The organism is Bacillus sp. URHA0034 (assembly GCF_056280405.1).
Map to the genome: position 1 here is coordinate 341,693 of NZ_JBWCDK010000002.1, position 115,343 is coordinate 457,035.

The 115,343-nt window shown below is 40.7% G+C and carries 113 protein-coding genes, 4 pseudogenes and 2 riboswitches (1 of these 119 cut by a window edge); of the genes and pseudogenes, 27 read left to right on the forward strand and 90 right to left on the reverse strand.

What is annotated here, in order from left to right; genetic code table 11:
• Positions 1-537: the 5' portion of a TerD family protein gene (locus ACZ9EE_RS03990; protein ID WP_476032846.1), read on the reverse strand. It extends 45 nt beyond the left edge of the window; only the first 537 of its 582 coding nucleotides appear in the window; the start codon lies at positions 535-537; the stop codon falls past the left edge of the window.
• A gap of 256 nt (positions 538-793) precedes the next feature.
• Between ACZ9EE_RS03990 and ACZ9EE_RS03995 the strand changes: the two genes are divergently transcribed.
• Positions 794-1,168, forward strand: coding sequence for a nucleotide excision repair endonuclease (locus ACZ9EE_RS03995; RefSeq protein WP_476025388.1), 375 nt, complete (start codon positions 794-796; stop codon positions 1,166-1,168).
• A 50-nt stretch (positions 1,169-1,218) separates the two neighbouring features.
• Here ACZ9EE_RS03995 and ACZ9EE_RS04000 read toward each other — a convergent pair whose 3' ends face one another.
• Together ACZ9EE_RS04000 and ACZ9EE_RS04005 are read right to left on the reverse strand one after the other, a co-directional pair.
• Complete coding sequence (locus tag ACZ9EE_RS04000; protein WP_476025389.1) at positions 1,219-2,247, reverse strand: ATP-grasp domain-containing protein; 1,029 nt, start codon at positions 2,245-2,247, stop codon at positions 1,219-1,221.
• Positions 2,248-2,382: 135 nt separating this feature from the next.
• Complete coding sequence (locus ACZ9EE_RS04005; protein ID WP_476025390.1) at positions 2,383-2,877, reverse strand: flavodoxin domain-containing protein; 495 nt, start codon at positions 2,875-2,877, stop codon at positions 2,383-2,385.
• A 370-nt stretch (positions 2,878-3,247) separates the two neighbouring features.
• Between ACZ9EE_RS04005 and ACZ9EE_RS04010 the strand changes: the two genes are divergently transcribed.
• The gene (locus tag ACZ9EE_RS04010) at positions 3,248-5,329 is read left to right on the forward strand and encodes a metallophosphoesterase family protein (RefSeq protein ID WP_476025391.1); all 2,082 of its coding nucleotides are present in this window, start codon (positions 3,248-3,250) and stop codon (positions 5,327-5,329) included.
• 23 nt (positions 5,330-5,352) lie between these two features.
• Here ACZ9EE_RS04010 and ACZ9EE_RS04015 read toward each other — a convergent pair whose 3' ends face one another.
• A complete protein-coding gene (locus ACZ9EE_RS04015) occupies positions 5,353-6,267 on the reverse strand; it encodes an alpha/beta hydrolase (RefSeq protein ID WP_476025392.1) in 915 nt (304 codons plus the stop codon).
• Positions 6,268-6,432: 165 nt separating this feature from the next.
• Between ACZ9EE_RS04015 and ACZ9EE_RS04020 the strand changes: the two genes are divergently transcribed.
• The 3 genes from ACZ9EE_RS04020 (at position 6,433) to ACZ9EE_RS04030 (ending at position 9,589) form a co-directional block, all read left to right on the forward strand.
• Positions 6,433-7,755 carry an alkaline phosphatase family protein gene (locus tag ACZ9EE_RS04020; RefSeq protein ID WP_476025393.1) on the forward strand — a complete coding sequence of 441 codons (1,323 nt, stop codon included), beginning with the start codon at positions 6,433-6,435 and terminating at the stop codon, positions 7,753-7,755.
• Complete coding sequence (locus tag ACZ9EE_RS04025; protein ID WP_476025394.1) at positions 7,752-9,026, forward strand: MFS transporter; 1,275 nt, start codon at positions 7,752-7,754, stop codon at positions 9,024-9,026. Before ACZ9EE_RS04020 ends, ACZ9EE_RS04025 begins: the two co-directional genes overlap by 4 nt.
• 158 nt (positions 9,027-9,184) lie before the next feature.
• The gene (locus ACZ9EE_RS04030; protein ID WP_476025395.1) at positions 9,185-9,589 is read left to right on the forward strand and encodes a VOC family protein; all 405 of its coding nucleotides are present in this window, start codon (positions 9,185-9,187) and stop codon (positions 9,587-9,589) included.
• 104 nt (positions 9,590-9,693) lie between these two features.
• Here the strand turns inward: ACZ9EE_RS04030 and copZ are convergent, their stop codons facing one another.
• The 4 genes from copZ to ACZ9EE_RS04050 all read right to left on the reverse strand — a co-directional run bounded on the left by copZ (position 9,694) and on the right by ACZ9EE_RS04050 (position 11,679).
• Positions 9,694-9,900: a copper chaperone CopZ gene (copZ, locus tag ACZ9EE_RS04035; protein ID WP_476032847.1), complete on the reverse strand. Its 207-nt coding sequence runs from the start codon at positions 9,898-9,900 to the stop codon at positions 9,694-9,696.
• A gap of 11 nt (positions 9,901-9,911) precedes the next feature.
• Positions 9,912-10,259: a metal-sensitive transcriptional regulator gene (locus ACZ9EE_RS04040; RefSeq protein WP_476025396.1), complete on the reverse strand. Its 348-nt coding sequence runs from the start codon at positions 10,257-10,259 to the stop codon at positions 9,912-9,914.
• A 155-nt stretch (positions 10,260-10,414) separates the two neighbouring features.
• Positions 10,415-10,882: a CBS domain-containing protein gene (locus ACZ9EE_RS04045; protein WP_476025397.1), complete on the reverse strand. Its 468-nt coding sequence runs from the start codon at positions 10,880-10,882 to the stop codon at positions 10,415-10,417.
• A gap of 146 nt (positions 10,883-11,028) precedes the next feature.
• Positions 11,029-11,679, reverse strand: coding sequence for a TetR/AcrR family transcriptional regulator (locus tag ACZ9EE_RS04050; protein WP_476025398.1), 651 nt, complete (start codon positions 11,677-11,679; stop codon positions 11,029-11,031).
• A gap of 230 nt (positions 11,680-11,909) precedes the next feature.
• On the opposite strand from ACZ9EE_RS04050, the gene ACZ9EE_RS04055 reads away from it, so the two are divergent.
• Complete coding sequence (locus ACZ9EE_RS04055) at positions 11,910-12,071, forward strand: hypothetical protein (protein WP_476025399.1); 162 nt, start codon at positions 11,910-11,912, stop codon at positions 12,069-12,071.
• 45 nt (positions 12,072-12,116) lie between these two features.
• Here ACZ9EE_RS04055 and ACZ9EE_RS04060 read toward each other — a convergent pair whose 3' ends face one another.
• The 7 genes from ACZ9EE_RS04060 to ACZ9EE_RS04090 all read right to left on the reverse strand — a co-directional run bounded on the left by ACZ9EE_RS04060 (position 12,117) and on the right by ACZ9EE_RS04090 (position 17,422).
• Entirely contained in the window at positions 12,117-12,689 is a 573-nt protein-coding gene (locus tag ACZ9EE_RS04060; protein ID WP_476025400.1) for a DNA-3-methyladenine glycosylase I, read from the reverse strand.
• The gene (locus ACZ9EE_RS04065) at positions 12,682-13,074 is read right to left on the reverse strand and encodes an MmcQ/YjbR family DNA-binding protein (RefSeq protein WP_476025401.1); all 393 of its coding nucleotides are present in this window, start codon (positions 13,072-13,074) and stop codon (positions 12,682-12,684) included. Before ACZ9EE_RS04065 ends, ACZ9EE_RS04060 begins: the two co-directional genes overlap by 8 nt.
• A gap of 114 nt (positions 13,075-13,188) precedes the next feature.
• On the reverse strand, positions 13,189-14,037 hold the full coding sequence (locus tag ACZ9EE_RS04070) for a DODA-type extradiol aromatic ring-opening family dioxygenase (protein WP_476025402.1): 849 nt from the start codon (positions 14,035-14,037) through the stop codon (positions 13,189-13,191).
• Between the two features lie 99 nt (positions 14,038-14,136).
• On the reverse strand, positions 14,137-14,322 hold the full coding sequence (locus ACZ9EE_RS04075) for a 4-oxalocrotonate tautomerase (protein WP_215046045.1): 186 nt from the start codon (positions 14,320-14,322) through the stop codon (positions 14,137-14,139).
• Between the two features lie 35 nt (positions 14,323-14,357).
• A complete protein-coding gene (locus ACZ9EE_RS04080; protein WP_476025403.1) occupies positions 14,358-15,140 on the reverse strand; it encodes a 2-keto-4-pentenoate hydratase in 783 nt (260 codons plus the stop codon).
• Positions 15,141-15,164: 24 nt separating this feature from the next.
• Positions 15,165-15,941 (reverse strand): 2-keto-4-pentenoate hydratase, encoded by a 777-nt coding sequence (locus tag ACZ9EE_RS04085; protein WP_476025404.1) that lies wholly within the window; start codon positions 15,939-15,941, stop codon positions 15,165-15,167.
• Positions 15,942-15,958: 17 nt separating this feature from the next.
• Complete coding sequence (locus ACZ9EE_RS04090; RefSeq protein ID WP_476025405.1) at positions 15,959-17,422, reverse strand: aldehyde dehydrogenase; 1,464 nt, start codon at positions 17,420-17,422, stop codon at positions 15,959-15,961.
• 352 nt (positions 17,423-17,774) lie between these two features.
• On the opposite strand from ACZ9EE_RS04090, the gene ACZ9EE_RS04095 reads away from it, so the two are divergent.
• Entirely contained in the window at positions 17,775-18,551 is a 777-nt protein-coding gene (locus tag ACZ9EE_RS04095) for an IclR family transcriptional regulator (RefSeq protein ID WP_476025406.1), read from the forward strand.
• Between the two features lie 35 nt (positions 18,552-18,586).
• On the forward strand, positions 18,587-19,522 hold the full coding sequence (locus ACZ9EE_RS04100; RefSeq protein WP_476025407.1) for an amidohydrolase family protein: 936 nt from the start codon (positions 18,587-18,589) through the stop codon (positions 19,520-19,522).
• 56 nt (positions 19,523-19,578) lie between these two features.
• Here the strand turns inward: ACZ9EE_RS04100 and ACZ9EE_RS04105 are convergent, their stop codons facing one another.
• The 4 genes and pseudogenes from ACZ9EE_RS04105 to rfbA all read right to left on the reverse strand — a co-directional run bounded on the left by ACZ9EE_RS04105 (position 19,579) and on the right by rfbA (position 23,500).
• On the reverse strand, positions 19,579-20,268 hold the full coding sequence (locus ACZ9EE_RS04105; RefSeq protein ID WP_476025408.1) for a Dph6-related ATP pyrophosphatase: 690 nt from the start codon (positions 20,266-20,268) through the stop codon (positions 19,579-19,581).
• Positions 20,269-20,634: 366 nt separating this feature from the next.
• A complete protein-coding gene (gene rfbD / locus ACZ9EE_RS04110) occupies positions 20,635-21,486 on the reverse strand; it encodes a dTDP-4-dehydrorhamnose reductase (RefSeq protein WP_476032848.1) in 852 nt (283 codons plus the stop codon).
• A 44-nt stretch (positions 21,487-21,530) separates the two neighbouring features.
• Positions 21,531-22,502, reverse strand: a pseudogene (gene rfbB, locus ACZ9EE_RS04115) (dTDP-glucose 4,6-dehydratase).
• 125 nt (positions 22,503-22,627) lie between these two features.
• Positions 22,628-23,500 carry a glucose-1-phosphate thymidylyltransferase RfbA gene (rfbA, locus tag ACZ9EE_RS04120; protein WP_476025409.1) on the reverse strand — a complete coding sequence of 291 codons (873 nt, stop codon included), beginning with the start codon at positions 23,498-23,500 and terminating at the stop codon, positions 22,628-22,630.
• Between the two features lie 232 nt (positions 23,501-23,732).
• Between rfbA and ACZ9EE_RS04125 the strand changes: the two genes are divergently transcribed.
• Both ACZ9EE_RS04125 and ACZ9EE_RS04130 read left to right on the forward strand, forming a co-directional pair.
• Positions 23,733-24,512 carry a glycosyltransferase family 2 protein gene (locus ACZ9EE_RS04125; RefSeq protein WP_476025410.1) on the forward strand — a complete coding sequence of 260 codons (780 nt, stop codon included), beginning with the start codon at positions 23,733-23,735 and terminating at the stop codon, positions 24,510-24,512.
• The gene (locus ACZ9EE_RS04130; RefSeq protein ID WP_476025411.1) at positions 24,509-25,912 is read left to right on the forward strand and encodes a CDP-glycerol glycerophosphotransferase family protein; all 1,404 of its coding nucleotides are present in this window, start codon (positions 24,509-24,511) and stop codon (positions 25,910-25,912) included. The genes ACZ9EE_RS04125 and ACZ9EE_RS04130 overlap by 4 nt, the downstream gene beginning before the upstream one ends.
• 90 nt (positions 25,913-26,002) lie before the next feature.
• Here ACZ9EE_RS04130 and pseI read toward each other — a convergent pair whose 3' ends face one another.
• The 8 genes from pseI to ACZ9EE_RS04170 all read right to left on the reverse strand — a co-directional run bounded on the left by pseI (position 26,003) and on the right by ACZ9EE_RS04170 (position 33,769).
• Positions 26,003-27,058 carry a pseudaminic acid synthase gene (gene pseI, locus ACZ9EE_RS04135; RefSeq protein ID WP_476025412.1) on the reverse strand — a complete coding sequence of 352 codons (1,056 nt, stop codon included), beginning with the start codon at positions 27,056-27,058 and terminating at the stop codon, positions 26,003-26,005.
• A 33-nt stretch (positions 27,059-27,091) separates the two neighbouring features.
• Complete coding sequence (pseH, locus tag ACZ9EE_RS04140) at positions 27,092-27,604, reverse strand: UDP-4-amino-4,6-dideoxy-N-acetyl-beta-L-altrosamine N-acetyltransferase (RefSeq protein WP_476025413.1); 513 nt, start codon at positions 27,602-27,604, stop codon at positions 27,092-27,094.
• Between the two features lies 1 nt (position 27,605).
• Positions 27,606-28,697: a UDP-2,4-diacetamido-2,4,6-trideoxy-beta-L-altropyranose hydrolase gene (gene pseG, locus ACZ9EE_RS04145; RefSeq protein ID WP_476025414.1), complete on the reverse strand. Its 1,092-nt coding sequence runs from the start codon at positions 28,695-28,697 to the stop codon at positions 27,606-27,608.
• Positions 28,694-29,440 (reverse strand): cytidylyltransferase domain-containing protein, encoded by a 747-nt coding sequence (locus ACZ9EE_RS04150; protein WP_476025415.1) that lies wholly within the window; start codon positions 29,438-29,440, stop codon positions 28,694-28,696. Before ACZ9EE_RS04150 ends, pseG begins: the two co-directional genes overlap by 4 nt.
• Positions 29,437-30,627, reverse strand: a complete 1,191-nt coding sequence (pseC, locus tag ACZ9EE_RS04155) for a UDP-4-amino-4,6-dideoxy-N-acetyl-beta-L-altrosamine transaminase (RefSeq protein ID WP_476025416.1) — start codon at positions 30,625-30,627, stop codon at positions 29,437-29,439. The genes ACZ9EE_RS04150 and pseC overlap by 4 nt, the downstream gene beginning before the upstream one ends.
• Before the next feature lie 18 nt (positions 30,628-30,645).
• Complete coding sequence (gene pseB / locus ACZ9EE_RS04160) at positions 30,646-31,611, reverse strand: UDP-N-acetylglucosamine 4,6-dehydratase (inverting) (RefSeq protein ID WP_476032849.1); 966 nt, start codon at positions 31,609-31,611, stop codon at positions 30,646-30,648.
• Between the two features lie 2 nt (positions 31,612-31,613).
• On the reverse strand, positions 31,614-32,597 hold the full coding sequence (locus ACZ9EE_RS04165; RefSeq protein ID WP_476025417.1) for a CgeB family protein: 984 nt from the start codon (positions 32,595-32,597) through the stop codon (positions 31,614-31,616).
• Positions 32,598-33,208: 611 nt separating this feature from the next.
• Entirely contained in the window at positions 33,209-33,769 is a 561-nt protein-coding gene (locus ACZ9EE_RS04170; protein ID WP_476025418.1) for a group II intron maturase-specific domain-containing protein, read from the reverse strand.
• Between the two features lie 50 nt (positions 33,770-33,819).
• Here ACZ9EE_RS04170 and ACZ9EE_RS04175 point away from each other — a divergent pair.
• The 3 genes and pseudogenes from ACZ9EE_RS04175 to ACZ9EE_RS04185 form a co-directional block, all read left to right on the forward strand.
• Positions 33,820-34,131, forward strand: a pseudogene (locus ACZ9EE_RS04175) (transposase); the annotation flags it as partial.
• A gap of 396 nt (positions 34,132-34,527) precedes the next feature.
• Positions 34,528-35,349 (forward strand): Cof-type HAD-IIB family hydrolase, encoded by an 822-nt coding sequence (locus ACZ9EE_RS04180; protein ID WP_476025419.1) that lies wholly within the window; start codon positions 34,528-34,530, stop codon positions 35,347-35,349.
• A 136-nt stretch (positions 35,350-35,485) separates the two neighbouring features.
• Positions 35,486-36,244, forward strand: coding sequence for a hypothetical protein (locus ACZ9EE_RS04185; RefSeq protein ID WP_476025420.1), 759 nt, complete (start codon positions 35,486-35,488; stop codon positions 36,242-36,244).
• A 75-nt stretch (positions 36,245-36,319) separates the two neighbouring features.
• On the opposite strand, the gene ACZ9EE_RS04190 is transcribed toward ACZ9EE_RS04185, so the two are convergent.
• The 28 genes from ACZ9EE_RS04190 to ACZ9EE_RS04325 form a co-directional block, all read right to left on the reverse strand.
• Entirely contained in the window at positions 36,320-37,255 is a 936-nt protein-coding gene (locus tag ACZ9EE_RS04190; protein WP_476025421.1) for a manganese-dependent inorganic pyrophosphatase, read from the reverse strand.
• Between the two features lie 157 nt (positions 37,256-37,412).
• Positions 37,413-38,621 carry an iron-containing alcohol dehydrogenase gene (locus ACZ9EE_RS04195; RefSeq protein WP_476025422.1) on the reverse strand — a complete coding sequence of 403 codons (1,209 nt, stop codon included), beginning with the start codon at positions 38,619-38,621 and terminating at the stop codon, positions 37,413-37,415.
• A 19-nt stretch (positions 38,622-38,640) separates the two neighbouring features.
• Positions 38,641-40,164 carry an aldehyde dehydrogenase family protein gene (locus tag ACZ9EE_RS04200; RefSeq protein WP_476025423.1) on the reverse strand — a complete coding sequence of 508 codons (1,524 nt, stop codon included), beginning with the start codon at positions 40,162-40,164 and terminating at the stop codon, positions 38,641-38,643.
• A 245-nt stretch (positions 40,165-40,409) separates the two neighbouring features.
• Positions 40,410-41,303, reverse strand: coding sequence for a R2-like ligand-binding oxidase (locus ACZ9EE_RS04205; RefSeq protein WP_476025424.1), 894 nt, complete (start codon positions 41,301-41,303; stop codon positions 40,410-40,412).
• A 25-nt stretch (positions 41,304-41,328) separates the two neighbouring features.
• The gene (locus ACZ9EE_RS04210; protein WP_476025425.1) at positions 41,329-41,802 is read right to left on the reverse strand and encodes a class I adenylate-forming enzyme family protein; all 474 of its coding nucleotides are present in this window, start codon (positions 41,800-41,802) and stop codon (positions 41,329-41,331) included.
• On the reverse strand, positions 41,795-42,847 hold the full coding sequence (locus ACZ9EE_RS04215; protein ID WP_476025426.1) for an AMP-binding protein: 1,053 nt from the start codon (positions 42,845-42,847) through the stop codon (positions 41,795-41,797). The genes ACZ9EE_RS04210 and ACZ9EE_RS04215 overlap by 8 nt, the downstream gene beginning before the upstream one ends.
• A gap of 34 nt (positions 42,848-42,881) precedes the next feature.
• Positions 42,882-43,826 carry an MBL fold metallo-hydrolase gene (locus ACZ9EE_RS04220; protein ID WP_476025427.1) on the reverse strand — a complete coding sequence of 315 codons (945 nt, stop codon included), beginning with the start codon at positions 43,824-43,826 and terminating at the stop codon, positions 42,882-42,884.
• Positions 43,827-44,000: 174 nt separating this feature from the next.
• Positions 44,001-45,215, reverse strand: coding sequence for an ABC transporter substrate-binding protein (locus tag ACZ9EE_RS04225; RefSeq protein ID WP_476025428.1), 1,215 nt, complete (start codon positions 45,213-45,215; stop codon positions 44,001-44,003).
• Between the two features lie 113 nt (positions 45,216-45,328).
• On the reverse strand, positions 45,329-46,036 hold the full coding sequence (locus tag ACZ9EE_RS04230) for an ABC transporter ATP-binding protein (RefSeq protein ID WP_476025429.1): 708 nt from the start codon (positions 46,034-46,036) through the stop codon (positions 45,329-45,331).
• Entirely contained in the window at positions 46,029-46,796 is a 768-nt protein-coding gene (locus tag ACZ9EE_RS04235; protein WP_476025430.1) for an ABC transporter ATP-binding protein, read from the reverse strand. Before ACZ9EE_RS04235 ends, ACZ9EE_RS04230 begins: the two co-directional genes overlap by 8 nt.
• A gap of 1 nt (position 46,797) precedes the next feature.
• Positions 46,798-47,817: a branched-chain amino acid ABC transporter permease gene (locus ACZ9EE_RS04240; protein WP_476025431.1), complete on the reverse strand. Its 1,020-nt coding sequence runs from the start codon at positions 47,815-47,817 to the stop codon at positions 46,798-46,800.
• Positions 47,814-48,680, reverse strand: a complete 867-nt coding sequence (locus tag ACZ9EE_RS04245; RefSeq protein ID WP_476025432.1) for a branched-chain amino acid ABC transporter permease — start codon at positions 48,678-48,680, stop codon at positions 47,814-47,816. Before ACZ9EE_RS04245 ends, ACZ9EE_RS04240 begins: the two co-directional genes overlap by 4 nt.
• An 85-nt stretch (positions 48,681-48,765) precedes the next feature.
• On the reverse strand, positions 48,766-50,433 hold the full coding sequence (locus ACZ9EE_RS04250; protein ID WP_476025433.1) for a long-chain fatty acid--CoA ligase: 1,668 nt from the start codon (positions 50,431-50,433) through the stop codon (positions 48,766-48,768).
• Positions 50,434-50,453: 20 nt separating this feature from the next.
• Complete coding sequence (locus ACZ9EE_RS04255) at positions 50,454-51,035, reverse strand: TetR/AcrR family transcriptional regulator (RefSeq protein WP_476025434.1); 582 nt, start codon at positions 51,033-51,035, stop codon at positions 50,454-50,456.
• An 87-nt stretch (positions 51,036-51,122) separates the two neighbouring features.
• Positions 51,123-52,292: a thiolase family protein gene (locus ACZ9EE_RS04260; protein ID WP_476025435.1), complete on the reverse strand. Its 1,170-nt coding sequence runs from the start codon at positions 52,290-52,292 to the stop codon at positions 51,123-51,125.
• A 227-nt stretch (positions 52,293-52,519) separates the two neighbouring features.
• On the reverse strand, positions 52,520-53,293 hold the full coding sequence (locus ACZ9EE_RS04265; protein ID WP_476032850.1) for an SDR family oxidoreductase: 774 nt from the start codon (positions 53,291-53,293) through the stop codon (positions 52,520-52,522).
• A 22-nt stretch (positions 53,294-53,315) separates the two neighbouring features.
• Positions 53,316-54,521, reverse strand: a complete 1,206-nt coding sequence (locus tag ACZ9EE_RS04270; RefSeq protein WP_476025436.1) for an acyl-CoA dehydrogenase family protein — start codon at positions 54,519-54,521, stop codon at positions 53,316-53,318.
• 112 nt (positions 54,522-54,633) lie between these two features.
• Positions 54,634-55,815 (reverse strand): thiolase family protein, encoded by a 1,182-nt coding sequence (locus ACZ9EE_RS04275; protein ID WP_476025437.1) that lies wholly within the window; start codon positions 55,813-55,815, stop codon positions 54,634-54,636.
• A 23-nt stretch (positions 55,816-55,838) separates the two neighbouring features.
• Positions 55,839-56,987, reverse strand: coding sequence for an acyl-CoA dehydrogenase family protein (locus tag ACZ9EE_RS04280; protein ID WP_476032851.1), 1,149 nt, complete (start codon positions 56,985-56,987; stop codon positions 55,839-55,841).
• A gap of 82 nt (positions 56,988-57,069) precedes the next feature.
• On the reverse strand, positions 57,070-57,993 hold the full coding sequence (locus ACZ9EE_RS04285; RefSeq protein ID WP_476025438.1) for a ketopantoate reductase family protein: 924 nt from the start codon (positions 57,991-57,993) through the stop codon (positions 57,070-57,072).
• Between the two features lie 65 nt (positions 57,994-58,058).
• Positions 58,059-58,826, reverse strand: coding sequence for a class II aldolase/adducin family protein (locus ACZ9EE_RS04290; RefSeq protein ID WP_476025439.1), 768 nt, complete (start codon positions 58,824-58,826; stop codon positions 58,059-58,061).
• Positions 58,827-58,954: 128 nt separating this feature from the next.
• On the reverse strand, positions 58,955-59,362 hold the full coding sequence (locus tag ACZ9EE_RS04295) for a MaoC/PaaZ C-terminal domain-containing protein (RefSeq protein ID WP_476025440.1): 408 nt from the start codon (positions 59,360-59,362) through the stop codon (positions 58,955-58,957).
• Positions 59,359-59,808 carry a MaoC family dehydratase N-terminal domain-containing protein gene (locus tag ACZ9EE_RS04300; protein WP_476025441.1) on the reverse strand — a complete coding sequence of 150 codons (450 nt, stop codon included), beginning with the start codon at positions 59,806-59,808 and terminating at the stop codon, positions 59,359-59,361. The genes ACZ9EE_RS04295 and ACZ9EE_RS04300 overlap by 4 nt, the downstream gene beginning before the upstream one ends.
• Before the next feature lie 19 nt (positions 59,809-59,827).
• Complete coding sequence (gene fabG, locus ACZ9EE_RS04305) at positions 59,828-60,592, reverse strand: 3-oxoacyl-ACP reductase FabG (protein WP_476025442.1); 765 nt, start codon at positions 60,590-60,592, stop codon at positions 59,828-59,830.
• Positions 60,593-60,642: 50 nt separating this feature from the next.
• Positions 60,643-61,821: an acyl-CoA dehydrogenase family protein gene (locus tag ACZ9EE_RS04310; RefSeq protein WP_476025443.1), complete on the reverse strand. Its 1,179-nt coding sequence runs from the start codon at positions 61,819-61,821 to the stop codon at positions 60,643-60,645.
• A gap of 194 nt (positions 61,822-62,015) precedes the next feature.
• On the reverse strand, positions 62,016-62,387 hold the full coding sequence (locus ACZ9EE_RS04315) for a DUF3147 family protein (protein ID WP_476025444.1): 372 nt from the start codon (positions 62,385-62,387) through the stop codon (positions 62,016-62,018).
• Positions 62,388-62,405: 18 nt separating this feature from the next.
• Positions 62,406-62,765 (reverse strand): DUF3147 family protein, encoded by a 360-nt coding sequence (locus tag ACZ9EE_RS04320; protein ID WP_476025445.1) that lies wholly within the window; start codon positions 62,763-62,765, stop codon positions 62,406-62,408.
• A 174-nt stretch (positions 62,766-62,939) separates the two neighbouring features.
• Positions 62,940-63,707: an SDR family oxidoreductase gene (locus tag ACZ9EE_RS04325; protein ID WP_476025446.1), complete on the reverse strand. Its 768-nt coding sequence runs from the start codon at positions 63,705-63,707 to the stop codon at positions 62,940-62,942.
• Between the two features lie 164 nt (positions 63,708-63,871).
• Between ACZ9EE_RS04325 and ACZ9EE_RS04330 the strand changes: the two genes are divergently transcribed.
• From ACZ9EE_RS04330 to ACZ9EE_RS04345, 4 genes are all read left to right on the forward strand, one after another.
• The gene (locus ACZ9EE_RS04330) at positions 63,872-64,024 is read left to right on the forward strand and encodes a YpzG family protein (RefSeq protein WP_098531610.1); all 153 of its coding nucleotides are present in this window, start codon (positions 63,872-63,874) and stop codon (positions 64,022-64,024) included.
• A 168-nt stretch (positions 64,025-64,192) separates the two neighbouring features.
• Entirely contained in the window at positions 64,193-64,696 is a 504-nt protein-coding gene (locus ACZ9EE_RS04335) for an N-acetyltransferase family protein (RefSeq protein ID WP_476025447.1), read from the forward strand.
• Between the two features lie 28 nt (positions 64,697-64,724).
• On the forward strand, positions 64,725-64,991 hold the full coding sequence (locus ACZ9EE_RS04340; RefSeq protein WP_476025448.1) for a YpbS family protein: 267 nt from the start codon (positions 64,725-64,727) through the stop codon (positions 64,989-64,991).
• Positions 64,992-65,103: 112 nt separating this feature from the next.
• On the forward strand, positions 65,104-66,762 hold the full coding sequence (locus tag ACZ9EE_RS04345; protein ID WP_476025449.1) for a PAS domain-containing sensor histidine kinase: 1,659 nt from the start codon (positions 65,104-65,106) through the stop codon (positions 66,760-66,762).
• A gap of 28 nt (positions 66,763-66,790) precedes the next feature.
• Here ACZ9EE_RS04345 and ACZ9EE_RS04350 read toward each other — a convergent pair whose 3' ends face one another.
• The 3 genes from ACZ9EE_RS04350 to ACZ9EE_RS04360 are packed head-to-tail and all read right to left on the reverse strand — an operon-like array spanning position 66,791 to position 70,747.
• On the reverse strand, positions 66,791-67,915 hold the full coding sequence (locus tag ACZ9EE_RS04350) for a GerAB/ArcD/ProY family transporter (protein WP_476025450.1): 1,125 nt from the start codon (positions 67,913-67,915) through the stop codon (positions 66,791-66,793).
• A gap of 22 nt (positions 67,916-67,937) precedes the next feature.
• A complete protein-coding gene (locus ACZ9EE_RS04355) occupies positions 67,938-69,149 on the reverse strand; it encodes a Ger(x)C family spore germination protein (protein ID WP_476025451.1) in 1,212 nt (403 codons plus the stop codon).
• On the reverse strand, positions 69,146-70,747 hold the full coding sequence (locus ACZ9EE_RS04360) for a spore germination protein (RefSeq protein WP_476032852.1): 1,602 nt from the start codon (positions 70,745-70,747) through the stop codon (positions 69,146-69,148). Before ACZ9EE_RS04360 ends, ACZ9EE_RS04355 begins: the two co-directional genes overlap by 4 nt.
• A 157-nt stretch (positions 70,748-70,904) precedes the next feature.
• Between ACZ9EE_RS04360 and ACZ9EE_RS04365 the strand changes: the two genes are divergently transcribed.
• On the forward strand, positions 70,905-71,144 hold the full coding sequence (locus ACZ9EE_RS04365) for a YczF family membrane protein (RefSeq protein ID WP_476025452.1): 240 nt from the start codon (positions 70,905-70,907) through the stop codon (positions 71,142-71,144).
• A 29-nt stretch (positions 71,145-71,173) separates the two neighbouring features.
• Here the strand turns inward: ACZ9EE_RS04365 and ACZ9EE_RS04370 are convergent, their stop codons facing one another.
• Positions 71,174-71,386, reverse strand: coding sequence for a hypothetical protein (locus ACZ9EE_RS04370; RefSeq protein WP_476025453.1), 213 nt, complete (start codon positions 71,384-71,386; stop codon positions 71,174-71,176).
• A gap of 188 nt (positions 71,387-71,574) precedes the next feature.
• On the opposite strand from ACZ9EE_RS04370, the gene ACZ9EE_RS04375 reads away from it, so the two are divergent.
• Positions 71,575-72,519, forward strand: a complete 945-nt coding sequence (locus ACZ9EE_RS04375) for an aldo/keto reductase family protein (protein ID WP_476025454.1) — start codon at positions 71,575-71,577, stop codon at positions 72,517-72,519.
• A gap of 36 nt (positions 72,520-72,555) precedes the next feature.
• Here ACZ9EE_RS04375 and ACZ9EE_RS04380 read toward each other — a convergent pair whose 3' ends face one another.
• Together ACZ9EE_RS04380 and ACZ9EE_RS04385 are read right to left on the reverse strand one after the other, a co-directional pair.
• Entirely contained in the window at positions 72,556-73,779 is a 1,224-nt protein-coding gene (locus ACZ9EE_RS04380) for an MDR family MFS transporter (RefSeq protein ID WP_476025455.1), read from the reverse strand.
• Between the two features lie 126 nt (positions 73,780-73,905).
• Positions 73,906-74,172, reverse strand: a complete 267-nt coding sequence (locus ACZ9EE_RS04385; RefSeq protein ID WP_476025456.1) for a phage holin — start codon at positions 74,170-74,172, stop codon at positions 73,906-73,908.
• A 168-nt stretch (positions 74,173-74,340) separates the two neighbouring features.
• On the opposite strand from ACZ9EE_RS04385, the gene ACZ9EE_RS04390 reads away from it, so the two are divergent.
• Complete coding sequence (locus ACZ9EE_RS04390; protein ID WP_476025457.1) at positions 74,341-76,443, forward strand: transglycosylase domain-containing protein; 2,103 nt, start codon at positions 74,341-74,343, stop codon at positions 76,441-76,443.
• 337 nt (positions 76,444-76,780) lie between these two features.
• Here ACZ9EE_RS04390 and ACZ9EE_RS04395 read toward each other — a convergent pair whose 3' ends face one another.
• The 15 genes and pseudogenes from ACZ9EE_RS04395 to ACZ9EE_RS04465 form a co-directional block, all read right to left on the reverse strand.
• A complete protein-coding gene (locus ACZ9EE_RS04395; RefSeq protein ID WP_476025458.1) occupies positions 76,781-77,473 on the reverse strand; it encodes an ECF transporter S component in 693 nt (230 codons plus the stop codon).
• A complete protein-coding gene (locus ACZ9EE_RS04400) occupies positions 77,473-79,095 on the reverse strand; it encodes an ABC transporter ATP-binding protein (RefSeq protein ID WP_476025459.1) in 1,623 nt (540 codons plus the stop codon). Before ACZ9EE_RS04400 ends, ACZ9EE_RS04395 begins: the two co-directional genes overlap by 1 nt.
• The gene (locus tag ACZ9EE_RS04405; RefSeq protein WP_476025460.1) at positions 79,077-79,757 is read right to left on the reverse strand and encodes an energy-coupling factor transporter transmembrane component T; all 681 of its coding nucleotides are present in this window, start codon (positions 79,755-79,757) and stop codon (positions 79,077-79,079) included. Before ACZ9EE_RS04405 ends, ACZ9EE_RS04400 begins: the two co-directional genes overlap by 19 nt.
• Positions 79,678-79,956 carry a hypothetical protein gene (locus ACZ9EE_RS04410; RefSeq protein WP_476025461.1) on the reverse strand — a complete coding sequence of 93 codons (279 nt, stop codon included), beginning with the start codon at positions 79,954-79,956 and terminating at the stop codon, positions 79,678-79,680. The genes ACZ9EE_RS04405 and ACZ9EE_RS04410 overlap by 80 nt, the downstream gene beginning before the upstream one ends.
• A 21-nt stretch (positions 79,957-79,977) precedes the next feature.
• A complete protein-coding gene (locus ACZ9EE_RS04415; RefSeq protein ID WP_476025462.1) occupies positions 79,978-80,772 on the reverse strand; it encodes a DUF4430 domain-containing protein in 795 nt (264 codons plus the stop codon).
• Between the two features lie 52 nt (positions 80,773-80,824).
• Positions 80,825-82,696 (reverse strand): DUF4430 domain-containing protein, encoded by a 1,872-nt coding sequence (locus tag ACZ9EE_RS04420; protein ID WP_476025463.1) that lies wholly within the window; start codon positions 82,694-82,696, stop codon positions 80,825-80,827.
• A 129-nt stretch (positions 82,697-82,825) separates the two neighbouring features.
• A riboswitch (cobalamin riboswitch) is annotated at positions 82,826-83,013 on the reverse strand.
• 124 nt (positions 83,014-83,137) lie between these two features.
• Complete coding sequence (gene ribH / locus ACZ9EE_RS04425; protein ID WP_215046153.1) at positions 83,138-83,608, reverse strand: 6,7-dimethyl-8-ribityllumazine synthase; 471 nt, start codon at positions 83,606-83,608, stop codon at positions 83,138-83,140.
• A 41-nt stretch (positions 83,609-83,649) separates the two neighbouring features.
• Positions 83,650-84,264: pseudogene (gene ribB, locus ACZ9EE_RS04430) on the reverse strand (3,4-dihydroxy-2-butanone-4-phosphate synthase); the annotation flags it as partial.
• Between the two features lie 28 nt (positions 84,265-84,292).
• Entirely contained in the window at positions 84,293-84,952 is a 660-nt protein-coding gene (gene ribE / locus ACZ9EE_RS04435) for a riboflavin synthase (RefSeq protein ID WP_476025464.1), read from the reverse strand.
• A 192-nt stretch (positions 84,953-85,144) separates the two neighbouring features.
• A riboswitch (FMN riboswitch) is annotated at positions 85,145-85,292 on the reverse strand.
• A gap of 121 nt (positions 85,293-85,413) precedes the next feature.
• Positions 85,414-85,884 (reverse strand): GyrI-like domain-containing protein, encoded by a 471-nt coding sequence (locus ACZ9EE_RS04440; protein ID WP_476025465.1) that lies wholly within the window; start codon positions 85,882-85,884, stop codon positions 85,414-85,416.
• Between the two features lie 114 nt (positions 85,885-85,998).
• Positions 85,999-87,261, reverse strand: coding sequence for a CapA family protein (locus tag ACZ9EE_RS04445; protein ID WP_476025466.1), 1,263 nt, complete (start codon positions 87,259-87,261; stop codon positions 85,999-86,001).
• Between the two features lie 112 nt (positions 87,262-87,373).
• Complete coding sequence (gene katA, locus ACZ9EE_RS04450) at positions 87,374-88,834, reverse strand: catalase KatA (RefSeq protein WP_476025467.1); 1,461 nt, start codon at positions 88,832-88,834, stop codon at positions 87,374-87,376.
• A 278-nt stretch (positions 88,835-89,112) separates the two neighbouring features.
• Positions 89,113-89,313, reverse strand: coding sequence for a cold-shock protein (locus tag ACZ9EE_RS04455; RefSeq protein WP_215046162.1), 201 nt, complete (start codon positions 89,311-89,313; stop codon positions 89,113-89,115).
• A 106-nt stretch (positions 89,314-89,419) separates the two neighbouring features.
• Positions 89,420-90,172 (reverse strand): Cof-type HAD-IIB family hydrolase, encoded by a 753-nt coding sequence (locus tag ACZ9EE_RS04460; protein ID WP_476032854.1) that lies wholly within the window; start codon positions 90,170-90,172, stop codon positions 89,420-89,422.
• Between the two features lie 143 nt (positions 90,173-90,315).
• Positions 90,316-90,621, reverse strand: a complete 306-nt coding sequence (locus tag ACZ9EE_RS04465; RefSeq protein WP_476025468.1) for an iron-sulfur cluster assembly accessory protein — start codon at positions 90,619-90,621, stop codon at positions 90,316-90,318.
• 378 nt (positions 90,622-90,999) lie between these two features.
• Here ACZ9EE_RS04465 and qoxA point away from each other — a divergent pair, with 378 nt between their 5' ends.
• Genes qoxA through qoxD form a run of 4 tightly spaced genes read left to right on the forward strand, consistent with a single transcriptional unit; the run spans position 91,000 to position 94,840 of the window.
• Positions 91,000-91,971, forward strand: coding sequence for a cytochrome aa3 quinol oxidase subunit II (gene qoxA, locus ACZ9EE_RS04470; RefSeq protein ID WP_476025469.1), 972 nt, complete (start codon positions 91,000-91,002; stop codon positions 91,969-91,971).
• The gene (gene qoxB, locus ACZ9EE_RS04475) at positions 91,968-93,950 is read left to right on the forward strand and encodes a cytochrome aa3 quinol oxidase subunit I (RefSeq protein ID WP_476025470.1); all 1,983 of its coding nucleotides are present in this window, start codon (positions 91,968-91,970) and stop codon (positions 93,948-93,950) included. Before qoxA ends, qoxB begins: the two co-directional genes overlap by 4 nt.
• Positions 93,940-94,545 carry a cytochrome aa3 quinol oxidase subunit III gene (gene qoxC, locus ACZ9EE_RS04480; protein ID WP_476025471.1) on the forward strand — a complete coding sequence of 202 codons (606 nt, stop codon included), beginning with the start codon at positions 93,940-93,942 and terminating at the stop codon, positions 94,543-94,545. The genes qoxB and qoxC overlap by 11 nt, the downstream gene beginning before the upstream one ends.
• Position 94,546: 1 nt before the next feature.
• Positions 94,547-94,840 carry a cytochrome aa3 quinol oxidase subunit IV gene (gene qoxD / locus ACZ9EE_RS04485; RefSeq protein WP_476025472.1) on the forward strand — a complete coding sequence of 98 codons (294 nt, stop codon included), beginning with the start codon at positions 94,547-94,549 and terminating at the stop codon, positions 94,838-94,840.
• 86 nt (positions 94,841-94,926) lie between these two features.
• Here the strand turns inward: qoxD and pssA are convergent, their stop codons facing one another.
• The 4 genes from pssA to ACZ9EE_RS04505 form a co-directional block, all read right to left on the reverse strand.
• Positions 94,927-95,628, reverse strand: coding sequence for a CDP-diacylglycerol--serine O-phosphatidyltransferase (gene pssA / locus ACZ9EE_RS04490; RefSeq protein WP_476025473.1), 702 nt, complete (start codon positions 95,626-95,628; stop codon positions 94,927-94,929).
• An 18-nt stretch (positions 95,629-95,646) separates the two neighbouring features.
• Positions 95,647-96,318 (reverse strand): phosphatase PAP2 family protein, encoded by a 672-nt coding sequence (locus ACZ9EE_RS04495; RefSeq protein ID WP_476025474.1) that lies wholly within the window; start codon positions 96,316-96,318, stop codon positions 95,647-95,649.
• A gap of 128 nt (positions 96,319-96,446) precedes the next feature.
• Positions 96,447-97,220 carry a TerC family protein gene (locus ACZ9EE_RS04500; RefSeq protein WP_476025475.1) on the reverse strand — a complete coding sequence of 258 codons (774 nt, stop codon included), beginning with the start codon at positions 97,218-97,220 and terminating at the stop codon, positions 96,447-96,449.
• Positions 97,221-97,484: 264 nt separating this feature from the next.
• The gene (locus ACZ9EE_RS04505; protein ID WP_476025476.1) at positions 97,485-99,020 is read right to left on the reverse strand and encodes a carboxypeptidase M32; all 1,536 of its coding nucleotides are present in this window, start codon (positions 99,018-99,020) and stop codon (positions 97,485-97,487) included.
• A gap of 221 nt (positions 99,021-99,241) precedes the next feature.
• Between ACZ9EE_RS04505 and ACZ9EE_RS04510 the strand changes: the two are divergent.
• Positions 99,242-101,312 (forward strand): annotated as a pseudogene (locus ACZ9EE_RS04510) (peptidoglycan D,D-transpeptidase FtsI family protein).
• Positions 101,313-101,382: 70 nt separating this feature from the next.
• Here the strand turns inward: ACZ9EE_RS04510 and ACZ9EE_RS04515 are convergent.
• From ACZ9EE_RS04515 to ACZ9EE_RS04535, 5 genes are all read right to left on the reverse strand, one after another.
• Positions 101,383-101,838 (reverse strand): (2Fe-2S)-binding protein, encoded by a 456-nt coding sequence (locus tag ACZ9EE_RS04515; RefSeq protein ID WP_476025477.1) that lies wholly within the window; start codon positions 101,836-101,838, stop codon positions 101,383-101,385.
• Between the two features lie 21 nt (positions 101,839-101,859).
• The gene (locus ACZ9EE_RS04520) at positions 101,860-102,696 is read right to left on the reverse strand and encodes an FAD binding domain-containing protein (protein ID WP_476025478.1); all 837 of its coding nucleotides are present in this window, start codon (positions 102,694-102,696) and stop codon (positions 101,860-101,862) included.
• Positions 102,683-105,013, reverse strand: coding sequence for a xanthine dehydrogenase family protein molybdopterin-binding subunit (locus ACZ9EE_RS04525; RefSeq protein WP_476025479.1), 2,331 nt, complete (start codon positions 105,011-105,013; stop codon positions 102,683-102,685). The genes ACZ9EE_RS04520 and ACZ9EE_RS04525 overlap by 14 nt, the downstream gene beginning before the upstream one ends.
• 25 nt (positions 105,014-105,038) lie before the next feature.
• On the reverse strand, positions 105,039-106,055 hold the full coding sequence (locus tag ACZ9EE_RS04530) for an XdhC family protein (RefSeq protein ID WP_476025480.1): 1,017 nt from the start codon (positions 106,053-106,055) through the stop codon (positions 105,039-105,041).
• 342 nt (positions 106,056-106,397) lie between these two features.
• Entirely contained in the window at positions 106,398-106,760 is a 363-nt protein-coding gene (locus tag ACZ9EE_RS04535) for a hypothetical protein (RefSeq protein WP_476025481.1), read from the reverse strand.
• Positions 106,761-107,093: 333 nt separating this feature from the next.
• On the opposite strand from ACZ9EE_RS04535, the gene ACZ9EE_RS04540 reads away from it, so the two are divergent.
• Positions 107,094-107,444, forward strand: a complete 351-nt coding sequence (locus ACZ9EE_RS04540; protein WP_476025482.1) for a hypothetical protein — start codon at positions 107,094-107,096, stop codon at positions 107,442-107,444.
• Here ACZ9EE_RS04540 and ACZ9EE_RS04545 read toward each other — a convergent pair.
• Positions 107,441-108,868, reverse strand: a complete 1,428-nt coding sequence (locus tag ACZ9EE_RS04545) for a PAS domain S-box protein (protein ID WP_476025483.1) — start codon at positions 108,866-108,868, stop codon at positions 107,441-107,443. The genes ACZ9EE_RS04540 and ACZ9EE_RS04545 overlap by 4 nt on opposite strands.
• A 189-nt stretch (positions 108,869-109,057) precedes the next feature.
• Positions 109,058-109,825, reverse strand: a complete 768-nt coding sequence (locus tag ACZ9EE_RS04550) for a C40 family peptidase (RefSeq protein ID WP_476025484.1) — start codon at positions 109,823-109,825, stop codon at positions 109,058-109,060.
• A gap of 363 nt (positions 109,826-110,188) precedes the next feature.
• Between ACZ9EE_RS04550 and ACZ9EE_RS04555 the strand changes: the two genes are divergently transcribed.
• Complete coding sequence (locus ACZ9EE_RS04555) at positions 110,189-111,370, forward strand: TIGR04053 family radical SAM/SPASM domain-containing protein (protein ID WP_476032855.1); 1,182 nt, start codon at positions 110,189-110,191, stop codon at positions 111,368-111,370.
• A 227-nt stretch (positions 111,371-111,597) separates the two neighbouring features.
• On the opposite strand, the gene ACZ9EE_RS04560 is transcribed toward ACZ9EE_RS04555, so the two are convergent.
• Genes ACZ9EE_RS04560 through ACZ9EE_RS04570 form a run of 3 tightly spaced genes read right to left on the reverse strand, consistent with a single transcriptional unit; the run spans position 111,598 to position 115,168 of the window.
• The gene (locus ACZ9EE_RS04560) at positions 111,598-112,698 is read right to left on the reverse strand and encodes a Ger(x)C family spore germination protein (protein ID WP_476025485.1); all 1,101 of its coding nucleotides are present in this window, start codon (positions 112,696-112,698) and stop codon (positions 111,598-111,600) included.
• Complete coding sequence (locus ACZ9EE_RS04565; RefSeq protein WP_476025486.1) at positions 112,695-113,729, reverse strand: SLC5/6 family protein; 1,035 nt, start codon at positions 113,727-113,729, stop codon at positions 112,695-112,697. The genes ACZ9EE_RS04560 and ACZ9EE_RS04565 overlap by 4 nt, the downstream gene beginning before the upstream one ends.
• A gap of 56 nt (positions 113,730-113,785) precedes the next feature.
• Positions 113,786-115,168: a spore germination protein gene (locus tag ACZ9EE_RS04570; RefSeq protein WP_476025487.1), complete on the reverse strand. Its 1,383-nt coding sequence runs from the start codon at positions 115,166-115,168 to the stop codon at positions 113,786-113,788.
• Between the last annotated feature and the right edge of the window lie 175 nt (positions 115,169-115,343).

Sequence of the window (115,343 nt, forward strand, 5' to 3'; positions counted from 1 at the left end):
GCCCTGGTATCCGGAACCGACGGCTGAGAATTTCCATTCCCCGTTGTGGCGGTATAGTTCGCCAACGATGATCGCCGTTTCGATGGAGAAATCCTCTCCTAAATCATAACGAATAATTTCTTGATTGGTTTCTTCATTAATCACTCGGCAGAACGCATTCGAAACCTGTCCAAAATTTTGACCTCTTGCTTCCGCATCATGAATCGTAATTACAAACGAAATACGTTCCACCTGAGCCGGAACCGCCGCTAAATCTACTTTTACCTGCTCATCGTCGCCGTCTCCTGCACCGGTACGATTATCACCTGTATGTACAACGGAGCCGTTGCCGCCTTCAAGCTGATTATAGAATACAAAATCCTTTTCAGAAGCACACTTACCGTTGGCATTTAGGAGGAAGATACTGCAATCCAAATCGAAATCGTTCCCGCCATCATAACGGTTGGTATCCCAGCCAAGCCCCACAATAACCTTCGATAAACCAGGATTCGTCTTTGTTAAATCGACCTTTTGACCTTTAGATAATGAAATTGCCATACTAACACCCTTTCCACTATTATTCAATAGGATGATCGGAACCATTTAAAAAGTTCCAATACCTTCCTTTATTCTACAAAAATTAAATTCGTTTTACTACTTTTAACACATAAACGATCACAACAAAAACTTCACGTTTTAAATTGAGAAAAATGGTTAAATTAAGAAAGTCCAACCTAAAATGGCAGGATATGCTATAATGGACTCTTGGCTAAACTTTTAGCCGCTTATATTTAAGCAGGGAGCGAATCATTTTATGATAAAAATTGAAATACCAAATCCAGATGTCGTTATTACAAAAAGCAGACAAGTCGGCGAAAAAGTCGAAGCACCTTTAAGCAGTGTTTATGGTTTTACTGATTATAATAAAATCCCGCGGGACAAAGGTGGCATCATCCTATTTTTTGACGCCAATGACGACTTGCTTTTTGTAGGAAAAGCTAGAAAGCTGCGCCCTCGGATTAAACGCCACTTTGAGGATACCGTTTCACCAATTAAAGCGCATCGCGATGATGTATATAAGATTGCCGTATTGGTGGTCGAAGAACCAATGGATCGTGAAATTTACGAAACCTACATCATTAATACCCTACATGCTAAATACAATATCGAAAAAGTTTTCTATAAATGATGAAGAAAGAGCAGGTTATTCATTTCTGATGAAGATACCTGCTCTTTGTTTTAACTTATATCACCATATTTTAAAATCATTTCTTTTTCAATATGACTTGCTCTGATACCAAATCGAGGCTTTATTGGGCCGATTTCCTCCCCTAATAAAACCTTAATGGCCATGTAGGGAATGTTGATTCCGGAAAGGCAGCTGAAATGAAGCCCGCCGCTCATACGCGGATTGATCTCCAGCAGCTTTGGTACACCTTTACTGTATTTCACCTGGATATTAAATACAAATGGTAATCGGTACTCTTGGTGAAACTTGTGAGCTAAATCAATCAGCTCGACACTTTCTACCAGTTCCCGTATACGTCCATCCCCCTTCATCCTTGGGATAGCCGCATACAATTGGTCCTGTGAGGCAAGGCAATCAATACTATATTCCCTGCCTTCTAAATACTCCAACAACATTAAATCAGGAAACGACTCTTGCTGACCAAGGACCTCACAGGCATGATCGTAGGAGATTCGATAGCCGCCGCCACTATGGAAAAGATGATGGATCGACTCCCTTTCTTCCTTGATTACCCTAAAACCCATTGCTCCTTCTCCAATCGCTGGTTTAAAGCAAACCGTGTGCCCCTTCTCTTTAAGCGATATATATGCCTTCTTAAAATCATCAAGGTTATTCACGACCTCATAGTCCGGGATCGAAAAAATCGGCACCCCGTTTGATAAGGTTTGATAAGCAGCAGCCTTATTATCCATGGTTTCCATAAGAGCTGCATCAGGACAAACCAAGACCTTTACCCCTAACTTTGCAAATTCCGGCAAGCGCTTCGAAATGAGCACATTTTCTTTGCGGGGAATAAAAATATCTATTCCATGCGTTTGACAAAAATCAAGACAGAACTCTATATACTCATCCCCGGCAACGTCCGGTTCGACAAAGGCATAATCACAGTTTTGTAAATAAAGGGCATCTTTATTAGGGCTTGTTCCATAAATCGTAAATTTCCGATGATCCTCATTGTCGCGAATCATATCCATATAATGCGAAACAGTGGTGAACCATCGATTAAACCAAATTTTCATTGTGAACCTCTCTTACATTAAAATTGACTTTTCCATTATGGACAAAGAGGTAAGATTTTATAATCACTTTTGCAAAAAAACGCTCCCGCAAATGGCAAGAACGTTTCAACCAAGATTCCCTGGACACCTGATACCCTAAACTTTCATCTTCAAATGATTAAACCTTGAAGCAAATTCCATGATAGCGTCCATATCTAACTTTGATTGATCAGCTGTTATCCCATCCACCTTTTTCACGACTTGTCTCTCAAAAAAGTTCATTTCCGAAACAAGAAATTCACCGCCAAACAGGCCTAAAGCAACCGAATTCTTCCGCAAGTCCTGTGGATAAGCATTGTTAAATTGCTCAACAGCCATTTCACCCTCACGCATGCAAACCAGAAATAGACCAAGTTCCTTTTGCAATAGTTCATTATGGTGGGTTTGAATAAACTTTTTGATTCGCCGTTGAATCATGCCGGCATGAATCGAACCGCCTATGATAACGGCATCATAAACATTTAAGTCAATAATGGTTTTATCCCTTTTTAAATCTACCGATACCACTTCACCTGCAAGTTGTTCGCTTAATATTCCTACCACTTTTTCTGTAGTCCCATGGGACGAGCAATAAACAATTAAACTTTTCATGCTATTAGCCCTCCTTTTTATTAAGGCTCTTTTCTTAAAATTTGTTGCTTTAGGACCTAACTTTAGGACCATTTCAAGTTTCAAGGCAATTTTCGCAAATGTTCTTACGAAAAGATGCCACCGAAGCATGGAGTTATACAGGTTGATGAACTTTTACGAAAAACAACAATTTATGCGAAAATAGCCCTTATTAAAGAAAACAGCCGTGATGACACTCCGGAACCTAGATGCGAATATACTAATTTCATTATAAATCCTTTTTCACCCAACACCTGCGAAAAAATTGGCAATATTATTACAAACTATAACCAATGTGAAAGAATTAGAAATGGTGCCTGTCACCATTTACTATCTCGGGAGGTGATTTAGTATGGGCTTGGTTAAGTTTCCGTTTGTTTTGGCAGGACCGATCGTAAGGCGGGTGGAGCGCGGTCGGGTTGTGATTTGGATAGCGACGAGCAGGGAGACGGAGATTGAGGCTGCTCTTTATAAGATAGAGACTTTAAGTAATCAACCATCATTCGAGTATTATCTGATGGAGACAAATACAGAAACCACTTCGATCAGAGCCGGAAAACAGCTTTACCTTCATTTAATCAACGTTACAGCCACACATGGCTACTTTCCGGCAGAAACCCTGATTGGCTATAACCTGCACTTTGTCCGCGCCAGGGGCACCCGAAAGGACGATTTACAAAGTCTTCACTACCTATCCCCTGGATACCCACATTCTATCGTGTACGGAAATCTGAAATACCCGTCCTTCCTGATAAGAGATGGAGGCAGTCAAAGTAATATCTTCTATGGTTCTTGCCGAAAACTTCATGGTGATGGTGAGGATACACTCGCCCTTGCTGATCAAATCCTAGAAAAAGACTATGATAATATTCCCTCCCGGCCCGATTCCCTTTTCCTAATGGGGGACCAAATCTATGCAGATGACGTCGCCAACCCGCTTATTTTAGCAATCTCAAACCTAAGCCGCGAACTAATCGGTCATAAAGAACCACTAAGCAAACTAGATGCCCGCCTTGGTCAAGAACCCTATTCTACAATACTAGCTCAAATAAACGGGAGACAATTTGTAATGGAATACATCGCTCAATTTACAAGCTCCGAAGCACAAAATCATTTAATTGAACTCGGTGAATTTGCAGCGATGTACCTTGTGTCCTGGAACCCCGAGCTTTGGACAGTCCTTCAGAAGCACGAATTACTTCCATCTTTTGAGGAAGCCGAAGAACAACAGTTGATTCATTTTTCTTTTCCTAACACCGGCCATAATCAGCAGGAACATAAACTCGAACGGCAAAAACTGAAGGACCGCTATCTTGAACAGCAGGAAGCACTGATTACTTTCCAAGAATCTCTCCCTCATGTCAGAAGATTGCTGGCCAACATTCCCACCAATATGATCTTTGATGACCATGATATTACCGATGACTGGAATCTATCAGCCGAATGGAAAATGACGGTTAACAATGCCCCGCTGGGGAAACATGTGGTAACAAACGGCCTTTGTGCCTATTGGCTTTTCCAGGGCTGGGGAAATGAGCCAGACGCCTTTGATGATGATTTTATTACCACCATGACAAGCTATTTTAAACGACTTCGCAGAGGGTACACCCATTGTACATCTTACGAAAATTGGCTGGAGCTGCTTTGTGAATTCAACACTTGGCATTACATTGCCCCCACCCACCCAAAAGCGGTATTTCTTGATACACGGACGATGAGGGACTATGATACGGACCCAAAGCCAATTAAATTTGGTCAAATCATTAAAGAAAGCGAAGGCTGCCCGCGGCTGGTAGACCAAACGGGATGGGCGCTCATCACCTCGAAGCTCGAGAACAGCGGCTGGAAAAAGAAAACCCCATTAATCATTGTTTCAGCCACACCCGTTTATGGCATGGGACTAATCGAATCCTTTTTACATGACTTTGCATATCCTGTTCAAGTGCTCGGCGTAAAGGTGCAAACCTCGTTTGATTTTGAAGCATGGAAATACAATGGCAAAGGATTTACAGAATTTCTAACGCATACCTCCAATTGGGCTCCACTACCGCTGATCATTTTATCAGGAGATGTTCACTACGCTTCAGCGGTTAATGCAACTGTCACTTTTGCCAATGAAAAAACCCTCCCGATCTATCAATTTACAAGCAGCCCTTTCAAAAATATGAGCTTCTCCGGGGTCTGGGGCCTATTAATGAAGATGGTCATCGCCATCAATGCCTACAGCCGGAAAAGAGACGATATTCACCGAACATGTACCCCTGATTACACGATCACCCACACCAAACCTACTACAAACATCACACCCTTCCTATGGAAGGATCAACTCCGTTATCAATTCATTGAAAAGGGCTCCATCATCGAAACAACCAATAATCTCGGTCTTGTATCGATCACAGGGGAACAAGTCAAAAACAATCTCTTAAAAAAATAACGTGAAGGCCATCCCTCTGGCCTTCACGTTTTTATGATCCGTCTAATAAATTGGCCGATTTCCCTAGTAGCCCTTCTAGCTTCAGGCAAGAGGTCACCACTAATCTGCCAAACATGCCACATACCATCCCAAACCTTTAACGATACACTTACACCCGCAGCCTTTGCTTTAGCGGCAAGCGCTAGGGCATCACTTTGCAGAATTTCATGTGTCCCTGATTGAATCAACATTGGCGGCAATCCGGTTAGGTCTGCAAACACAGGGGAAATCAGCGGATGGTCGAGAGACTCCGTTCCCGCATACAAACGGGATGCTTCCTTTACAGCTCTTAAACTTAAATAGGGATCGACTTCGCCATTTTTCTGATAACTTTCCCCACTGCTTGTTAAATCTACCCATGGTGATAAACAAACAATCCCAGCCGGAAGCGGCTCATTTTGATCCCTTAAAACAAGTGCAGTGGCTAGAGACAAGCCGCCGCCGGCCGAATCGCCTGCGAAAATAATGTCTTTGCCAGTATATCCTTGCTTCAACAACCAGTTATAAACGTTGACCGCATCTTCAATCGCTGCCGGAAAAGGATGTTCAGGTGCCAAGCGGTATTCAGGGAACAGCACTTTCACACCGGCTGCTGCCCCAATCCTTGCAGCAAGCGGCCGATGCGTGTTCGCTGAACAAAGCGCATAACCACCACCGTGAAGATAAAGGATAACCTTATCCGGCCGGACGGGACCCGTCGTCAACCATTCCGCATACAACCCTTCGATGTGCAGTGGAAGGACTTCACAATTTTTCGGAAGTTTACCGACCTTACTTGCAGCGGTATCGAGCAACTCCCGCTGTTCCTCTATTCCCCTTTGCGATACCCCTTTTTTGGCAGCCCGTTTTACCGACAGCTTAATTGCTTTTTCAAAAAAATAACTTTGAATACTTGGCATGATTCCAACCCACCTTTATACCAATAATTGCTAATTTCATTATACTAAAAAAGAATATTGATGCGGTAATCATTTCGTTACTTCACCTAATATTCTAAACTTTTGTAAATGTTCTGTAACAATTCGTTCTGTCTATAGTACAATTAGGCTAACAGGAGGTGTTCAATGAACCGGCTTACCGATCATTTAATCATTATTTCCTTTGACTGTCTTTCAGCTTTAGACCTTCCCATCTTACAGGAACTGCCTCACTTTCAAACCATCTTAACGAAGGGAGCACTGGTAGAACATGTTGAATCCATCTACCCTTCCGTCACCTATCCATGTCATGCGACGATTGTTACCGGAAATTACCCAAACCGGCACGGTGTTATCAATAATACCCTTCTGCAGCCTGGTAAAACCTCACCGGATTGGAACTGGTACCGCAAATTTATCAAGGGTACGACCCTTTATGATGAAGTAAAAAAGGCCAATATGACGACGGCCGCCTTTTTATGGCCTGTAACAGCAAAAGCGGACATAGATTACAACATGCCGGAAATCTTTGCCAATCGTCCATGGCTGAATCAAATCCTTGTTTCCTTACTGAACGGGACACCCCGCTTTCAATGGGAGATGAACAAACGCTATGGGTACATCCGTAAGGGTCTTCAACAGCCGGAATTAGATGATTTTGTACTAGAGGCAGCTGTGGATACGATTAAAACAAAGAAGCCTAACCTATTATTGGTCCACTTTACCGATTTAGATACCCAGCGCCACGAACATGGTTTTTCATCAAAAGAAGCGATTCTCTCCCTTCACCGACATAATCTACGGCTTGGGAGATTAATAGAAGCTTTAAAAGCAGCAAACATCTATGAACAATCCACGATTATCGCTTTAGGTGATCACAGCGCTCTTGACGAACAGAAGGCGATTAACCTCAATGTCCTTTTTACTAAGCAAAACTTAATCACGACAAACACAAATGGAAAACTAATTAATTGGAAGGCCTATTGTAAAAGTTGTGATGGCTCCGCATATATTTATCTTAACACCCCTGAAGACCAGTCAACTTTCCAAACTGTTCACAATCTCCTTAATTTATTGATCGAGGAGCCGGACTTCGGGATAGAAAAATTCATTACAGGAGAGGAAGCAGCAGCAAGAGGAGCAGATGGCAGCTGTGCCTTTATGATTGAAGCTAGACCTGGATTTTACTTTTTAGAAGACTATAGCGGGGAATTTATCAAACACATTACAGAAGAGGATACAAAGGCAAATAAAAAATATACGAGGGCGTGCCATGGCTATTCACCTGAAAAAGAAAACTATGGAACCATATTGATGGCAGCCGGTAATGGAATTCAACAGGGTACCCTGCCTTCGATCCGTCTCATTGATGAAGGCCCAACATTTGCTAGGCTCTTAGGTGTCAGCTTAGGTGATACCGATGGAAAAGTGATTGATGAGTTGCTAACTTTAAAGGGGGAAGTAACATGAGTCGAATGTCAAAGCAAGAAAAGGGCTGGGTATTCTATGATTGGGCAAACTCTGCCTATTCCATCCTGATTACAACTGCCATCTTTCCATTATATTTTAAAGCAGCCGCGAAAGAAGCAGGACTTGCCGCGTCTACATCCACGGCATACTGGGGCTATGCCAATTCAATTGCAACTCTGTTAATCTCACTTTGCGCTCCTATTTTAGGGAGTATTGCCGATTTCAAAGGCTTCAAAAAACGATTCTTTACCTTTTTCTTTGCGCTCGGAATTATTTTTACTCTCTTACTCGCTGTAGTTCCAAGTAACCAGTGGCTAGCTCTGTTAATCTGTTATATGGTGACGGTCATCGGTTTCGGCGGAACCAATATTTTCTATGATGCCTTCCTTGTCGATGTGACGACTGAAGAGCGGATGAATCAAATCTCCTCTAAAGGCTATGCCATGGGTTACATCGGCAGTACCATCCCGTTTATATTGGGAATCGCACTTATCCTTTTGTCGCAGCAAGGGATCCTTCCGATCTCCGTGACAGTTGCTAGTCAAGCAGCATTTGCCATCACTGCCTTATGGTGGGGATTGTTTACGATTCCCATGCTGAAAAACGTCAAGCAGATTTATTATAAGGAACGGGTTACAAATCCTGTTAGCAATGGGTTTCGCCAGTTATTTTTAACTTTTAAAAAGATAAGATTATATCGGCCGCTCTTTTTATTTTTATTCGCTTATTTCTTCTATATTGATGGCGTCAATACGATTATTACGATGTCTACAGCCTATGGATCTGATTTAGGAATCACCTCAACCAATCTCTTAATCATCTTGTTTGCTACACAAGTGGTTGCGGCTCCCTTTGCTTATTTTTACGGAAAACTCGCCGATCGTTATAAGGGAAAGACAATGCTGTTAGTAGGAATTTTTGTCTATGTCGTCATTTGTATCTATGCCTATTTTTTAAAAACTACTTTGGACTTCTGGATTCTCGCCATGCTGGTCGCTTCCTCACAGGGAGGTATTCAAGCATTAAGCCGGTCCTATTTTGCTAAGCTGGTCCCGAAAGAAAGTGCCAACGAGTTTTTTGGATTTTATAGTATTTTTTACAAGTTTGCTGCAATCTTAGGTCCATTTTTAGTTGGATTCACGGCCCAACTTACCGGGACTACCAACAGCGGTGTTTTTAGTTTGATTGTATTGTTTATCATTGGCGGCTCGATTCTGATCAGGGTACCCGAAAAAGACACGATTATAGAATCTAATTCCCTTTCTCAATAAATTAGAATCACACAAAAACAGTGCCTTTCACATTTGAACGAGCACTGTTTTTTTATTTATATTGATTATAGAACTAGCGTTCGGTTATAATAGTACTATCAACAACCTTGTTGCTAGAAAACTAATCTCAAACAACAAGGAAAAAAGGAGAATTTTATATGATTGCACCGTATTTAATGTTTAACAGACAGTGTGATGAGGCCTTTAAAATGTATCAAAAAGCCTTTGATGGAGAAATCGTTTCCATACAAAAATATGGTGACATGCCTCCAAATCCTGCATTCCCTGTGGCGGACAGCGATAAAGACCTTGTTTTACATGCCCAATTGAAATTAACAGAATCAGGATTTATTTACGGTTCTGACGGAAGTAGGGATCTTGGAAATGGGGCAAAAGTGTCGATCAGTGTAGAGCTTGAATCCGAGGAGCGTGCTCTACAAGCCTGGGAAGTTCTCAAAGATGGCGGCTCTGTTTATATGAATCTGCAGCCAACCTTCTTTTCAAAGCTGCATGGTTCCGTCCAGGACAAATATGGGGTAACTTGGATGTTTACGGTCAACTAAGAAAAGCGAAAGCGCCTTGAACAGGTGCTGGAGCCAGACAATTTTCAAAGTCGATTTTTAATCCAAAAATCAACACCCAGGTGTTTAGACCTGGGTGCACTCTCTTATTTTACATCGTAACCTTGGTCATCGATTGTTTCCTTTATTTTTTCAAGTGAAACGAGTTTTCCATCAAACTCTACAGCAACTTGGCCCTTTGCAAGATCGACCGCCACCTTATTTACACCTTGAAGTTCACCGACACTGCCTTCAACTGCCTTCACACAATGTCCGCAAGACATTCCACTCACATTTAATGTAACTTGTTCCATCATTAGCATCCTCACTTTTTCATTAATTTCTGTATCGTCACAAGGACCTCATCGAGGACCTCCATATCGCCCTCTTGAATTCTCTCGACGACACAACTTTTCATATGCCCTTCAAGCAATACTTTCGCGACACTATTTAACGCTGATTGCGTAGCAGATATTTGGTTAATTACATCATCGCAATACGTATCTTTTTCAATCAAGCCTTTAATCCCGCGGATTTGCCCTTCAATTCGATTCAACCGGGTAACTAAATTGCTTTTCACCTTATCTGGATGATGACTTCGTCGATGGCTTCCGTCATGTTCGCAGCACGTTTCTTCCGTTAGCTCCTGCTCAAGTTCCTTTTCATGAGACATTTAAACGCCTCCTTTTTGGACTTATTATATCATACCACCGTACCGTATCGCGACGTGGAGATTTAGACAATACCCACTCCCCATATATCAACGAAACAAGAAAAGATAGGCTGTGATTTACACATAAAATCCAAGCCTATCTTTGAACAATACACTTACAATTCTTCTACAATTTTTTGTTGGATATTGCGAATAACATCACCGCGGCTGATGACACCTACGACACGATTAGCTCCATTTACGACAGGCAATTTTTTAAAGTGATGCTTTGATAAGATATCGACCACTTTTTCCATATCATCTTCGGGATGAACTGTCATGATCCCATGTGTTTTCGCAAACTTAATAATCTCCCGATTGATGATTTCACTTAAATGAACTTGTCTATCCTCTACGGCTATATACGTTATAAAACTGAAATAGTCATGAATCCGCCGGTCTAATGGCTTAATAGCCCGGATAATATCCCCATCTGTTACGATGCCGCATAATGTCCCATCTTTTTTTGTAATCGGAACCCCGCCGATTTTCTTTTCTACAAATATAGACATGACGTCTCTTACTGTACTTTCCGGGCTAACTGAAATAACGTCTCTCACCATAAAGTCTCTTACTTGCATCATGATCACCGCTTTCTTTGAATCAAATCAAAATAAATCATGTCATTTCCTTAAATTTTTGTGCTATTGCCGTGTTATCTTGAATATAATAAACTCCATCTTTCAAAATATTATTTTCAATTTTTGAATGTTTAATGAGACCTTATTCCTTATTTTGCTTCCATATCATTATTGGTAAGCTGCTCTAAAACTCCAGGCGGGAACACCATACGGCAAATCAGCTTGGCAACGTCCTGATATGCAGACGTTTTCTCAGACTTGCTTATTTTATCAAGTCCGTTCTCGACAATCGTCATAATCGCCCAAGAAAGGGTGTCTAAATCCAAATCGCCCCAAATTAACCCTTTTTCTCCCGCTTTTTTTAATCCGTTAAAAATCCTATCATGGATTCTTTTTCTAGCATTGTCCAGAACGGCTGCGAGCTCGGTATCCTTTGATAACAGCTCAGGCAGAACATGACGGAGTCCGAGCTCATGGATTCGGTTATAATGATTTTCTAAAGAAGACGCCAATGCTGCCACTGGGTCGCTTGATAGCCAGCTAATTTCTGGTGGAAGAAAAGTCTCAATCTTATCCTCAAGCAGCGACATCAACAGCTGCCGTTTATCGGAAAAATAGCGATAGAAGGTTCCGGTTGCAACCCCTGCATGTGCGGCGATTTCTTTTGCCGTAGTCTGCTCATACCCCTTTTCTTGAAACAATGCATAACCACTTTCGATTAACGCATTTCTCTTAGCTTGAGCCCGTACTTGTTTTGGCAAAAATGGAAATTCACCTACCAGTTTTTCATCATCTGACATGTTCTCACCTCGATCTTATCATATCACTTTTTAAGAATTTGAACCATAGTTCATGTTTAAATTGACAGAAATAATCGTTTGTGTGATACTTGAACTAAGGTTCATATTATATTTTTGAGAAAAGTTATTTCCTGAAGCAGGAATTTTCTGCTTCTATGCGAATAATTTAAGGTATCTATTTTATTTTTAAAAACATATTATCTTAAAATAAATGGAAGGTGTTGGTTCATTTGGCAAACCAATCTGAGTCTAAAAAACTATCTGTTAATTCCACTATTTCATTAAAAGGAATTGTCAAAGCCATTTTCAACGATACCGTTCATGTCCAAATCGGCGGAAAAATCATTCCGATTCCCGCTTCTGATTTTATGTTGGAAAAACCAACAAAATAATGACCTTAAGAAGGCCCGTCACACTTGTGACGGGCCTTCTTTTTCCTATTGATCCAATGAGTTCAAGCGCTGGTAACACATGCATGTAGTTACATGGTCATTCACCATCCCCACTGCTTGCATGAAAGCATAACAGATCGTTGAACCCACAAATTTAAAGCCCCGCTTCTTTAAATCTTTACTTAAGCGATCACTTATTTCCGTAGTTGCCGGAACCTCGCTCATTTCCTTGAAATGATTTTCGATTGGCTTTCCGTCCACAAAGGACCAGATATAGGCTTGAAACGACCCAAATTCATCGATTACCTTAAAGAACGCTTTGGCATTTGTAATCACTGCATTTATTTTCAGCTTGTTTCTTACAATACCTTCATTTTGTAACAGTTCAGCCACTTTGTTTTGATCATAGCAGATAATTTTTTCTGGTTCAAAATTATCAAAAGCTTGACGGTAGTTGTCTCGCTTTTTTAAAATCGTATACCAGCTTAACCCTGCTTGTGCTCCTTCAAGATTTAGATATTCAAACAGCAGGCGGTCATCATATACGGGTACTCCCCATTCGTGGTCATGATAATCGATATAGAGTGGGTCCTGATTGACCCAGCCGCATCTATTCATGGTTGTATGCCTCCATTACTTCCTTAGAAAGTTTTTTCGGAGCAGTCTGTAAATATGCTTCGAGAATAAACTCCTCTATCTCAGTCATATTTAATTCTCGATTTGTATAAAAGGATGTCCAGCCGTGCTGGCCGATATAAGGTGTTTTAAAATAGCGTTCAGTTTCTTGAAGTAATAACTGTTGAGTGGTTTTAAGAGTTTTTATGGATAATGAAGGATTTTCATCACTTTCTCCCATCATAATAAAGGGCTTATCTTTCACACGAAATGTGGTATGTCCAAATTTGTCTACTGCTTCCGTTACTTCAGGGAATTTTGTAGCTATTATTCTTATTTTTGAAAGAAGTTCATTTCCTTGAACTGATACAATTTGCTTATTCATCATCGATTTTACTCCTAAATTGACATGATATTCCTATTAAGTATTACATATTTCTCCCTAAAAAGGTATGATGACATATAAAAAACCGGACACCCCTATCCGGTTATGTATACACTCTTATTTGGCGTATTCGTTCTCTGCCAATAAATTAATCGCTGGTGCTATGACTTTACGAAAGGTAATCAGCACGTTCCAGCTTCCCGACGACTGTCCGTCAGCAAAGAAAGTAGGTTTACATTCTTTATCAAGCATACTCAGAAGCATGGCAAGATGACGCCCGCCTGATTCGACTCGGGCCATCCTAGCATATTCTGGCAGCATATCATACGCGGATTGATAATCCTTGTTCATTACAAACTCGAGAAATTGTTTATCCATGGCATGCTCTGTGATGGTTGGTTTATTATGTCTGCCTCTTACTAAATTATGGGATAAGGCACCACTTGAAATAAATACGACTCTTTTACTGGTTTCTTGTAAAACCTTTGCGATTTGCTGACCCCATTTATAGGTCTCTTCGATACTGGCTGCCAATGTCACTGATAAATTAATAACCGGAATATCTTCATCTGGATTCAGGTACCGTAAAGGAACAACACTGCCATAATCCCAGAGATAATAAGGATCATTTACTCCTTGGACCTGGAGGCCTGCATCTTCTCCGGCTTTTACGAGTTGGTTTGCTAATTCTTCATCACCTGGGTAGTTGTAAGGGAGGTCTTTAATTAGGTCTGGGGCTTCGAAGGCAGTTAATATCCCTTTATGAACTGGTGTACAATCCACATAGTGGAAAAACGTCGACGGCCAGTGACAAGAAACTAATACAATCACATCCGGATTTATTTCTTTTATTTGTTCAGCAACTACCTTCATGGATGAAGCCATATCCATTTGAAAATCCGGTACTTGATCTTCATGACACATACTAGGGACATGGGGAGCTATCATACTAAATTCAATCGTCATAATACCCTCCTATAAAATCCATCATACTAAGTGAACGCTTACAAAAGAGGAAAATAGTGGGGAGCAATGATATTCCCCATGCTCCCATTTATGAAATCCTTATCTTTCCGAAGCAGGTATGCCTGCAATCCCCCAATGGGTTTTTGGCACTTCCGTCACAATAACTCTGATGCTTTCTTTTGGTGCGTTCAAGGTTTCTTCAACCGTATGGGTAAGATTTTTAATTAATTCTGTTACTTTCTCTGGAGGTCTTCCTTCCATTATTTGAACATTAATGAGTGGCATGCTAATCATCCTTTATTTTTAAAAGTACCTCGATTTTAATCCATCACCGTAAAGCTTACTTCACCAAGCCCGTCAAATTTCCCACTGACGACATCACCATATTTCAGCATGACCGCACTGGTAATTCCGCCTGTTAAAATCACGTCACCCTTACGAACCTTTTCACCTTTTCTCGCCAGCATATTGGCCAGCATCGCAACGGAATGGGCCGGGTGCCCCAATACTGCCGCACCTGCCCCAAGTTGTTTTATTTCTCCATTAATAGACAAAGTTGAGCCAAGTAAATCCAATTCAAATTGCTCTGGTTTCTTTAGGGTTGTTCCAAATACAACCCTTGAGGTTGAGGCATTATCCGCAATAACATCGGGTAAGGTGAAATTGAAGTTTTCATAACGGCTGTCGATGATTTCTAAAGCCGGCAATACATACTCGGTTTTAGCAAGAACTTGAGCACCAGTTACACCCGGTCCTTCGATATCTTCCCCAATCACAAACGCGATTTCCGCTTCCACTTTTGGATGGATCATTTCATGTAATCGCAGTTTTCCGCCATTTTCAATCAACATATAATCAAACACATATCCAAAGATGGGATCATCAATCCCCATTTGTTTCATTTTAGCAAAGCTCGTTAAACCCATTTTGGGACCAACGATTCTCCTGCCATCCTGCAGTTTCATTTGGACGATTTCTTCCTGAACCTGATAAGCTTCCTCTACGGTTAAATCGGGCTTTATATTGGCAGTTACCTTGACAACCTCACGTTTTTCCAGCTCGGCTGCCACTAGATAATGGGCTATTTCCTTTATATGACTCACTGTGTTCCCCTCTTTTTCTCCAAATTAAAAGTGCACACTGACCTGACCGAGATGAGCAAATCGTGCTGTAAAAGAATCTCCTTTATTGGCCACTTCTGCTGCTGACAACGCCCCAGACAAAATGACTTCTCCTGCTCGAAGCGGAATATCAAATTCTGATAGTTTGTTAGCTAACCATGCGACACACGTTGCTGGATTTCCCAACGCTGCTGCGCCAACACCAGTATTGACGAGCTCACCGTTTTTCGTTAGCACCATCCCGATTAATTCAAGATCAATGTCTTCTACTTTTGTAGGTTTGCCACCCAATACGTATAAACTAGAGGATCCATTATCTGCAACCGTATCCTGCAGCTTAATCTTCCAATCTTGGATTCTACTATCAACGATTTCAAGGGCCGGAACGACATATTCTGTTGCCTGAAGAACATCAAGTGTGGTCACATTCGGTCCACGCAAATCCTTTTTTAAAATAAAAGCAATCTCCGCCTCCACCTTCGGCTGCAGGACAGACTCAATTGAAATATGACCGCCATTTTCGATTACCATACTATCTAGCAAATGTCCGTAATCTGGTTCATCGACGCCGAGCAAGTTTTGCATCGCTAAGGACGTTAAGCCTATTTTCTTGCCAACGATTTTTTGTCCTTGTGCTATTTTTTTATTAATATTTTCAAGCTGGATATAATAAGCTTCCTTCACTGAAAGTTCGGCATCAACCGATGTTAAAGGAGCAATCCCGACTCTCGTCGTTTCTGCCTCGGCTAACTGCTCTGCAAATTGTGTTACTTTACTAGTCAAAGTATTTACTTCCCTTCTTATAATTTGATCGTGACATTGGAAAGTTCAGAGTAAAAATCGATACTATGCATGCCGCCGGTTCTGCCAATTCCACTATGCTTCATACCGCCAAATGGTGTTCGCAGATCACGCAAGAACCAAGTATTTACCCAAATAATTCCTGCCTCAAGCTGATGGGCAACCCGGTGTGCTCTTCTTAAATCGTTTGTCCAAATCGTTGCACTTAAGCCATAATGGGTATCATTTGCCTGCATAACCACTTCTTCTTCCATATCAAACGGCATAACGGTAACCACAGGGCCAAAGATTTCTTCACGAACACAGCGAGAATTTCGATCAAGCCCAACTAAAATGGTAGGCTCTAAGTAGTACCCTTTTTCATATCCGTCCGGACGTTTTCCGCCTGTCAGGATCGTCGCACCCTCTTGGCGGGCAATATCAATATAGCTGTTTACCCGGTCATAATGCTCTTTACTGACTAGGGCCCCCACATTTGTATCTGCCTCGAGTGGATGGCCCACCTTTAAGGTTCTGACCCTTTCTGCGAATCTAGTTAAAAATTCTTCGTAAACAGGGCGCTCCACATAAATACGTGAGCCGCACAAACAAACTTCCCCTTGGTTCACAAAGCTGGATTTAATCGTGGTTTCAATCACTTCATCTAAATCAGAGTCAGCAAAGATTATGTTCGGATTTTTTCCGCCAAGTTCGAAGGAGAGCTTTTTCAAGGAATCGGCTGCCGATTTCATAATTGCAGTGCCTGTTTTTGGCTCACCAATAAATGAAATCGCATCGACATCCGGATGTTCGGAAATCGCAGCACCAGCGGAATTAGGGCCAAAACCATGGACAAGGTTTACGACACCATCGGGTACCCCAGCTTCTTTACAAATCTCCATTAGTACGGTTGCAGTCATAGGCGTCCACTCGGCTGGTTTAATAATAGCCGTATTGCCCATTGCTAAACATGGCGCCAACTTCCAAGTCAACAGTAGTAACGGCAGGTTCCAAGGTTTAATAATCCCAACCACACCGACAGGACGGCGATAGGAATAATGAAGGGCGATATCATCCTGCATATTTGAATCGGTATTAACAGAAATCATATAGTCAGCGAAAAAGTGAAAGTTAAAGGCAGCACGCGGAATATCGACACTATTTGCTAGTGAAAATGGTTTCCCAGTATCCATGGATTCAAGATGTGCCAGCTCTTCCTGTCTTTCAAGAATTAAATCGCCAATCCTGCGGATAATTTTTGAACGCTCAACAATAGGCATGGTCTTCCATTTTCCATTTAATGCTCTACGGGCAGCTGCTACCGCAAAATTAACTTCTTCTTTTCCCCCTTCAGCAACGGTTCCTAACACTTCTTCAGTGGCTGGGTTGATGTTTTCAAATGTCTTTTGGTTTTGCGATTCAACGAATTGTCCGTTGATAAAGTGTAAACAATTGATGGCTCTTACTCTAGTTTCTACTTGCATGCTAATAGTCCTCCTTAAAAAGTTAATTTTTTTTATTTTCTTAACATTATGGTAACGCTTCCGAATTTCGCCTACAACGTCACTGTTGCTCTATACGCAACAACCTATTTTTTTTAGCAACATTTTTCAAAATAAAAAATTAAGGTAGTTGGAAATGCCATTGTGACCAATGTTTCCATTCTTTTCACGCCTTCTAATTATCACAATAAACACCTTGGTTATTCCAATCGTTTCAGATAATATTTAAAATTTTTAAAATATTTATTTTCAATTTCTGTTTTTTCTGTTATATTGCCCACTATAGAGCAACACGGTTTACTATAAAGAAACAAACGATTAAGGAGGAGGAAAAATGGAAGTTAAGAATCAAGAGGATAGCCACCTTTCATCTGTAAAGAATGCACTTCGAATTCTAAAAAGCTTTACAATGGATGAACCTGAAAAAAAGATCAGTGATCTTGCTGCTACTCTTGGACTCAATAAGAGCACGGTCAGCCGAACAATGACAACGCTCGCAAGTGAAGGCTTTGTTTTCAAAGATCCGGAATCAAAGAAATATCGCTTAGGTCTTTCTATCCTTTCCTTAAGTGGAATCGTGAATAGTAACATGGACATTTATCGCGAATCACAGCCAGTATTAAATAAATTAGTGGAGCATATTGGTGAAACTGCTCATGTTTCCGTTCTAGATAACTTAGATGTTATTTATCTGCAAAAGGTAGAATGTAATCATCCTGTTCGTTTTTTAACTCATATCGGAAAACGAAATCCTCCCTACTGTACTAGTTCTGGTAAGGTCTTACTTGCCTTTTCAAGTGAAGAAGTAATCGATCAAGTCATTAATAAAGGACTACAAAAATTCACAAAGAACACGATAACCAGCCCGGAGAAGTTACGAGCACATTTAAAAACTGTTAGAGGAAGCGGTTATGCAAGCAGTGTTGAAGAGATTCTCGAAGGAGTCACCTCCATTGCTGCACCTATTTATGATTATCAAGGTAAAGTGATTGCTGCCCTTTCGGTCGTAGGACCAAATCAAAGAATTCTTCCACAAAAAATCCCTGGCTATGTAAAAAAAGTGATCAGTGCGGCGAATGAAATCTCGTTGCGAATGGGTTATAGAGGATAATAGAGCCTAAATTACTGATAAAGGAGATGTGCAGGTTGTACGATTTTCATACTCATTTTATACCATCTGATGTTTTGACTTGGTTAAAAGATCATCAAGATCTTGTAAATGCAAAATGGATTAAAAAAGAAGAAAATAAGGATGAATTTTTAGTTGTGAATGAAAAATGGGGATTTGAATTGAAAAAGGCATTTACAGACGGCAGCTTATACCTTGAAGAGCAAACAAAAGCCGGTGTGTCCCATTCTGTGTTATCACCGATTCCCCAGCTTTTTATGTATGATTTTCCAGAAGAGATTACAGTTGATATCTCCACAGTCTACAACCGGTCATTAGCAGAGTGGACTAAACAAACTCCTGAGAAACTATCGGCTCTAGGCACGGTCCCTCTTACCAGCCCATATAAAGCTGCGGAAGTATTACAAGAAGCGATGAATCTTGGTCTTAAAGGGGTTATTATAGGTCCTGGACTAGAAAATCATATGTTGTCTGATGAATATTTCACTCCTATTTTTGAAGAAGCTAACAGACTGAAAGCGATTGTGTTTATTCATCCGTTATTATGTGAAGACCCTCGCTTAAAAAGAAGAATGATGCCGAATTTAATTGGCGTTCCATGGGAAACGACTGTATGTGCAACGGACTTATTATTAAGCGGTTTAGTGGATCGATATCCTCAGGTAAAAATATTATTTGCACACGGAGGCGGCTTCCTTCCCTATCAAATTGGCAGACTTGATAAAGGGTATGAACAATGGGACCTTGTATCCTCTAAGTTAGCAGCAAAGCCATCGGAATATTTAAAGCGCTTCTGGTATGATACCGTCCTGTGGAACCAAGATAGTTTAGATTTCCTTATTAGAACGGTTGGTGAAGAACGAGTCGTACCGGGATCTGATTATCCATTTGATCTTTGCGTATGGCCTCCATCAGGGAAACAAGAAGCAGCGGTTCGCTCATTACTGGATTAAGATTTTCTATTATTTAATAGTTACTAAGATAAAAAATGAAGCAGGGAAACCCTGCTTCATTTTTTTCTAGGAATTAAATCTGTAAAACAAAACCTTTTTTGACCAGTATAGATGTCATTGGAAAACTTTTTTTCGCCCGTTTTAAACTCAATTGGCTTTTTAAATATCGGACCATCAAAAACAAACGAATGATACTCACCATTTTCGCCGCATGAATCCACTTCAACTGGGAGTTCTTCTAAAAATTGTTGAGTGATTTCCCTGCCTGAAAAATGTTCAGGCAATTGAGTTAAATCTACACAAGTCGTAATTGTTCGATATCCTAGTGATAGAAAGCGAAGAATCAAATCTGATGTGTTTATTCCCCATAAAGGAAAAATCGGTGTGATCCCGACAGGAATTAACATTTCCTCCCGGTATCTGCGCACATCCTCAAGAAATAAGTCACCAAAGGCTATGTGGTCGATGCCTAATTTCTTTATAGCATTTATTTCTTTCAACATTATCTCCCCATATTGTTCATTTGAGCACTGTTCGGGAATTCTAATTTTTTTCAACGGAAGACCAATAGACTCTGCCTGAGCCTCCAGCAATTCCTCTCTTACACCATGAATACTAGTCCGATTAAATCCATCGGTAACGGTTGAAAACAATAATTTGACCTCATATTCATTTGAATTTAATAGATCATGTAGTGCTAAGGTTGAATCCTTCCCGCTAAAGGAAACTGCTACATTTTTCATCATTCTAACCCTCCTAGTTTCATGTTAACAGAATAATCTAGTACATTAATAGTTCATTTTTTTCAGCAGCGTAACTTTTTAAAAATTAACCAGTTCCAGGTCTTGGCATGCCTTTTTTAAAAGTATAGACATTGCCTTTACAGTAAAGACTCAAATCCTTGTATTAATTAATAATTAATATTTAATTGTAATGTTACTTTCAGTTACTGGTACGATTTTTTTGTACTGGCTTTTATTTAAACAAAAAAACCAGGAATATTTGCTGGGTTTCTTAAGAAGTAAATTGCTCTTAAACCAGCTTTAGCATGTGAAAAATTACAACAAGGAGACCTCACTCTGCTGTGATATTTGGATTAAAACTAAACCTTTTTAAGATTTACTGATCTTTAACAAAAACCGACTTAATGCATCCTTCCAATGAGGCATTTCGTTAAAATTATTAATTCTTAGTCCCATATGATCCATAACGGAATACTTGGGGCGTTTTGCAGAAAGGGGAAATTCCTCTGTCAAGCAAGCTTCTAGTTTAATTAGATTGTTAGATTGATAAAAAATCTCCTTCGCAAACTCATACCAAGAGCAATACCCGGTATTTGACACATGGTAAATCCCATATTTTTCAGATTCCATTAGCTCCACAATACATTTTGAGAGGTCCACAGTATAAGTTGGGCACCCCACCTGATCTTTAACAACTGATAAATGTTCCTTCTCTTTAGAGAGCTTAAGCATTGTTTTTACGAAATTGTTCCCTTTTACTCCAAAAACCCATGAGGTTCTCACAATGAAGAATTTCGAATGGAAGTCGCGCACAAAATTTTCCCCGGCCAACTTTGAATATCCATAAATATTCAGTGGAGATACAGGTGAAAATTCATGATAGGAAGAAGTGGAAGAACCATCAAAAACGTAATCTTTACTAATATAAACTATTTTCGCCTTAATTAATTCTGCTGCTAAAACAATATTACGCGTCCCTATTCCATTTATCAGAAAAGCAAGATCCCTCTCCGATTCCGCTTTATCGACATTAGTATAAGCAGCACAATGAATGATTATATTTGGTTTAATTTGAGTGACTTTTTTATATACTTCCTTCTCATTTGTAATGTCTAATTCGGATTTTCCCAATGCAAAAACTTGATAATCTAATGATTCTAAGTATAGTACCAAATCAGTCCCAAGTTGTCCTTTCGCTCCTGTAACCAGAACCTTAGTAATGTCCTCTCCCTCTCAATAGAATATTACCTTTCCACTTTCAACCATCAATTTGATATTAATCTCTTCCACCATTCCTGGTTTGATTGATACCATAAAATAGTTTCAGCTAAATCCTCATTAATTGAATAAGATGGTTTCCAGCCTAATTCATTCTGAATTTTACTTGAGTCAATCGCATATCTATAATCATGACCTAACCGATCAGGTACAAAGGTTATAAGTTTTTTAGAAACTCCTAAAGTATTAACAATAGTTTCAACAATTTCTAAATTATTCCTTTCATTATGGCCGCCAATATTGTAGACTTCCCCAGGTTGTCCTTTTTGAATAACTAAATCGATTGCAGAACAATGGTCTCGTACGTGAAGCCAATCTCGAATATTTTTTCCATCACCATAAATAGGTAAGTTCTTATTATTCAATGCGTTAATAATCATGAGTGGTATGAGCTTTTCGGGGAATTGAAATGGTCCATAATTATTCGAACATCTTGTGATGTTAACATTTAATCCATAAGTTTGATGATAGGATTTCACTAAGAAATCAGCACTCGCTTTGCTGCTCGAATAGGGACTATTTGGGGATAGAGGAGTCTCTTCTGAAAAAAAACCAGTTGTTCCTAATGAACCATAAACTTCGTCAGTCGAAGTTTGAATAAAACGAATATTATGATTTTTAGCTACATTTAAAGACTTTGCGTTCCAACAATATTTGTTTTGACGAACTCATAACAATTAGCAATACTTCGGTCTACATGAGATTCAGCAGCAAAATTAACAATTAAGTCCACCTCTAGTGTTTTTAAAACATAATCAAGTAGGAGTGAACATAATTTTGTCCAAGAAACCCATTATTCCATATAGGTCTGAATCTATTTCAAGAAGGAGTTAAGGTTAGATGAAAGTACTTGTTACAGGCGGAGTTATCTAGATTACCTGCGTAAGTTAGTTTATCATAATTAACAATAAAAGAATCGGGATATTTTTCTAAAAATAATGAATAAAGTTACTTCCAATAAATCATTTGTTTGAGGAATTTATTATTGTTACTCCTATGTTTGTATCTTTGGTTAATATGATAGTAAGTTCGAGGATCAATTCACCTTAAAGCACATTAAATCTTTAAAATTCATTGGCCCCCTCTATTTTTTTGTTCCTGCAACCTTCATTAAGTACTTGCCGTACTCATTTTTCAGTAAAGTTTTTGCTAAATCATAAAGTTTTTCTCTTGAGATATAACCTTTCTGAAAGGATATTTCTTCAAGGCAGCCAATCTTAATGTTTTGAGTTTCCTCAATGGTCTTTATAAATTGTGAGGCATTAAATAATGATTGATGTGTGCCCGTGTCGATCCAAGCGTTCCTCGGACCAATTAATTTTACTGATAACTCCCCTAATTCTAAATAGGCCTTATTAACATCCGTTATCTCTAGTTCACCTCTTGCAGATGGCTGCATCCTTTTTACGATATCGACCACGCGGTTATCATAAAAATAAAGTCCTGTAACGGCATAATTTGTTTTTGGTTGAAGTGGCTTTTCCTCGATGGAGGTAACCAATCCATCGGCTGAAAAGTCAATGACTCCAAATCTTCCTGGATCGGAAACAAAATATCCAAATATTGTAGCGCCACTTTTTTTCTTTACAGCCTCGTTCAACAAACATTCGAACTCAAATCCATAAAAAATATTATCACCTAAGATTAAGCAGACATTATCATTCTCTATAAACTTTTCCCCGATTAATAAAGCTTGTGCAATTCCGTCTGGGGATGCTTGAACCTCATATTTTATTGAAATGCCAAAGTTCGATCCATCGCCAAGCAATTCATTGAAACGTGGAATATCCTGCGCAGTTGATATGATAAGAATTTCCTTTATTCCGGCAAGCATAAGTGTTGAGAGTGGATAATAAATCATTGGTTTATCATAAATGGGTAATAATTGTTTTGATATCGATCTTGTTAAGGGGTATAACCTTGTCCCACTTCCTCCTGCTAAAATAATTCCTTTCATGTATTGCCTCCTTTTGCTCATAACCAAAATAAGTACGACTCTTAAATATTCTATGTACATGAAATAAAAAGGGTACTACTTTGATAAAGATAGAATTTCTCCTGAAATTAAACATTCGATTATGACCTATTTTTAATTAAACTGATTGAAGTGGTACCAAAATTCCCTTTAATCTCATAAAGTATAAAGAATGTAAGTAAGGTTATTTTTAAATAAGAAAAGAGGTAGATAAATGCCGAAAGTATCGATTATTCTCACCAGCTATAATAAACATGAGTATGTCGGGAAAACCATTCAATCCATCTTAAGCCAAACTCTTAAAGACTTTGAATTATTTATCATGGATGATAATTCAAATGAAAAAACATTAAACTCTATTGAACCATTTTTAACGGATGAGAGAGTAAAATTTTTCAAGAGTGAGATTCAAACTGTTGATGAAAGAGTGGCCAAAACAAGGTATGCCGTTTTAATTAATCAGTCATTAGAATTTGCCACAGGAGACTATATTGCATATGCAACGGATGATAATGTTTTTCATAAGAATAAATTACAGAAAATGGTGGATTATCTAGAAAATCACCCAAATGTTATGGTTGTATACTCAGCGTCACAAACCAATTATTTAAATGAGAATGGGGAAATCACAAAATCGATTGTAAGACCTGCAAAAGTAGTTCAATGGTTGGCCCCTTGTGTTACCGATCATTGTTCAATTATGCACAGAAGAAACTTGCTGCCTATTATAACCGAAACATTTGGCTCCAATTGGGACGAAGACCCCCAATTTTATCGACTTGGGGATGCCCGATTTTTCTGGAGACTCAATCATTTTTGGCCGTTCTATCCAATACCAGATATACTAGATTATAACTCTATTACACCTAAGTCTATTCATGCTCAGATCTTTAACTCAAATCCCAATGAATTTGCTAAGAAATTACCACCGCAAAGAACATGTAAGGAATTAAGAGATTCCCTAAGGGCATTAAAACGGGGGCAAATTGGATGAATACTTACTTAAAAAATTACTGGGGTATCTATCGCGAGTTTGTTGAACATTTCAAAAACTTTACCTATAAAGGGATTCCTATTCCCTTACTAACAAATTTTTATCAGCAAATTGACCAAGAACTGAAAACGAAAATGGAAAAAGACGATTTTCCTATCAGTGGAAGATACCCTGATTTGAAAAAAGAGATGCTGCAGCCCTATTTTGATAAATGGATACCCGATAGTATACTTCCTTCGAAAACCATAAAGACCGACGGGAGGATTCTGATAAATTATGATTATACCCGGATTCCAGATCGTAGTTATCAACAATGGTTTGATCAAGGAAAAACCCTCATTCTTTCCCGTTCTAAAAAAACACATCTTCACGGGATTCCAACTGAGAGACTGGATAAATATGAAGAATCAACAGAGGAGATTTCTAATGATCTCGTGAAAAAAGCAAAATCGTTATTTGGAAAATTAGAGCATCATCCCGCCTTTAATAATGATTTTTTTCAACAGACTTTTCTTAAACGGATTCCTTCAATTATTAAAACACTTAATGCTGCTTTTAATCTATTTGAGAAACTCACCATATCCGCGATTATTGTTGGAACAACAGAAGATATGGTAAGCAGATCGCTCGCTATTGTTGGTTCCATGCATGGCATAAAAAGTATATGTCTTCAGCACGGGATTTTAATGGGAGAAGAGGCATTTATGCCTGTTTTTACACGTTCTGTTGCCGTATATGGTGAATACGAGAAAAATTGGTATATACAAAGAGGAGTCACAATAGAGCGGATAGCGGAGATTGGCCATCCTAAATATGATGAAATTTTTCACAAAACACCGATTAATCATCAAGAATTTTTAAGAAAATTCAACCTCGATTCTACCAAAACTCCGTTATTAGTCATAACAGGTCCTAGTATAGATGATGCTAAATTTACAAAGTTATTGACGAATCTAATCGGTAATCCTCAATTTCAATTCATTATTAAGCCCCATCCTTGGGAAATTGCCAAGGGTAAGTATGAGCTATATCAAACTTTTGAAAAAAAGTACCAATCAGTAAAAGTACTAACATCAAAAGAGAACTGCTTATATGAACTACTTCCTCATGTTGATGGTATTATTTCTACTTTATCTACTGTTGTACTTGAAAGTATTTTATTTAACAAGCCAGTTTTCGTCTACGACTTTTTAAACAGTAATCGGCCATATGACTATTTTGATAGTTTAGGTGAACATATACAAAAAGATCCCGATCAATTATACAGTGTCATCAATAATTACTATACTTCACCACAGCACAAGGAAGCTTATCTAGAAATAAGGAATCAATATATAAAAGGACTTTATATTGATGGATTTTCGGCAAGTAGATTAATAAGTAAAATAAACGAGAAATAGACCAAAGGGAATTGGTAATATTGATTACTTATATTTTTTCATAAAATAAAGGACCTGTACCAAATGGCAGGTCCTTATTTTATTTGTATTTTATTCTTCTAATAGGGAAAAATCGGTTGGAGTTCCAGCCTTTATTTCTTTTGCTGCCGTTTTTCCGATTAACTGGTCGAAGTATTTTGGGGCCAAACCAAACCCGGGACGAATAACTCTAAGATTGTCTTTCGTAAGAATGTCCCCGGGTTTTATGTCTTTTACCACATAGATTGACCTTCGGAATTTCAACGATTTTTTTTCTTCCAAAGTCGGTCCGTAGCTTACATGCCCTAATGATCGCCAGACACGTTCTGCTTCGATAACCAATGATTTCATTTCATCAGGTTCCATCGAAAAGGCGGAATCTACTCCTTTTTCAGCTCTAGAGATGGTAAAATGTTTTTCAATTATGGTTGCACCTAAAGCAATGCTGCCCACAGCAACACCAATCCCCATCGTATGGTCGGACAAACCTACTTGACATCCAAAACGGTCCCTCATATCGGGAATTGTAGTGATATTGGTATTTTCGGGTGAAGCAGGATAGGTACTCGTACATTTTAAGAGAATTAAATCTTTACAACCGAATGCCCTGGCGGTTTGGACAGTTTCTTCTAATTCCTCGATCGTGGCCATTCCAGTTGAGATAATTAGAGGTTTCCCAGTGGCTGCAACCTTTTTAATTAAGGGGAGATCATTGTTTTCAAATGAAGCAATTTTATACATTGGTACGTTTAATTCCTCTAAAAAATCTACGGCTGTATGATCAAATGGAGTGCTAAATGGGATCATTCCTAGTTCCAAAGCTTTGTTGAATATGGGTTTATGCCACTCCCATGGAGTATATGCCTGTTGATAGAGTTTATAAAGGTTATTTCCTTTCCATAAACTTGATTGGTCATTGATTTGAAAATCTTTCGTATCTAGATTAATGGTCATTGTATCAGCCGTATAGGTTTGTATTTTCAAGGCATGTGCACCAGCTTCCGCTGCGGCCTCGACGATTTGTAAAGCACGTTCCAAGGATTGATTATGATTTCCAGACATTTCTGCAATAATAAAAGGAGGATGATTCGGTCCAACCATTCTTCCTCCCAGATTCATTTCCATCATTAATTACACCCTTTCAAGTGAATTAAATTTAAATTATGATCTATGAAACTCCCAGTTTTCTTTATCTAAGACGAACCTATTGATTGTAATAAACTGACCATTCCGGTAAATACGGTTTTTATAACGTAAATCTTGTTTAAAGCCTAGTTTTCGATGAAACGCCTCACTTTTTTTATTAGTAGATAGTACTTCCCCGATAATTCTTTTCGCATTTAAACTTTCAAAGGCATAATCTAACGCAAAACTTCCCATGATTGAACCAACGCCCTTAGGTGCATCCAGTTCGCCGATATAAAATCCCCAGAAATAAGCTAGATGTTGCAAATCACTCTTTTTAAATGAAACAAGACCCAATGGTTGTGTATGTTTCACAAATACGCGGTAGTGCTCGGCATGATTCGTAAGGGTATTAGCGAACCATTGACAGTGATCTTCATAAGGGATTATTTTATCATTAAACATATTAGAACGAATAAACTCCAAATTTCTCCATTTAAAAATTAAATCCTTGTCTTCCTCGGTTAATGACCTTAATTCATAGTCCATACTATTCACCTAAATTCAGAATGTTCTTTATCATTTGTTTGTGATGATCCAAATTACCTTTCATCAATAAAAAACCCGCACTGGACATATTTGTACGTTCTTGTTCATTTTCAATCATCTCGTTGAGCTTCTTTATTACATTTTCTTGTTTAACTAAATCGCAATCCCCTAAGTATTTTATGACGTTTTTTCTTCCAAGCTCCTTACAAATTTCTTTCTGATTTTCCGCAATGCTCCATACAATGGTTGGTAAACCAAGATAACATCGTTCCCATGTGGCCGAACCTCCAGCACCAATCGATAGATCTGCAAGATGCATGATTCTGGCCATATTATTTATTTGCACATGAAAGTTCAGATTAGGATACTGATTGCAAAGTTCTTTCAACTTGATTTTATGTGTGTTTGATCGACCAACAACTACATCGACCTGGATCTCTTCCCGTCCTAATTCTAAAAAGGCAGCAAGTGCTTTTCCCGTTTCATTGGTAGGGTCCACACCGCCAAAAAAAATAAATATTCTTTTAACAGGACCTGTTCGGAGCCTCGAGTGGACTCCTTGCTCGTAAAATTCAGGTCTCAACAACACATAGTTAGGACCAAGGAATGTGGTGCAATGTGCGGGTACGAGTAAATTATATTTATTAGGATTATCCAGAACAGTTGGGTCACATAAAAGGTCGCAATCGTGTTTCCGGTCTGCTAAATCATCGATAACCATTATTCGACGGACGATATCCCTTTGAATGTGTTCCCATTCATAGTGAATAGCATAATGATCAATAATCAGTAAATCCACCGAGTATCTTTGTAGTAATTGTTTGGTCTGAATGGCATCCTCTTCTAATGGAGCACCAAGCCAATGGGAATGTGGAGACGATGATTGTATTTGACCATTACGTAAAGGAGCAGGTAGTTTTAATACATTGAACCCCTTCTCTTCGATTAAATTGCATAAATGCCCGACATGTTCCCTGCAGATAAACGTTGCAGTGACACCATGTTCGCGTAATTTTTCTGCAAGTGTTAAGCATCTCATTACATGTCCTGATCCTATTTCGTTAGAAGCATCTACACGAAACACTACATTCATATCACATCATCTAATTTCTTTTGTTCGACATGGGCATTTATTAACGCCCACTCCGGTTTTTCCTGTAATAAACTAGATATCTCTTCAAGTTTGGCTGATTCAACCTGCTTATCATGTAGATAATGGATCACATTTTTAATTAATTGAAAGTCTTCCTCTGTATCAACAGTCAACCGATAATGACTTAAATCAATTGTATTCTTCACATTGCCTAGGTTAAATTTTTCTGGATGAAGGTAAAAATACGGTGTCACATGTTCACGATCGCTTGGACTTATTGCTTTCTCATGGGCCTCATTTAAGGCCTTCATTGAAAACACCTCTACGTCAAAACCCCGTGGAAAGGTTCTTTCTATCGTATTCGAAACGTAATCATATTGGTTCCTCTTTGATAAGAATGCGGCAATGATTGCATCGATTATGGCAGGATCCATTAATGGACAATCTGATGTTAGACGGACCACAACTGTTGCTTCATACTTCTTCGCAGCTCCCCAGTATCTAGACAAAACGTCTTGTTCGGAACCACGGAAAAAGGCAACAGAAAGCCTATTACATAAATCGATAATAGGCTGTTCTAAATCATTATTCGAAGTGGCTATCACCAGTTCCTGAATAAACCTTGACCTTCTTACTCTATCAATTTGATATTCAAGCAATGGTTTACCTAAGACTTCTTTCATGACCTTTCCAGGTAGTCTCTTAGATCCCATTCTTGCTTGAATAATGCATACCACTTTCAAAGAATCACCTCCTTAAATTTTCTGTATTGGTTAAGCACTTTCTCTACCGCATCAATAACGTCTCTTACATCCTTTTCCTTCATTGCAGGGAAAAGTGGCAGCGTAATAAATTCTTCATACAGCTTTTCAGCCTTTGGACACAGTCCTGGTGTGTATCCCAGCCCTCGATAATAGGGCAATAAATAAACAGGAATGTAATGTACGTTTACTCCGATATTTTCTTTGAGTAAAGCATTAAAAATATCTTCCCTCGTTCCCGTTAATTGATCCAATTTTAGTCGTAGAATGTATAAATGCCAACTTGAACTGCTATTAGGATCTTGATAAGGAATTTTAACTAAAGAGTTATACTTGAAAGCTTCATTATACATAGAACTGTATTTCCTTCTTAGCTCTAAAAAACAATTTATTTTGTTCAATTGACTAAGACCCAGTGCTGCTTGAATATCTGTTAAACGGTAGTTAAAACCCAGGAACTGCATTTCGTAATACCAGGGTCCTTGTTTCTCCGTTAGTTTACTAGGTTCTCTTGTAATACCATGTGAACGAAATTGCAAGAGCTGTTCATAGTAATCTCTGTTATTGGTGGTAACCATTCCTCCCTCACCAGATGTAATATGCTTGACTGGATGAAAGCTGAACATGGTCATGTCGCTAAACGATCCCACCTTATTGCCCTTATAGCTGGCACCAAGTGCATGGGCGGCATCCTCAATTACCACAAGATCATATTTTCTGGCAATTGCAGTGATTTCGTCCCAGCTAGCTGGTTGACCTGTAAAATCAACAGGGATGATCGCTTTCGTTTTATTCGTAATCTTTTTTTCAATTTCTTTAGGATCTATGTTATAGGTTTCTTCGTCAACATCTGCAAATACGGGCTTACCACCTTGATATAAGACACAGTTTGCACTTGCCGCAAACGTAAGAGGGCTGGTTATCACTTCATCTCCATCAACGATCCCGGCTGCAAAGCAAGCACCATGCAACGCAGCCGTACCATTGGCAAAACTCACGGCATATTTTGCTCCTGCATAATCGGCTATAGCTTGTTCAAATTGAGAAATGAAGGGGCCTGTTGTTAGATAATCTCCTTTTAAAACCATTGTGACCGCCTCAATATCATCGTCATCAATCCACTGGCGTCCGTAGGGGAGAAAAGTATCCCGAATAGGTTTATGTTCCACCCATAGTCCTCCTTCCGTCTAATATTCGTTTACTAAGCGACGCAGTTCATTCACTGTAAGCCACTCACTATTCGTATTACTTACATAACTGAACCCATTTGGTAAGAGGGCTCCATCTTTTATGTCTTTTGTATCCCACCAAGAGAATTCCGGTTGGATAACATAGTAGCTACCATAGTCTAATGTACGGCGTGCATCATCTTCCGTGATCATGGTCTCATGCAGTTTCTCTCCCGGGCGAATCCCTATGATTTCAACTTTACAATCGGGTGCAAGAGCAGTGGCTAAATCCGTTACTTTCATGCTTGGGATTTTGGGCACGAAAATTTCTCCTCCCCTCATCCTTCCCAGGTTATCAATGACAAACTGTACCCCCTGATCCAAGGTTATCCAAAAACGGGTCATTCTTTCATCCGTAATGGGGATGACCCCTGTTTCTTTTACCCTTTTAAAAAATGGAACCACACTGCCGCGACTTCCTACAACATTCCCATACCTCACTACCGCAAAACGAGTCTTCTTAGAGCCACAATAAGAATTTGCTGCAACAAATAATTTATCAGATGCTAATTTTGTTGCCCCATAAAGGTTTACTGGGTTGGCAGCTTTATCGGTACTTAACGCAATTACTTTTTCCACGCCTCGATCAATAGCCGCATCGATAATATTCTGAGCGCCTAAAATATTCGTCTTGATTGCTTCAAAGGGATTGTATTCGCAAACCCCAACATGTTTTAATGCAGCGGCATGGACAACGATATCAACACCTTCAAACGCACGCAATAGTCTCTCTTTGTCACGAACATCTCCAATAAAGAAGCGCATTCTCGGATCGGTATACTCCTGTGCCATTTCATATTGTTTTAATTCATCCCTGCTAAAAACAATCACTTTTTTCACATCTGTTTCTAGAGCTCTACTGACAAATTTCTTCCCAAATGATCCAGTACCACCTGTTACGAGAATCGTTTTGTCTTTCAGAATAGTCAAATTTTATCTTCTCTCCCTTCAATTATGTTAATCATTCGTTGGATTCTATGAGAAAAGGTATGACAGTTCAGGGCTCTCTCCTTTGCTTTATTACTATAATCAGCCCTTTTCCCCTCGCCATTATTTAAAAATTTATGAATTAAATTTTTGCAATCCTCATCCGTAGAATAGGTTATTATTTCATTTTTCGTGTCGAAGTGTTCACCTATATCAGGTCTTGCTGAAAGTAGTTGAAACCCGCCACTAGCAGCTATATCAAAGGTGCGGTTGTTGATACTCTTATTTTCAATCCCAAGCGTATTTATATTTTTGTGAAAATTAAAAGATCGATGGCTATTCAAAATAATCTTAGAAGAATGATATACTTGGTTAACTAAACTGGGCTCAATCCATTTATTGATTACAGTCATTCTCTCTGAATGTCCACTTTTTATAAATCTTCTCCAAAAAGGTCCAGCTAAAATTAACTTATGCCTTGTTTGTTCTAAAAGATAATTCGCAAGTTGGACTCGTTCAGGATATGGATAACCGACTAAACACAAATCATAAAAATAATGATTGTTGGATTTAGGAGGAAAGTATATAGAAGGGTCTGTGCCTAAGGGAAGATGAATTATATTTTTGGCTGGAAGTATTTGTTTGTAATATTCATAAGCACCTAAATCGATCGTAAAGATATAGTGAAATTCTTCAGCTAGGCTTATAGACTTGTCTATATAGAATGGATCTTCTGTAAACCAAATGCCAAGAATATGTCCTTTTTTCTTCAAATTATGCAGTAATTCCATTTGAATTTTATATCCTACAAAGACAAGGACAAAATCGGGTTCAAAGCTTTCAATTAATTCAATGGTTTCTTCATTAATTTTTGGATTAATTGTTTTAATGCTATGTCCCAATGAAATAAACGTATGTTGAATTGATTTTTCCAAATAAGGATATAGCCCTGAATATCCAGATAGAACAAATAATACTTTCATTCATATTGCATCCTCATGTAAAATTTATTTAATCATTATTTCTGCTTATATCTTTCTTACTCCCATTTAAAATTTTTATATTTTATTAGGAAGGCAGTAATCGAGTGAAAAGAAGTGAATTTACTGCCTTCCTTTTTGTGTTAGCTAGATGACGATGACGATTCCGATGACGATTCCAATGACGATTCCGATTCCGATTGAACAGTTGCAATCATGACGTCTTTAGATCTAACGATTGTAAGGTTTTGAGCAATAAAAGGTGAAAGGACTTCTGTTTCTCTTAGAACTATTAAACAATTAGTTGAGTCAGCCAATTCTCCGGAGAGAACTTGTCCGTTATAAAGCGTCAATGTTACCTCATTCCCTACAAAGTCATCGAGATAGCGATAAATCGGATCAGAGCATTTATTCTTTTTATCCCCCAATAAATACATCTCCTTTCAAAATAGATTACAAGCTAATATATTCTCTTTATAGGAAAGTGACAGGGCATTTCCAATGAATCATTAAAAATAAAAAGCAGCCTGCAGATCGAGGAGAGGGAAAATAATTTAATTATTTCCGCCCCTCTTCCACTACCGTTCGTACGGTTCCGTATACGGCGGTTCAATTTATATTACAGTGTGTACTTTTAGATAATGTTCTAAAGCAGAGGGAAGTCCCCTCTGCTTTAGTCTTTTGTTTGAGATTGCTCTTTGAACAACTTTCGATAGTCCGATGTACCGGTAACCTTTCCGACAGAAAGTTAATCCTTTCGCATCTTCCTCTGGTATTCCGAGTTGAACAAGAGATTTGATTCGTTTCCTTGATACCTTCCATTGCTTCCAGATGATAACTCTAATTCTGGAGCGAAGCTTCTTATCTATCTCAGTCATCGCTTTTTTCATATTCGAGATTCTAAAGTAATTAACCCACCCAAGTGTGACTTGTTTTAGTTTTAAAATTGGGTAGTCCAGTGGAACACTCCAATTTCGCTTTGTTAATTTACGAAGCTTCCTTTGAAATTTTCGTATTGAGGTGAAATGGGGTTTTACTTGGTATTTCTCATTCTTAGAATCGTAATAATATCCAAAACCTAAGAACTTCAAATCTTTCGGACGGGAGATTTTACTCTTGTCTACATTGACTATTAACCCTAATTTATTTTCTATGAATCTCACGATTGATTCCATCACTCTACTCGCTGCTTTCACTCTTCACGAAGATTAGAGCGTCATCCGCGTACAGAACCACTATACATTCAGATCAGGGCTGGCATTATCAACATCATAAATGGGTAAGAACACTCAAGGAAAACAAGGTGTTCCAGAGTATGTCGCGAAAAGGAAACTGTTTAGATAATTCCCCCATGGAGAATTTTTTCGGGATACTAAAACAAGAAATGTATTACGGAGAACCACTGTGCTGATTTGAGGAATTAGAAAAAAGAATTAAAGAATATATCGATTATTATAATAACAAACGCATAAAGAAAAAATTGGCAGGTATGAGTCCGGTTCAATACCGTACCTATACCAGCCAATTAGCTGCTTAATATAAAACTCTAAATTTTTCGGGGTCACCTCATGATCTCCACCTTTTTATTTTTCTATCCTTTTTATACCCGCCCAAGCCAGCAGAAACATCAATCTTTCCTACTTAACCCTACGAAATGCCCTTCTCTCGGCATATTCTGAGCAAGGTATACAAACCTTTACCTCTTCCCCCTTATCGTTGATATATTTCCTTAATGGACTGACTTTTCGATTACAAATGACACACTTATTTTTAAAAATATTAAATAAAAACACTGTTTTTCACCTTCATTATGTTTCGGATTTCCTATAGTTTATTAAATAAAGTCTTAATTGGATTCATTTGTAATGAGTATTTTTCCTGGATTTATAGTAAGATTGGTTAAGAATCAAAGTATAGAAAGGACACATCCAACATGTCATATAAAATGATTGTACTAGATTTAGATGATACATTACTCCAAGACGACCACACCATTTCTCCTCGTACGAAACAAGCGTTAATGGATGCTCAAAAATTAGGGGTTAAGGTTGTATTAGCTTCTGGCCGTCCAACAAAAGCCATGTATGATATTGCCGATGAGCTAAACCTGAAGGATTATGGCAGCTTCATTCTTTCCTTCAATGGTGCAAAAATAACGAACTGTCAAACAGGTGAAGAACTTTTTAGCAGCACCTTGTCACCTGAGATCGCACACCGATTATATGAACTAAGCCGCCGTGAGGACGTATGGATTCATACCTATGTGGGCGATTTAATTGTTACCGAGGCGGGAAATCAATATACCAATATAGAAGCTGAAATTACCGGCTTGGATGTTGCTGAGGTCGACAGTTTTGTAGAGTCTGTCAATGAACCGGTTGTGAAGGTATTAATGGTGGACGATCCTGATAAACTTGTCGAAGTAGAGAAAAAGCTTCAGCAAGAATTAGCTGAAGAACTAAGTGTGATGCGTTCGAAGCCATTCTTTTTGGAATTTACCGAAAAAGGTGTCACAAAAGGTACCAGCTTACATCAGTTAATCGGACAACTTGGCATTACACGTGAAGAAGTCATTGCCATCGGCGACAGCTACAACGATTTAGCCATGATTGAGTTCGCTGGACTTGGTGTCGCTATGGGCAATGCCCCACAAGATATTAAGGAAAAAGCCAATTATGTAACAGACACGAATATGAAAGATGGAGTAGCAAAAGTAGTTGAAAAATTCGTTTTGAATACAACGGTGTTAATTTGAGTTCAAACGCTTGGATATTCCAAGCGTTTTTTGTTTATCCTCCCTTCAACACTGTGCTTTAGCCCAATCCTGTCCCCTGATTTGATATTTTTGCATAAACTATCCCAAGCAAAAATAATAAAAGGCGGAGAGAGGTATGGGACTATTCATCAATAAGCAAGCACATCCGAATTTATACAAAAATAGCAGGCAATTGTCTGAATCAAATCAAGTGGTTTCACGGCAGGATCTCCTCACAGAAATCATGAAAGAGCAACAAAAAGCCAATATCGCTTTGAATCAGGCATTAGCCGAACTGCAGCTTCGTTACCAGCAGCAGACAGATGCTCAAAATACTCATTGGCAACAGGTAGACTATCAGCTGAATGATTTAAAGCACAGTTCTCTAAGGCAGCATAAATTCGAAAACGAGATGGTAACCAATTTACATTCCCTGCATGAGAAGAATGTCCAATTAGAGGGTATGGTTGAAAAGGAAACACAGGCAAGAGAATCCCTGACGAAACAAATTAGTAAAATTAGTAAAACTTGTGACCATATTGCGGATCGATTAGAGAAGAATGAAGAAACACAACAGCAGCTCACCCAGCAAATGAACGAACAGCTAGAAATGCAAAAACAGGCAGCAGAAAAATTAACGAAACAAGAAGACGTTCACGGCGGGATATTAGAGCGGCTCGACCATCAGGATGCTTTGTTAGATAAATTAGCCCGCCAGCTAAACCATGTCCGTTCTATCTTGTTTGAGCGAACCAATTATTTGGCAGGTAAAATCGACGAAGGCTACAAGCTCACCTCTTCTTATGTGTATAAATTAATGACCGGCTCCGAACAGCCGCTCACGTTCTTCCTCATGAATCATAAGAAAGAGGAAAATCAGGAAAAAGTTGATTAATATAAAGAAGGTTCACAGCTTTAATGGCTGTGAACCTTCTTTTATAACCGTCCAAGCGGATGATTTTACCCTCTATTAAATACCTTCGTTAAAGATATTTGTTAATACAGGAACGATTTGTTTTTTACGTGATACAACGCCCTTTAAGGTTGCTGTATTATTTTCTAGCGTTACATTGTAGGCTTTTTCAACGGCTGCTGTTTTGCTTCCGATTGCTAAACCAACAGAATCATTTGTTAAGATATCTGTAACAACAAACAAGAATAAATCTAAGTTCTTTTCTGCCACGATGCTGGAAATGGCCGCTTCTAATTCAGCTTGGCGTTCTAGAACATCAGCCGTGTCCACAACGTTCACTTGTGCAATTTCAACTTTGCTTGAACCCATTTCGAATTCTTTAGCATCAAGGCTTAAAAGGTCAGCAATCGTTTTATCACGAACGTCCGCACCTGCTTTTAACATTTCCAAACCATACGTTTCAGCATCTACACCGGCAATGGCAGCCAATTCTTTTGCTGCTGCAACATCTTCAGGTGTGCAAGTTGGTGATTTGAATAATAAAGAGTCGGAAATGATCGCAGATAACATAAGACCAGCGATTTCTTTCTTAATTTCCTTACCGTTTTCTTTATACATTTTGTTTAAAATCGTTGCCGTACAGCCAACAGGCTCGCAGCGGTAGTATAAAGGATCGCTTGTTTCAAAGTTAGCGATACGGTGGTGGTCGATAACCTCTAATACACGCACATCTGCAATATCATTTGCACTTTGCTGGCGCTCGTTGTGGTCAACCAAGATGACTGAATTTACTTCAGAAGCAACGGCCTCCACTAAACGTGGAACTTCAGCGTTGAAGGTTGTCAGTGCAAATTGCGTTTCGCCATTAATTTGACCGAGACGAACTGGTTCAACATCATAGCCTAATTGTTTTTTCAAATCTGCATATGCAATTGCGGAACAAATGGTATCGGTGTCGGGATTTTTATGACCGAAAATAAGTACTTTTTCCATTTTTACTACTCCTGACTATCAAAATTTTATGTAGATCAATCCTAAACTAAAATGACCCTATTTGAAATTATATATCAAGATGTTTGAGGATACAAAGCAAAAAATACAAAAAGAAACAAAGGCTTTCTTCCTAAGTGCCTTTGTTTCTCATTATTCCTTACTTTACAGTCACAGGGACAACCCTCTGTCCGATAGCTGCTATTAATTCTGGCGGCATTGGGTAACTGAGCGCTGCAGGATCCTTCATAACCGCCGGAATTGTGGCAGCTAATGCCTCTTCACTTATATTATATTGCTTGAAGTCGGCAGGCAGTCCGACGCTTTGCTGTAACATTCTGATTTTTTCAATCACTTGGGCAAGTGCTTTTTCTGGTGTATCATCCTTCACATCGACATCCAATGCCTGAGCCAGTTCAGCAGCCTTTGGTAAATATAGCTGCGGAGCAAGTTCCATAACGACTGGTAAAAAGACGGCATTCGCCAGTCCGTGCGGGATCCGGAACAAGGCACCATAGGCATGGGCCATATTATGAACAGGAATCGCATTAAGAGCAAAGCTGAAAGCGGTAATCCCCATTAAACTTGCCTGAAGCAAATCCATTCGGGCATCTACATTGCCTCCGTCGTCTACAGCCACGGGAAGATTTTTTTCAATTAGACGAATCGCGTGCAGGGCATAGGCATCTGTAAGACCTGTTGCCGTTGGTGAAGCGAGAGCTTCAATCGCATGTGTTAAAGCATCAAATCCGGTAAAGGCCGTAATCAGCGGCGGGAGACCAACGGTTAAATCCGGATCCAAGATGGCCATATCCGCATTGATAAACGGATTAATAATGTTCGTCTTCATTTGAATGTCTTCATTAAAAATAACCGCAATCGGCGAAACTTCCGATCCAGTACCCGCGGTTGTCGGAATGGCGATATGCGGGATGGGAATAAAATTTGCTTTCGGAAATTGCTCATATAATAAACCGCCTGGGATGGCCTCTTTTATATCCGATAAGCCTTTATGCAGCGCATATTTGACCCCTTTGACCGTATCTAGTACACTACCGCCGCCCACAGCTAGTAAACTATCTGCGCCTACTTCCTTAGCATAACGGACCGCATCATTGATACAGCGGCTTTCGGCATCCTGAGCAATGTCCAAATAAGTGCCGACAAGCTGCGGACCAGACCCATGTCCAGTCAATTCAAAAATCGAGGCTACTTTTTCGACGATTCCTGCCTTTTCCAAACCGCGGTCGCTTAAGAGGAGAACCCGCTTGGCTCCAAGTCCGGCAAATAAACTCGGCACCATCGCCCGTGAATTTGATCCGCTGTAAATACCAGTACGTAACATAAACTGTGATAGAGTTGTTTTCATAATCTTCTTCACCTCTTCATTAGTTTTGGCCAAACAGAATTCCATACCAGCTGCGTCTATCCAATTCAGGCGACATTGATGTATGCACATGCTTTACTTGTGTATAGGCATCAAGTGAATGCTTGCCCATCTCCCGGCCGATACCGCTTTGCTTGTACCCGCCAAACGGGGCATCACTGCGGAGCATATGCCAGTCGTTAATCCAAACAACACCTGCTTGAAGTTTCCTTGCGACATCATAGGCTTTATTGACATCGCGCGTCCAGACCCCGGCAGCTAAACCATAGATGGTATCATTGGCCATTTGAATCGCTTCATCGAGATCTGAATAACGAATCACACAAAGGACTGGTCCAAAAATTTCCTCTTGGGCAATTTTCATATCATTTGTAACATTGGTAAAAATGGTCGGCTCGATAAAATGACCTTGCTCACAGCCTGGAACAGTGACTGATTTCCCGCCGCAGACAAGTGTTGCTCCTTCGTCAATACCAGATTCAATATATGAAAGAATCGTTTCCTTTTGTTTTTTCGAAATCACCGGTCCGACATCTGTTGCTGGGTTGAGAGGATTGCCTAGTTTAAGTTTGCTGGCAAGGGCAACAAGACCAGCCACCACTTTATCGTAGAGTTTATCCGGTACAAATAAACGTGTACCCGATTCACACAGCTGGCCGGAGTGAAGGAAGACGCCGAAAAGGCTGCCCGGCAACGCAATATCTAAGTCTGCATCTTCTAGAAGGATATTGGGCGATTTTCCGCCAAGCTCTAGGGTAGTATTTTTAATGGTACCGGCTGCCAGCCCCATGATTCTTCTGCCTACTTCGGTTGAGCCGGTAAAGGCAACCTTATCGACCTGCGGATGGTTGACTAATGCTTCCCCTACTTCTGCACCTGGTCCGGTGACAACATTTATGACACCCGGCGGGACTACTTCCGAGATAATCTCTACTAGTTTTAATGTAGAAAGCGGGGTGTAACTGGCGGGCTTGATGACCACCGTATTCCCCATCGCAAGTGCAGGCGCAATTTTCCATGTTGCAATAACCATTGGGAGGTTCCATGGAGTAATCGCTGCACATACGCCGATTGGTTCACGCCAGATGAAGTTATGAGCAGGTCCCGGAAATGGCGGAACTGGAAGCGTTTCTGAGAAGGGATATTCTAGCGTAAAGTTGGCGAGTGTTTGAAACAAGTCAACCATTTGTAAAATATCGCTATTGCCAATCCGTCGTACTGTTCCGCCCGAACTGATTGCTTCTAAGTAAGCAAGTTCTTGGGCATGCTCGGCGATTTTATAAGAAATGGCATATAGTACTTTGGCACGGTCCTTTGGATTCATTGCTTTCCAGTCGCCCTGGTCAAAAGCGGCCCGGGCTGCTTTGACGGCACGGTCCACATCCTGTGTGGTTCCTTTTGCTACTTTTGCAACAATTTCTCCGGTTGCAGGATTGAACACATCAAAGGTTTCCCCGGTGCTTGCTTGTTCCCATTTTCCATTGATAAAGTGGGAATAGGTTTGAATGTCTAAGTTTACTGTCATGATTTACTCCTCCTCTACTAAACTTTGGTTTTTATGACGAGTCCGTTAGGAAATGAGCATCTTTAGACACAATTGAAGTTTTTTGACCGAAGCGCCCCCCTTTGACCTCTATATGGGCACAATAATCTTTTTTTTTGACCGTCGATGCCCTCTTCCTTGTCCCACCTGGCACAATTGTTTCTTTTTGTGACAGTCAACGAGCTTTTTCTACCTAAGACGGTCACAATTACCTCATCTCATACATCCTATAAGACACCTAACTCGCTATCTGTATATCTATAAATCTCTTCGATTTTTTTGCCTTTCGCCCTCGCTAATATTTCCATTCGGACAGATAACTGTTTAAGTGTAAAATTCATAACGTCATCAGGATTCCCTCCGAATGCGCTTACCTCCCTTCCTGAGATACCCTCCTGATTGAGCCTAATCGCTAATGGGGTCAATTCCCCCATCTTGGCAGCAACAAAATCAAATAGATGCGGGTGTTCACAAATTAAGCGCTGCAATAGGAATGTGCCATAGCCGATATGGCGCGACTCATCCTTCTTTAAATTCCCAATCCCTTCTAAAAGCCCTGGCATAATCCCAGCGGTTTCAAGAGCTGCATAAAAGGAAAAGTAGCCCGTTTCCGCTAAGACACCTTCAACAAACATGTTATACACCACAGATGCTTCAGCAATGGCCTCTGGGGATTGATCTGTCACAAGGCGGCCCATCGCTGCCGGCAGGATTTCATAGAAAATCTTTTGGTAGGTCTCCGTATGAAAATGGGACAAATCTCCCTTTTCGCCAATTGCATTCAATACCATCCGGAAGAACTCCGTGTGTTTTGCTTCCTCATACAAAAAGGTCGTCAAAAACATTTCTTCCTCAAGCCGGCCTTCTTTGGCAATCGCCATCATAAGCGGGAGTAAATCTAATGTAACAGCCTCCTCACCCGCTTGAAATTGAGAAATTAAGCGGAGAATATCCTCTTGCTGCTCAACCGTCATCGACTTCCAATCCTTTTGGTCCTGGGAAAAATCGATATCTGCCGGATTCCAGGTTCCTAGATGTTTTGCTTTTTGATAAAGACGATAAGGAAAGGAATCTTCCAGCAATCCCCTTGTGCTTGTGGTTAAAATCGTTCTTTTTTCCATCGTAAAATCTCCCCTCACATATGTTTTAACTAATCACAATATCAGAAGCCGTTTTGCGCAGATGAGTCTTTAAAATTTTACCGACCCCATTCCGCGGCAGTGCCTCTAGGAAAATAACTCTTCTCGGTGTTTTGTTTTTTGCAAGGTGGTCTTGACAAAATCTAATTAACTCTTCTTCCGATACCTCGTTACCAGGCTGCTTTACTACACAGGCGACCAATTCCTCCCCCATTCGTTCATCAGGAATCCCGACTACAGCGGCTTCAAACACAGCTTGATGACCATTTAAGATTTCTTCGACATCGCGCGGATAGACATTAAAACCGCCGCGAATAATCAGGTCTTTTTTCCGGTCAACGATATACACGTAGCCTTCATCATCAACCCGGGCCATGTCCCCCGTAAATAACCAGGATTCTTTTAACACTCGGTCTGTCTCTTCCTGATTTTGATAGTAGCCAGGTGTAACATTATCACCACGGACGACTAATTCACCCACCTCCGCCGGCTGGAACCTCCGCCCCGTTTTCGTTAACGATTTTGATGTCGACCCCAGGAATCGGCACACCGACAGAACCTGGTTTAATCTCGATTCGTTTACTGTGAGCGGTAACAACAGGTGCGGCCTCCGACAATCCATAGCCCTCAAGCACCTTGGCACCGAACTTTTGTTGAAAGGCATTCAAAAGGGCAACCGGCAGCGGTGCAGACCCCGATCCTACTGATTCCAGACTTGAAGTATCATAGTCGTCCGCATTCGGGAAGGAAACCATCGCATGAATCATCGCTGGCACAGCTGAGAAAGTCCGCACGCGATAGGTCTCAATCGCTTTAAAAACCTCCTTGGCATCAAAGCTGGAAAAAACAACAATTGCACTGCCGGTGAGGAAACATACGTTAGAAACTGTTAACCCGTAAACGTGGGCAAGCGGCAGGACGCCTAAGGTGGTGCCCCGCTCTGTCTCATTGTGCTTCGCAGAATTTAGAGCATTGGAAAATAAATTTTTATGGGTTAACAAAACTCCTTTAGGATTTCCTGTTGTCCCAGAAGTGTACAAGATGACCGCTGTATCGTCGGCATTACCGTCATCGACTAAATCGGTCTCGACTTGGTTCATACAATCGTAAAAGTTAGTTAGATTCTCATTTGATGGGAGATCCGTTACAATGACTGCCGGTCTTTCAGGCAAGGCTTCTACTGATTTTTCAACATTATGAAGGACATAGGAAGAGGTTATGACTGCTTTCGCTCCAGAGTTTTTGGCAATATAATGAAGTTCTTTTGGATGTAGGGTGAACATCACGGGTACGATAATGGCCCCCGCTCTCGTTATCCCCTGATAGGCAAAGAGGACTTCCGGACAGTTCGGCAGACAAACGATGACCCGGTCATCTTTTGCAATACCGATTCTTCGCAGACCGGCTGCAAACTGGTCCGCATATCGTCTGGCTTCTAGATTGGTATAGGTTCTTTCCTTGAAAAATAAGAATGGATACTCTCCAAAATCCGCTATATTTGTCTCAAGCAGATCCTTTAACTTCACGAAATCCTCTCCCTTAGTAGAATTAAGAATCTCTCTAAATAGTAAAATACTCGACGATCGATCCATTTTGTGCAAAGCTGACCTTATGTCTCACTTCCAATAAATCTAAATGACCTTGTATTTGTGATAAACCTAAAAAGATCGTCTTGCCCTTTAACCGCGGGTACATGACGGTACATATTTCAAAAATACTTTTTCTAGTATTAGCGAGAATAGCTACTATCTGTTCGCAGCGGTTTTCCTGCTCTTGTAATCTTGTTTGAATTAAATCAATGTGATTAGCAAAGGGCTCGCCATGACCCGGGTAAATGGTGTTCAGTGGAAGGCGGCTGATTTTTTCAAGGGAGTTTCGGTATTGTAATAGCGGCTTGGGCCGTTCTTCTTGGTCCAATGGCGGCGGTTCAATGAAGGCGTTGACAGAAAATGCCTTTATTAAATGGTCACCCGCGAAGGCATCCCCTGTTTTAGAATTCCACAATAATAGGTCTGATTGACTATGACCCGGAACATAAATTACTTCGAACGGTTCGCCCCCGATTGAAACTGACTCTCCTTCGTTTAGATAACGAACATTTCTCCAGTTTTCCTCCTTATAGCTGCGCTGAACGATGTGCTTAGTAGGATTGGCCCCGCATGACCACAGAAACTGCTGAAAAAACTGCTGGTCTCTATTAAACTTGTGGATACCTGTATTGATCGATCCTTTTGCCTGTTCATGGACAAAAATGGGGATATCCGTTTCCTCTTGAATGTAAGGAATGCCTCCAGCATGATCAATATGGATGTGGGTAAGGAGGATCTGGTCTAAATCATTAAAGGTAACGCCGTGTTTATGTAGTTTTGTCTTCAGTTGTTGAAAGGACTCTTTGCCGGGATTCCCTGTATCGATTAAGGTGATGGTATCGCCAATAGCTAAAAAGGCATTGACTGTTCCTTCGGCGAAGTCGGTTTCCAATACAAGGGGAATAATTTCTACCAAAAGAAGCTCCTCCCTTCTGTAATCACTATAGGCTCTATCTGCCAACAAAATTATATATGTTAATTGAACTACTAATATGATTAGGTCAAATCTGCTCCCGGCGATATAATCTCCCCCCCTCGTAGACTACTAGAGGGGGAGAAATACCAACTAATTGTTGTAACAGCCTAGCTACTATTTTGTCACCTTAATAGGAACAATTTTTCCATCTTCAATTGCGGCAACCTCTAAATCACCATCAAAACCGCCGCCGGCAAATTTACTAAATTGATAGATTCTTACATTCTCGGGTATATTACTTACTCCATCCTGCATATGCGCTTGAATCTTTTCAGCGTCATCTACCGAACCGGCAGCTTTCATTGCCTCAACAAAGATGTACGTAGCAATATAATTGAGTCCAGCTTCGGAACCTGGGTTCTCACCAAATTCTTCCTTATATTTTTTCACGAAATCAGGTATCGCCTCACTATTTTTTGATTCTACTAACGGCATAACACCAATTGAGCCGTTTAAGAGATCATAAGAACCAGTTACCGCCTTCATTTCATCAAACTTTGCCTGGTCCATAACAATAAAACCGCCTTTAAATCCAAGTTCCCTTGCCTGCTTCGCTACTTTGGCGGTTGGTTCAGAGGCACCACCAATAAATAACACATCAGGCTTTCCTTTTAAGGCATTCGTAACGGTTGTAAAGAAATCTGTTTCCTTAGCAAAATCAATCGAGCTATTGTAAACGACTTTACCGCCTTGTTTTTCCCAGTAGACCTTCAGTTTAGTAGACCAATCTTTTCCGTATTGGGAGGAGGTTGGAAGAAATGCAATCTTCTTGCCAAACTTTTTCATGGAATAGTCTGTAAATGGTTTTAAATAGCCATCATATCGAGGTGGAATGCGAACGGTCAGATTGTTGCCAACCTCTGACACCTTCGGCTCGCTTGTGTATGCTCCTATTAAAAATTTATCTTGTTGATTAAAAACCTGGAGAGCAAATACTCCGCCAGAATGCGGGGTGAAAATAATCGGTGTTTTATTTTCCTGAATAAGTCTTTTGGCATTGGCTCCGGCTTCATTTGGTAAATATTTATCGTCCAATGAAACGATATTTAATTTGTATTTTTTTCCGCCGACTTCAAATCCGCCTTCGCTATTAATCTCATCAGCCGCCATTTTCACGCCATTTAAAGTGCGCTTTCCATAGAAGGCTGCGGGCCCGCTCAGCGGCCCCGTATAACCAATGTTTACCGTTCCTGCAGCTTCTGTTTTACCGCTATCAGAACTAGATGGTTTAGTGTTAGCTGTTTGTTCATCCTTGCTGCTGCAAGCTGCCAAACTGAAAATCACGATAAAGATTACTGTCATCATTAAAAGAGACTTCATTCTTTTCATTCATTTTCCCCCTTCTACTTTTTCAATCTGACAAACAGTTAGGTGATGTAAAGTCTTCATTCCCCCCTTTTACTAGGCAGTTTATATTGCGAAATAGTCATACACCTAATTCCTTAGGCACCGATGTAAGCTTTTCTTACCTCATCATTGGCGAACAATTCTTCAGATGTGCCATGTAATACAATTGTACCGCTTTCAAAAACATACCCTTTATCGGCAATTTTTAAGGCGGCATTCGCGTTTTGTTCAGCCAAGAGAATAGTGGTGCCTTCCTGATTGATCCGCTGAATCACCTCAAACATCTGCTCGACAATCAAAGGAGCAAGCCCCACCGATGGCTCATCAAGGAGCATCAGCTTAGGTTTTGACATCAGCGTTCTCCCAATAGCGAGCATCTGCTGCTGCCCGCCGCTAAGCGAACCAGCTGCATCATTTCTTTTTTCCTTTAAAATAGGAAATAGTTCATATACATATTCAAGTGACTGTTTCAATTCCTCTTTTTTATGGCGGTGTACAAACGCACCCATTTTCAGGTTTTCCTGCACCGACATCGCCGAAAACAATTTCCTCCCTTCCGGACATTGACCGATTCCAAGCTGGACAATTTGATCTGCAGAGCGCCTATTTATTTTTCTAGAGTCAAAAACGATTTCGCCCTTAGTGGGCTTGTTAAGACCGCTAATCGTCCGAAATACTGTGCTTTTTCCGGCGCCATTTGCACCCAGCAGTACAACGATTTCCCCAGCCTTGACTTCTATATTCACATCATGAACGGCTGTAAAGCTGCCATATTTAACAGAGATATTTTTTAAACTAAGCAATGGCACTTCCCCCTAAATATGCTTTAATCACCGTTTCATTATTGCGGATTTCTTCCGGTCTGCCTTCCGCAATCTTCTCTCCGTAGTTAAGTACCATAATTTTATCGGCAATCTTCATAATCATTTGCATCTTGTGTTCAATCAAGCAAACCGTAATCCCCTTACCAGCCATTTTTTTCATTAGCTCGGCCAGCCCTTCTGTTTCATCAGGGTTGACTCCTGCCGCCGGTTCATCGAGAAAAACAATATCCGGATCGGTTGCTAAGGCTAGCGCAAATGCTGTCCGTTTTTTCTCCTCTTGTGTTAAATTACCGACTAATTTATTCACTGCATTTTTTAATTCAACAAATTCCAGCACTTCCATCGCTTTTTCACGGCATTGGGCCTCCTCCCTCTTTAAACGCGGGGTACGTAAAATGGCGTCTAAGAGGTTGGATTTAGTCCGCAGGCGGTGGCCGACAATAACATTATCTAGCACTGTTGATTTCTCAAATAGATTGGTAGTTTGAAATGTCCTGGCCACACCCAGCTCCGCTATTTTATTGGAAGGCAAACTAGAAATATCCTGCCCCTTATAAATAACCTGGCCTGAACTTGGACGATGAAATCCACTTATTAAATTGAAAAAAGTGGACTTACCTGCACCATTTGGACCAATGATGGCATTAATTTTCCCTTGTTCAATTGTAAAATCGACATTATTTACCGCGACTAAACCACCGAACCGTTTGGTTAAATTCCTTGTTTCCAAAAAATTCATCCTATCCCTCCTTAACTTGCTTTTCAGGAAGGAGCTCCGTCTGGAGATATGATTTTCCCCTTGCCCGTTCTTTCTTTGCCTTCCGATTTGTATTCCAAGTTGAAACTGCCCCGACAAGTCCGCGTGGATAAAAAATAATCAGCAATGTTAACACAGGACCAAAGATAAGCATCCTGTTCTCTTGGAAATCTTGCAGGTATTGTGAGAGCCATACAATGATCAGCGTTCCAATAATCGGACCACTCAACGTTCCGATTCCGCCTACTAATAAGTAGGTAAGTAAATCGAAGGTAATAGAAATGGAGCCTATATCCGGCCCGATGAACCGGACAAATGAAGCATAGAGGGCTCCTGACAGACCAGCAAACAAGGTGGATAAAACGAATACCGTCAATTTGTTTTTCATCGTTGATATCCCTATCGTCTGGGCCAATTCTTCGCTATTTCTTATCGCAATATAGGTTCTTCCTGATAAGGAATGAATAATTCGGTACATTACGAAGACAACCAGGAGCAGAAAAAACAGGACTAGATAATAATAGGAAACCTCGGTTTCAAAGGTAATCGGCCCAATACCCGCAGGTGCCGGTATTCCGATCAGCCCCCGAACTCCTTCCGTTAAACTTTCCCATTTATCAATCACAAGATAGATAATATATCCGAGGCAGAGTGTGTAGATGGCAAAAAAATGTTCCTTTGTCCTTAATGCGATTAATCCGACAAACAGTCCTATTAAACTCGTAATCAACAGTGATAATAGAAACGCCAGCCAGAAATTCATTCCAGCTTTAACCGTTAAGATGCCTAATGAATACGCGCCAATTGCAAAGAAACCAGCATGTGCCAATGATAGATATCCGGTATAACCCGCCAACAGGTTTAAACCGTATACACCTATCATCCAGATGAAGGATGTAGTCATGATGTGGATCAAATAATTGTTGTTAGTGAGTAGTGGAAAAATGATGGTAAGGAGAATGCATGCCATAATCATATTTCTTTTCGTCAATGCTTTTATCATGAATGGCCCCCCTTTGAAAACAGACCGGTTGGCTTGACTGTTAATATAATGACAAGGATTACGAACGCTATAATGTCCTTATAGTCGTTGGAAATATAGGTCGCCCCTAGGCTTTCACTAAAGCCTAATATATAACCGCCCACAATGGCTCCAGGGATACTTCCCATCCCCCCAAGGATGATAATTACAAAGGCTTTTAAAATAACCAGCTGACCCATTCCCGGAAATACTAGGTTAATAGGGGCTGAGAGAGAGGCAGCAATCGCCGCTAACCCACCTGAAATCATAAAGGTGAGCATTGCCACTTTGTTGGTGTTGATGCCAACAAGATTGGCTCCTTCTCGGTTTTGTGACATGGCAATGATTGTCGAGCCAGTAAAGGTCTTTTTTAAGAACAGATATAGTAGAAGCATGACCACCAGCGCCGCCACAACAATGAGGATTCGCTGCATCGTAATCGTTAATCCAAGAATGTGTACAACCTGCCCGTATGGTGTCGTCATACTTTGGTATTCAGCACCCCAATAATACTGAGCAAAAGCTTCCAAAAATAATAGAATTCCAATGGCAGCTATCTTATCATGGATGGGTGGTGCCTCCCTAAGGGGATGAAAAACTAATCGTTCCATTAATACACCGATGAGGCCAACCAAAATGATCGAGATGAAAATGGCGATCCAATAATGGAGACCGAATTTGGTCATCATCATCAGGGTTATGTATCCGCCCATCATGTATAATGCTCCGTGAGCAAAATTTGGAATATGCAAAATTCCATAAACTAACGTTAAACCAAGTGCTACAAGTGCATAAACACTTCCAATCGTTAATCCATTAAACAGCTGCTGAATAAAAATTTCCATAGCTCTCCCCCTTTGTATTATTAACAGCTTGTGAGGAGCCTTCCTAATGAGGCCTGCTCCCCACATGATGAGGAAACTATTTACGTTAATATTGCTCTTTTACTTTCTCCTCTTCCTGAAGGGTGCGCCATAAAATCTTACCGCTTGATGTCATTGGGAATTGCTTTCTAAATTCAATCTGCCTAGGGTATTTATAAGCGGCCATATGCTGTTTTGCCCATTCAATGATTTCATCCTCGTTAATTTCTCCTTCAAATCCCTCATTTAAAATAACAAACGCTTTGACGGTTTCCCCTCTTCTTGGATCAGGGACACCCACAACACATGCCTGTTGAATCGCCGGATGTTTATACAGGTAGGATTCTACTTCAGTTGGCCAAACTTTGAAACCGGAGGCATTAATCATTCTTTTTACCCGGTCTACAATAAAGAAATATCCCTCTTCGTCATAACGGCCAATATCGCCTGTTTTAAAAAACTTTTTCCTGTCTATTTCAATAAACGAGTTTCTGTTTTCGTCATCGCGGTTATAATAACCGACCATTACCTGTGGCCCGTTCACGATGATTTCACCGACTTCTCCTACTCCAAGTTCTTTCCCTGTGGCTGGTTCTATGACTCTGGCATCCACATCAAAGGACGGAATCCCAAGACATTGCATTTTCGGTCGATCAGGTGGATTGAAATGGGTCTGGGCAATGGTTTCAGATAGGCCATATCCTTCGACAAACCGTAATCCTGAAAGATTAAACAATTTATCACCAACTGCCTCAGGTAAAGCTGCGCCCCCACCTGAAATAGAGGTTAATGTAGCAATATCCTCCTTCTTCAGATTAGGATTGGCCAAAAAGTCGACGATCATTGTGGCGATTGTCACCCAATGGGTACAGCCTAAATTTTTAATCAATTCCACGGCTGTATTGCGGTTCCATCTTGTTAAAATGACCATTGTACTGCCGCTAAAAATTGGCATGTGCATACTATGAACCATACCGGTTACGTGGAAGAGCGGCAGTGTCATTAAATGAATGGCATTAGGAGTGGTTGAAGACCAGTGAAATGCCCCCACCGTGTTCGCGTTAACTGTCCGGTTTGTATGCATACAACCTTTTGGCAATCCCGTGGTTCCGGACGTGTATGGCAGGCAGGCAATGTCGTCTCCCTTGGCTGTATGTTCAGAAGGGGTTAGGTCGGCAGTAATTGCCTGATTCCATAGATAGTGTCCAGGCTGCGTAAAATTGAATCTAGGTGCTGCCACTTCTTTTGGCAGCATTTCTTCAAACCCATCACCTGCATAATCGGAATAGGCTGCGATGACCAAATTTTCTAAGGAAGTTTTCCCGAGCAGTGGACCGACACGATCGAATAATTCTTGGCCGGCTAGTGCTGTCTGGATTCCGCAATCACGCACATAATATTCTAGTTCATCAGTAACCAGCATGGGATTATTCGGGACGACAACAGCATTAGCTCTGAGAATCGCATAATAACCAATCACAAACTGCGGTGAGTTCTGCATGAAGAGCAAGACCTTATCACCGGGACGCACGCCGAGCTTGTGCTCCAGGTACCCTGCGAGCGCATTTACCTCTGCATCCAACTGCTCATATGTTATTTTGTTGCCATAGTAAAAAATTGCATCCTGATCCGGATAACGGTTTGCACTTACTTTGAGGTTGTCATACAGAGAAGTTGAGGGAACTTTTAAAGATTTAGGGATTTTAGGCCAGAATTCATAATGAAGAGTTACCATTGACATATCTCCTTATTTTTTTATTTGTAAACGCTGCCATTTTTATAAATGCCGTTTAGAATCATATTGACGAATATCTCGACAACCTGTTCCTCAGAAACCTCACCATCGGGGTTAAACCAGTAATAACTCCAATTCGTAATCCCGAGTATCCCCATTGTTATAATATCAGGAGGTAATCCTTGTTTGAATTCACCCTGCTGTATGCCATCCTCGATTAATTTTTGGGTATTTTTGCGAAACTCACTTCTTTTTTCCTTTATTTCATTGATATATTTATCGCTTAAATGCCGCATTTCTCTTGTAAAAATACGGGCACTCTGCCGCTCGGTTCTTATATTTCGAATCAACAGCCGAACAATTTCATATAGTTTTTGAGTATAAGTAGTCTTAAGGTTTAGTATGATTTTTTCCTGCTGTTGCACTAGTCGTTCGATATAGATAAGGTGGATATCCTTAAGCAGCTCTTCTTTACTGTTAAAATAATAGTAAAAGGTCCCCTTCGTCACCCCCAGCAATTGAACAATATCCTGCAAAGATGTTGATTTAAATCCATTTTGGTCAAACAACTGGATCCCTGTTTCTATTAATTTATGCTTCATAGGATTGTTCCTTTCGGCTATGCACCGGGAGGAACACCACCGTGTCCTCCTGAAAAGTGCTATTTAGGTGCCTTTTGGATAGAATAGCTATTCACGTTCAATGATGGTGGCGATTCCCTGACCGCCGCCGATACAGGCTGTTATCAGGGCAAATCGGCCTCCGGACCTCTGTAACTCATAGACTGCTTTGGTAACGAGGATTGCACCTGTTGCCCCGAGCGGGTGTCCGTGGGCAATTGCTCCGCCGTTCACATTAACCTTTTCTAAATCCATTTCTAGTTCACGGTTACAGGCTAGAACTTGGGCGGCGAAGGCTTCGTTAATTTCAATTACATCCATCTCTGCTAAAGCGAGGCCGGATTTTTTCAGCACTTTTTTAACGGCAGGTACAGGCCCAATTCCCATAATGTTCGGGTCAACTCCAGCAACAGCATAGTCGCGGATAACTGCCAGCGGTGTGAGTTTTAACGCTTCGGCCTTTTCTCTCGACATGATGACAAGGGCTGATGCTGCATCATTTAAGCCTGAGCTACTGCCTGCTGTCACTGTTCCGCCTTTTTTAAATGCGGCCGGTAGTGTTGCTAAGGCATCTAAGGTTGTTTGTGGCCTTGGATGTTCGTCTGTTTTAAACACAATCGGCTCGCCCTTTTTAACCGGGATGGTAATGGGAACGATTTGTTCATCAAAGCGACCCTCGCTCATAGCTCGAGCCATCCGCTGTTGGCTTTGATAGGCAAATTGATCTTGTTCTTCTCTGGTAATTCCGTATTTTTCAACCAGGTTTTCGGCGGTAATCCCCATTGGGGGGTCGCCAACTTCTTTTGGGGAGAGTTGCGATTTGCGAAAGCTCGGCGGCATCGGACTGTATGGTTTTTCAGGACGGTCCATTAAATACGGTGCCCGGCTCATGCTTTCAGTTCCCCCGGCAATATACACATCCCCGTCTCCTGCACGGATTGCTTGTGCGGCAAGATTGATTGCGTTGATTCCTGAGCCGCACTGTCTATCAACGGTTAGTCCCGGTAAATCGATTGATAGCCCTGTCTGTAAGGCTGTTAATCTAGCAATATTCCCTCCGCCGGAGAGGACGTTGCCAAAAATAACATCATCAATGATTTCCGGATTTATATTTGCCCTTTTTACCGCTTCCTTGATCACTTCTGCCCCAAGTATATGGGCAGGCACACTTGCTAAGGCGCCTCCTTGTCTGCCTATGGCAGTCCGGACCGCTGAAACGATGACTGCATCTCTTTTCATTTAGCTGTTCTCCCCCTTACAAGTTGTTTTGACTTCCGCCAGAATATTTTTTTATATTAACTTCTAAGCGACCTCCGAAGACCTTTTTTTCTCTTTTCCGCTCAATTAAGTAATTTTTAATAAAATTAAATCATCTCTCACAAATCGGAGTGCATGATCCTCAATTTGCACTATGTTATCCGCAAATTCGAATGACTGCCCGCAAGTTCGCTCAGCACATCCTCAAATTACATTGCATGCGCTCCGCCATCCACCACTAAAACATCTCCTGTCACAAAATCCGAAGCAGGCGATGCTAAAAACAACGCTACCCCCTTCATATCTGTATCAGAGCCAAACTTTCGTAAAGGTGTCCCTTCGAGAATTGCCTCCCCGCCTATATCCAAAAGTCCTTTCGACATCTTCGTTGGGAAGAAACCGGGTGCAATCGCATTCACATAAATTCCTTTTGGTCCCCATTTCACCGCCAAATCTTTCGTAAACGTAATAACGGCCCCTTTACTGGCGTTATAGCCTATCGCATTCATCACCTTTGGATTGCTGCCTTTTAATCCGGCAACAGAGGCTATATTTATGATTTTCCCATAGTTCTGTTGGAGCATAACTTTCCCCACCGCCTGGGACATCAAGAACGTGCCCGTCACATTTACATTCATTACTTTTTGCCATGCCTCAAGCGGCATCTCCTCAACAGGCGCCCCCCACGAAGCACCGCTGTTATTAACGAGAATGTCAATCCGGCCAAACTTTTCAACTGTCCGTTCGACAACATTCCGGACATCCTCTGGGTTGGAGACATCACATTTCAAAGCAAGGCTTTCCACGCCAAGTTTTTTTAACCCTTCACTAACTTCCTCACACGCCTCCACCTTACGAGAACAGACCACGACATGTGCTCCTGCCTCCGCAAATCCTTCGGCAATCTGCTGGCCAAGTCCCCTGCCGCCGCCTGTTACAATCGCGACTTTTCCTGTTAAATCAAACAGTTGTTTTATATGCATCATTTATCCTCCTAATTAAATATCATCGATATTTCTTTAATTCATATCTGGCGATCGCCCGCTTATGTACTTCATCCGGACCATCAGCAAGTCTTAGCGTACGGATATTCGCCCAGCTTGCAGCAAGCGGTGTATCTTCACTTACTCCCGCAGCTCCAAATGCTTGAATCGCACGGTCAATAATTTTCAGCGCCATATTAGGGGCAATCACTTTAATCATCGCAATCTCTGCTTTAGCCTCTTTATTCCCAACCGTATCCATCATGTACGCTGCTTTCAGTGTTAGCAATCTAGCCTGTTCAATTTCGATTCTCGCCTCGGCAATCCATTCCTGGATAACACCCTGATCAGAGAGTCTTTTTCCGAAAGCAACCCTATTTTGTACACGCTTACACAATTCCTCGAGCGCTCTTTCAGCTGCACCAATGGTTCTCATACAATGGTGGATTCTCCCCGGTCCAAGACGGCCTTGGGCAATCGCAAAGCCCTTTCCCTCTCCCCAAAGCATATTAGAAGCTGGTACCCGGACATTTTTGTATTCGATTTCGGCATGACCATGCGGAGCGTGGTCATATCCAAACACCGGTAAAATTCTTTTAATCGTTACTCCTGGAGTATTTAAAGGAACTAGAATCATCGATTGCTGTTCATGTGTCGGGGCCGACGGATCATTTTTTCCCATGACAATCGCAATCTTACAGCGGGAATCTCCTGCACCCGATGACCACCATTTCGTTCCGTTAATGACATACTCATCCCCATCACGTACAATGCTTGCTTGAATATTGGTCGCATCAGATGAAGCAACGTCAGGTTCCGTCATCGAAAAACAGGAACGGATTTCTCCGCCTAAAAGCGGCTTAAGCCATTGTTCTTTATGGGCTTCGGTCCCATATCGGACAAGGACCTCCATATTACCGGTGTCAGGTGCGGCACAATTGAACACTTCCGGGGCAATCGCCGAACGCCCCATAATTTCACAAAGCGGGGCGTATTCCAAGTTTGTAAGGCCGGCGCCAAATTCACTTTCTGGTAAAAATAAATTCCATAATCCGTGTTGTTTCGCCTTTTCCTTAAGTTCCTCCATGATTGGCGGTATTTTCGAAAAAGGGTCATTTTTATCGATTTGCTCGTGATAGAGCTGTTCATTTGGGTATACATACTCATCCATAAATTCTGTCAGCTTCTTTTGAAGCGCTTGGACCTTTTCGGAATAACTAAAATTCATCCATATCCCTCCTACACATACCTACTAGTCAGTATGTTATTAACCTCATCATAAAGTAAATTTTCAGAATACTCAACAGGCAACTTTCCGACAATTTCCTCACTTAAGATCCTTAAATTAACTCGATCATCATGGCCATGCCTTGGCCGCCTCCGACACATAGAGTGGCGATTCCTCTTTTTTGCTGCCGCCGGTCTAATTCGTAAAGTAAGGTGGTTAGAATTTTAGCCCCAGTCGCTCCCAATGGATGTCCTAAGGCGATAGCACCACCGTTCACATTTACCTTCTCTATTTCCAGATTCAATGAACGGATCACAGCCAGCGCCTGCGAGGCAAAGGCTTCATTTAACTCGATCAAATCAATATCATCTAAAGTATATTTAGTGCGCTCCAACAGCCTCCTGACCGCAGGTACAGGGCCAATTCCCATTACTGAAGGCGACACCCCAACGGCTGCCCAATCAACGATTCTAGCTATGGGTTTTAAACCCAGTTTTTCAGCGTGAAATGCCGATGTCAGCACAAGTGCAGCTGCGCCGTCATTTCGTCCACAAGCATTCCCTGCGGTGACGGTACCGTTTTCTTTAAAGACAGGTCGAAGTTTACTTAGTGCTTCCAAGGTTGTTTCCGGCCGTGGATGTTCATCAATCGTATAGGAAAACGAACTTTTTTTCCCTTTCACCTCAACAGGAACAATCTCATCCTCAAACCGATTTTCTTGAATGGCTCTCACTGCTCGTTGCTGACTCTGAAAGGCAAATGCATCCTGATCCTTTCGAGAAATCGCGAATCTTTCGGCCACATTTTCAGCCGTGATCCCCATCCCGAGCTCATGCCCGTAAATTTCGTGCGGCTGCTGTCCCGCTTCAGTGTTTGAGTCTACGAGTTTGGCAGAATCGCCGCCAAAGCGGGCGTTTCTTAGATAAATAGGAGCATTGCTCATGCTCTCTGTTCCACCAGCAACAACGATTTCTGCTTGTCCACAGATAATCTGTTGTGCGGCTGAGGCAACGGCCTGCATACCTGACGCACATAATCGGTTGATGGTAAAGGCCGGTGCGGATTCTCGAACCCCAGCCCTTAAGGAAGCCACCCTAGCTGCGTTAGAAGATTCTGTTGATTGCCTGACCTCACCTAATATCACCTCATCTACTTGATCGGGGGTAAGTCCGGCCCTGGTAACAGCTTCTTTGATAACAATGGAAGCAAGCGTACCGGAGTTCATATCTTTTAACGCTCCGCCATACCTCCCGACCGGGGTACGAACGGCACTTAAAATGACAATATCCTTCATCTTCATCCCCCTAATTTACAAGATTAGCAGTACTCTTGTTCGAGTTGTGCCGCAATAATATTCTTCTGTATTTCCGAAGTACCCTCATAGATTCTTGTAATTCTAGCGTCCCGATAAAAGCGTTCAATTGGATAGTCTGCAATATAACCTAATCCTCCGTGAATTTGAACCGCCTTGTCAGCTACTCTGTTGTAAACCTCTGAGCCATAAAGCTTAAGCATGGCCGCTTCCTTAATAACCTTCATACCTTGGTCAACCATCCATGCTACACGGTAGGTGAATGAACGTAATGCTTCAATTTCAACTGCCATTTCAGCGAGCATATGGCTCACAGCTTGGTTGGTTATGATCGGCTTACCAAACTGAATCCGTTCTTTGGCATATCTTGTTGACATATCCAAGAGTTTTTGAGAGGATCCAAGATTACGAGAGGCCAATCCTGCGCGGCCGTTCGCTAAAATCTTTAATGCATTCACATATCCTTGTCCTTCTACGCCCAGCACATTTTCCACGGGAACCTCACAATCTTCAAAGATTAATTCTGCAGAATGTGACCCCTTTAAGCCCATTTTTTTCTCGACAGCACCTACTTGAAAGCCTGGGAAATCTTTTTCGATAATAAACGAGGTAATTCCTTTAGCTCCTTTGTCCGCGTCAGTTACCGCCATAACGGTAAAAACACTCGCTTCTGTAGCGTTGGTAATATAATGCTTCAGACCGTTTAAAATGTATTTATCCCCTTTTTTTACGGCTGTTGTTTTTAAATTGGCGGCATTTGAACCGGCATCCGGCTCCGTTAAGGCAAATGCGCCGATTTTATCCCCGCTTGCCATATCAGGTAAATATTTTCGCTTTTGCTGTTCATTCCCCATTTCAACAATCCCGACAGACCCGATTCCGGTGTGAGCACCAATTAAAGTGGTATAGCCGTTATGTGTTTGCCCTATTTCCTCATATAACGCACACTTTCCTACCATACCAATCCCCAGACCGCCATATTCTTCTGGAATGCTAAGTCCAAAGAGCCCAATTGCCTTTGAAAGATGAATAATCCGCTCTGGAATATGATTCTCTTCTTCAATTTGGCTGGCAACAGCTTCTACCTCGGTTTGAATAAAATCTCTTACATTCTTTTTTAAAAAAAGTATGTCCTCGTCTAGTTCAAAGTTCATCTCCAACCAACACCTCCAATTTATGTTACATTTCGTCCATCTGGGATGTTCTTATGGTACTTTCAAACTATTTGTTTCAGCATTAGAAACGGTTCCTACTCTTTTCTGTCTGGTAACAAAGAAGATGATAGATTGTTTCAAGCACAGGAGTGGCAACCTTATATTCTTTTCCTTTGTTTACGATATACCCACAGATGGATTCGAGCTCCAACGTTTTTCCGTTAAGCTTATCTTGAAGCATTGAGGGGTAGTGTTCTTTTGCTAGACTTCCCTGAGCAAAAATGGTTTCGTAAAAATTCTCTTCTATTTCGATGCCAGCGGCCCTGCCAACAGCTATCGCTTCCATACAAATGGTTAAAGCCGTCTCATGCAAGCCTTGATCCTCAAATATTGCGCCAACCTTTGCCTCAATCAAAGCGGTTAACGGATTAAACGTGACATTCCAAAGTAACTTTTTCCACTTAACCATTAGAATATTACTTGATGGATTAGTAAGGATGGATGCTGTATTAAATAATGTTAAAAGTTCGATGACCTTTTCTGATAGACGAGTGTCTAAAGCTCCAATGACTAGTCTTGGCGGGACGCCAATTTGTCTCACCACAACAGTTTCCTTCAACATTGCTTGTATATATGTTGCCGCAGATAAAATACGTTCTCCGCCAAAAATTGTGCTGAGTACTTCTTCATTGTCTACTCCGTTTTGAAGCGTCATCACTAGACATGATTCTTTTAGAAATGGTGCAAATCTCTCTGCAACCTCGGTTGTATCGGTTGATTTCACACAAAATAAGAGCAGGTCAATATCTTGAAATGACTCGTAATATGCCGTGAAAGTCCCACTTACCGTGAAAGTCCCTGCTTCACTTTCAACTGTCAGTCCTTCTGCCTCCATTCTTTCCAGCCTCTTTCCCCGTGCTAGAAAGGTGACCTCATTTCCTGCCTTTTTCAATAAGGCACCAAAATAACCGCCGACTGCTCCGGTACCTGCGACACCAATTTTCATTCCCAATCCTCCCGGTTATGTATGAATCTTATAAACGGAATCCCTCATTCTTCCAGATAGCTCTATTACTCCAAAAGGTCCGGCTGTTCTTTCACAATCCGATTCCATAATGGCTGAAATTGAAACCAGCCCGCATTTGAAACACCCACGGTTTCATAGGTTGCCCGTGCATTTTCATCATCGATTAAAACAGGCTTCCCTGCTGCTTCAGCCAGAAGCTGTGCCTGACATGAACGCTCCATCGTAATAAACCACCAAGCTGCTTCGTCCACAGACTTTCCAACTGTCAGCAAGCCATGATTTCTTAGGATACATGCTTTATTGTTCCCGAGAGCTTTACCCATCCGTTTTCCTTCCTCAATTTCTAAAACGACACCGGTAAAATCATCATACAGGGAATGATCTTGATAAAACGCACAAGCATCTTGGGTGATGGGGTCAAGGAGGCGGCCAAGGGCAGACCATGATTTTCCATAAACAGAATGTGAATGAGCTGCGGCAATCACATCAGGACGTGCAGCGTGAACTTGGGAATGGATGGCAAAGGCAGCTCGGTTAACAGGATACTTCCCTTCCACGACCATCCCGTCATGGTTACAAAGTATTAAATCGGAGGCAGAAATTTGACTGAAGTGAACCCCAAACGGATTCACCCAGAAGTGGTCCTTCAGCTCTGGATCACGTGCAGTGATGTGACCTGCCACTCCCTCATCAAAGCCAAACTTAGAAAACAAGCGAAAAGATGCAGCTAATTTTTGTTTCAAATGGCGCCTTTCCTCCTCATATGAAGAAAAAACGGGCGGATTATAGCTGGTTTTCAATTTCGTAGACATGGCATCACCCTTCTTTAATGTTTATAGTTTTTATATCGAACTTCATTTCAGTGGTATCTCATATACTGAAAGAAATAAACCCAGCATGAAAAACGGAATCTTCCTACACGCCGGGCATATTTCAATTGTTAATGACCATATTGGTGATAGACTACTTCACCCTTTAGTACTTCATTTCCCTGCTGGTTCACCGCTTGAACGCTAAAATGCAGATTTTGTTCCTGCCTCTCAGTCAATGTTGCTTTCAGGGTCACTACATCGTTTAAAAATACCATCCCTTTAAAACGAATGGAGTAATCCTGGACAAACCCTTCTTCATAGGAAGCAGTAAACAGCTTTGCCAAATTGCCCATTGTCCACATCCCATGAGCAATAATCCCAGGCAGCCCTGCTTTTTTCGCCTCATCATCAATGGTATGAATCGGGTTAAAATCCCCAGAGGCTCCTGAATATTTAATTAGATCCATCCGTGAGACAGGTTCAAGCTGCACTTCCGGAAGGGATTCTCCAACTTGTAATTGTGTTAGTGAACTCATTTTACCAACACCTTCCTTACTGCTTCTGAGATGACAATGGTAGATGTAGAACTGAAAATAATATTGCCGGCTTCATCTTCCCCAAAGCTTTCCAATACCAAGAACCCCATCTGACCAAAGTTCCCTTTTTTCTCAAAGTAATTTTTTATCTTTGAGTAACAGTAAACCTCTTCACCCACTACTAACGGCCGCAGATAATGAAAGGTTTGTTCCCCGTGTATCAAGCCCTTATTGGGCAAATTTAACCCTTCAATCACACCATAATCAAATACCCTTGGGAAGGTTGGCGGAGCAATATTGTTTCTGTATCGGGAAAGCCGCCCTGTATCTTCATCACAATAAATTGGATGAAGGTCACCGATGGCTTCCGCAAATTTCTTAACGGCTCCTCTTTCCACTGCATTTTTCACTTTGTTTGATTGTTTACCGATTTGGTCGTTAAACAATGATCCTCACCTCACCCTATTAGCATTTTGGCCCGCCGGCCACATAGATGACCTGGCCATTCACAAACGATGATCTTTCATCAGCAAAGAAGGCTACAGCATTGGCAATATCAGCCGGTTTGCCGCTTCTGCCCACCGGAATCTGAGCTACACTTGCTTGAATTAATTGATCAAAAGTGATCCCAATCCTTGCCGCTGTTTCTTTCGTCATTTCTGTCTCAATAAAGCCAGGCGCTACGGAGTTAGCTGTGATGCCATATCTGCCCAACTCAATGGCTAGTGTCTTGGTAAAGCCCTGTAAGCCTGCTTTTGCCGCGGCATAATTGGCCTGGCCGCGATTACCAAGTGCAGAAGTAGATGAAATATTGATAATCCGCCCATATTTTTGCTCGACCATGTATTTTTGTGCAGCACGAGCAGCATTAAAGGAGCCTTTTAAATGGACATCCATGACCGTTTGCCAATCAGAATCCGTCATTTTAAATAACAGATTATCTCTGATCACCCCAGCGTTATTGACAAGGATATCTAAGGATCCAAATGTCTCGTAAATCTCTTTAGCAGCCGTCTCTACTTGTTCCGAGTCAACGACATTGGCAACCTTTGAATAAACTTCATAGCCCTTTTCTCTTAATTCACTGGTAGTTTCATTTAAGGCCTCTTCATTTAGATCGATTAAAGCCACCTTTGCCCCCTCTTCAGCAAACAGCTCGACAATTCCTTTGCCAATTCCTCGGCTTCCTCCTGTAACAAATGCCACTCTTCCTGAAAATCTTCCAGCCATCTCTCTTCCTCCTGTTTTAAAAAGTATTTTAGATAACGCTTACATTATTTCTATACGTATTGACCTATCTTGACATGACCTTTAATTAAATTGCGGGCAATAATCATACGCTGGATTTCATCGGTTCCGTCGTAAATTCTCCACAATCTCGCTTCACGGTACCAGCGTTCAATTGGCAATTCCTTCGTATACCCCATCCCGCCATGTATTTGCAGAACACGGTCGACTACTCGATTGCCCATATTTGAGCCATAAAGCTTCGCCATCGAGGCAAGATGACGGTTATCTTCACCCTGATCGAGCGTAAACGCCGCGTTTAATACAAGCCATCTGGCTGCCTCAATTTCAACCGCGGAATCGGCGATTTGCCATTGGATTGCTTGTCGTTCGGCAATCGGTTTACCAAAGGTAATCCGTTCCCTTGAATAATCAATTGCCATTTGCAATAAACGCTCGGCCGATCCAACTGCTCTGGCCCCGACGATCCATCTGGCAAAGCCAATCCATTCCAACCCAAGGTTATATCCCTTGTGTAATTCGCCGAGGATATTTTCTTCAGGAACACGAACATTATCGAATACTAAGCCGGCTGGACCCCAGTCCCCCATCGTATGTATATACTCGGATTTCCAGCCCATCTCACGGTCGGCAATAAAGCACGTCACACCTTCACGGCCCTGTGTTTCTTGATGCCTTTGTTTATCGGTAATCGCAATAACCATGACAAAATCAGCTTCATTCCCGCCGGTAATAAACGTTTTTTCACCATTTAGTACCCAGTCATTTCCGTCTTTAACAGCTGTCATTTTAATATTCCTTGTATCAGAGCCAGCACCTGGCTCAGTCATCGCAAAGCAGGATTTTTTCTCGCCATTAATCGTTGGAAGTAAATATTTTTGTTTTTGTTCTTCATTTCCATAATAAAGAATATTATCTGCCGAGCCGCCAAATGAAAATGGAACAAAGGTTTTTGATACTTCCATTAAGACGATGGCCATCATCATTTGTCCAAGATCAGCACCGCCATATTCCACAGGCGTATTGATTCCCCAGAAGCCAGCTTCCTTTGCCTTTAGCTGCAGCTCTTTTAATTTACCGGGAGGTAGACTTGGTCTTCCTTCACGTTCATTTCTCAATACATCATTTTCAAGTGGAATGAGTTCTTTTTCTACAAATCTTCTAATTGTCTTTTGCACCATTTTTTGTTCGTCCGTTAGTCGTAAATGCATTTTTTTCACTCCATTCATATTCTTGAAATCTAGTTTTTCTTTCAATAAAAGAGTATGCAGGAAGGATTCAATACATACCTACCGGTTAGTATGTCATCTCTAATTTTATTCCGAAATTTCAGATAATACAAGCATTATTTGGATTTTTCATAAAAAAATCCTCCGCATCAAAAATGCAGAGGATTGATGGTTATTTAAGCCTGACGGACCGCTTTCCTTACCGCGCGCTCGCGTAAGGTTGAAATGGTAACAGAACTTACTAGCCAAGAGACTAAACCAATGGTAATACTAAAGAGCCAATTGTTTGTTTCCTGTAAAGATACGAGGACAGCGATAACACAAATAATTCCTCCCATCATTCCATAAACGGAACCTCGGGCGATATTTGTCGCTTTCTTCGTTCCAGATGAAATTCCTACCATAATAACAGCTGTCAGCATTACCGCCGGAAACGCTGCAAAGATTCCTGCTAAGATCTTCCATGGTGATACGATTGTAATCAAATAGCTTAAAGAAACTGCTGTCCCGCCGAGTAAAAAACGCATAAATAAATCTTGTTTAATCATGTTGCTCACCCTTTTCAATTAATGTGAAGAAATCAATACGACGATAACTGAAACAGCAAACCAACAGGCCATCGACTGGACAATACCTTTTTTCCAGCCAACCTTGGGAAGGAGATAGCCTGCAATAAGTGCCACTACTATATTAATCGCCATTCCAAAAATAGCGCCTCTTGATAACATGATTGAATGGGAAATGAGCTGACCGCCATGAAAGTCTAAACCAATCGTCAGTAATGCCGCTAGATAAACAGCTGGGAATGCTGCAAAGATGCCGCCAACTTTTTCACCAAGCTTCTTGGCGACGAGCGTACATGCGACAACAGCCAGTCCTCCTAATACAAAACGGATCAGTAGTGCGCTTAAAGATAAATGAACCATTTTATTCGCCTCTTTTGTGTTGCACGTTGTATTTTGGTTTGTGAGTCGAATCACAAACTAATTGATGTATTCATTTTACATCAATCTAATGAATAATCTTGTGAACACTTTATTACTGTTTTTAAAGCGATTACATAGCCATATATTTCTCCTTAAGCACACTAGTTATGGTCTTTAGCTGCGAAAGCCGGGGTTATTTTTCAAAAAGTTCTGCCATGCTCCTTTAATGCCTTGCATAATTTCTTCTCTTGTCGCGTGAAGCCTCTCCTTCGTGCCGCCATAACCAATTTCAACCTCACCCTTTTCAAGTTCGGCAAAAATCGTGTCGGCAAAATCAGTTAACGGAGCACCAAATGTATGTAAGCCAGCTCCTCCTAAATCGGTGTTGACAGCAGGAGGCAGGATTTCGACAACCTCGATGTTTGTTTCTGCCAGCTGATGGCGCAGTGATGTAGTAAAAGAATGAAGTGCTGCTTTTGTTGCACTATAAACGGGCACCCAAACACCAGTCATAACCGCTAATCCAGATGTTACATTTAAGATGGCTGCCTGCGCTTGTTTTTGAAGGTGTGGTGTAAACAACATGGTTAAATGAATCGGACCGTCGACATTTATCGAAATTTCATTGCGGTAATAATCCCAATTCTCTTGTGGATTCAAAAGATTGACCCTTTGCTGGATACCGGCATTGTTAACAAGTACATTTACTTGGGGAAATTCTTTTGTTGCCCATTCAAACAAACTTATTCTCTCGTCCTGCTTTGATACATCGCAAACCTTCGTATGTATAGTTGGAAATCTCTCCTTAACTTCGCGTAATTTTTCTTCGCGGCGGCCGACAATAATGACTTCATTGCCTCTCTCTAAAAAGCGCTCGGCAAACGCTAAGCCAATACCTGATGCCCCTCCGGTAATTAAAATTGTATTTCCTGACATTTCCATTAAAAATCATCCTTTTTCATTGTTATTGACTGCCTTTTTATTTTAACGTTTAGGGCTTTTTTGATTCATTTAAGATTATTGACTATTTTCCTTCCTTTTTACAAATGATAAGGATGATATTCTTTTGAATATCCGTTTCAAATCCTATGATGAGGTGATAGTTGATGAGCTACAGAGATCAATTAGATTCCCAATCGGAGCTTTTTCACTACACTTTTACGAGACCGAAGCACACCAAAGCACAGGTGAACGGTCAAACAAGAGTGTCGCAAAATCAGATCATCTTAAGGAGCAATGCTAAGGCCCATCGCTGGTAAGCGAACGTCTTAGTATCGAAACGACAAATGGCTGCCAATCAGGCGCCATTTAAAGAAAGGACCCTTTTCACTCATGGAAAGGGTCTTTCTTTGCGAATGTTCTTGTAATAAAAGGTATACCGAGCTATCATAAAATCTATCTTAATTAAAACGGAGTGGACTTTTCCTATGTATGAAGCTTTCACAATTAGAGATGCAGAAATAAATGACATGTCAACCATTATTGACATCTATAACTCCACTATTTCCGGACGGATGGTTACAGCCGACTTAGAACCGGTATCGATTGAAAGCAGGATGCCGTGGTTCAACGAGCATTCAGCTGCGTTTCGTCCGTTATGGGTGGTAGAAACGAACGGGAAAATTTGTGCATGGGTCAGCTTTCAATCATTTTATGGCAGACCTGCCTATAACTCGACTGCCGAGGTAAGTATTTATATTCATCATGATTTTCGCGGGAAAAAGCTCGGTAAGTTCCTAATCCAAAAAGCCATTGATGCTTGTCCACGGCTTGGGATCAAAACTTTACTTGGGTTCATTTTTGGCCATAATCAACCAAGCATTAAGCTGTTTACGAGCTTTGGATTTGAAAAATGGGCACACCTTCCGAATGTAGCAGAATTAGATGGAATCGAAAGAGATTTACTAATTCTCGGGAAAAGAGTGTTCTAAAATATTGACAATAAAGGGGTTGAAAGGGATGAGTGTTCATAAAGAGATTACCGCACATGTTAGCAAACAAAATAAAAAAATTAATGATTTTCTTTCTCTTGACCAATTAAGAGAAAGGTATATCGAAGAAGCAGTGGCATTATGCCAAGCCGGCAAACCGTTTACGACTGATTATATCAATGAGGTTACCCAGCAGATTAATAATCTTGCCAGACAGGGAAATATACCCACCCGAAAATTAGTCACGGTGGAGATAGTCCGCGAATATGCATTGAAGTTGGATAAGCTTCCATAAAATTGCAGTTTGCTTTTTTTCATTCCAAAAATCAACATTTTCTAGTACTATATAGTAGATATGTTTTCTATTATTCTGGGAAACTAGTTCCTAGGAAGAATTGGAGAATGACATGGATAAAAAAAAGCTAGTTTTCCTTTATATAATAAGTAGTGTGGTCTGGGTTTATGGATCTAACTATCTGATTGAACAATTTGTCCCTGCTCCCCATATTTGGATTGTCGAGAGGACAAAAGAAATCCTTTATATTATTGTAACAGGGGCATTTATTTATTTTTCCTACAGCAAACAAAAGGAATTAACAGATTCCCAAGAGGATCAAAAGAGACTTTCCACCCTTATCAATTCCATGGTTGACTTTGTTAACTTTAAGGATGGTGAAGGCAGATGGATTGAATCAAATGAATTTGGTTTGCAATTGTTCGGTCTCGAAGATGTAGACTACCGTGGGAAAAAGGACTCCGAGCTTGCTGAGAATTCCGATTATCATGGCGATGCGCTCAGATACTGTGAAGAATCTGATGAGCATGCATGGATGAACGGCGGGATAACCCGAATTGAAGAGGTTCTTCAAATGCCTGATGGGACATCTAGAACGTTTGATACCATCAAAGTCCCGTTATTCAATCCTGATCTAAGCAGACAAGGGTTAGTTGTTATCGGACGAGATATTACCGAAAAAAAGGAAATGGCAAGAAGATTAGCGGAAAGCCAGCAGCAATATAAATCTTTATTCGAATATAGTCCGGATATAGTATATATGCTGGATTTAGCAGGAACCATCACCAATTTAAATCCTTATTTTGACTTGATTACAGGATTTAAGCGTGAAGAATGGATTGGTCAATCCGCAACAACTCTTTTACCTAAAAAGTATAAAAAATTCCTGCCAGACTTTATTCAATCCGTTGTCGAAGAAGTCAAACCGATTATGTATGAAGTTAAGATTTCCCATCGAAACGGCAATCCAATCACCCTGCAATGTACTTCAGTCCCGATTATTGTTAATGGGAAAATATCCGGAATTATTGGCTATGGCCGCGATGTCACTACTCTGAGAAAAACGGAGGAACGACTTAGGAGAACAGAAAAGCTTACAGTCGTAGGAGAACTATCTGCTAGTGTGGCACATGAGATTCGTAATCCACTTACCTCTTTAAAGGGGTTTGTACAGCTTTTGCAAATGGAAGACGAAAAACACCAATTTTATTATCGGATTATGCTTGATGAATTAAACCGGATTAATCATATTGTCAGCGAGCTATTGCTTTTAGCCAAGCCGCAGCATCTTAAATTTTCTAGAGCCGACCTCCAAAAGCTTTTAAGTGATGTCATCTCGCTGTTAAGTACTGAAGCCATTTACTATAATGTTCAAATTGTCTCCTCTTTTCTGGAAGAGGAAATCTTTATTGAATGCGAACCTAATCAGCTTAAACAATTGTTTATTAATATTATTAAAAATGCAATCGAGGCTTCTATTAAAGGTGGATCGGTCGAAATTTCCATTCATCCTGTACAAGGTGAACAAGTGATAATTACAGTAAAGGACAATGGCACAGGTATTTCAAAGGAACGATTAGCAAAGCTTGGTGAGCCGTTCTATTCGTCGAAGGAAAAAGGTACGGGTCTAGGATTAACCGTCAGCTTTAAAATTGTTCAAGCTCACAATGGAACCATTCGTTTTAATAGTCAAAAGAATCAAGGAACATCCGTTGATATCGCTCTGCCGATAAAGCAGGGAATAACAAAAGCGGTCAGTAGGAATAAATAAAAGTCAAAAAACTGCCATAAAGTTCTTTTTATTCCATTGGCAGTTTTTTTGGCTTTTCCGCCTTCTTTTTTCTGTTTCGAATAAATGCGATCATTAATAAAAATGAAGGAATCAAGATTTGAAATGGCCAATGTAAATAGACAGGGACCACTTCAAGCCCCTCTTTTATATGTTCTGCATAATTGGATGCAATCGTAATCGATGCAAATAAAACAAGTGCCCCCATAGGAAAGCTGAGTCTTGTGTAATTTTTAAATCCAAAGATATCAGCCGTTCCTACAACAGCCGCATAGAAAAAGATTGCTATTTTAAAGAAACCACCAATGACAAGATATAACATGAAAAGGACATCCAGCCGTTCAATAAAGTTTGCTAACTGAATCTTGCTGATCGTGGATAATAACGGGAAATTAGCCCGTGTAAATAAAGAGGCACCCAATGCAGCCACATTAACTACCGCGGTTATGGTAATATTTATGCCAGCTAGAATCATGCCCCCAAGACAAACCCATTTTGCCTTTTTCGAATCATTTAAATAGGGCAGCAACATGGTAAAGACAACCATCTCCCCGAACGGAAAGTTAATGGTTTCTGCTATGAATGTTTTCAGGACAGGTTTCCAGCCATTCTCTAAGACAGGACGGAGATTTTCCAAATGAATTAATCCTGAAAACATGATTAAAGCGAATCCCACAAACGCCATCATATAGATGACAATAAAAAAAAGTTCGCCCACCCTTGCTATTACTTCAAATCCTTTATGAATGCCATAAATAATTGTAAAAATCATTAAACAATTAATAACAATTAAAGGGGTCGCGGTGTATATGGTAGAGGTCAATAATTCCCCAAAGTCACGGAGTACCCTGGCCGCACAATAGAGGAAATAAATGATATACGAAACCCCAATCATTCGGCCCATCCATTTTCCTGCAATTTTTTGAACATAACTTGTCAAGGGGATCTCTGGATAATATTTGTATAGTTGAAAATAGATCAGGAAGACACCTAATCCGCCTCCCAGTCCTAATAAAATAGCGATCCAGGCATCCTGCTTGGCCTGGGCTCCAAGACCAACGAGGATCGCACTCCCCATCTCAAATAGAACAATCACGACAAATAGTTGATAGGCATTAATTTTTGCGCTTTCCATCCCTCTCCCCCCTTGCCATAGTTTATTTGTACATTGAAGACCAAAATGGCTTCGTTCGAATTCCTTCGCGGCGGACAAAAAAATCAGCTTTCACATTGACCTTTAATGCGGCAAATTCTTCATCCCAATTACCTTCTAGTTTCTTCCATAAATTAGGGTTAGCAATATGCACCTTTTCTCCGAATCCAAAAATATCAGTTTTTAATTTTTGCCCGGCTTTAACCGAGTCCAGAATTTGCCTTTTTATCTCCTTTTCAACCAGGTTATCTATTTGAGCAATAATTTCAGGATTAGTTAAATCGATGTCTGTGTTGGCTTCACTAACCCATCCCTCACTATCTACTTTAATATTTATTTGCGGCTTCTGATTAATAAACTTTATTGATACCTTTGTTTTGGAGCGTATTGTATTTACAACAAGTGCCTTTTTCTGTTTTTTCCAAGCGATAGTAATATCTGTACTTTTGAGCTTATCCATAATCCAGATAATTCCTCGAGCTTTGTCATGATCGACCCAGCCTCGCAATTTCCCTCCATGAAAGATGGCCAACCCATCTGAAGACAGAAAAGCATCGGTTGTGGTTTTTTCCAAGTTCTCTGCTTTTCTTGCTTTTGATTTAATGCCGACTAGGCGATATCCATTTAAAAAAGGCTGTTTTCCCTTACTAATTAAACCGGTAAGAAATTCATCAATATTTACAGACGCATTTTCACCAAGCATTGCTTCTGATGCTTTAATCTGTTTGGTAATCTTGTTGACTGGCAGCCTGTCGAGAATTGTAATGGTCGTCACTATTTCTTCTGCGGTACAGCCTCTTGCGACAACCATCTCAGTCGTGGTTCGAAATTCAGGATCTCGGTCTAGTGCATCCAAAATATAAAGCAATTCCTTTTTGGCAATTTCTTCGCTGATGACCACAATATTGGTGTGAGCATAATAAAGGCGTCGTGAAATCTTTTTCGTAGCGTTTCTAGCCGCCTCTGTTATCGTGTCCCCAGTACTCCGGTAAACGGCAATCGGGAGTCCTTGACCTCCCCCGCCTCCGTTTTGTCCGGTTGTTACGTTACCGGGATTTACAAGCTGAAAAGAGAGCTTAAATTTTTTATCTTTTCCCTTATCAATTCCCAAAGCCATTACAAGGGCCAAATCAGTTAATTCCTTCTGATTCCAGCATGCACTTAGCAGTGGCAAAAGCATTAATAGGATCGTAACGATGATTAGACATTTTTTCATGACTCTTCACCTTGATTACTATTTCCTTCATCAGGACTAGGAGGACCTGGCTTTTGACCCTTTCCACTCCTAAGCATATTTCCTTTCGCCATAAAAGGGGGTCTATGTTTATTTGCCCATAGCGGAAAGCGAACAAAGGCATCTTGTTGATTCTTTAAGTTAAAAGGTGCTATAGGCATCATATAAGGTATTCCAAACGAGCGTAGTGAGCATAAATGAATCGCCATGAACATGAGACCGAGCATCATTCCATAAAAACCTAACATCGTAGCCAATCCCATTAAAACAAAGCGAAGCAATCTCGCAGCGATGGCCATCGCAAATATAGGGGTTGAGAAGTTAGCGATGGCTGTTACCGAAACGACAATGACCATAACAGGTGAAACGAATCCAGCTTGTACCGCAGCCTGCCCAATAACTAATGCACCCACAATCGAAACGGCCTGGCCTACGGCACGTGGAAGTCTCAAGCCCGCCTCCCTTAAAATTTCAAAGGTGATTTCCATAATCAGGGCTTCGACAAAGGCAGGAAAAGGAACATTTTCACGTTGAGCAGCAATCGCGATGGCCATTGTGGTTGGAATCATTTCTTGGTGAAACGTTGTAGCAGCAATATAGGTTGCTGGTCCTACTAGGGCAATTAAAAAAGCAATAATCCTAAGGAGTCTAATTCCTGTTGAGATATCGAAACGGGAATAATAATCATCTGGCGCTTGAAAAAATTGGATAAATACGGCTGGTGCTGTCAGGACAAATGGTGATCCATCTACCACAATGGCAACTCTTCCCTCAAGCAGCTGTGACGAGACGACATCCGGTCTTTCCGTATGAAAAGTTGTTGGGAACGTTGTCCATGCTTGATCTTCAATTAATTGTTCGATATATCCTGATGAAAGGATGGAATCCATATCAATTCGTTGTAATCTTTCTCTTACTTCCTTCACAATTTTATCGTTCGTAATTCCCTTTATATACATAATCGCAATATCAGTTTGGGTAACGGTCCCTATTTTCATTGCTTCAAGCCATAAATTAGGGCTTTTAATCCGCCTTCTGATTAAAGCTGTATTGGTTCTTAAAGTTTCTGTAAATGAATCCTTTGGGCCGCGGATAGATAGCTGTGTGGTCGGTTCTGTGATCGATCGCTTATCCCACCCTTTTGTTTCAGTACTGATCGCTTTAGTGAAACCATTTATAAAAATAATTGTATTTCCTGATAACAATGAATCATATACTTGATTCCAATTATCAATCGACTGGACGCTTCCCATGGCAACGGCTTTATCGACGACATATTGAAATATATCCTGTTGGTCTGGAATTACTGCCTTCTCCATAAATGGTTCGATTAGAAAATCACTAATGCTTACGGTATCTACAAGTCCATCAATAAATACCAGTGCAGCCTTATGACTGCTTACTGTGATATTACGAATCGTAACATCTGAACTATTACCTAATTCAGCTTTTATTCTTTCTAGATTTTCGCTAACATCACGCAGAATGGGCAATTTCTCTGGCTTAAGTGGATCTTGTTTTTGCCGATAATTATCGTTCTGTCGTTTCTGTTGTTTCTTTTTCAATATTTGAGATAAGATTGACACAAGACCCCACCACCATTTGCAAAAGATTGATAATGGCTATTTTCCCCAAAAAACACACCAATATCCATTCAAGCAAAAAACATCAGGATACACAGTATAAGGAGTTTTATATCTCTGAATACTATCGGTAACTTGGAATGAGGGTGAACTTATGAAAGCCATAATGGTTGTTTTTATATTAGCCGGCGGGATGCTCAGCTTAATTATTCTCATCGATTTCATTATGGGTACCGAGCCTAAATTACTAATTTGGAAGGCCTTAAATCCCTTCCGGGTAATGGAACCAGCGGAATACGTGATTGTGTTTTTGTTTGCCCTGTTCTTTTGTATTCGATTGGTCCGATCCTTCCTTAAAAAGAAGAAAAAGCAGAGTGAGTCACAAACAAACTGACAAGTTATTACAAAAAGAAAAGAACTCCATCATAAGTGGGAGCTCTTTTCTCGATTATTTGTCTCAACCTCAATTGGTTTGTTTCGTTTAAAGAATTTTAAATCAACCAACAATCGGTTTTTCCATTTTCGTCTCATCTCAACGTTTTTTCCAAAGACATACCGATTCCAACTATAATAAATCGATTCCTCTAAAACAACAAACAGGAAGAATGCCGCAGTAATTATCAACCAGACTGACATATCCAGGCCCCTTTTCTATTGGTTTCTAAATGTGCAACACATTCAATGTACCAAATTTTTTTCTGTCATTTTTTCCCTATTAAGCTATATAGTTTATCTTATCAAAATTTTTCTAATTTGTAGACAATTTCGCCAATAATATAGTATTTTTAGTTTGTGCTTCGAAATTTTTTGGAGGAGTGGATGTAATGGAATACCGTCGTTTAGGAAACACAGGCTTGAAGGTTAGTGAAATAAGTTTGGGAAGCTGGCTTACATACGGAGGATATGTCGAGGAGCAAAATGCCGCCGCCTCGATCGACAAAGCCTACGATCTGGGTATTAACTTTTTCGATACGGCCAATGTCTATATGCGCGGGGAAGCTGAGATAGTTGTTGGTAAAGCGCTTAAAAAATATGTTCGTGATTCCTATGTACTTGCAACCAAGGTTTTCTGGCCAATGGGCGATGGACCAAATGACCGTGGTCTTTCACGGAAACATGTCATTGAACAATGTCACGCCAGCTTAAAACGCCTAAATACTGACTATGTTGATATTTATTATTGCCACCGTTATGATCCAGAAACACCGCTCGAAGAAACCTTACGGGCACTAGATGACCTTGTCCGTCAAGGAAAAGTATTATATGTAGGTGTTAGTGAGTGGACAGCCGAGCAAATTAGCGAAGCCGTCCATCTTGCAGATAAAAGATTACTTGATCGGATTGTCGTCAATCAACCACAATACAGCATGCTGCAGCGTTATATTGAAAAAGAGGTCATTCCAGTATCAGAAAAACATGGAATTGGCCAAGTGGTATGGTCTCCGCTTGCTCAAGGAGTATTGACTGGCAAATATAAAAAAGGGGAAAAAGCACCTGAAGGTAGCCGGGCCGCCCAAGAAAATTATAAGGGTCTGTTTGGATTGTTAACTGACGAGAATCTTGATCGCGTCGAACTTCTAAAAGAGGTAGCTGCTGACAATGAGCTATCCTTAGCAAATCTAGCACTAGCCTGGATTTTACGGCAAAATAATGTCGCAAGTGCATTAGTCGGTGCAAGCCGTCCTGAACAAATGGAGGAAAACGTCAAAGCCTCTGGTGTTAAACTAAGTGCTGAAACATTAGCAAGGATTGAAGATATTTTAAGATAAGTGTAAGAAATGCCTCCTAACGCTGGAGGCATTTTTTTATAACCCCTTACTCTCGATAGATTTCATTTTTAGGAAAGACCTGTTACCACTTGAAAAGAAGACGATACTACTAAGAGTAATTAGCGCGATGACTAAAAACATGATATGACCCTGGTAATGACTGAGAAGAAAACCGCCGAAAATCGGACCGAGGAAGTTCCCGATTTTTCGAAATTGCCCTGCTCCGAAATAGGTTCCCCTTAAATGTTCCGGTGCCAGTTGATCGATCATTAAACTATTGGAGGGGAAAATTAAGATTTCACCAAAGGTTACTAAAACCATAGCAATGACCGCTGTGACCCAGCCATGCACAAAACTAAAACTGATTAACCCTGCTGCCATAAAAAACGAACCAACAAACATCACTTGCATCAATCTAAATTTTTCTGCCAGACGACTGATCGGCATTTGCAGGAACACGACCATAATCGCATTAATCGTTAATAGGATTGAAAAAACAACAACTCCATTCTCAAGTTTTCCTTCTAACACTTGTGGTAAATTGGAGTCAATTTGCGCGTAGCCCATATTAATGAGGGTAATGCCAATAATGAGATATCTTAAGGCTTTATCCGTTCGAACGATTCTAAAGGCATCGCCGAAGGAAACATTCTTCTTCCTTTGCTGCCCTTGCTTTTGTATAACAAGCTTATTTAAAAAATACACCAACACGATCGCATAAAGTATATAAGTCGTTCCTGTAATCGCAAACGATAGCTTAGCGGAGGTAGTTGCTAAATAAGCACCAATTAAAGGGCCAATTGATGCACCGATATTCAAGGCCGTATAACGTAAGGAATAAACCTTCAATCTCCGCTCCTTATCCGTTAAATCCGCCATCAATGCTTGAGATGTCGGTTCAAAGAAGGAGTTGCTCAGTCCATTTACGGCGTTTAGCAGAATAAACCAACCTTCTCCTGTTGCTACGGTAAATCCGTAATAAACAAACGCAACAGTAAAAAGTGAGATCAGCATCACTGGTTTACGGCCAAACCGGTCCGACAAATGTCCGCCGATAAATCCCCCGACCGTCCCCATTAAAGGGCTCATCCCCACCGTCACGCCAATGATAATGGGGGAGAGGTCCATATTTCTTGATAAATAGATGGATAGAAACGGTAATGTCATAAAGGCCGATCCCCTCGATAAGACCGTACCAATTAATAATACCCAAACAATAGGATGAAACTGACCAATATAGTTTTTGACTTTAACCATCATGTAATCCTCACATTCTTAAAGGTTCATTTTCTAGTAAACCAATCTGTGGGAGCTATGTAAAGATTATTCTTACAATTTTCACAACAACGAAGCCAGTACCATATGGATACTGACTGTCACACCAGATTATTTTGGCTCTTTATATTGTAGCGCTTGGTCGCTGTCCCTGACCCCTTTGGTTGTAGGATCTTGGATAATACCTACCATAGACAACAATACAAACACGGCATTCACAATAGTTAAAATTGAGTTTTGAATGGCATCTGTTAATTGAAAATGAATCAGACCCATCGAGTTCAAGCCGGCTATGACCATTTCTGCTATAATCAATACTTGAGAAATAAACGCAATGACCCAATTCCGGTTTTTAAACCGGACTTTCCAGTTAATCAATCTGCCCACCCCTTCCTTATCCTTTTTCCACTAATATATGCTGACGAATTGGAAAGGTTGTCCACGGTTATCATGGGTTTGGTGTCATATGTCTAAATATTGGTCTTTTTAGTTGAGAAATTCTATAATAAAGAAATCGAAAATTCCTTATGAAAGTTAGGAGATAGCATGGAAAAATTACAGCCCTTTTGGGGAATGATTGTCCGTTTCTGGAAAAGGACACATCTTACCCAAATTTTATTATTACTACTTCTAATTGTCGTCTTAGTAACGATTGCATATTTTGGCTGGCTGGCATCGCGGGCAAACGTTGATCAATTAAAACAAGGCTTAAGCCAGCCAACGGTTATTTATGATAAAGATGGAGAAGTGGCCAGCAATGTGGCTACCAATCGAACGAAGGGATTATCTATTAATGAAGTACCTAAGTATGTCCCTAACGCGGTTGTGGCGATTGAGGATGAACGCTTCTATGAGCATGGCGGCTTTGATATAAAAGGAATCGCCCGTGCCCTTTTTGGGAACATATTCGCTGGAAGGGTTACAGCCGGCGGAAGTACCTTAACACAGCAGCTAGCTAAAAATGCCCTGCTTTCCCCTGAAAGGACCTATAAACGGAAAGCGGAAGAACTATTTTTAGCTGTAAAAATTGAAAAAGTTTATACAAAGGATGAAATCCTGCAAATGTATTTAAATCAAGTTTACTTTGGCGGTGGTGCTTGGGGAATCAGCAATGCCTCCAAAAAATATTTTAATAAGGATATTAAGGATGTAACCATCAGCGAAGCTGCAATGATGGCAGGCCTCTTACACTCGCCGAACTATCTTAATCCTTATAATAACTATGATTTAGCGATCAAACGCCGTGATGTCGTCTTAGCTAAAATGAAAGAACTTGGGATGATTACGGAGGCAGAATACAATACGGCCAAGAATGAAAAAATTCGCCTTCACGATGGCGGCGGCAGCTTTGTTGAACGTAAATATCCCTATTATGTGGATGCTGTCTTAAATGAAGCCATCTCTAAATATGGGTTAACTCAAGATGAGATTTTAACTAGGGGATACAGAATTTATACAGAAATGGATCAGAATCTTCAAGCTGGACTTGAAAGGGTTTATAGAAAAGACTATCTGTTCCCTCGTGGTATGGGAGGAAAATTGGTCCAAAGTGGTTCGGTTCTAATGGATCCGGCCTCTGGCGGTGTCCGTGCCCTCATCGGCGGCCGCGGTGAGCACGTTTTCCGTGGTTTTAACAGGGCCACCCAATTACAGGCTCAGCCGGGGTCCTCGATTAAACCTTTGGCAGTTTATACTCCTGCCTTAGAAAATGGTTATCAATATTCATCCGAGCTCGAGGACAAGCCAACCACTTTTGGAAACTACAAACCGGAGAATTTTTCAAGGACGTTCTCTGGTGAAGTCCCAATGTACAAGGCCCTTGAGGAATCGTTAAATGTTCCAGCAGTGTGGTTATTAAATAAAATTGGTTTGAACAAGGGCTTGGATTCCTTAAAACGGTTTGGTATTCCCGTAGAGAAAGAAGACGAAAACCTTGCGATTGCCCTGGGAGGTATGAGTAAAGGTGTTTCTCCGCTGCAAATGGCCAATGCCTTTACAGCGTTTGCTAATGATGGTAAGCGGGAAGACAGTCACTTAATTACCAAAATTGTCGGTCCGACAGGAAATGTGATCGCCGAGCGACAGGAAAAAACTACTAAAGTAACCACTAAAAAGGTAGCAAATGACATGACCTCCATGTTATTGAATGTAGTTGAGACGGGAACGGGAAGAAAAGCCCATATCCAAGGTGTCCAGATTGCCGGTAAAACCGGCTCTACCCAGCTGCCATTCAGCGGGGTAAACGGAACGAAGGATCAGTGGATGGTGGGATATACACCGAACCTTGTCGGTGCAATTTGGATTGGCTATGATCAAACCGACAGACAGCACTATCTGCCAAGTGCTAGTTCGTCCAATGTCGTACCGATTTTTAAAGAGATTATGCGAGAATCTATCACCCATCTCCCTAATGAGAGTTTTGAAGTGAGCTCAATCAATGCCCAGCTGGCTGGTGAATCGGCACCTAAAAAGAGTATCAATGATCAAGCGAAGGCGATTGGAGCCGAATTGAATGATAATGCGAAGAAAATTGGCTCAACCATAAAAGAGCATGCACCTGAGTTGAAAAATGGTCTTCAAAAGGCCTTCTATACGATTGGGGAAGGGATAAATGCCTTAATCGATAAAGCAAAGGGGCTTAGTGAATAACGAAAAAAATCGAGTAAGAACGAGGGTACTGAAAAAGCCCTAAGATTTTAGTTGTATATGTAATTTGTCTGTTGATTTCCGCTCCAGGCGGCTTCGCTTTCCGCGGGCGTGCCGGGGAGTCACCTTGGCGCTTGCGCCTGCGGAGTCTCCCCTGTCCCGTACTCCCGCAGGAGTCTTCGCCGCCTTCCGCTCCAATCAACAGAGTTCTTTTACTTAGTCTGAATTTAAAAAGGTATAATTTCTCATCATTAAGAGAAATTATACCTTTTTTGTTGTTACTTTAAGATTCTTAACAAACTGACGGCTTTTCAGTGCCCTATAAAAAACTGGTGTTTTTTTATTCTAATAATCCATACTTCCGTTTAAAACGAATTAAAATCTTAATCCAGACCCCGCCAAACACCACTAAAAAGAAGACATTGGAGATGGCATGAAAGGTATCAAAGGTGGCACTGCCTGCCATATAAACTAAAAACGCCTTCCAAGACTGGGCTCCGCCGGACTGAACCAGTGCTATAAATCCCCACAAGTTCATAATCCAGCCAAACAGGTATCCCCAGATCACGCCGAACAGGATCTGCCCCCATCTTTTTTTCATAAATAGGGTATTCCTTAACAGTCCAGCCGTTAGACCCACTAACCCCCATGAAACCATTTGCCATGGTGTCCATGGCCCCTGTCCCATCAACATATTCGAAGCAAGCGCGGCTACCGCTCCAATGACGAAGCCGCTTTCTGCTCCAAACACATAACCGGACATCATAATGACAAAGGTCGTGGGCTGAACACTTGGCAGACTAGCAAATGGAATCCTCCCCACTGCCGCAATTGCAGCGAGGACGGCTAGAAGCACCAATTCCCTAGGTTCCACCTTCCTAGTTTCAAAACGAAAGAGAAAAAGAATAATCGCTAAAAAGATGAGGCCGAAGCTCAACCATAAATAGGAATCCTCCCAGATATAGTTTAGCCCTAATAGCACAAACATGATCACAAAAAGCAATCCACTGATCAAGACCCTCTTTTTAATCATTACTGTGTGACCCCCTCAAGAGTCACTAGAATTTCCTCCTGAGACAGCCCGCGAAATACTCTTTGGATCATCGTCGTATAAAAGAAGTTCCCTTTGAAAAACTTTTCCGGTACATCCTCAGAAGTAATCTTGCCTTGAAACATCATCCCGCATTTTGTCGCATACTGGGCTGCAAACTCGACATCATGGGTCGATATTAGAATCGTCATACCAGTTGCATGAAGTGAAATAAGTATTTTTGCCAAATTCCTTTTTGAGATAGGGTCCAGCCCTTTAGTCGGTTCATCCAATAAAAGAACCTCAGGCTTCCTGACTAAGATACATGCTAAGGCAGCCTTTTGTAGTTCTCCGCCGCTAAGGTCATAAGGATGACTTGACATCAAATGGGAGATCCCTAATTGATCGAACAGCTGTTGTACATCGGAAGCTTTTGATGCTTCCCACTGCTCTAGCGCCATCTGGAGCTCTTTTTCAACGGTGTCCTGCATGAAAAAAAGCTTGGGGTTTTGCGGTAAATAGCCAACCTTCTTCGTTAATTCTACCTGTTTATATTTTTTTAAAGGTTTCTTATCGAAAAACACGCTGCCGTTATCAGGTTTTAACAAGCCAGCCATCAATTTAAGCAAGGTGGATTTTCCTGAACCATTCCCTCCGAGTAAGGCATAAAACTCACCATGGTTTACGCTCAGTTCAAGTTCCTCTAGAATATTATCACCTTTCTGATCATAGTGAAAGGATATATTCTTCAGCTTTAACCGTTCTTTCGTTTGGGGCAAGTACCTTGCTGGTCTTGGAAAATTAGGCACTACCTTTTGTTTTTGTACCCAGTCCCTGCCCTCTTTTACCGTTAATGGGACACTGCCATGACCCTCCAAACTTAAAAATAAGGCAGGAATACTCGGAACATATGCCTTATACTCAGTATTCCAAAGCTCACCAAGGACCAATTTCGGTTTCCCAGAAATTTCCACTCTTCCGTTTTCCATCATGATGATTTTGTCAGCCAAGGTAAAGACTTCTTCAAGCCTATGCTCCGCCATAATAATGGTCATCCCGAATTCCTCGTTCAGTCTCTTGAGCAGATCGATAAATTCCCTTGCACTAACAGGATCAAGCTGGGCAGTAGGTTCATCGAGTAATAAAATAGAAGGCTGCATCATCAAGACAGAGGCTAAGTTTATTTGCTGCTTTTTCCCTCCGGAAAGTTCCTGTGATTTTCGAATCAGCAAGGATTCCGCCCCAAAAAAATGCACCATTTCCGCTACTCGGTTTCTCATTTCATTTGGTTCCAGGCCGATATTCTCCAAGCCAAAGACGATTTCATGTAAAACATCATTGGCGACAATCTGATTTTCCGGATCTTGAAACACAAAACCAACTTCCTTGCTTAGCTCGGTGGTCTCTTCAATTGCTTGACCATTAATGGAAATCCTTCCTGACAGCGTACCATGAGGCTGGATTTCTTTTTTTAATAAACGTAACAGCGTGCTTTTTCCAGAACCTGATGCCCCAAAAAGGACAACGAATTGCCCTTTTTCGATGTTTAGTGAAAGATTCCGAATGGCAGGTTCCTTACTGTCTGGATAGGTAAAACTCACATCGGTTAATTCGATAAGCGCCATCGGAACATTCCACCTGCCTCGACTAATAATGGGAAACTTAAAAATAATGTATAAGAAATTAAAACTGCTGTATCCATCAACGAAAGATGCCATGTTTCCATCAACGGGTATACGGTAAGAAAACCATAACCTGAAATTCGTTCAACTATGCTAAAGGAGAGCAGACTTAGTAAATACATAATCGCGATCCAATCTGCTTGGTTCATTTTAAAATATTCATAGGAGGAACGTGGTCCGTAGCCGTAGCCCCGTGCTTTCATCGAGTCAGCAGTTTGAATCGCTTCTTCTAACGAAAAAGTCAATAACGTTTGCACATATAGCATACCAATTCTGACTCTCGCTCTCCAGCTGCCATGAGTGACTGAAAGACCTTTACTTCTTTGGACCATCGCTATCTCTTCCAGCCTTCTTCTCATTAACGGAATAAATCTTAGGGTTAACATGAGGAGGACAGCAAATTGCGGTAAAATCTTGGCAAATAAAAATAATAGTTTGTTTGGTGTCATGATGACATTATAAGACACGAATAACGCGATAATCCCAATAATCGAGAGGGCATTCATTCCACCATAAACGACCGCTTCAACCGTGACACGGTGTTGGTTGATTTCCATTAACAGATGCCGTCCCCTCTCGTTGAACAGCGGATTCATCATCACCATCAGCAGGAAGGTCGTGATAATGAAGAACGACCAGCGCCGTAATCCGTTTCAAGCGATCATGGAGTAGATTAATCAAAAAAACAACTGCAATCGAGGTCACTAAAAAAAGGGGGTGCAGCATTAATATTAGCAAGGATACCGCTCCCGCATAAAAAAGAAAAGTAACAAACGGATGAAAGCGATCAAACCGTAGTCTCATCGCTTGTTCCTCCTAAAAATATTATTCGGTATAGTAGCATTCAATCCGATCACCAGCTTTTACCTTTATAACTCCGATGCTCTTGGTGATACTCACACCATTGTGCTTAAACACCCAGCCGCTTTTTGCTCCATAATCAAACTCATAAATATTATCAATACCTTCTATATAAGCTGTTGCTCCGCTGCCGCTTGAATCTATATCAATATTTGTTCGTTTTACAACATCAAAAATTGTATCACCATCATTTATTTTCACCTTACTAGGAGCAAGAATGGTCCCTTTGTCTTTTGGCCCAACAATTGATAACGTAACCGTAGCCACCGGCTTTGGTGCTGGAACTGCCGGCTTCACAACTGGAGTTGTCTGTGTTGTTGTTTTGGTGTTTGTTGTTGTGTTTGTTGTTGTCTTTGCTGCTGGATTAGTCGTACTGCTTGTTGTAGTTCCTGCCGGTTTTGCTGTAGATGTTACAGTATTTTTACTTGTTGTTGCTGGAGTAGACGGCTTTTCTGCAGCTGAACTTTTTTGAACCGGCTGTGGACTTGGTCCGCTTTCCATTTTCGGAGCTGCCGGTTTGGAAGCTGGCTGCTGTTTTTCCTCTGTTACTGCCGGAGCAGCTGCCGGTTTCGTTTCTTCAACAGTAATCTGTTGCTTTGACTCTTGCTCAGCTTTATTGTCTGCTTTTGCGGTTACTTCAACCGTTTTTGTTTCTTTCTTCGTATCCTGGTTACTGGCGTTACTTGAACCGCATCCTGTTAAACTAAAGATGACTACTAAAATGGCTAAAAGAACAGCAAAGTTAAATCTTCTTTTCATGTGTACCTCCAATCAATCCCCTCTTGTGATTCCAAGAGGGGATTCCTTATTTTCATACGTTTTGTTTTCTTTGTCTGATATAAAAAACACTACCCGCAATGATGAATAAAAGTCCCAACGCTAAAAGGTTATACATATTCGTCGCTGTATTTGGAAGTGCGTGTCCTGTCTGACTGGTAGTTTTCACAACTTCAGCAGTTGGAGCAGGTTGTTCCGTTTTCGGAGTACCAACAGCCGGTGTCTCGACAGCTGGATTATTCTCAGATAGTGTCAAATGGTATAAGGAACCTTTTCCATCTGTAAACAGTTTATAGGCAACTAATCCTTGAATCGCTTGTGAGGTTGTAAACGGGTCACTCGCATCCCCGCCCTGCCAGTCAAAACCGCCATCTTTATTTTGGAATGATAGCAAATACTTTACAAGTCCGTTATTGTCTTTCGAAAAATCACCGCTATTGGCATCGATTCCAAGCGCAGATAATGCGATAATCACTTGGGCTGCTGTTGAGCTATTATCAATTTTGGATGCTTGATACTGTGTTGATAGAAACTGGACGGCTGCCTCAACCTTTTCCTTTACACCAGCCTGATCCTTAAACGGTGCCAGGGCAGTTAAAATCATTGCTGTCGTATCAATATCACTTGTTGAACTTTCGTCCCACGCCCAGCCGCCATCACTGTTTTGTCTATCCGTCAAATAACTGATCAGTTTTTCTTTTGTCCATTGGGCCGAATTCGGTATAGTGAAATCTGCGCTGTCTAAGGCCACTAGTGCATAGGCAACCCCATTTAAGCCTTGTTTTGTCACATTTCCATTATAGATTGCTTCGATTAGATTATACCCTTCTACATTTGTCGGATTACCGCCTGCAGCTATAATCCCTAGAGCATATCGTTCGGTATCGGTAATTCTTGAAAACTTTCCTTGTTTCTCTTTCACTATTGCCTTTACTCCTGCAAGATAGTCCTTGGGAATTGCTTTTCCCGCTTGCTTTAAGGCAATGACTTGCCATTCGCCCACTTCGTTTTTCAGCACATAGGCACTCGTAGAATTTACTGCTGTTTGAAGAATATCTGCTGAGATTGTCCCAGTGGCCGGTGTTGATGGTATTGATGGTGTTGTCGGTGTTGTCGGTGTTGTCGGTGTTGTCGGTGTTGTCGGTGTTGTCGGTGTTGTCGGTGTTGTTGGTGTTTTTTCTTCATTGTCTCCATTTCCTGGAGCAGGTGTATAGGATTCAAGTTGAAAACTGATTTGGTTTCCATTTTGAAGCTGGTAACTTTCTGCCCCAACAGAAGCCATATTTCCATCCACATAGAATCCCCAGAAGTTAGATCCTTCCGCTTTAATACCTTTTAATGTAGTAATCATCTTTCCATATTGTGTATCCTCAAACCCAACCTGGTCATTTCCTAAAGCTACTTGTAATAGCTGAAATGCATTAGGACTGCCAATCACTTCTAACGATGGAAAGTCCGCTACTGTTTTCTTTTTATCATCGACAACTTTCAGAGAAACCGTCGATTTTGCTGGTTTTGTATAATCGGTTAGCCGGAATGTTAATTTGTCACCATTTTGAACCACATATGAATCCGGTCCGACCTGGGCAGAGATTCCATTGATAAAAAAAGCCCAAAATTGGTTTTCTCCTGCTTTCACTCCATTAATACCGGTTAGCATCGGGCCGTAACTGCTATTCGTATATTCGAGGTTTTCTTTACCAACCGTATCAATCAGCGCCTCGGCAGCTGTTTCTTTCTCCCTATATTGGAGTGCCTTTTCAGGAGCTATTGCTGTCGAGTCCAGCCCTAATACAGTTACACTGCCTTGGTTTCCCTCCGCCGCTAAAGCTGATGTTTGGAAGCCGCTTGTCAGTACCATCAAGACTAACAGCAATGACACCCATAGATTTTTTCTTGTTAACATTCTACTTGCATCCCCTTCACTTAAATATAGACATAAAAAAATCCCCCTATAGAAGGAGGAGTGTTATGTACGTTAAGCTAGAAACCATACGTATGTTTCTATTCTTAACACTCTCCTATCCGCGTAGGCTGTTGGTGTCGAAAACAGGCAGGTTTCCTGGCTTATGATCATCGCTTCCTGCGTCTTCCCATCTTTCGACAGTGACATCTGCAGGCTGCTCCCATTTACAGTGGCGGGACCGCGTTGGTTTTAAACCAACTTCCCTATTAAGCTTAGAGTCTAGTAAAGACTCAAGCACCTATTTTACCGTGCTATTTTTTTATGATAGGACTATTATATCGACAAATCGATTCGTTTGTATATACCTATCTTAAAATCATTAATATTTTAAAATAAGAACAGGCCGTAAGCTGCCTGTTCTTATCCTTCACTGCCCATCCATTACTGTTCAATATTTCTGCATAAATTCGCCATTTCAATTGCTGATACAGCCGAATCCCAACCCTTATTTCCAGCCTTTGTTCCGGCACGTTCAATTGCCTGCTCGATTGAATCGGTTGTTAGAACTCCAAAAATAACAGGAATACCACTTGCTAATGCCGTTGCATTAATTCCCTTAGCCGCTTCGTTACAAACATAATCAAAATGTGGTGTTGCACCGCGGATGACCGTTCCAAGGGTGATAACCGCATCATACTTTTTACTAAATGCCATCTTTTGAGCAATCAACGGTAGTTCAAATGCACCCGGAACCCAAGCGATATCTACGTCAGATTCGCTGACACCATGACGTTTTAACGCATCCTGTGCACCATCTAATAATTTACCAGTTATAAACTCATTAAATCTCCCGACCACAATCCCAACTTTTAAACCCGTCCCTACTAAATTACCTTCAAATATATTTGTCATGTTGATTCCTCCAAGATTATTTTTTATTTTTCAGACTTTGTTTTTGACTGACTTTCTTTTTTGGTTCGATACTCTATCAATGCTTCAATCGTAATCATTTTTAGATTCAATTGATCAGCTAATTTTCGAAGCTGTGGTACACGTGCCATTGTGCCATCTTCATTCATGATTTCACATATTACTCCAGCAGGCTTAGCTCCACATAATCTGGCAAGGTCGACTGCAGCTTCCGTATGCCCGTTCCTCACTAAGACACCGCCTTTTTTCGCCATAAGCGGAAACATATGCCCAGGCCTTTTAAAATCCTCCGCTTTTGCTTCTGGGTCAAGTAAACTTAACACAGTGGCCGAACGTTCATAGGCAGATATTCCGGTCGTCGAAAATTTATGGTCAATACTGACAGTAAAAGCCGTTCCATGATAGTCTGTGTTGTGTTCAACCATTGGCTGTAAATCCAATTTATTTGCTAATTCTTCTTCAATGGGCACACAGACTAGCCCTCTGCCATGTGTGACCATAAAGTTAATAACAGCTGGAGTTGCTTTTTCAGCCAAGGCAATAAAGTCCCCTTCATTTTCCCTGTCTTCATCATCACAAACGATAATGACTTTTCCTTCTTTTAAATCCGCTAGGGCTTCCTCTATTGGATTGAACATGTAATCACTCCTTTTTCTCTTTCTATAACTAATAAAAGCCGTTTTCTTCTAAAAAGCTTTGTGTAAGCCCTGATTTTTTTTGCTGCTTTGATTCCTTGCCAAGGCTTTGGATAAAATGGCCGACATATTTGCCAATCATATCGCATTCTAAATTCACGATATCGCCTGAGCCTTTTAAGCCGATTACAGATTCTGATAAGGTATGTGGAATAAGCGAAAGGGTAAAACTTGTGTCTGAAACATCAAATACGGTTAAGCTAGTTCCGTCTACCGCAACAGATCCGCGGACAATCACATATCTCAGAACTTCAGGATCAGCCTCGATTTCGTAATAAACGGCATTTTCCAAGGCTTGTTTTCTTTTAATCATCCCAGTTCCATCAATATGACCCGAGACAAAATGTCCGCCAAATCGGCCGCCTGCTGCCATTGCTCTCTCAAGATTGACCCTTGTACCACTTTGGACATGATTTAGGCTGGTTGCTTTGACTGTTTCCGGCATGACATCCACTGTAAACTGCCTGCTAGAAAAAGAAGTAACTGTCAGGCAAACACCATTTACAGAGATGCTGTCACCAAGATGTATATCCTGTAGTATCTTTTCCGCTTCTATCGTTAATACATACGAATTTGCCGCTCGCTGGATCTTTGCTACTTTACCTATTTCCTCGATAATTCCAGTAAACATTATCCTTCTTCTCCTTACTTTGGTTATGCCGTTTTCTGGTATCTTTCATCAGGACACACCACTGCAAAGTCTAAACTCCTTCAGAGTATAAAAAAAGACCCTGAAGAAACGAATTTCTTCAGGGTCGTAAAAATGACAATAGGAAATAAAGGGTATCGATAGGCATATTTCACCCTATACAAAACCCGCGATTTTATCCTTCTCCCATCCAGACTTTAACTGTCGGCCCTGGAGTTTCACCAGATCCACCGTTTAACCATGAGGTTAACCGGGTCACGGACTTAGAAGCACTTGCTTCATCACCGCCGGTTAGGAATTTCACCTGACCCCGAAGGAAATATTTAGCTTTGTTTGTTATGTTATTATACTAAAGTGTAATAGTAAAGGGAAATGCTCGAACAAAAAAGTTGAACATTACTTCACATACTTTTTGGAAAGGAGTTTAAAAAACTCCTTCACTACTACAACTCATAGGTTCTAACCGGTAAATAAATCTCAAAATACAAGTCTCCAGATGTATTTTGCTGCTTATGCTCTTCTTTAAAAATTTCTAACCCTAAGGCGTGATGATCCTGTTCATAACCATATTCCTTCATCCAAGTGAACAGCTGTCGATATGTAGTTGCTACCTCTTTCAGGCTTCCTTTATGAGTGGTACACACATAGTTTTTTCGCGGAATGGTGAACCCTACCATCCCCTCTGGTACGTTCTCGATTTTCCCAACAGGTTTTGTAACATAATAAGTTAACTCTGTCTCTCTGCTATGAAACGGTGCAATCACAACCGGATCGTTGGTCAGACAAGAAACTTCCTCTTTCCGATCCTCCATTTTACTAAAAAGTCTTGGGATTGATTTTACCTCTGAGAAGGTACCTGTCCAAGGTATCCCAACTACTTTTAGTTCGTCTTTCTCTACCACCTTAATACTCAATTTAAAGACCCCCTTTTTTTACTTCATACTATTCCTATAATTCGAATAATATCCATGAAATCCTTCCTAAATAATTCGACCTCGACAAAAATTTTTCTACAAAAATTCTTTTTTTTATGGATTAGTTTCTGCTACAGTTGTTTTCTCAGAAATATCCCCATTTTGGATTGTTAATCCTCCATAGGACAATCCTTGAAGTTCCCTCCAAACAGCACGTTTTTCTTGATCACTTTGTTTTACAATTTGGTCGTGTGATATCTTAAATGGAACAAAGGTCATCTTCATATCTCCCTTATCAATATCAACATGAAGAATTCCTGTTTGAGCAGCGTTCCCCTTTACATAATTGGGGAACAAAAAGTTTCCTAGCGAATAGGCGATTGGCTTCCCTTTGTAGTATTCAAATCCTTGGAGCACATGGGGATGACTGCCGATTACCCCGTCTGCGCCTGAATCTATCATCTTCCTTGCCCACTCCTGCTGAAACGGCTCGGGAGAACGTTTTGTTTCGACTCCCCAATGGATAAACACAAATAAATAGTCAGCGTTTACCTTTTCCTTTTTAATAGTTGATTCGATCAGGCTTAGATCATACCCATTGGCAAGGCCGGGTTTAGTCTCTGTTGCGACCCAAGAATAGTCTGGCAGCACCCTTGAGAAAGCTAGTATTTTTACTGTTCTCCCTTTTAATCTATAGGTTTTTGCTCTATAGGCTTCCTCTTTAGTTAATCCGCCGCCAACGTAATCTAATTGATACTGTTTTAAGGAAGCAACTGTATCAGATAACCCTGTTTGTCCAAAATCGAGAGAATGATTGTTCGCCAGGCTGACAAGCTGAAAACCCGCATTTTTTAATCCCGGCAAGGCACTTGGGTTTGAACGAAAGGTAAATTGTTTTTCTTGTTTTGTTCCCCCGGTAGTAACAGATGTCTCCAAATTTAAGATGCTAAGGTCACTGAAAGCCAGTTCATCTTTTATATGTATAAAAGGATAGTCTGGTCCCTTTTGCTCGATTGTTTCTTTTACCGACCAATCCATCATCGTATCTCCTGCAAAGGTTAAGCGGATCGGCTCCTTGTGAACCAGGTCGACTGTTTGAGCTTGATTGCTTATTTTTTCTCTTGGATAATCCCTTTCAAGAAATGAAACCTGTTCATAAAAGGTTCCCGGATGCTGTAATTGAACGGACTCTTGAAAGAGCCTCCCGAACATTTTCTTAGCAAAAAAGTCAAAATAGAAGGAAGAATTTTCATAGTTGATTTTGTTGTTTTCCTTATTTAATAATGTTGTGCTACTGTTTTCCTGTGCATTTACAGGAAGAGTTATTCCAAAGAGAAATATCCATAAGAAGGCGACTAAGATTATTTTTTTAGACATAAATTTCCCCCTATCTAAAAAATAGTGTAATCAGGAGGACGTGAAAATGCTGTCGGAATTTGTTGAAAAATAAAAAACAGGCTGTTCCGCTAAAGAACAGCCTGCATTCGATTTACTTTACTTCCTGAGGAATAGCCAATCCCAATCCTTTGGCAACTCGCTCGCCATACTCTGGATCTGCTTTATAGAAATGCTGAATTTGACGTAATTTGATATCCTCCCGCTCGACCGGTTTCATCGCCCCGACAATCGTATCGACTAACCGAGTCCGCTCCTCTTCAGACATTAAGCGGTAAAGATCCCCCGTTTGTGTATAATGGTCATCATGGTCGTAGGCAGTTTGTGCTGCAGCACCTGTCACCTCAAAAGCGGTTTGCCGGTGTTCAACAGCTTCCTTTGGACCGCCAAAGCTGTTAGGTTCATAATAAACCGAGCCGCCGCCATTATTGTCAAACCGCATAGCGCCATCACGCTGATAGTTATTCACTTCTGCCTTTGGTCTGTTAATTGGCAGAAGGTTATGGTTAGGACCTACACGGTAGCGGTGGGCATCAGAATAGGCAAATAATCGGCCTTGAAGCATTTTATCAGGTGATGCCTCTACCCCAGGTACCATCGTTCCAGGCGAGAATGTTGCCTGCTCAACCTCTGCAAAATAATTCTCAGGGTTGCGGTTTAAAACCATTCTGCCAACCTCGATTAATGGATAATCCTTATGAGACCACACTTTTGTCACATCAAATGGATCAAACCGATACGTATTTGCATCTTCAAATGGCATAATTTGAACATGCAGCCGCCATGCTGGAAAGTCACCATTCTCAATCGCATTAAATAAATCCTCGGTATGATAATCTGGATTTTCTCCAGCTAACTTTGCCGCAACGTCTGCAGACATATTTTTAACCCCTTGTTCACTCTTAAAGTGATATTTCACCCAGACCGCTTCACCATTCTCATTTACCCATTTAAATGTATGGCTGCCGTAACCATTCATATGACGTAATGTTGCCGGAAGACCACGGTCACCCATTAAATAGGTTACTTGGTGTAAGGATTCAGGCGATAGTGACCAGAAATCCCAGACCGCATTCGGATTTTTCAAATGAGTTTTGGGATCTCTTTTTTGGGTATGAATGAAGTCTGGAAACTTGATCGCATCACGAATAAAGAAGATAGGTGTATTATTTCCTACCAAATCATAGTTACCTTCTTCTGTGTAAAACTTTACAGCAAAACCGCGCGGGTCACGGACCGTATCGGCTGAACCCAGCTCGCCGGCAACGGTAGAAAAGCGGATAAACATTGGCGTGCGTTTGCTAACTCCATTAAACAATTTTGCTTTTGTAAATTTCGACATATCATTTGTCACTTCAAAATAACCATGTGCACCGGCACCCTTGGCATGAACCACACGCTCTGGGACTCGTTCTCGGTTAAAATGAGCTAATTTCTCTAGTAAGTGTACATCTTGGATTAAGGTTGGTCCTCGTGAACCAGCCGTCATAGAATTTTGATTATCCCCTACAGGGGCACCTGTACCTGTTGTTAAATGTTTGTTTGTGTTACTCATTTAATCACCTCGTAATCTATTTTTTAAACTTTAACTAGATTATAATATAAACTTAGTAAAAATCAATCCTAAATTATAATAATTATAATCTAATAAGAAATATAAAGTACAACTTGTACTCACTATTACATTCGTATTAAAAAAAGAAGGACGTTATTCCCAATTATAAGAAATAACGTCCAAAATTTTTTTTGAGATATGATGGAGGAATCATCAGGGGAATGATAGAAGGAATCAAAAACAGACCCTCATGGTGAGGGTCTGTTTTGTTGATAGGTCTATTGTTTTTGAACGTTGACTGCTTGCGGTCCACGTTGGCCATTTTCGATTTCAAATGTAACCTCTTGACCTTCATCTAGAGTTTTGTATCCATCTCCTTGAATTGCTGAGAAATGAACGAATACATCTTCTCCGCCTTCGCGCTCAATGAATCCAAATCCTTTTTCACTGTTAAACCATTTTACTTTACCATGTTCCATTTTCTTTGTAGCCTCCTAGCATGTAGCCATATCATAAATTTTGCAAAATAAACTTGCACAAATAGTTTTACCAACGTCATAACTCTTTATACCCGTTAAATTTTAATTATTCCAGTACCCATTTTTGAATGGCTTTTGCGACACCATCCTCTTCGTTTGTCGAGGTTATCCAGTCGGCTTCTTGCTTCACCACATCTTGGGCATTTCCCATGGCTACCCCAAGCCCCGCCTCTTTAATCATCATTAAATCGTTCCGACTGTCGCCAACCGCCATTACATTCTTCATGTCAATTCCTAACCTCTTGCAGACAACCGCTAGTCCGCGCGCCTTGTTTATTCCGGCCGCATTGACTTCGATGTTTTTTAAAGTGGAATTAGTTAATTCAAATTGACCCTTTGTGGTGAGTTCATTTAAAACGAGTTCCCTTGTTGCATCATCATCAATCGTAAAACCAAACTTCAACCACTCCCAATTATGGAGATCCTCTGGTAATTCATTATGCACGGTTTGCACCGTATTGATCGCCCAGAACTTGGCTTTATGCTGATTTGAAAGTTCCAGCATCCATTTTATATGTTCAGGATCTACGAGGTTTCTCTCGACTAATTCCCGATTTTCATCCCAAATCTCACTGCCATTTACGGTTACCAAATAGGAGTCAAGCTCTAAGTCATCTGCATGGTCACGGCAGGTTAACAAGGAACGTCCGGTACTTAGGACAACGTTAACCCCTTTTTCCTTTGCAGACTTAATGGCTTGACGATTGGCTGGTGAAATACGTCCTTTGTTGTTTAATAAAGTTCCATCCATATCCAGAGCAACTAGCTTAATCTCAACATCGTTTTTGAAGTTTTCCATTACTGTCATAAACTCCCTTCTCCCATGTTCTGTTAATAAGATACCACTATTAAGAGCTTGATTTCAAAAATGATCATCTATTGGTTGACATAATATAATTATCTTAATAAAAAAATCCCTGCTTTCCAGCAGGAATTTTCCTCTTAATGATGGTGATGATGTCCACCTTTTGATGGATTCGTAATCAGCCACTCTTCATTAGGAACATGGAAAAATTGGATCCAGATATCGTCTAGGTATTCATCATTTTTATCGAGAATGAAATCTATATCCTTATCAGATTTCACTACTGCGTCATTTTCAGTTGGTGTATCAAGCTTCAAATCATAATGGGCATGATCTCCGTGCACACTTGTCACAAAGACACGAAATAGTTTGCCCTCCGTCCCATCCTCTGCTAACATTTTTTTCAATGCTTTTGCCGCATGTCGATTAACTTTTACCTTCATTCTTTTGCTCTCCTCTATTATGTATTCTCTTTTATTATCCCACGATAGATTCAAAATAGACAGTTTTAACTGTTAAATGAGTTATTATGCAGGTAAATTGGCAATTCATTTACTTGTTTCCATTCCATTTCCATATTAGCATTTTAAATCCTTAACAAATTTGTCACAACTTTTTCAAAAAACCTATATAAACATTATGGCGAAATTGTTAATATTGTGTTAGCAAATTTGTTCTGCTAATGAATATTAGTTAAGAATTAATTCAAATTCAATTACTTGTATTTTCGAAGTAAATGTATTATTCTATTGAAGTTTGTGAATACATTCACGTTGGAATTGTGAACAAATGAACAAATATTTTTGGAGGGAAATACAAACATGCTTAAAAAGAACTATATTGTTCCACTTTTGGCTTTATTGCCTGTGCTGCTCCTTAGCGGTTGTGATTCAAAAATGCTTGTTTTTGATCCAAAAGGGCCCGCAGCAAGAGAAATTCTTGACTTAATTAACTGGTCATTAGTCTTTATGGCACTTGTGGTCGTTGTTGTATTTGGTTTATTCGGATATATCGTTTGGAAATACCGTGCAACAGCTGCGAATAAAGACTATGAGCCCCCAGAGGAACACGGCAGTACCAAATTAGAGTTGATTTGGACTTTTATTCCAATTCTAATCGTTATTGCCCTCACGATTCCGACAGTAAAAACAATTTACAAGCTTGAAAAGGTTCCGGCTGGGTATGAAAATAAAAAGCCGATTACGATTAACGTGACATCAGCTGACTGGAAGTGGATTTTTAGTTATCCGGAACAAGGAATTGAAACTGTCAATTATGTGAACATTCCCGCTGGTACACCTGTTAGGTTTAAATTGACTTCTGCCGGTACAATGCAATCTTTCTGGGTTCCGCAATTAGGCGGTCAGAAGTATACCATGAATAAAATGGAAACTGAATTGTATCTTACTGCCGATGAAGTTGGAGAGTACTTAGGAAGAAACACGAACTTTAACGGAAGAGGCTATGCTGATATGGAGTTTACCGTTGAGGCTAAGTCTACAAAAGACTTTCAAAAATGGGTTAAAGATGTAAAATCTAAGGCTCCTAAATTAACAGAGAAAAAATACGACGAATTACTGAAACCAACCCATTTAGGACGTGAAACCTTCGTCGGTACCCATCTGCAATGGATTGACCATGGACAAATGAACTCAAAAACTTATACGAATCCAAAATTATATGAAGTCCATGGGGTAAAAGGTCAAATCTTTAAGGATGAAGAGCCTTCTACCGAGACATCAAAAAACACATCGGATAGCTCGAAAGATAATTCAAATGGAGGTGAACAATGATGGGCAGTATAAATTGGCATGATTTCTTTATCGTCGGCAACCCGCTCATCCTAGGTTCCCAGATTGCTATTTTACTAACTGTGATTGGTATTGTAGCTTTAGTAAGTTATTTAAAAAAATGGAAGTGGCTCTGGCGCGAATGGCTGACCACTGTTGATCATAAACGAATTGGGATTATGTATATCCTTTCGGGTGTGTTAATGTTTTTCCGTGGTGGTGTAGATGGACTTTTAATGAAAGCCCAAACCTCACGTCCAGAATTAAAGTTTTTGGATGCACAGCATTACAATGAAATTTTTACAACTCATGGCGTCATCATGATTCTTTTTGCAGCGATGCCATTATTAATTGGTATCATGAACGTTATCGTTCCTTTACAAATTGGGGCACGTGATGTGGCGTTCCCACAATTGAATGCCCTCAGCTTTTGGTTATTCTTTGCAGGTGCGATGCTTTTCAACATTTCGTTTGTTGTCGGCGGATCTCCTGATGCCGGTTGGACTGCCTACTTCCCTTTAGCAGGTAAAGAATTTACTCCAGGTATCGGTAACAACTATTATGCGATCGCCTTGCAGATTGCCGGTATCGGTACCCTGATGACCGGGATTAACTTTGTTGTTACAATTCTAAAGATGAGAACAAAAGGCATGGGACTTATGAAAATGCCAATGTTTACTTGGACCTCTTTTATTGCGTCCGTTATCATTGTATCGGCCTTCCCAATATTCACAGTTGCCCTTGCGTTGATGACTTTTGACCGTATTTTTGGTACTCACTTCTTTACATTAAGCGGTGGCGGTATGGATATGATGTGGGCGAACCTTTTCTGGTTATGGGGACACCCTGAGGTTTACATCGTGGTACTTCCAGCATTCGGTATGTTCTCTGAGATTATTTCAACTTTCTCTCATAAATCGCTTTTTGGTTATAAATCAATGGTATTTTCCATTGTCGGTATTGCGGCTTTAAGTATGTTAGTATGGGTTCACCACTTCTTTACAATGGGTTCAGGCCCTGCTGTTAACTCCGTATTCTCCATCACAACGATGATGATTGCAATCCCGACAGGGGTTAAGATGTTTAACTGGTTATTCACGATGAGAAAAGGCCGGATTCAATTTACCACAGCGATGCTTTGGGCACTTGCATTCGTTCCTTGCTTTGTTATCGGTGGTGTCACAGGGGTTATGCTTGCAATGGGTGCAGCGGATTATCAATACCATAACACCCTATTCCTTGTAGCTCACTTCCACTATGTATTAATACCTGGTGTCGTATTTGCGGTATTCGGGGCGCTATATTACTGGTGGCCAAAAATGTTCGGTCATATGTTAAATGAAAAGCTTGGTAAAATTCATTTCTGGTTATTCGTCATTGGTTTTAACGTAACATTTATGCCAATGTTCTTCCTTGGACTTGATGGAGCGGTACGCCGTGCGTACACCTTCTCTGCTGAATCTGGATTTGCTCCCTTGTTCTTAGTTTCTGCAATTGGTGCGGTTATTTTAGCCGCTGGTTTCGCAGTGCTTTGCTATAACATTTACTGGAGTGCTAGATACGCAGACCGCAATATTTCTAATGATCCATGGGACGCTAGAACACTAGAGTGGGCCACTGCTTCACCTGTTCAATTCTATAACTTTGCTAAACAACCGGAAGTAAAGTCAATCGATGCTTTCTGGTATATGAAAAAGCATAATGAAGGTCTTAATTTGAAAGAATCAGAAATTAAAGAAATCCATATGCCTAGCAATTCGGGCTTACCATTCTATATGGGCGTTATCTTTGGAATTGCCGGTTTCTTCATGGTTTTTGAATGGAAAATCGCTGCCCTTGTGGCAACAGTCGGAATCCTTGGAGGTCTAATCGTTCGTTCTTTCGATTATAATGATGGCTTCCATGTCAAAGTAGATGAAATTAAGCAGATTGAAAAGGCATGGCGCGGTAAAGATAAAGGGGTGAACAACCATGTCAGCTAATGTAAATACAGCACTACCACTTGAATATCAAACAGAACAAAACCGTATGAACATTCTTGGCTTCTGGATCTTCCTAGGAGCTGAGATCATCCTTTTTGGAACACTCTTTGCAACATTTTCAGTATTGAATGCAAGATATGCCGGCGGCCCTACCCCGCATGAACTTTTTGAAATCAAGGGTGTCATGATTGAGACCATCTTGCTATTAACAAGTAGTTTTACAATGGGTCTTGCTATTTATGAAATGCGCCGCAGCAACCGTAATGGTTTAATTCTATGGTTTGTCATTACCCTGCTTCTCGGTGCAGGCTTTGTATTCTTTGAAATAAATGAATTTATACAATATGTACATGAAGGTGCAACATGGCATACAAGTGCCTTCCTATCAAGTTTCTTTGTCTTGCTTGGTACCCACGGACTTCACGTTAGTATGGGTATTGGCTGGGCAACAATGGTTATTATCCAATTACTGCAGAGAGGTTTAACACCTGTTACTGCACGTAAGACGTTTATTATCGGGCTTTACTGGCACTTCTTGGATGTTGTTTGGATCTTTATTTTCACATTTGTGTATTTAGCAAGGATGGTGGCATAAGATGGCTAAAAATACAAAAGGATTTCCTTTAACTCACGTCTTGGGCTTTATTTCTTCGTTGGTACTCACCTTCGCAGCCCTTTTCGTAGCCTTAAAAACATCCCTTCCCTTCAAAACAATTATTTGGGTGATTGGCAGCTTAGCCGTCATCCAAGCTGCCCTGCAGCTCTTCATGTTCATGCACTTGAACGAAGGTGAAGACGGCAAATCAAATATCATCAACATCGCTTCCGGAGTATTCATCGCATTCGTAGCGGTAGCCGGATCCATCTGGGTCATGTCTTTTGGAATGTAGTTATAAATAGTGAAAACATAAATAAAGGTGACAGGCACCATGTGAATTCTTCACATGGTGCCTGTCACCTTTTCTTTTGCTATATCTTATTTGGTTGTGTGTTTTCTTTTTGTCCGGACCATTTGGTAACCAATGAAGGCTACATAAAGCGGTATTGCGACATAAATGAAGTATGGAAATCGGTGCTGTTCTTTTTTAAAGACAATGTAGAGGGCATACCCCAAGAAAAGAGTAATAATGATTCCATATTTCGGCAGCGGTATTTCCTTTAAGCTCGGGATTTTAATGGTGCTTACCATCAAAACACATAGTACGAAAAAAGCAATCACAAAAATGAACCCTGGCATTTTTAATTGAAATAAGGTTAAAAGAGTTAATAAGCCGCCTGCAGCTGTAATCGGAACACCTGTAAAATGTTTTAGTGACGATTTAACAGCATTGATATTAAACCGAGCTAACCGATAGGCGCCAAACAAAGGAAATAATCCGGCCACTGCCATCCCGAGAATGCCGAAAGATGAAAAATACGAATAATAGGCCATCATCGCAGGTGCCACACCAAAAGTCACAATGTCGGCCAAGGAGTCCAATTCCTTCCCTAATTCACTATCCGCACGCAGCATTCTGGCAATCCGGCCATCCATACTGTCAAGCATCATCCCTATCAAAATGAGAATCGCTGCATTCTTGTAATCCCCTTCGGCAGAGTTCATTACAGATAAAAAACCAAAAAATAAATTTGCGAGCGTAAATAAGTTAGGAATACTGTTTCTGATAATATGTATCACTCCAAAAAAATAATAAAATTAGGCAGGTTCTTTTTGCCGTTTATACTTCTTATTATAACGCTTTTCTTTGTAAATTTGGAAAAACAAAATTGCGGTACCCACCCAAAAGCCACTTGCAAAATATCCGCCAATAATATCACTCGGATAGTGAACGCCGAGATAAATTCGACTGGTCCCAATCATTACAACCATGATTATGCTTACCACTATTAAAATACACCGGCCCCATCGATATGGGATGTGACGCCAAAGCAAAAAAGTGATGGCTGCATAGACAGTAAAAGCATTCATTGCATGACCACTGGGAAAACTATAGCCGCCAATGTCAATTAATCGATGAAAATTAGGACGCATTCGATGAAAAAAATGCTTTAATAGCTGATTAAGTAAGGCTGAACCGATTACAGCATAAACAAAAAAAATGAGTTCCAGACGATGGTGCAGGACTATATAAAGAAAAAATAACAAGCTGAGACTGATCACCACCACAACGGGTGCTGAACCAACGAAAGTAAAAAACTTCATTATTTGCGTAAGGGCGGACGATTCCATTCCTTGGACATATCCAATAATCGTACTGTCAAAATGAATGATTTTATGGTCACTTATCCATAATGACATAAAACAAAAGCCAATAATAGAGGCTAAACTTATTAGGAAAGCCATTGCTAAATGTGATTTTAATTTCATGGTTAATCCCCTCTTTAGACTCTAATCTGTCTAACTTTAATATCTCTTTTACTTGGAATAGTATGTGAAATAGAAACGGGCACTATCTTAGAGAATAAAGGAAAACTCGCCAAATGGCGAGCCTTTTATCAAACATTTGCCTTTTTTGTTTCGCGCTGCTCTTTTGAAAAGACCCAGCCTGCTGCTGCAATTCCAACTAACACTAAATAAAAGCTTACCTTCCATTCCGTGGAATGAGCAAATTCTTCATTTAATATTGCCAAGGATGGATGTGACAGTGTATATACGGCAAGCTTTACTCCCACCCAGCCCACAATGGTAAACGCGGCGATTTCGAGTCCTGGTCTCTTTTCCATCAGTTTTACGAATTGGTTTGCAGCAAAACGCATAATCACTAAACCAATAATACCACCTGTGAAAATGACAAGGAATTTCCCACCATCAAGGCCACCGATATTTGGAAGCGGTGTGTCCGGAAGAACGACCGCCATCGCGACTGCAGCCAAAACCGAATCAACGGCAAACGCAATATCTGCCAATTCCACCTTGAAAACTGTCATCCAAAATCCGCTGCTCTTCTTAGAAACTGATTCAACCTTGTTTTCTGCTTTCCCTTTTATGACTTTTCGGAAAATATGGTTAACTGCCATAAAGATTAAATACAGTGCTCCAATCGCTTGCACTTGCCAAACGTCTACAAGGAACGAAATAACAAATAAAGAAGCAAAACGGAACATAAATGCCCCGGCTAACCCATAAAACAATGCCTTTTTTCGGTCTTCTTCCGGAAGATGTTTTACCATGATCGCAAGGACAAGGGCATTATCTGCTGCTAATAGGCCTTCTAAAGCTACCAGAATTAGTAACACCCAACCATATTCCAATAATAAAGTTACATCCATACATAATTCCTCCCAAAGGGTCAATTTTTTCAAATACTCCCTCACGCCATAAAAATAGGCCTTTACTGTAACAGTAAAGGCCTAAAAACACAGAAAAGACCTTTACAGTAAAGTAAAGGTCTTGCTAACAACGTTCATGTTGCCAATAAAGCCGGAGAAAGATATTCTCGAAATGACGACTTTATTGTAGCAGCTACTCCCCTTTAAAAGGAAATATTTAATTACTATTAATATACTAAACTGTAATAAAAATGTCAATGATTTTTATAGGCCATATACCTCTGTATATTTTTTCTCCAAATATTCGATGAGGTAATCGGCATTTAATTCCTCACCGGTTACCTTAACAATTAATTCATTTGGTGTATAAAGTTTTCCATGCTGATGGATATTCTCCTTCAACCAGTCTTGAATAATCTTAAACTTGCCGTTTTCAATATTGCTGTAGAGATCGGGGATGTCTGTATTAATTGTGCGGAGAATTTGAGCCGCATATAAATTTCCTAACGAGTACGATGGAAAATAGCCAATTCCGCCGAATGACCAGTGCACATCCTGTAGAACTCCTTCTGTATCAGTTGCCGGAGAAATTTCTAGGTACTCATTCATTTTCTGGTTCCAGATTTCGGGTAAATCCTTCGCTTCAATCTCTCCGCCGATTAAGGCTTTTTCAATTTCATATCGCAGCATGATATGGAGGTTATAGGTAAGTTCATCCGCCTCTACACGAATCATCGATGGCTGAACGGTATTAACAGCGCGGTAAAATTCCTCTACCGTCACATCCTTCAATTGAGCTGGAAAATACTCAGTAAGCTTTGGAAAAAAGAAATGCCAAAATTCCCTGCTGCGGCCGATCATATTCTCTAAAAATCTCGATTGCGATTCATGAATTCCAAAGGATGCCCCACTTTGCAGCACGGTTTCTTCGTAGCTTGGATTGATATGCTGTTCATAAATGCCATGGCCTGCCTCATGAATCGTCCCAAATAATGCCGAGCGGACATTTTTTTCTAAATAGCGCGTGGTTAAACGGACATCTCCAATATTAACGGTTTGCGCAAACGGGTGGACGGTTTCATCAAGGCGGCCGGCCTGCATATCAAAACCAATCAAAGGTAAAATAAACCGATTAAAAGACTTTTGTTTTTCAATTTCAAAAGCTTGATTAAACATCTCCACATTTGTTGGATGACCATTTTTCCTGATTCGGTCTAATAAGCGCACACTAGCTTTCCGTAATTTTGCAAATAAAGGATCCAATTTTTTTACCGTTAATCCTGGCTCATACTCATCGAGCAGGGCATCATAAGGGTGTTCCTCATAGCCATATATTTCAGCAAATTGGCGTTTGTAGTCAATTATTTTTTCTAAAAATGGCAGATAGCTGGCATAATCATTATTCTCTCTAGCTTCTTCCCAGGCATCATTGGCCTGTGCCGTCAGGATACTATATTCCTTGAACAGATCAGCAGGTATGGCTTGAGATTTTTGATAATAATCGTAATACTCACGTACTTTTGCCCTCGTCACTTGGTCCAACTGTGATCGATGTTCTTTTTCCGTAAGCATTTCTAACAATTGAGCCATTTCAGATGAAACCGATAACTGAAAGATTTCGGTTCGTAAGGTTCCGGTGGCTTTGGCAAAAACGTTCCGGCCTTTTTTCGGTGCCATCACTTTTTGGTCCCAGTCCGCTAAACCCAAGATGCTAGAGTAGTGCGTTATTTTCTCGTCCAGTTGTTTAAATTGCTCTAATGCCTTTTTTAATGCTGATGGTTGAACCGTGTTTTGCTCCATTTATAGACGACCCCCTATCTGACTTCATACTCATTTATTATAAAATAAAAATTCAAATAATAGTGAAGTTTCGATAATCTTGTGTTTCGTAGTTTTAACTGACATCAAAGCATTATTATGCTGGAAAATAAAAAGATTATCCAATTCCACCTGTATTTCCCACTATAATCAGGCATACTAAAGAAAAGGAAACTATTTGGAAAAAAGGATGTGTGACCTATTTGGAAAACCAGAAAAAGAAAAAGTCTCATTTTCCTTTTCGCTTAAATTTGCTTTTTTTTGGTGTGTTTTTTTTTATTTTCTGTTCTTATTCTAAGACTTGGTTTCGTTCAGATTGTTTACGGAGAAAACTTTAAAAGGGATTTGGAAAGAAAGGAAGATATTACTGTCAGTAACCCTGTCCCAAGAGGAAAGATTTTTGACAGAGATTATCAGGTAGTCGTAGATAATGTCCCCAAAAGCGCCATTTCCTTTACCAATGAAGGCTTTAGTCAGTCAGATATGTTGAAAACTGCTGAAAATCTTGGCAAGTTCATTGAGCAAAAAACGGACATGGTCACTGAAAGGGATAAGCTCGACTTTTGGATGCTGAAAAACCCTGAGCTGGCTGACGCCAAAATTTCCAAACAAGAAAGAACTTTATATGCCAACAAGAAACTAACAGATCGAGATCTTTACAAATTAAAATTGAACCGAATCACAACTGCTGAATTAAAGCAATTAACACCTAATGATCTTGAAATATTAGCGATTTATCGGCAATTTAGCAAAGGATATAAATTTATCCCGGAGATGGTCAAGAATGAAGGCGTTACCGAGAAAGAGTTTGCCGTTGTCAGTGAAAATCTTCAATCCCTGCCTGGGGTGGAAACGACCACGGATTGGGACCGCTCCTATGCCTTTGGCAATACATTAAGGTCTGTTTTAGGAAACGTGACGAATTCCGGAGAGGGACTCCCGGCAGATCAGTTAGAACATTTTTTGGCGAGAGGTTATAACCGGAATGACCGGGTTGGAAAAAGTCAACTGGAAATGCAGTATGAGGATGTTCTGCACGGAAATAAGTCAAAGGTGAAGAATATCACGGACAAAACAGGCAATGTCATTGAAACCGAAACCGTGTTCGCAGGTAACAAAGGTAAAGACCTTATTTTATCGATTGATATGGATTTACAGATTGCTGTTGATAAAATTATTGAAGAAGAACTTTGGGCTGCAAAGAAATGGCCGGGGACTCGGTTAACCGACCGGGCCTATGTGGTCTTAATGGATCCCCACACCGGTGAATTACTGGCAATGTCAGGGAAAAAAATCGTTAAAGACAGTAAAACCGGAAGGGCTGTCATGATGGATGATGCCCTTGGAACGTTTACGACGACTTATAGTGTGGGCTCAACCGTTAAAGGAGCTACCGTTTTAACCGGTTATAAAACGGGGGCCATTTCCCCAAATACATATTTTAATGATGCAGGAATTAAAATTAAAGATACTCCGATAAAAAAATCCTATGCTTATCTGGGCAATTTAAATGAGATTAATGCCTTAAAGAAGTCGTCAAACGTTTATATGTTCCATACTGCGATAAGAATAGGCAAAGGCCATTATGAATACGATAAGCCCTTAAATTTTTCCAATAAACGGGCGTTTGAAACAATTAGAAATTCATTTGCCTCCTTTGGGTTAGGAACGAGAACGGGAATTGATTTACCAAATGAGCAGACAGGTTTCAAGGGCCAAAGTAAACTGCCTGGATACTTACTTGACCTGGTAATTGGACAATACGATACCTATTCGGCTATGCAGCTTGCACAATATGTTTCAACGATTGCTAATGGAGGCTATCGAATGCAGCCGCATATCGTTAAACAAATCCGGGAATCGGCCTGTGATGGAGAGACGCTGGGTCCTGTCCTGAAGGAAATCAATCCGACCGTCTTAAATACCGTAGATGTAAAAAAAGAATGGCTGAGACGTGTAAAAATAGGGTTTCAAAAAGTAATGCAGGAACCTGGTGGAACTGCTTACAAGTTTTTTGAAGGTGCCCCCTACTCACCTGCTGGTAAAACGGGAACGGCTGAGGCGTTTTATGATGGACCATTACGGAGCCACTTTGGCCAAGAGCCGCCGCCAGTGATGAATTTAAGCCTTGTAAGCTATGCTCCAAGCTCTAATCCAGTGGTCGCAATGGCTGTTATCGTACCGTGGGCATACGATGGCAAAGACGACAATCGGGCCAATCTAAAAATAGGCCGCCGTGTTTTAGATACGTTTTTCCAAATGAAGAAGAAATAGGGTGCCTTTTGCACCCTATTCATGCTATTCGGAAAGGAAAAACCCTAGTGATTAGTTAACCCTGGCGTTGCTAACTCTTGCGTAACACGGATTTTACAGCTTTTTCTATCTCAGAATAGCTCGTGCAACGGCATATATTGGATTCCAGCCATTCCTTTATTGTTTTATCATCGGCATCAGGATGCTGTTCAATTAACGAGTGGCAATTCATAATAAAGCCAGGGGTACAATAACCGCATTGAAAGGCAAAATTTTCGATAAACGCGTTCTGAATAGGGGCACCCTTCAGACCTTCAATCGTGGTCACTTTTTTCCCAACTGCTTCCACTGCCAGCATCAAACAGGACTTCATCGGCCACCCGTCAATGTTAATTGTACATGCGCCGCAGTCACCATTTAAACAGCCGGGCTTCGCACCAGTCAGACCAAGATAACTGCGAAGGGCATACAAAAGAGTATCAGCCGGACTGACCGATAAAATGTGACTTTCGCCATTCACATCCAACGTTATGGAATAGGATCTCAAACCCTCTCTCCTCCCCTATTACTACTGTTCACGCTCCAGTGCTTCTAACGCATCGCGGAGTAAATTTCGCAGTACAAATAGCCGATATTTCCTGGATCCCTCAATATCTTCTAATATTGGCTGAGGTAATACAGCAATGGCTCCTTCCACCCTTGTTTCAAACGATTGTCCCTCCGCATTGAGTGATTCCTCTACTGCGGCAGACCGAAACGGAAATGGGCATAATCCACTGACTGCTGCCCGAATCTTTTGATTAATTTTTAAGGCAGCCAACGTAATCAGCGGATAACCGGTCTCCCATTGCTGCCTTCGTTTAACGGTAAAATATGGGGCATGAATAAACGAAAGATCCGTAGCCGTTTGCACTAAAAATTCGCCGCTGTTTAATCGTAAATGCCCTTGAAATATATCATTAATAGGAACGACTTTTTTTCCTTCAGCTCCATTAATCATGACTGTGCTATCGGCTAGTAAAAAGGGCAGGACCGCCTCCCGGTAAAAAATCCGTGCACAAATATTGCCGCCCAATGTAATTTTTCCGCGAGCTGAATGATCCGCGACTTCACTGGCTGTTTTCGTTAAAAGAGGAAAAAGATTCGCTTCCTCTATAGCGGTTAACGAGAGTGAACTTCCGAGCAATAAATGATCTCCACTAACCTGCATGACATTACATTCAGGGATCCCTTTAATGTCAATGACTGCCTCCGTATAGGCTAAGTCAATTCTTCCAAGCGTTAATAATTCCGTCCCACCGGAAAAATAAAACGGCTGCTTCCCCTGTTGATCTAAATGGTGATATAAATCAACAGCTTCCTTTAACGTTTCCGGCCGATAATAATCAAAATCAAAGGGAAGCATGATTAGCTGCCTCCTTCGCCTTCCAGATTAATTCAGGAATGAGCGGGAGATTTCGAAGTGAAACACCTGCAGCAATTGATAACGCATTTCCGAGCGCCCCTGGCATTCCCATTAACCCATGCTCCCCAACCCCGCGCGCACCATATGGACCGTCTATCTGGGGTGTCTCGACAAATCCAACCAAATACTCGGGATGTTCACCGTAGCGCAACGGCCGATACGTTCGCAGCTGAGGATTTAATACCCGGCCAAGTTCGTCAAAATAAAAGGTTTCTCTTCCAGCAAAGGCCAATCCCATGCTCATCGCTCCCATTACTTGACCAAGGGCTGCTTTTTCGTTCATTACTTTCCCAATATCCACTACCGTACATGCTTTTAACAGCCGATACGTATAGTCCCTTCTATCTAACTCAATTTCAACCCCATAGGCGGCAACAGTCCATTCTGGACCTGGCTTTCCTTCACCTGTTTCCGGATCCAGGTGGGTTAAATGGCGTAAGATAAATTTGCCACGGCCAATAATTTGCCCGCCAATTGAATTTCCATTTGGGTATTGATAGCCGTAGCCGACATCTTTAAAATCAAGACCGATAGCGGGATCATCCCGTAAAAAAACACGACTGTGGGCCACTTCGATATCTTCTATTGGTGCACGAAGGACACATGAAGCAGTCTCTTTTAACTGTCGAATCACATCCTCTGCTGCATTAAGGACGGCCCTTCCGCCCATGTAAGTACCACGGCTCGCTACTGTTTTCCAGTGTTCAGGTGTCGTTTGTGTATCAACTTCCATTCTGACATGAATTTTGTCCACATCCATTTTCAATCTTTCAGCGAGAATTTGCGCTAAAATCGTTTTAGTACCTGTGCCTATTTCAATGACACCAGACATCAAATTGAGACTGCCATCCCGGTTGAAGGTAATAATAGCCCCTGATGGTGCATTCGGGTCAATGGTCGAGGTTTTCCAACTGCAGCTTACTCCCTTAACTCTCACATATCGTTCATCTATTTCCTTTATCGCACCTTCTTCCCATTTCATTAAATTCCGGACCATTTCAATACATTTTTGCAGATTACCGACATTGCTTTTATTCAGCTTCACCCTTGTTGGCGTGGTATGGCCAGGCATGATCGCATTGATGTAGCGCAGCTCCAGCGGGTCCATATTTAATCTTTGCGCTAGGATATCCATGGTTCGTTCGATGCAAAATGACAACTCTGAATGACTGAAGCCCCGAAACGGTGTGGCATAGGGATGATTCGTATACATACAGTAGGAATTACACCATACATTTTCAATGTTATAGGGTCCCGTACAATCGACTGCCCCAGAACGGGTGACATCAATTGCCTTATCCGAATAGGCACCGCCATCCCATAAAAATTGGATTTCAGCCGCAGTTATTTTTCCATTTCGGGCTGCTCCTAATTTAATAGTGGCATCTAAGCCAATATGACAGGGGGAGGTAATGATATCTTGTTCCCGATCATTTAGTATTTTGACAGGCTTACCGCCGACCGCCTTGGAACCAAGGTAAGCGAGAACCTCTAATTGGACGGCTGCTTTCCCTCCATAGGCGCCGCCAACCAGCGGTGTATGGACAATGATCTTGCCCATTTCCTCATTAAAATATTTGGCGATTAGCTGTTTTACCATAAATGGCGCTTGTGATGAGGTCATAATCAGGATTGTTCCATCCGGTCTAATTTCAGCGGTTGCACATCTTGTTTCCATGGCGGCATGGTCAGATGGTGCGAAGGAAAAACTCTCCTGGACTGCTATTTCACTCGCTGCCCAGCCGGCTTCCATATTTCCTTTCCGAATTTTAATCAGGGTCGCGATATTTGTTCCAGGAACCGGGTGTGAGTCCTCATCCTTATCATAGTTTCCAAGTTCTTCATGGACCAGTGGTGCCCCTTGTTTAAATGCCTGGGTCGGCGAATTGACAACCGGAAGCAGCTCGTATTGAACCTTTATCAAGTCTGCCGCTTTTTTAGCTTGTGCAGGGGTATCTGCCACTACTAGTGCCACGGGTTCACCGTGGTATCGTACTTTATCAACCGCGATAGGCGGTCGGTCCCGAATTGCTTCTCCAGTTAAAGGAAATTGCTGACCGGCGAGGATCGCTCTGACACCTGGTACCTGTGATGCTTCCATTGTATTCATACTAACAATTTTGGCATGGCCATATGGACTGATGACCATTTTTCCGGACAGCATGGGCTTTTTAAAATAATCATTTGTATACATAGCCCGGCCAGTCACCTTATCAAGCGCGTCCTTACGGATGACACTTTTTCCAATTACCTCCATAGCAAAACCTCCTAAAACATGGCGGCTAATCAGGAATGGTCCAAAGCAGCTCAACTCTTTCGTGCGCTGGTTTTCTCCATACTTGAATAATTTGCGCCACGATACTGACCGCTATTTCCACGGGACCCTTCGCCCCAATAGAAGTCCCCATCGGTGAAAAAACCCCCTTAGGTATTTCTTCACCCTTTAACAATCTCCTTGTTCTTTCTTTCGGTCCCAAAACCCCTAAGTAGCGGATGTTTTCTTTTAAAACCTTCCTTATTAACTCTTGATCTCGTTTAAACTGATGGGTCATAACCACGACAAAATCATAGGGGGAAAAAGAGATTTGTTTAAGGAGATCATGTGGAAATCCTTGGATCACCAAAGCTGCTGATGGAAAGTGCTTTTTTTGACATAATGCTTCCCGCCAGTCACAAACTATTACTGTAAAGCCGGTGTCGGCAGCTAATGCAACCAGTGGTCTTGCATCAGGACCCGCGCCGAAAACAATTAAACGTGGCTTTGGATAAACCGTTTGTTGAAAGACAGCTGTGCCGTCCCTAGTAATGATGCCGCTTTTCGAGGTAAATTCAATTGTCGGGAGGGGTCCGGACCAGTTTCCAAATGGCTCCCCTTCCTCTTCGATAAACACATATTCCCCAAGATCATCGAGTTTTTTCAAGGAAATAACAGGCTTTTGCTGACGTAAAAGCTCTTTCACCATATGAAGGTCCTCTGTTAATTGCTCGGTGACCGGTTCAAGTAATATATCAATTGTGCCATTACAGCCGGCACCCTGCCCCCAGTCCAGATCATCCTCCTTATACAGATTGTATTGGATGATCGTCGCCTCTTGTTTATCAAAAACTTCTTTCACTTTTACAGCTAGATCTTCTTCTAGGCAGCCGGCCGTTAACATCCCTATTTGTGTACCGTCCGAAAAAAACAACATTGCGGAACCTTCTTTTTTATAGGCTGATCCGTTTACACCGACGATGGTTGCAATGACTTTTTCCTCAGGGTAATGAAGAACATCTAATATTTGATAAAAATCCTCCACACTTTTCCCCCACTTTTAGAATTATAGATCCACTATTGTTATTTATATTAAGTGGTATGCTATTCCTAGAATGAATTATTTATTTCTTGAGGAATTGTTTTAGAATAAGCCCATGGTCATCTATTAAAAACGTTCGAAATCTATTAATTATTCCTTCATAGTTTATTCATAATTATCTTTTAAGATATAAATAGGTTCTCGGAAGAACCTTTAACCTCCGCCCCCCTTTATATAGATTAGGTTTGATTTGCCCGGCATTAGCCGGGTTATTTTTTTTTTAACCGAAAGTAGAATTAAGCAAAAAAAAAAGCGCGCACATCGAAATGTGCGCACTTTTTTGCATTAGCGGAATGATGGGGTTTGATTTTGTTGGAATGTTTGGGTTTGAAAAGCAGGATGAACATTTGTACTTGGTTGATATCCAAATGTCCCCATTTGTCCCGCTAGCTCTCTCTCCAATTGATTACACTGTGCAATAACTTCTTGGCATCGTTGAATCGCCATCTCATGCCCTTGTAAGCTTTGCTGAATCGTTTGGACCGCCATTCTTTCTTTTTGCAGCATTTGCTCAAGCATGCGAACATTTTGCTGCTCGTTATGCAGCATTTGTTGGTACTGCTGATTACTTAATTGTGTCTGCTGAATCAGCTGCTGAGAAAGTTGACGGCATTGATTAACATGTGTAATCGTATGTTGAGTGTTCATGTACGTACCTCCAATTTTTTGGATATCAAATGTACTACAAACCCTTGAAAACAAACGGGTTAAACCTTCAACCCAAAGATTATATTTCACACTTTTAGAGGTTTTCATTCTGAATAAAACTACCAATAAATGTTTAGAGTGTCAGGTTATTTTAGTGAAAAACTAAGGAAAATAGCTGTGCCCTACATTATGATGGCGAACACCTTATTTAATATAACATCCATGAATCGCTGCACTTATCATGATGGTTTCCTAATCATTTGCTCTTTTCAAGTATACTTCTCTCTATCGCTGTCAATAACAATACCAATGGAGCCTGTGAGGAGGATAACAATGAACGGATTATATTTTATTAATGACCGCATTTCCATTGGCGGCCAAACTAGGGAAGAAAGTATTACTATACAAGAACAAGCCATAAAAAAATACCTTGTGGAACAAAATATCCAGGTCACTCCCCTGAACCCTTATCAGTTGAGGGAATATTACTCTGTTCCCCATGCATTGCTGTATGATTTACGTAAAGCAAATACCTCATTCGATTATTTCATTTATTATTCTCAACAAGCAGTTGAAGCATTTATTTATTCCTATCCAGCAAAATGGCTTATTTTAAAAAGCTATTTTAACGATGTCATTATACTAGAAAAACATCGGGATTTTGAACAACAGCACGCTATTTAGCTAACATCAGATTTGAAGGGAAGCCAGATGGTAACCGTTGTCCCATTGCCTTCTTCACTTTCAATGTTGATCCTTCCATGATGTGCTTCTATGATTCGATAGCAGGTCATAAGACCAAGGCCTGTCCCTCTTTCCTTTGTTGAGTAAAACGGCTCGCCAAGCTTTGATAATCGTTCACGAGGAATGCCGCAGCCGTTATCGATAATTTGGATCGCCACACCTGTGCTTTCCGGCATCACTCTAACATGAACCTGTCCCAGCATAGTTATTGCTTCGAGCGCATTCTGAATGATATTTAAAAACACCTGTGTTAAGGAATTCGGATCACCCAAAATCGGTAGATTAGACCGTTCAACATAAAAATACAACCCCTTACTCTTCCGTTTTGCATCGGGTTGTAACAGCTCGACTACCTGTTCAACGATGTGGTCAATATAAACGATTGTTAATTTATCAGTATGTGGTTTAGCCATTGTCAAAAATTCAGCGATAATGATCTCTACTCGATGCAATTCATCGAGAACAATTTTTAAATAAACCGGGTTGATTTCTTTTTCTGCATTTAGCAACTGCATAAAACCCTTAATCGGTGTTAACGGATTACGAATCTCATGGGCCACAGCGGCTGCCATCTGTCCTACCACTGCTAATTTTTCAGATTTTCGCAGTCGATCCTGTGTCTCCATTCGCTGCTCAATATCCCGTGAAACCGTGACGATCTCCTTCACTTCTCCAGTTTCTGTATCACTCAAGGCCTTAACCGTTGATTCAATCCAAACAAAAGAACCGTCTTTCTTACGACAACGGTAGGTAATCAGTTTTATATCTTCAACTTGTGCACAAATTTGCTGTTTTCTTATTTCGATAAGATCATCAGGATGGATATATTCTAGAGGACTTTTTCCGATCATTTCTTCGGGTTGATATCCTAATAAGGTTTGAACTGAAGGAGAAATATAAACGCAGGTAAAATCAACTTTATGTAACATGATGATATCAGAAGAATGCTCAGCGAGAAGCCGATATTTTTTCTCTCTATATTTTAGCGCATTCTCCATTTGTTTTTTCTCAGTAATATCGAGAACTTGACCGAGTAAAAACTCTTCACCCGTCAACTTTTCCCTAATTCTAGATACAGTTAATACCCCCGTTTTAATTTCGCCTGACTTGTGGATATACCTCTTTTCAAGCTGATATTCATTTCTTTGATCATCTACTAATTCTTTAAATAACCGTGTATCAGTTATCATATCATCAGGATGAGAAATCTCTTCCACCGACAGTTTTTCCAGCTCATCGGACGAATAACCAACGAACTCGCAAAAAGCTGGATTAAATTGGACCTTGGTAAAATCGATTGAACTTACTATCTGCGGGATTCGAGATTGATAAAAAATCTCTCGAAACAGGGTTAAATTTAACATCTAAGCCTCCAACCATTCCATTCCATTTTTTGAACATATTCAGGTCATCAGTCATTTAGAAAAAAAGACACTTTATTAGTATATAGTGAAACGGCTAATTCTTAAAGTATTAATTTTCTGATTTTCAGAAAATTAAAATAGGATATCTTTTACGGTCATACCGCTCTAAGACATCCTATTTTTGAACTATTAATTTAAGACGGTTCTAGCGCCAAGGTATCTTGGTTTCCAATACGTGTTTGTCATATCGGCAATTGAAACACCCGATGAACCAGCTTGTATGAATTTGTTATTGCCTAAATAAATGCCGACATGGGTAGGACCAGGTGCATAAGTTTCGAAGAATACAAGATCTCCTGGATTTGGGGTACTTACTGGTTTTAATCCTGACCACTGTGTAGCAGCGGTCCTAGGAATAGAGATTCCAACCTGTTCAAATACGTATTTGGTATACCCGCTGCAATCAAACCCAGCTGGTGTGTTTCCTCCCCATAAATAGGGCGTACCAATATATTTATTGGCCACATTAATGACCATTTGCGTCTTTGAAACCGTGGTTTGCGGGGCAGGTAACGTTGCGGCCGCTGAAGAAACTTTTAGGACTTGTCCGACTCTAATAGTATCTGATGTTAAATTATTAATAGATTTAAGCTGGCTAACAGATAGGTTAAAGCGAGTACTAATTTTCCAGAGCGTATCCCCGCTTTGAACCGTATAAGTGGTTTCATGGCTGTGCGGGGCCAGTAATGATAGTTTTTGATTTACGTAGAGTGTATCACTTGTAAGCTGATTCCAAGCCTTTAAGTCGGCTACAGATATTTGGTTTGCTTGCGAGATTTTCCAGAGGGTGTCACCGGATTGGACTGTATAGATATTTTCATGTGCACTTGCGGTTCCACTAAAGGATGCAAATAAGATGCCCGCAGTGGCAGTAGCTGTCAATAGGTGCCTTTTCATTGATGGCAGCTCTCCTTTGATTCGATTTTTGATAGTTTTATCTTAATCGAGAGCTGTAGATGGTTGTAATACCAAAGATATGGTTTTCAATGAAGGTATCACCATATATGGTAAAAAAATCATTAATTGTGACAAAAGAGATTACGAAAAAAACCTAATATTCAGGTTTTTTTGGCGAATCAATCAACTCTACTCATTTTTCTTCATCAATTTGTAACACTTTTGTAATAATTTAAGCCGTTCAAAAGGAATGTAGAAATATTGTAACAAACCCTTCATCCAAAGTAGAACAGCCTATTTATAATAAAACTATAGAAACAATTTAAATGGTAAGAAAAATAATAATGAATTCTGGTGATGATGATGCAAGGAATTAGTAAGGGACACCCACAGAAAATAGGCCATCCACATGGGGCAGGAAAAAAAATAGATTATGATCAAAACCCGTTTATTGTTATTTGGGAAGTAACCAGAGCATGCCAGCTTAAATGCGTTCATTGCCGGGCAGACGCTCAGCTTACTGCTGATCCTAGAGAATTAACCCATGAAGAAGGTATCAATCTAATTGATCAAATCTATGAAATGGATAACCCAATGCTCGTTTTTACTGGCGGGGATTGTATGATGAGAGAAGATTTATACGAACTGGCTGATTATGCCATTAAAAAAGGTATGCGAGTCTCGATGACACCAAGCGCCACTGCTAATGTAACAAAAGAAAAAATGAAGCTTTTTAAAGAAGTTGGATTATCTCGCTGGGGCTTTAGCCTAGACGGACCTACTCCAGCCATCCATGACCATTTCCGCGGAACTCCAGGGTCATTTGATTTAACAGTTGAAAAAATTAAGTATTTAAATGAACTTGAGATGCCATTACAAATCAACACTGTTATCTCTCGATATAATTATGACTCCCTTGAAGAAATGTCAAAATTAGTTGCCGAGCTTGGGGCAGTGATGTGGTATATTTTCCTTCTAGTCCCAACAGGCAGAGGCCAGATGGATGCGTGTATCTCCCCTGCTGAGCACGAAAAGGTATTTAGATGGCTATATGAATTAAGTAAAACCGCACCATATGATATTAAGACAACTGCGGCTCAGCATTACCGCCGAGTTGTACTTCAGCAAAAAACCCGGGATCATTTAATTGCGAAAGGTGAAATTCACTACGAAGATTCCATTACAACCGATTTCGCCTCCATGCACGATGGCTTAAAACGTGCTCCAAAAGGGGTTAACGACGGAAATGGCTTTGCTTTTGTTTCCCATATCGGCGATGTAATGCCAAGCGGCTTGCTCCCAATAATCGGCGGTAATATTCGTGAAACTCCGCTCGCAGAGATATACCGTGAAGCAAAAGTATTTAAAGAGCTGCGACAGCCCGATAACTATAAGGGTAAATGCGGCGTCTGTGAATATAATAAAATGTGCGGCGGCTCCCGGTCACGTACTTATGCGGTAACGGGTGATTATTTGGAAAGCGAGCCATTCTGTGTGTATATTCCACAGGCAATGAGTAACAAAGAAGCAGCCCCTATTGTTTAAATATACTAAAGAGGCTGACTCAAAAGGTGATTGATGAACTTTTGAACACTCTGTTGAATGGAGCGGAAAGCGCGAAGACTCCTGCGGGAGTACGGGGCAGGGGAGACCCCGCAGGAGCGAAGCGACGAGGAGGCTTCCCGTTCCGCCCGCGAACCGCTCGTGCCTGGAGCGGAAATCAACAGACTTAAAAAAGAAGGTGACCCTTATACTTTTGGGACACCTTCTTTTTAGTCGATTAAGCCGGGATCCTCTATTTGTACTTTCGAATCGACCTTAAAAGCAATAGTTGGATAGATCTTTTTCCATTGTTCCCAATCATCTTCATTAAAATGCCTTGACCGATATCGTAACCCGAAGCCGATCGGATCGATATTTGCCTTTTGAAGTTTTACCAGTACTTTTGCAAATCGCTTGCTTATCTCTTTTCCAGCAGCATACTCATATACAGATAACTTGGAGATCGGTACTTGTTTTGAGGCCTCTTCCAATGTTCCCGTCATCGAGACAGTTACTCTAATATAGGGAGGCTTCCCTTTAGGTGTATTTATTTTATATTTCGTCTTTACTTTTTGCGTATTGAGAACAACCATGGATTTTCCCTTCGTTACATTAATTGCACTCTTTTCCTCACGGTTTCGTAGAAAATTAATGATTTTCGTTTCCTCAGGAGCAAGTGTTAATTTCAAGTTACTTTTATTAAACAGACCAACTGTATTGATTTCAAACAGATCCTTTTTCGCCTCAATGATTGGTAAAAACGGGTCTATTCCTCTCTCAATTAATCTGTACTTCATGTCAAATAGGTACTCAGGATTTATATATGGCGTTTCAGAACCTTCCTTGCCCAATGCTAGAAATAAGGCATTTGAAGGAATATACTCAGATTTTGGTTTCACTTTTAATACAGCTAATGCAGAGGGTCTGCCAATATTGACCCAAGCAATTTTTTGGATATCTCTCCTCCTGGTAAACCAATAATACATTCCGGCATTTCCTTTCCTTTTCACAATCGACTCGCTGAATACAATCACTTTCGCATGGCTGAAGTCTATTTCTTTATCAACCTTAGTTTTGATGATTCGAACGGCCTCGGAGATTGAATCTGCCTCCTGGGTAACAATTTGATATTCATTTGGGCTATCCTTAGAAGGACCTGGCACCGCAAATTTCAAGCTTACTAAATATTTTTTTGTATGATCCTTGGCTGCATCTACCCCTATACTGACCACAAAGAAACGCTTATCAATATCTTTAAACCCACAGGCACTCAAAACCAAACAAGACAGCATGACGAACAGATTTTTTTTCCATATATTTAACGATTTCATGCTCTTTTCCTCCTAGCCCAAAAGAAGAAAACGACCACTAACATGACTTCACAAAAAAGCCGGATAATGAGCCAATATGTGGCAAATTTCACTAGAAGAATCGTATTAAAGTAAATGATTCCTATAATCGAGATTATAGTAAAAACCGCAAGAATCAGCCCAATCTGTTTTTTACTGACCTCTTTTTTAAAGGATCCCTTTATTAATTCGAGAGCAACATGCCAGTGTATCGCTACACTCATTAAAGATATACTCATATAAAACATAAGAAATAAAAAGATGACACGTTCGATGGGACTATAAACCAATCGAAGTGAATCAGTTGTCGTGACCCATGGATAAAGGTATTGCTGGGTACCGTCTGAACCATGGTAGCCAATTGGTATAAAAAAAGTAGTAAACATATTAATTAATCCTAAGATTGTAATCACAACATAATTCCAAACTTTTAATTTTCCCTTAATCACACGATTAAAAACGATTAAGTTTGCGTACCCTGAAAAGCAATAAGTAGCCGCTGCGAAGGCCTTTAAATTGGGCCATTTAAACAAATGGGTCCCTACCTCAAGGATCGAGTCCCAATTAATAAAAGGATTTGAATAGGCCTTAATAATAATAAACAGAATCAAAGGTGAATTTAAAAAAAGGACAATTTCCAACAGATACATCACCCGTTCGGTTGGCATCTGAATAATAAGAAAAATAGCAGCTAGATAAATTCCCAGCAGCATCAATCTAGGCATCTCAGGGTTTACAAAACGAGCTAATATATCAATAAAACCAATAAGCGTAATAAGGCCCGCTGAAAACCAAACCAATTGAATACTGATTAGATAGAGGCGCTTAAGCCCACTGTGTTGTTTTTTGGGAAGGTCAGGAAGCGCTCGCTGTGAAAACTTAGTTATGGTCTTACTATAAATATAATTCAGCGCAACCCCAACTGGAATAGCCAGTATTACCCCCATCACAGCTCCCTGATACCGATATTGAATCAATACCTTCGGAACAAAGATAATCACATTAATAATCATATTAAGAAAAACTAAATACAGATAATATCGGTTCAGTACCCTCCCCTCCCTTTTTTCTACTCTTTATTTGGCTTAGTCTGTACTAGCGTTAGGAACGGAGTGCCAAAACTATCAAGCTTGACCATATAGGCAATTAATATCATCAACCCTACTACCACTCCGACTAAACCAAATATTGTTGCGAAGGCTAACACGATGTATTTCATGATTCGAAGGGTAAAACTAAAGGCATTGATTGGGACAACAAAATTTGAGATCGCAACAGTCGAGACAATAATAATCATAATATTACTAACCAAGCCTGCCTCTGTTGCTGCCTGCCCTAATATTAAGCCGCCTACCGTTGTCGCAGTCGGGCCGATGGCTTTTGGGAGCCGGATACTGGCCTCGGTCAGCATCTCCATCATGATGAGCATGATGGTTACTTCGATAAAGGAGGGATACGGTACTCCTGTACGGCTGCCGGCAATACTTATCGCTAACTGCACCCTGAATAGCTCAGGGTTATAACTAGTAACCGCTACATATAATCCGGGTAGGATAAGACTGGTAAAAAAACCGATATACCTTAACATTTGAAGAAATTTTGTTACCCAGAACGTTTGATAAATATCTTCCATCGAAGCCATAAAGTCCTTCATAACCGTTGGTAAGACGACGGCGAATGGGGTACCGCTGATCAGCAGGACAATCTTCCCGGCTGCTAAATTCACTACAACCCGGTCCGGACGCTCAGTAACAAGCATTACAGGTATAAGTGCGCGGTTGTTTTTTTTAATTAGATCGAGCAGCTGTTCACCGGTTTGGAAAATTTGAATATCAAGTTCTGCTAAAAAATCTTTAATTCTCTCCAATGTATCTGGGTCAGCCAGCTTAGAATCATGGACTATCATTACTTTTGTTTTGGAGAGCTTGCCAACTGTAGTGGATTCTACTTGTAATGTTGGTTCCGGGTAACGCTGGCGGATTAACCCAAGGTTGGTTGGTAAGCTTTCACTAAAGCCAGACTGCGGTCCTTGGATGGTTGTTTCAACAGTTGTATCCAAAACGGAATTATTCCTGTCCACTTTACTATCAAACAGGTAGACTGAATCCAAGTAAAAAAGGATCGTCACACCCCTTAATAACTCTTCAAGTGTTTTTTCTTGATTTTCAAAGGGTTTTATCGCGGGGTGGGAATCTAGATAGGCTAGAAATTGCAAAGAATCCTTGATTTCATAGAATGGGATGAGTAACTTTTGATGAATGACTTTTTCATCACTAATCGTTTTAATATATAATGCCTCGATCCTTTTTTCCTTTGTATGCAGTTCTTTTAAAATAACATCTTCTGAAGTAGATAGACTTTCTTTAAGACCATTTTTGATTGATTGGCTAGATGGCATTTTCGGGTACCTCACCAAGCTTCTTTCTTGATAATGTCCCACGTTTATTGCCATTTTATTCTAAAAAGGAATCATCAGCTTCTTGTTGATACTTTGCGAGAAAGATTGGCTGAACCCTGTTGTTGGTTAAGTATCCTTCATTTTGGGAAAGTTGTTTTTAGAATTGATATCTGAAACTGGACATATTTTATCTTTTTCTTTTCCTGTCGTTGCTTTATAGTGAGTATAT

Excerpts from the sequence above, each read along its gene's own strand:
- ACZ9EE_RS03995 (WP_476025388.1), top strand. The coding sequence starts at position 794 with ATGATAAAAATTGAAATACCAAATCCAGATGTCGTTATTACAAAAAGC.
- ACZ9EE_RS04000 (WP_476025389.1), bottom strand. The coding sequence starts at position 2,247 with ATGAAAATTTGGTTTAATCGATGGTTCACCACTGTTTCGCATTATATG.
- ACZ9EE_RS04005 (WP_476025390.1), bottom strand. The coding sequence starts at position 2,877 with ATGAAAAGTTTAATTGTTTATTGCTCGTCCCATGGGACTACAGAAAAA.
- ACZ9EE_RS04010 (WP_476025391.1), top strand. The coding sequence starts at position 3,248 with ATGGGCTTGGTTAAGTTTCCGTTTGTTTTGGCAGGACCGATCGTAAGG.
- ACZ9EE_RS04015 (WP_476025392.1), bottom strand. The coding sequence starts at position 6,267 with ATGCCAAGTATTCAAAGTTATTTTTTTGAAAAAGCAATTAAGCTGTCG.
- ACZ9EE_RS04020 (WP_476025393.1), top strand. The coding sequence starts at position 6,433 with ATGAACCGGCTTACCGATCATTTAATCATTATTTCCTTTGACTGTCTT.
- ACZ9EE_RS04025 (WP_476025394.1), top strand. The coding sequence starts at position 7,752 with ATGAGTCGAATGTCAAAGCAAGAAAAGGGCTGGGTATTCTATGATTGG.
- ACZ9EE_RS04030 (WP_476025395.1), top strand. The coding sequence starts at position 9,185 with ATGATTGCACCGTATTTAATGTTTAACAGACAGTGTGATGAGGCCTTT.
- copZ (WP_476032847.1), bottom strand. The coding sequence starts at position 9,900 with ATGGAACAAGTTACATTAAATGTGAGTGGAATGTCTTGCGGACATTGT.
- ACZ9EE_RS04040 (WP_476025396.1), bottom strand. The coding sequence starts at position 10,259 with ATGTCTCATGAAAAGGAACTTGAGCAGGAGCTAACGGAAGAAACGTGC.
- ACZ9EE_RS04045 (WP_476025397.1), bottom strand. The coding sequence starts at position 10,882 with ATGATGCAAGTAAGAGACTTTATGGTGAGAGACGTTATTTCAGTTAGC.
- ACZ9EE_RS04050 (WP_476025398.1), bottom strand. The coding sequence starts at position 11,679 with ATGTCAGATGATGAAAAACTGGTAGGTGAATTTCCATTTTTGCCAAAA.
- ACZ9EE_RS04060 (WP_476025400.1), bottom strand. The coding sequence starts at position 12,689 with ATGAATAGATGCGGCTGGGTCAATCAGGACCCACTCTATATCGATTAT.
- ACZ9EE_RS04065 (WP_476025401.1), bottom strand. The coding sequence starts at position 13,074 with ATGATGAATAAGCAAATTGTATCAGTTCAAGGAAATGAACTTCTTTCA.
- ACZ9EE_RS04070 (WP_476025402.1), bottom strand. The coding sequence starts at position 14,037 with ATGACGATTGAATTTAGTATGATAGCTCCCCATGTCCCTAGTATGTGT.
- ACZ9EE_RS04075 (WP_215046045.1), bottom strand. The coding sequence starts at position 14,322 with ATGCCACTCATTAATGTTCAAATAATGGAAGGAAGACCTCCAGAGAAA.
- ACZ9EE_RS04090 (WP_476025405.1), bottom strand. The coding sequence starts at position 17,422 with ATGCAAGTAGAAACTAGAGTAAGAGCCATCAATTGTTTACACTTTATC.
- ACZ9EE_RS04095 (WP_476025406.1), top strand. The coding sequence starts at position 17,775 with ATGGAAGTTAAGAATCAAGAGGATAGCCACCTTTCATCTGTAAAGAAT.
- ACZ9EE_RS04105 (WP_476025408.1), bottom strand. The coding sequence starts at position 20,268 with ATGATGAAAAATGTAGCAGTTTCCTTTAGCGGGAAGGATTCAACCTTA.
- rfbA (WP_476025409.1), bottom strand. The coding sequence starts at position 23,500 with ATGAAAGGAATTATTTTAGCAGGAGGAAGTGGGACAAGGTTATACCCC.
- ACZ9EE_RS04125 (WP_476025410.1), top strand. The coding sequence starts at position 23,733 with ATGCCGAAAGTATCGATTATTCTCACCAGCTATAATAAACATGAGTAT.
- ACZ9EE_RS04130 (WP_476025411.1), top strand. The coding sequence starts at position 24,509 with ATGAATACTTACTTAAAAAATTACTGGGGTATCTATCGCGAGTTTGTT.
- pseI (WP_476025412.1), bottom strand. The coding sequence starts at position 27,058 with ATGATGGAAATGAATCTGGGAGGAAGAATGGTTGGACCGAATCATCCT.
- pseH (WP_476025413.1), bottom strand. The coding sequence starts at position 27,604 with ATGGACTATGAATTAAGGTCATTAACCGAGGAAGACAAGGATTTAATT.
- pseG (WP_476025414.1), bottom strand. The coding sequence starts at position 28,697 with ATGAATGTAGTGTTTCGTGTAGATGCTTCTAACGAAATAGGATCAGGA.
- ACZ9EE_RS04165 (WP_476025417.1), bottom strand. The coding sequence starts at position 32,597 with ATGAAAGTATTATTTGTTCTATCTGGATATTCAGGGCTATATCCTTAT.
- ACZ9EE_RS04170 (WP_476025418.1), bottom strand. The coding sequence starts at position 33,769 with ATGGAATCAATCGTGAGATTCATAGAAAATAAATTAGGGTTAATAGTC.
- ACZ9EE_RS04180 (WP_476025419.1), top strand. The coding sequence starts at position 34,528 with ATGTCATATAAAATGATTGTACTAGATTTAGATGATACATTACTCCAA.
- ACZ9EE_RS04185 (WP_476025420.1), top strand. The coding sequence starts at position 35,486 with ATGGGACTATTCATCAATAAGCAAGCACATCCGAATTTATACAAAAAT.
- ACZ9EE_RS04190 (WP_476025421.1), bottom strand. The coding sequence starts at position 37,255 with ATGGAAAAAGTACTTATTTTCGGTCATAAAAATCCCGACACCGATACC.
- ACZ9EE_RS04195 (WP_476025422.1), bottom strand. The coding sequence starts at position 38,621 with ATGAAAACAACTCTATCACAGTTTATGTTACGTACTGGTATTTACAGC.
- ACZ9EE_RS04200 (WP_476025423.1), bottom strand. The coding sequence starts at position 40,164 with ATGACAGTAAACTTAGACATTCAAACCTATTCCCACTTTATCAATGGA.
- ACZ9EE_RS04205 (WP_476025424.1), bottom strand. The coding sequence starts at position 41,303 with ATGGAAAAAAGAACGATTTTAACCACAAGCACAAGGGGATTGCTGGAA.
- ACZ9EE_RS04225 (WP_476025428.1), bottom strand. The coding sequence starts at position 45,215 with ATGAAAAGAATGAAGTCTCTTTTAATGATGACAGTAATCTTTATCGTG.
- ACZ9EE_RS04235 (WP_476025430.1), bottom strand. The coding sequence starts at position 46,796 with ATGAATTTTTTGGAAACAAGGAATTTAACCAAACGGTTCGGTGGTTTA.
- ACZ9EE_RS04240 (WP_476025431.1), bottom strand. The coding sequence starts at position 47,817 with ATGATAAAAGCATTGACGAAAAGAAATATGATTATGGCATGCATTCTC.
- ACZ9EE_RS04245 (WP_476025432.1), bottom strand. The coding sequence starts at position 48,680 with ATGGAAATTTTTATTCAGCAGCTGTTTAATGGATTAACGATTGGAAGT.
- ACZ9EE_RS04250 (WP_476025433.1), bottom strand. The coding sequence starts at position 50,433 with ATGGTAACTCTTCATTATGAATTCTGGCCTAAAATCCCTAAATCTTTA.
- ACZ9EE_RS04255 (WP_476025434.1), bottom strand. The coding sequence starts at position 51,035 with ATGAAGCATAAATTAATAGAAACAGGGATCCAGTTGTTTGACCAAAAT.
- ACZ9EE_RS04260 (WP_476025435.1), bottom strand. The coding sequence starts at position 52,292 with ATGAAAAGAGATGCAGTCATCGTTTCAGCGGTCCGGACTGCCATAGGC.
- ACZ9EE_RS04265 (WP_476032850.1), bottom strand. The coding sequence starts at position 53,293 with ATGCATATAAAACAACTGTTTGATTTAACAGGAAAAGTCGCGATTGTA.
- ACZ9EE_RS04270 (WP_476025436.1), bottom strand. The coding sequence starts at position 54,521 with ATGAATTTTAGTTATTCCGAAAAGGTCCAAGCGCTTCAAAAGAAGCTG.
- ACZ9EE_RS04275 (WP_476025437.1), bottom strand. The coding sequence starts at position 55,815 with ATGAAGGATATTGTCATTTTAAGTGCCGTTCGTACCCCGGTCGGGAGG.
- ACZ9EE_RS04280 (WP_476032851.1), bottom strand. The coding sequence starts at position 56,987 with ATGAACTTTGAACTAGACGAGGACATACTTTTTTTAAAAAAGAATGTA.
- ACZ9EE_RS04285 (WP_476025438.1), bottom strand. The coding sequence starts at position 57,993 with ATGAAAATTGGTGTCGCAGGTACCGGAGCAGTCGGCGGTTATTTTGGT.
- ACZ9EE_RS04290 (WP_476025439.1), bottom strand. The coding sequence starts at position 58,826 with ATGTCTACGAAATTGAAAACCAGCTATAATCCGCCCGTTTTTTCTTCA.
- ACZ9EE_RS04295 (WP_476025440.1), bottom strand. The coding sequence starts at position 59,362 with ATGAGTTCACTAACACAATTACAAGTTGGAGAATCCCTTCCGGAAGTG.
- fabG (WP_476025442.1), bottom strand. The coding sequence starts at position 60,592 with ATGGCTGGAAGATTTTCAGGAAGAGTGGCATTTGTTACAGGAGGAAGC.
- ACZ9EE_RS04310 (WP_476025443.1), bottom strand. The coding sequence starts at position 61,821 with ATGCATTTACGACTAACGGACGAACAAAAAATGGTGCAAAAGACAATT.
- ACZ9EE_RS04315 (WP_476025444.1), bottom strand. The coding sequence starts at position 62,387 with ATGATTAAACAAGATTTATTTATGCGTTTTTTACTCGGCGGGACAGCA.
- ACZ9EE_RS04320 (WP_476025445.1), bottom strand. The coding sequence starts at position 62,765 with ATGGTTCATTTATCTTTAAGCGCACTACTGATCCGTTTTGTATTAGGA.
- ACZ9EE_RS04325 (WP_476025446.1), bottom strand. The coding sequence starts at position 63,707 with ATGGAAATGTCAGGAAATACAATTTTAATTACCGGAGGGGCATCAGGT.
- ACZ9EE_RS04330 (WP_098531610.1), top strand. The coding sequence starts at position 63,872 with ATGAGCTACAGAGATCAATTAGATTCCCAATCGGAGCTTTTTCACTAC.
- ACZ9EE_RS04335 (WP_476025447.1), top strand. The coding sequence starts at position 64,193 with ATGTATGAAGCTTTCACAATTAGAGATGCAGAAATAAATGACATGTCA.
- ACZ9EE_RS04340 (WP_476025448.1), top strand. The coding sequence starts at position 64,725 with ATGAGTGTTCATAAAGAGATTACCGCACATGTTAGCAAACAAAATAAA.
- ACZ9EE_RS04345 (WP_476025449.1), top strand. The coding sequence starts at position 65,104 with ATGGATAAAAAAAAGCTAGTTTTCCTTTATATAATAAGTAGTGTGGTC.
- ACZ9EE_RS04350 (WP_476025450.1), bottom strand. The coding sequence starts at position 67,915 with ATGGAAAGCGCAAAAATTAATGCCTATCAACTATTTGTCGTGATTGTT.
- ACZ9EE_RS04355 (WP_476025451.1), bottom strand. The coding sequence starts at position 69,149 with ATGAAAAAATGTCTAATCATCGTTACGATCCTATTAATGCTTTTGCCA.
- ACZ9EE_RS04365 (WP_476025452.1), top strand. The coding sequence starts at position 70,905 with ATGAAAGCCATAATGGTTGTTTTTATATTAGCCGGCGGGATGCTCAGC.
- ACZ9EE_RS04370 (WP_476025453.1), bottom strand. The coding sequence starts at position 71,386 with ATGTCAGTCTGGTTGATAATTACTGCGGCATTCTTCCTGTTTGTTGTT.
- ACZ9EE_RS04375 (WP_476025454.1), top strand. The coding sequence starts at position 71,575 with ATGGAATACCGTCGTTTAGGAAACACAGGCTTGAAGGTTAGTGAAATA.
- ACZ9EE_RS04380 (WP_476025455.1), bottom strand. The coding sequence starts at position 73,779 with ATGATGGTTAAAGTCAAAAACTATATTGGTCAGTTTCATCCTATTGTT.
- ACZ9EE_RS04390 (WP_476025457.1), top strand. The coding sequence starts at position 74,341 with ATGGAAAAATTACAGCCCTTTTGGGGAATGATTGTCCGTTTCTGGAAA.
- ACZ9EE_RS04395 (WP_476025458.1), bottom strand. The coding sequence starts at position 77,473 with ATGATTAAAAAGAGGGTCTTGATCAGTGGATTGCTTTTTGTGATCATG.
- ACZ9EE_RS04400 (WP_476025459.1), bottom strand. The coding sequence starts at position 79,095 with ATGGCGCTTATCGAATTAACCGATGTGAGTTTTACCTATCCAGACAGT.
- ACZ9EE_RS04405 (WP_476025460.1), bottom strand. The coding sequence starts at position 79,757 with ATGGTGATGATGAATCCGCTGTTCAACGAGAGGGGACGGCATCTGTTA.
- ACZ9EE_RS04410 (WP_476025461.1), bottom strand. The coding sequence starts at position 79,956 with ATGAGACTACGGTTTGATCGCTTTCATCCGTTTGTTACTTTTCTTTTT.
- ACZ9EE_RS04415 (WP_476025462.1), bottom strand. The coding sequence starts at position 80,772 with ATGAAAAGAAGATTTAACTTTGCTGTTCTTTTAGCCATTTTAGTAGTC.
- ACZ9EE_RS04420 (WP_476025463.1), bottom strand. The coding sequence starts at position 82,696 with ATGTTAACAAGAAAAAATCTATGGGTGTCATTGCTGTTAGTCTTGATG.
- ribH (WP_215046153.1), bottom strand. The coding sequence starts at position 83,608 with ATGACAAATATATTTGAAGGTAATTTAGTAGGGACGGGTTTAAAAGTT.
- ribE (WP_476025464.1), bottom strand. The coding sequence starts at position 84,952 with ATGTTTACTGGAATTATCGAGGAAATAGGTAAAGTAGCAAAGATCCAG.
- ACZ9EE_RS04445 (WP_476025466.1), bottom strand. The coding sequence starts at position 87,261 with ATGTCTAAAAAAATAATCTTAGTCGCCTTCTTATGGATATTTCTCTTT.
- katA (WP_476025467.1), bottom strand. The coding sequence starts at position 88,834 with ATGAGTAACACAAACAAACATTTAACAACAGGTACAGGTGCCCCTGTA.
- ACZ9EE_RS04455 (WP_215046162.1), bottom strand. The coding sequence starts at position 89,313 with ATGGAACATGGTAAAGTAAAATGGTTTAACAGTGAAAAAGGATTTGGA.
- ACZ9EE_RS04460 (WP_476032854.1), bottom strand. The coding sequence starts at position 90,172 with ATGGAAAACTTCAAAAACGATGTTGAGATTAAGCTAGTTGCTCTGGAT.
- ACZ9EE_RS04465 (WP_476025468.1), bottom strand. The coding sequence starts at position 90,621 with ATGAAGGTAAAAGTTAATCGACATGCGGCAAAAGCATTGAAAAAAATG.
- qoxA (WP_476025469.1), top strand. The coding sequence starts at position 91,000 with ATGCTTAAAAAGAACTATATTGTTCCACTTTTGGCTTTATTGCCTGTG.
- qoxB (WP_476025470.1), top strand. The coding sequence starts at position 91,968 with ATGATGGGCAGTATAAATTGGCATGATTTCTTTATCGTCGGCAACCCG.
- qoxC (WP_476025471.1), top strand. The coding sequence starts at position 93,940 with ATGTCAGCTAATGTAAATACAGCACTACCACTTGAATATCAAACAGAA.
- qoxD (WP_476025472.1), top strand. The coding sequence starts at position 94,547 with ATGGCTAAAAATACAAAAGGATTTCCTTTAACTCACGTCTTGGGCTTT.
- ACZ9EE_RS04495 (WP_476025474.1), bottom strand. The coding sequence starts at position 96,318 with ATGAAATTAAAATCACATTTAGCAATGGCTTTCCTAATAAGTTTAGCC.
- ACZ9EE_RS04500 (WP_476025475.1), bottom strand. The coding sequence starts at position 97,220 with ATGGATGTAACTTTATTATTGGAATATGGTTGGGTGTTACTAATTCTG.
- ACZ9EE_RS04505 (WP_476025476.1), bottom strand. The coding sequence starts at position 99,020 with ATGGAGCAAAACACGGTTCAACCATCAGCATTAAAAAAGGCATTAGAG.
- ACZ9EE_RS04520 (WP_476025478.1), bottom strand. The coding sequence starts at position 102,696 with ATGCTTCCCTTTGATTTTGATTATTATCGGCCGGAAACGTTAAAGGAA.
- ACZ9EE_RS04525 (WP_476025479.1), bottom strand. The coding sequence starts at position 105,013 with ATGGAGGTAATTGGAAAAAGTGTCATCCGTAAGGACGCGCTTGATAAG.
- ACZ9EE_RS04535 (WP_476025481.1), bottom strand. The coding sequence starts at position 106,760 with ATGAACACTCAACATACGATTACACATGTTAATCAATGCCGTCAACTT.
- ACZ9EE_RS04540 (WP_476025482.1), top strand. The coding sequence starts at position 107,094 with ATGAACGGATTATATTTTATTAATGACCGCATTTCCATTGGCGGCCAA.
- ACZ9EE_RS04545 (WP_476025483.1), bottom strand. The coding sequence starts at position 108,868 with ATGTTAAATTTAACCCTGTTTCGAGAGATTTTTTATCAATCTCGAATC.
- ACZ9EE_RS04550 (WP_476025484.1), bottom strand. The coding sequence starts at position 109,825 with ATGAAAAGGCACCTATTGACAGCTACTGCCACTGCGGGCATCTTATTT.
- ACZ9EE_RS04555 (WP_476032855.1), top strand. The coding sequence starts at position 110,189 with ATGCAAGGAATTAGTAAGGGACACCCACAGAAAATAGGCCATCCACAT.
- ACZ9EE_RS04560 (WP_476025485.1), bottom strand. The coding sequence starts at position 112,698 with ATGAAATCGTTAAATATATGGAAAAAAAATCTGTTCGTCATGCTGTCT.
- ACZ9EE_RS04565 (WP_476025486.1), bottom strand. The coding sequence starts at position 113,729 with ATGATTATTAATGTGATTATCTTTGTTCCGAAGGTATTGATTCAATAT.
- ACZ9EE_RS04570 (WP_476025487.1), bottom strand. The coding sequence starts at position 115,168 with ATGGCAATAAACGTGGGACATTATCAAGAAAGAAGCTTGGTGAGGTAC.